The following is a 115,343-nucleotide window of genomic DNA, read 5'->3' as shown; positions in this document are numbered from 1 at the left end:
CGCTCAGGACGCCAGCCAAAGCACTCGCCCGGACCGTAAAAAGTCGTTCGGCCTTGAGCCTCAGAACCTCCCCATCGCCCCCGAAGCTATGGACGAATTCCGCGACATCAAGCCTCTGACCGCAGTCAATTTCGACTTCGAGCCGGACCCCCGCAACATGCAGCGCAACCGCATTTGTGGCGTTAAACCAGTAGCTCCGAAACTCGCTCAAGCGTCCGGCGCTAACTAAACATGGCGACTAAGTTCGTTCGCACTTGTGAACAGTTCCAGACCCTCGGTGACGGTTCTATTACTTGTTCCCAAGAACAATGGACTGAGTTGTATGTAATTCCCCCTGAGATGGCCGCGCAGTTGGAATTAGTGTTAACCGGCGGCTTTGATGGTGAGACGTTCTTACAGTTCTTCTCGGCGACCATCGTGTTGTTCATTGTCGGGTTCGGTATCGGACTCGTTATCTCTCAAGTTCGCAAAGTGCGAAGGGTATAAAACCATGAAAAATGCTATCCAGAAGTTCCGCGCTGTTCCTTCTTTCGTCAAGACTCTTGGCGTAGGTGCTGCCTCTATGGTTGCCGCTGCATCCGCTCACGCAGGCGCTGTTGCTGAGGCTGCTGCACCTCACATCGCCACCGCCCAGGCTGATGGCGAGTCCACTGGTGGTCTCGTTGTTGGCGTTGTCGCTGCCCTGGCAGTTGTCGGCGTAATCATCAGCTTGGTCCGCAAGGTGTGATGTACCTCCTTAGCGCCTTGTTCGGTGTGTTGATGGCTTCGGCCTTCATCGCAGGTATACGAACGGGTGAATACCTGTAACGCCGACCACGGCGCCGAGGAACTAAGGGGCCGATTGGCCCCTTTTTTATGCGAGTCTAAAATGCAACTACGCAACTTATTAATAGTTTTACTGCTTTTCTCTCCGCTTGCATCCGCTCAAGAATATTACTGGTGGCTTGTGTCCGGTGGACCACAGTACTCAAGCCCTGAGGCGGCTTGTATGTCTAAAGACGGTTCCCCCTACAGTTCAAACGCAACATATAAATATCTTAAATCCAATAAGATTTCCGAAGTTCAATTCAACTGCCGATATCAGATAGTTAGAACCTCTGACGGTTTCGTAATTAACCCCGACACTGGTAACGGCAACGCAACACGCTCAGGTGATACATGCACCGGGACCTATAACCCATCTACTGGTGTTTGTGAGAAGCCACAGGAAGACCCCTGTAAGTCAACTACCGGAACGCTCATAAATCACTGGCACAAAGAAGGTGATTTAAACAAAGACGGGACTATCGTAAATCGCAAAGGCCAACCATCAAGCCTCTGTCAAGGTTCATGCCTCTATGACATCCCGGCAAGCGACGGTTGCTACACCTATCGCACAGCCGCTCCTTCCGGCATTTTTTGTAGCTACAGCTATCGCGGCGTTGGAACAACTTGCGTAGCTTCATCTGAAAGCCCCGAAGCGACTACACCACCAGCAACCCCAAAGCCAGTTACCGAAACCAAGAAAGAATGCACTAACAAAGTCACAGACGGCGAAGGGCGCGTACATTACACCTGTACCGATACCACCAAGTATCAAGACCCCGGTTCTATGAACTGCGGCGAGATAAACGGCGTTTACGACTGCCGCAAGAAAGCCTCCGGCAACGACCCTAAATACACTCAGAAAGATGCCAAGAAGGAAGTAACCGAGGACGTCAAAATCGACGGATCCAAGGTCACCGACACCACAACGACCACCACAACCACAACCTGTTCCGGCGTCGGCGCTTGCAGCACGACCAACACCACCAACAAGAACACCAACGTCACCAACGCTGACGGCTCCTCAGGCGGTGAATCTGGCTCTTGCACTGGCGACAACTGTGGCAAGGGCGATGCTGACGGTAACGGCGTTCCAGACGGTGACGAGGGCGAAGAGGAGGAGGGAGGTTCCCCTGACGTTAACGAATTCCCCAAACCCGGCGAAAAGGGCAACTTCGATGACACCTCGGCCGATTTTGATACCAAGATCGAAGCGCTCAAAACTGAACTAGGCACCAAGGCCCAGGAAATCGGCGATCTTTTCGGCCTTGCCGGTGACCTTTCTCTCGGCTCCGGTGGCGGCGATCTTTACTGCGACGGTTCCGTTGAAATTCTCGGCCAGACAATCGATTTCTGCCTCGACGACTACCGCAATCAGCTCAACTACATCGCGCTTGCCGTGTTGTTCGTTTGCGCGCTCGTTTCCCTCTTCATCGTATTCAGGTGATTTATGGACCTCGGATTTATTGCTGACTTCTTCAATAACGTTCAGAACTTCTTTGGCGATATATGGGAGTTCATGACCACCGGCATCTACGCTTTCTTTAAAGAGGCACTGGTCGTTATCACTAAAGCAATCATCTATTCCTATTTCCAAAGCGCGCTGTTCGCCTTGGAAATTGCCTACACCGTAGTTCAGGAGATAGTCGCAGATGTCGGAGTCACCCAGCAGGTTCAGTCCGCTTACTCCATGATCCCCTCCGACATTCGAGGAACACTGTCCTTCTTTAATGTCCCCCAGGGCCTCTCTCTTATCTTCTCAGCGATCCCCACTCGCTGGGCGCTCAAGTTCGTTCCCTTCGTAGGTCGATAACCATGGCTATCAAAATTCACCACGGCCCGAACGGCTCCTACAAAACCTCCGGCGCTGTTTGGGACGATGCCGTACCAGCGGCAAAGGAGGGCAGGACCATCATCACCAACGTCCGCGGCCTTTCCGAAGACCGTTTTCGTGCAATGTTCCCCGATCTGCCCGATAGCTTTGAACTCGAATACATCGACCACCAGACAATGGAAGGCATGGAACGCATACGTACTTGGTTCCAATGGGCGCCCCGAAACGCTTTCTTGATCTTCGACGAAGCGCAGACCCTTTTCCCTAAAAAGTGGAACGACAAGTTTCTCGAACGTTTTGATTTCCCTGGTGGGATGGATGCCGCCAAAGAAGCTGATCGCCCTATGAACTTTCTCGATGCCTGGACTCGTCACCGGCATTGGAACTGGGACGTCATCTTGACCACTCCGAACATCAAGTACATCCACGACGAGATCCGCAATACCTCTGAAATGGCTTACCAGCACAGCAACCTTGCTCTTCTCGGAAAGGCTCTCAAGTTCCTGGTCCAGAAGGATTACAAGGAAGCCATGCACTCCGCCCAGGAGAACAAGGCACCCGCTGACGGCTCCACCATCGTTCAACTTCGTAAGATCGACAAAAGGGTGTTCAAACTCTATGACTCAACAGCAACCGGTCAGCACCGCGACACTATGGCGGGCAAAAATGCGCTCATGTCTCCCAAGGTCATGGGTTTACTCGGACTCGTGGCTGCTGTTTTCGTCGTGCTGTACTACCGTAACGGCAGCTCTATGTTCCATCTTCCGCTGGCTGGCTCAGAAGCTCCTGTGGCCTCTGATGCGCCACCTGTTTCCGGTGTTCTTCAAAGTAGCCCTATTCCTGTTATTCGCGACGCTCAGCCTCAAAGCGTGCAGAGCGATCCTGTAGGTTCCGACCCCTACGCAAGCCATCAGATCAGCATTCGCGCAGCCATGCGCAGCGACACCAAAGGCATCACCTATCTTTTCGACGTGACCGCCAACGACAAGGCTTTCAGCCAGAACTCCCGCGACATGGCCATTGCTGGCTATACCATCGCCTCACGTGGCCTATGTGCTGCCGACTTGACCTACCAGGGCACAACCAGAACCGTTGTCTGCTCGGGCGCACTACCTGACGGCGGCGGAGCCGCGAAGCGGCTCGGTGCAGAGCGACAAGGCTCTGCCGCCGTCAGGGCGCCCCTTGAATCACAGGTGACAGTGATAGCCGACTCTGAATACGCTTCACGCCCTTGGCGATGAATAAGGCGCTTCGCATAATGTATATTATGTTAAATAGCGTATTCGTTTCAGGCGTTCTCAAGGGCAAGGACTGTGGCTCCTGACAGTAAAAGAGATAAAACCTGATCAAAAAAAATACTGCAAAATCAGAGAGGTATGGGCTGTCTTGTTCTGGAAGCCCATTACTGCCCGCCGATATCCAGCCGAAAAAGCAGACTCCAGAAGCTTTTTGAACGGTTCAAAAAAAATAAAAACAAGACTAAAAGTCTCTGCTACGGTTACGGAAAGCAGCTTTGAACGCTACCACCTGTAGATGGAGCCTCCGATGCCAGCATACACCAGAGACCCGCATCCGCTCTTTGCCGGTCCCGAGTCTATGCTTTTGGACCTTAAGCAGTACTATGCTTGCTACCCCTGCGTCGCAGCCTATCTCAGGAGTTTTTTGGCCGAGTTTGACGTTGAGAAGGATTTTGAATGGGGGCTTCGTTTTCTAGCCCTCCATAATCGTGCAGCCGGAACCTACGGTATTTACCGTACTTTTGTGGAGCGTCTGCTTCTATGGAGCTGGATCTTCGCTGGTAAATCGGCTTTGACATTAAATCGAAATGAATTTGAACAATTCGTTGGTTTCTGCAAAAGGCCACCTCGGCCTTGGGTCGGTGTAGCACCTTCGGCGCGATTCACTCAAAGCGACGGTAATTGGACGTTCAACGAAGGCTGGCGACCTTTCAACATCCGCAGTCAACCGGAGTCAAAATCTTACAGACCATTCACTGGTACATTGAGACAGATACAGAGCATCTGCAGTTCCTTCTACAATTTCCTACATGCAGAGGATGCAGCCGCAGTCAATCCAGTCGTCGCGTCTAGATTGCAGAGTGGGAGTGCAGACAAAGCAGATCACCCCGCCCGACGCTTCCTAACTTCAGGCCAACTCTTTCGTGTCATGCAAATTCTAGAGATTCGTGCAACAGGCGACCCTGCGGGAGAGCGCGCTCTTTTCATTGTAGCTGCGACTGTATTTTTGTGCCTACGCGCGACTGATCTTGCAGCGAGTGGTGAGTACTGGCCAAGTATGGATTGTTTCTCGTTTGAGGACGGCAGTTGGTGGTTGGTCCTAGATATCCCAGGCACCCAGCCGCAAAGGATCGCAGTCAACCCTAAATTTTTACCCTACTTGAAACGATACCGGAAAAGCAGAGGACTATCACCGCTGCCGGAACAAGATGACGGAGTTCCGCTTCTAGAGACTAGCCACGGGCGTCCGGGGCTTAGCGTTCGCCAAATTCGAGAGGTCGTTCGTGCAGCGCTCAGACAGGTGCATGCGGATATTACTTTAGAGGAAGAAAACGGCGGTCATTGGGACATTTTACTTGCGTCAAACCCGAGGCTACTGAGGGACAGTGGCGCAAGGAGTAGCGCTCAAACCCGCCTGCCCGCCGAACTGAAACAAGATCTACGTATTACGAGTCTCGCATATACCTATGGTAGGTATTATCAGGATTAACCGTGACGGACCGTCGTTCCACACAGCAATATCCGATAATCACCAGACCCGGATATTGCACAGATACGCTGAAAGAGTCAGTCTATACAACTCCAGTTAACTCCGTCCGGATCATTAACACAGGATGTCGCAGCGCCCACAGCCACTTTTCGAGACCTTTGAGCGCTTCCACGGACTCAACTTTCTACACCTGCATGGCGAGCTGCCTCTGGTGTGCGACTTCCTTTTGGACTTTCCTGGGGAGCTTCAGGCCACTGAGGGATATATGGCAGTCAGAGGCTTTCTGAAGTCCTACGTAGGCAACGAAGCCACGTTCAACTCCTATCGAACGCACGCCGAGCGGCTCCTATTGTGGTCACTTTTGTTGGCCGGTAAGCCTCTTCTGGCTTTGAGGCGCCGCGATGCCGAGGCCTTCATGGACTTCTGTCTAAACCCACCTGCCGACTGGGTGGGACCGGTAGTTAAATCGAGGTTTTTACGTATTGGCGGCAGGAAGCCGCTGGAAACGGACAGTCTTATGATCAACCAAGACTGGCGTCCGTTCACCTATACAGTCGCTAAGCGGGAGCGCAAAATCGCGGCGGAATCCGCGGGGCCCCTTCCCTCCCGGGTCTATCGGATGTCCCAGGGTTCCGTCGGTCAGGTGTTTGCTGTGTGTGGCAGTTTTTTCCAACACGCCATCGATGAGGGGCTGACTGAGGTCAACCCGTTTCGCGCAGTGAAGCAAAAGTGGATCTACAAGCAACGCAATACGGTGGATGTCGCTTCTCGCTCGTTGACCCAGCTGCAATGGAGCTACGTGATCGAAACCGCTGAGCTAATGGCTGCGGAGGATGCACTGTATGAGCGAACGTTGTTTATTGTTGCCACCTTGTTTTCTATGTACCTGCGGGTCTCCGATCTAGTCGGACGCGATAACTGGACGCCAACGATGGGCGATATTCGTCGCGACAGCATGGGTAACTGGTGGTTTCATGTGGTGGGCAAAGGCAACAAAGCTGCGAAAATCAGCGTCCGGGATGATTACATCCACGCCTACCTGGTGCGCTACCGTGTACACCTCGGGCTTCCTCCCCTGCCCTCCGCTCATGAGAGCACTCCGCTAATTGGCTCACTAAAAGGTCGAGCTGGGCTTTCTGACCGCCACATTCGATTGTTGCTACAGGAACTGTTTGATCGTTCGTTGGCGCGCATGTCTGAGGAAGGCTGGAGCGATGACGAGATTGATCAGCTGCGCTCGGCGTCGTTGCATTGGTTGCGCCATACATCCGCCACTTTCGATGCACCGCACCGTGACATGAAGGATCTCCAGGCCGACCTTCGTCACAACAGTATGAGTACCACCCAGAATACCTATTACAACTCGCTAGATGAGCAGCGCGCTCACTCCGTAAAGGGGCTAAAAGTAAAACAGTAGCCCCAAAAAAGTAGGTTATCGCTGGCGGCGGCAAAAACTGAGTGCAACACCTGACCTTTCCGGTACGGTGCTGCCCCTATGTCTTATACCGAACTCAGCGTTGAAGAGCGCGCCACCATTCAAATCGGTCGTACCCAAGGCTTCAGCCTGCGCAGGATTGCCTGCTTGATCAACCGATCCCCTTCGACCATCAGCCGTGAGCTGCGCCGTAACCGAGGTGCTTGCGGTGGCTACTCGGCCCGTCTGGCCCAGCAGCAAATGCAGACCCGCCGCCAGGTTTGTCGACCGATGCGAAAACTGTTGCCGGGTAGCGAGCGCTTCGAACTGGTGACCCATATGCTGCGTGAGCGTTTGTCTCCCGAGCAGATTGCCGGCAAGCTGCGCAGCATGAACATACCCAACCTGCGAGATGCCTACGTCTGTCGCGAGACGATCTACAACGCGATCTATGCCCTGCCAGTGGGTGAGCTGCGTAAGGAGCTGATCATCTGTCTGCGCCAAGGCAAGACGACGCGCCGGCCGCGCTCTGGCGGCGTGGATCGGCGCGGCCAGATCCCTGAGATGGTCAGTATTCATGTGCGCCCGCCGGAGATTGAAGACAGGCTGATGCCGGGGCATTGGGAAGGCGACCTTATCAAGGGCAAGGCCAACGCCTCGTCCGTCGGTACGCTGGTGGAACGCACCAGTGGCTACCTGATGCTGGTGAAGATGAACGACGCGACGGCGACTTCGGCGCTGGAAGGCTTCAGCGCCGCGCTCAATGGCATGCCGCTGGAGATGCGCAAGAGCATGACTTACGACCAGGGCCGGGAGATGGCGCGACACGCCGAGATCACCCAAAGAACCGGCGTGGCGATCTACTTCTGCGACCCGCACAGCCCCTGGCAGCGCGGCAGCAACGAAAACATCAACGGCCTGATTCGCCAGTACTTGCCCAAGGGCACAGACCTGTCGGTACATAGCCAAGAGGAGCTGGACGCCATTGCGCTGCAACTGAACATGCGACCGCGCAAGCGCTTCGACTTCAAATGCCCCATCGAGGTGATGGGAGAGGTCATGCAAAATGCCATGGCGATGCGGCATGATGCTCCGGCTTCAATTCAATAACCGTGTTGCGCTCAGCTCCTGCAACCGCCGCTGCTCGAGCCCGCTCTCAACAGCCAGGACAGTCCAATCAGGCTGAGCGGCTAAGCCCTCTAACCTCCGGGGAAATCCTACCAGTCACTTCTCGAGGGAACGCGCTGCCAGCTAATTCACGGGCTACACTCACGGTTCTATGGAAGTAAGAGAATACTACGCAATCCAGCGTGTCGCCGTTTCGGTAGCTTCAGATCCGCTTCACTGGACGGTAGAAGACACATCATCCAGAGTGTAGGCTTGTTAATTTCTGCGGGCCGTCTGAAGCTCTAGCTTCCGAGACAATTGATTGATAGTAGGGGCTCATGCATGTCAAATGACGATGGAAATTCATTATCAAAAATCCGCTCGGATGCCATAGACAAAATTCGTCGGCTGCAGCGATCACCGCGCTACCACAGCTTTTTCAACGCGGAGGCAATCGAAGCCTTTAATAAGATAGAGAGCTCTGCCCTAGCAGGTGGGTCAATTACGCATACCGACAAGATAGGCTCGAAGGGCAATGGCAGCACGTAACCTTCGGCCGTCTCATCAGCTCAAGGCGCTCATTCGTCCTTCCCGTTTAAATCTGCTGCTATCTTACCGAACGAACCCCAGCGACGGACCAGGTCATCGATTCGATCGGGAATGTGTTTAGTCTTGCTAAGCACTAGGCAGCGGGTCGTGCCTACATATTCCTCAAGCAGGTAAAGCCCCCCCCCGTCGGCATCCATCATTAGCAGAATTTCGTCGGTCAATCTCATAGCGCAGTCGTCGTCCTAGTCCTCGATATTCACACGCTGTGTCATCGCGATTCCCCAGAAACAGTCGGAATAGATGTGCGCAGGGGGGAGGCAGCGGCGAGCCACTACCAGCAAAGTCCCGCGGCGCATGCCACCAGCTTAGCAATGACCGCTCCGCCTCCGAAGGATAGTAATGGGCGATGAGCCAGCCGCTAACGTTGCGATCAATAACCTTTAAAAAATATAAAACCGGAAACTGGACATACAACGTTTTCAAAGCACGCTAAGCGGATGCGTCAGATGGACACCGTGATCGACACTGGCTTTGAGCAGAGCAATACTACATACCCATGCAGCTTTTGATGCTAAGCGCAGTGTGGATCAAGCGGAGCCAAAGGTTTGTCGGTCGCATATGGAGGAGCTCTTTATGGTTAACGCCGCCAGGCGTGCCGATAAAACGGCACTCGCCGCCCGCAAGCCTACGGAGTACCTCCTCCGTAGTGACCCTGGACTGCTCAGTCCAACTATGGTTTACAAACTGACTGCCGAGGGGTTCGAGATGAAAGATGTGCAAGACATGCTTTCGATTTCCGATCTCTACTCGGCGGAGAAGGTCCTTACCCGCATCGTGGGCAAATCCGCTAGGACGATTCAACGACAGAGCAAGGGAAATCAAACCGTGCGCCTCAGCTCTGTGCAGAGCGCTGTGGCCTTTCAATTTGCTACGCTCCTGGAGCGCGCTACCAAAGTGTTCGGTACTCAAATGCTAGCCGAAGAATGGCTGGGTCGGCCCTGCAGATATCTGGAAGGCGAAATACCTCTAGACGTTGTCAGCAATCCTGTGGGGTTTCAGGTAGTAAACGACTGCCTAGAGCGCATTGAGTACGGGGTTTATCAGTGAGCCAGCTGCGCGATCGGGCCCAAGCACGAACTGCAAGTAACAGTCCTTAGCTCGCGGCTGAAGGATTGCTCCACCTTCCTATCTGACGTAAACCATTCAAAGGTACTCATGTCTGTCGCGAAAGCTGTCTGGAGCCGAGTCAAGCACATGCGAAAAGGGAGGCCTTTTTCACGCAACGTTTTCGCGCAGGTAGGTTCAAGAGCTGCGGTTGATAAGACACTTTCAAACTTAGTGAAATCAGGCCTTCTGGAGCGTGTCGCTCGCGGCGTCTATATGCGCCCAAAGATGAGCATATACACCGGCTGCAGGGTACGCCCAAGTCCGATAGACATTATGATGGTTCTTGCTAAGGCGAACGGCGAGACGATCCAAATACACGGGGCGGAGGCTGTTAGGAGGTTGGGCCTCAGTACGCAGATGCAGGTTGTGCCGACCTACTACACCAGCGGTACTACCCGCGTGATCAAAGCTGGCAATGCGGTGGTTCGCCTCAGGCATGTCTCTAATGCGCGCATGCAGTACGCCGGAACGAAGATAGGAACGGTGCTCACCGCGCTCTATTACCTCGGAAAACAGGGGTTGTCCGCGCAGGTCATTTCCAGGATCACAAAAGCCATGAGTAGCGAAGAGTTGCGTAAGCTAAAAGGTTGTAAAATGCCAGTATGGATGCGATCGGCATTGCTTCTTGTGAATGAAGCGGCTTTAGGCCCTGCTTCGAACGATCCGAGTGCGCTAAACACCAGATGCAAACTCTTGCCGCCTCGCAATACTCATTGATCTATAGCTGAAAGCACCTGGCCGCGCAGGGCGTAAATCGGCCAATGCAGCATTCATCAGCGGCCCGCTGCCAACCGCCCCCTCCATGCCCGTCGCGCTAACCGAGGCGCAGGCGATGGCGCTGGCTAGCGCGCGGATGGACTAAAGCCGCTAACAGGCATTCTTACTCGGGCTGACTTCGATAACGCCATAGTAGACCCAGTAGTTGAAGCAACTCGCTCGCTCAATGATTTTTTCTTCGCTATAGGTCGCGCTAGATTTCGCCCAGTCCTTGCTGTTCCATTCGGAACTTGATGGCCTCGACGGGATCCGAAGGCGGCATTGGATAATGCGCCTCCTCGTATTTCTCAATTAACGCCGCGAGCTCTTCCAGTTCATCACATTCTAACGAACCGATCTGCGCGCCCCACAGGTGCTCCAAGCGCGCCAAAGCCGTAGCCAGGTCGCTTTCGCTACGAATCGGCTCGATTTTCATTACACTGCCTCTGCGTTGATCTGGTGCACTGCGCCTGCATTATCCAGCGTTACTTTCAGCTTCATTTTTCAACTGATATTCCCAAATCAGTCCGCGTTGCAGGCACTCCCTTACCCAGCGCGAGGACTCTGCTACGTCACCTACGGTGTGGCTGAGCTCGCATCAGCGCTCTCGTCACAAAACATCGGATCTACGACAAGCCAAAGGCCGAGCGACGGATGCAGAGGACCATGCTTATCCTCTAACAGTCGTAGCTCGTATCGACGCCGTTCTTCAGCCCTACCAGCTAGCCAAACATCATCAGAGGTGGGGTAATGCCTCAATAGATGTTTTGCCTGACGACGTAAGGATTCAGGTAGAGATGATTCTCTAGACAATTCAAGAAGAAAATTTCGTGTCTGCACAACGGCGGCGGTACGTTCTTTTACCAAGCTCATAGGGGCAATGCTCCCGGATTATTTTGCCAGCGGGGAGACGGTGACCGCCCCAAGCGCAAGCGTCAGTATAGCGAGCCGAATCCGTTAGCTACACCTACTGTTAGGAAGCCGTACTTTACCCACCGGCGGTATCCTGGCCAGCAACTCCACTTTGCAAGTCTAACCCCCTCAAACAAAGCCGAGGTCCCCACAACTCAGAAGGGGATAGACCATCGGTTATAAGACCACCGCCAGCCGCAATCATACGGCCAGGGCAAAATCTCAAGCCATCCTACTAGGACGGGCCGGCCATCAAAACGAGACGTCAAAGACCAGCGGTACGATTGTATAAAGCGCGACGATGATCAGAAGCAACCCGATGACGTTCATCCAGATACCAGCTCGAATCATGTGCCGGATAGGCAGGTCCCCTGTGGCGAACGCGACGGATTTTGGTCAGAACCAGCCAGGCAATTAGGAGCATGACCAGAGCAAACGGAACACCCAATAGCATCCAATGCCCAAACCCGATCTCTAGCCCATGCGAATTGGCCAAATAGGCGCGCATGAGCGCCATTGGAGGCTGGCCAATCAGGGTTGCCATCGAGCCAATGGTGATTGCATAGGCGATACCAATCAAAACCGCCGCCGAGAATTTTGGGGTCGCGTCTTCATTTCCTAGCGATTTGACGAGAAGAATGATCGAACCGCCAATCGGCATCATGATCACGGCTGTCGCCGTGTTGCTCACCCACATGGTGATGAACCAACTTGCGGCCATCAAACCGAACACGATTTGCGCAGGTTTGGTACCCACCGACAGAACCGTGAGCAGAGCGAATCGACGATGCAAATTCCAGCGTTGCGTGGCTAGCCCTAGCAATACGCCCCCCAGAACTAGGAACACGATCGAATTGGCGTAAGGCGTTGCAGCGTCGTTGATCGAGGTGATGCCCAGAAGCGGAAAAAGCACCAGTGGGAGCAGAGAAGTCACGGGAATTGGGATAGCTTCAGTGATCCACCATACCGCCATCAATATCGCAATGCCTGCGACTACCCTGGCGTTGGTATCGAGGGTATGCCGCTACGTCAGTTGGGCCTTGGATCGCGCCGGATGCTTCTGTGTGGCATTCAAACTGTGGGGCTAGAAGAAGGCCACATCACCTTGTTTGATGAGGTGGAGTTTGGCCTAGAGCCGCACCGGATCACCCGCCTCATCAAGCACGTGAGAGATGACGAACGAGGGCAGTACTTTCTCACGACCCACTCTCCAGCCGTGCTGCGCGAACTCACCGTGAATGAGCTTCATGTGGTTCACAACGCCGACGGCGTGGTTCAGATCATTTCCGCTGCCAAAGAAGGCCTTGAGGATCACGAGGTTCAAGGGAAGATTCGATCAAGCACCGAAGCATTTCTGGCAAAGAAGGTGGTGGTTTGCGAAGGCGCAACAGAGGTCGGCTTCCTGAGGGGTTTTGACGACTTCCAGATGGCGAGCAAGAAGGATCCGTTTTCCTTCCACGGTGTTGCGCTGCTAGATGCAAAGGGAGGCAGCAAGGTAAAGGCACTTGCGAAAGCCTTCAAATCGCTTGGCTATGACGTGACGGTGCTCGCTGATGGTGACGCCGAAGATCAGTTCTCTCCAAAGGATGAGAAAGAGCTAGCGGCTCTGAACATCCCAGTTCTGATGTGGAGCGACAAGCTTTCACTTGAGGAGAGGGCCTTTCAGGATCTTCCGTGGCCAAGCGTGCTAGCTAGTTTAAAACTCGCTCAAGACGAGCTGAGCTTCCCTGTGTACGACCATGTGCGCTCTAGGCTCCTTGCAGGAGATTTAGACAAGGACGCTGGCACTTGGATAGATCGTCCTGAGCTGCGTACAGCCATAGGTGTTGCGGCGAAGAAGTCCTGCTGGTTCAAGGACACCACTAGGGGTGACTTATGGTTTACCCACTCCACCTCTGTCTCGATGGTGGGTGGCAGGTTGGTGAACGGACCGTTCGGGCCGAGAATCATGAACATGTTGGGGAAGTTGGCGGTCGCCACCGACAGGTAGCTGGACGGCCCTTCGCTCCAGTGATCCTTGATGCTGACGTCATTCCGGCCGCGGATATCGATGCGTTTGTAGTTGCCGTCCACCGCGTCGAAACCGGTGGCGAATATCAGCACGTCCAGCTCGTGCTCCACGCCATCGGCGGTACGAATGCCCGCTTCGGTGATTTCCTCGATCGGGTTGGCTTTGACGTCCACCAAGGAGACATTCGGCCGGTTGAAAGTGGCGTAATAGCCGCTGTCGCATAGTGGACGTTTCGCATAGAGGTCGCGCGGCATCAGCTTGCGCGCCGTTTCCGGATCCTTGACGATCTCGCCGATCTTCTCGCGAATGAAATCTTGAGCGGCCCGATTGGCTTGCTCGTCGATCGCAATGTCGTTGAAGGTCTGGAACATGAAGCGGAATCCACCACCGCCGTCCCAGGCACGCTGGAAGATTTGTTTACGCTCTTCCGGCGACACGCTCATCGTTGGGATGTCGCTTTCCTCAAAACCGAACGCCAGGCGAGACGAGCGTACCTGTTGCCAGATCGCATCATAGTTACGCTTGATGTCATCGACGTACTCGCGGCTAACCGGACCATTGCCGACAGGGACGGTGTACTGCGCGGAGCGCTGGAACACGGTGAGATGGTCAACGGTAGGCGCAATGGCCGTAATCACCTGGCAACCGGTCGAGCCCGTGCCTATGACGCCGACGCGCTTGCCCTCCAGAACGGCATCGGCTGGCCAATTGGCGGTGTGGTACATCTTGCCCTTGAACTGCTCCATCCCCTTGATCTTCGGCACGTTGGTGGCAGACAGCAGACCAAGCGCGGTGACCAGGTACTTGGCGGAGTACTGGTGCCCATTATCAGTGGTGACGGACCAGCGGTTGGTTTGTTCGTCGAACACGGCCGAGGTGATCGCCGTTTCCAGTTGGATATCCTTGCGCAGGTCGTGGCGATCAACCGCATGGTTCAGGTAGGACAGGATCTGCGGCTGGTCGACGTAGCGGGTGGTGATGTCCCACTCCTGGCAAAGCTCGCGATCCCACGAGAAGCAGTACACGAAGGTTTCACTATCGGACAAGGCGCCTGGATAGCGATTCCAGAACCAGGTGCCCCCAACGCCAGCTGCCTTGTCGAAGGCACGCACCTTCAAACCAAGCTCGTCGCGCAGTTTTTTCAGCATATAGATGCCACCAAAACCGGCACCGATGATGATCGCGTCAAGGTTGGTCACGTTGGTGCCAACGGAGCGTTTAGCCAGAACTGTAGTTGTCATTGTGTTCTCCTGATTGATCGGTGCACCTGAAGTCATCGCTCGTTCGCTAAGAGAATCTTCAGGCAAGCCGGTACCGTCTCCCCCAAAAACAAGATCGGGGGCGTGTCGAAACTCGATAGGTGAAGTGAGCGGATCAGCCCGACCCGCTCCGCTCTTACTTACAGCGAGAAGCCACCATCCACCGCGATTGCCTGGCCTGTGACATGAGGCGCGCAGGCGAGGTAGACCGCCAACTGGCCCATGTCCTCGACGGTTTGCGCTTCGCCTTGTGGTAGCAGGGCCGCCTGATGCCGCTCCCAAGATTGCTCCTCGGTTTCACCCGGCTCAGCCCAACGGCTGGACAGCCCCTCGTCACCGCGCCACATGCCAGTACCCACGACACCGGGGCACAGCGCGTTGACCGTGATGCCTTCACGGGCGACTTCTTTGGCGAATGCGTTGGAAAAACCGATGACAGCGAATTTGGATGCGCTGTAGTGAGACAGGTCCGGGAAGCCGACCTTGCCGGCGATCGATGCCAGATTGATGATGCGACCGAACCTGTGCTCACGCATCAGCCGCAGTTCAGCCTGGCAACAGAGGAATACGCCGCGTGCGTTGATGTTCATGATGCGGTCCCACTCGCTGACTGGCAGCTCGTCGACCTTACCCAAACTCACTACGCCCGCGTTGTTGACGGCTACATCCAGGCGACCGTAGTGCTCGCGTACCTGCTCGATCATTGCGCCAACGCTGTCGGGTTGGCTCACGTCCACTTGCAAGGCGATGGCGCGGCGGCCAATTGCACGCACACGGGCGGCAGCTTCTTCAGCGATGCCGAGGTCATAGTCGGCGAGTACCAGATCAGCGCCGGCTTTTGCCAGGCTCAAGGCGATGCCTTGGCCAATACCGCGGCCAGCGCCTGTTACCAGGGCAACCTTGCCGACCAGGGAAAAATCGACAGCAGTAGATTCGCTCATGAGATGCCTCTAATTATTGTTGTTGAATGCGACCGCTCATGGCGGTTCGCTGAGACGGATGGAGCAAATCAGGTGCCAATCTTAGAACTATCAGCTCAAAGCACCGTTCCAGAGCGCTTCCAGCATCGCGAAAGGCGAATTGCGATCGCAGCCGATCAAGACGTTATGTCTCGCGATGAGCGGGACGAAGGGAGAACGGTGAGACGTTATGTCTCACCCTGTAACGCAAATCGATTCAGCTTGTGGACACCGGTCAACACGCATTAAATGGCTGTACAAAAATTAGAATTGACCATGCGGAGGTAACATGTCCTCTGGTTACTCAAAGGCTCATGTGGAACACGTGAGCAGAGTGCTACGCACTGCCCAAAGCGCGCCGACGCTTCCCGTTCCGAGCAGCATCGTCGACTCCTGGCGCCGTTCGGTGCAGCACCACCAACTCGATCCAGGCTCGCTGCAGGGCCCACGAGTGCTCGAAGCACACCAACTCAATGAGCATCGAGAGCGTATCGATGATTTCCTGAGGCTGGCGGGCAATGAGATTGGTCGACTCCACCATCGAGTGCGCGATGCCGATTATTGCGTGATGCTCACCGATACCTTGGGATGCACCGTCGATTACTGCATCGATTCAACGATCCGCGGCGAGTATCGACGTGCCGGCATCGACCTCGGCACGTGCTGGACGGAAAGCGAAGAAGGCACCACCGCCGTATGTGCGGTTCTGATCGATAAGCAGCCGATCACCGTACACAAGCAGGATCACTTTCGCGCAGCGTTCATCGGCAACACCTGCTCTGCCGCCCCGGTCTTTTCCCCTTCCGGCGAGCTTTTCGCCGTTTTGGACGTATCCGCCATACGTTCGCCGGATGACAGGCGTAGCCAACATCTGATCCGTCAGATGGTCATTCAAAGCGACGCTGAAATCGAAAATGCGTACTTCATGTACAGCACCCAGGATCTTTGGGTGTTGCGCGCGCATCCGTTTCCCGGGTATGTCGATAGCCAACCGCAGTTCCTGTTCGCATGGGATAGCGATGGTGTGATCCAGGCGCTCAATCCCGCCGCACGGCGGTTGCTGCTACAGCGTCACGGCCGGATTCCGGATACCGTCGATGAAGCCTTTATTTCAGACCGGCTTCCTGATCGCGCTGATGACACGGTTCATTACCTATCTGCGCTGAACCTACATGTGCGACTCAAAGCGCCAAGACGCCGTCCGAGCGCACGTGCAACCGGCAAGGTGGTCGAAGCGCTCGATCCAACGGTTGCCCGAGCTCTTGAACTGGCGGTGCGCGTCAAGGACCGAGGGCTGCCGGTATTGATTCATGGTGAGACAGGCGCTGGCAAAGAGCACTTCGCGTTGCAGTTGCATGCAGCCAGCAAACGCAAGGACAAGCCCTTCGTCGCCATCAATTGTGCGGCGATACCCGAAAACTTGATCGAAAGTGAGCTGTTCGGCTATTCGGCCGGCGCCTTCACCGGCGCATCAAGTAAAGGCATGCGGGGTTTGCTGCAACAGGCCGATGGCGGCACGCTATTTCTTGATGAGATCGGCGATATGCCGCTCACGCTGCAGACCCGCCTGCTGCGGGCATTGAGCGAAGGCCAAGTGTCGCCATTAGGCGCCTCACGCCCACAGGCCATCGACATTCAGGTCGTGTGTGCCAGCCACCGCGATCTCGTGACGCTGGTCGAGCAAGGTACGTTCCGTGAAGACCTGTACTTCCGCTTGAACGGCGCGCGCTTCGATATCCCGCCATTGCGCGAGCGCACCGATAAACTGGCCTTGATCAATAAGCTCTTGGACGAAGAATGCACGCGATCCGCAGAGCGCTTCCAACTGAGTGACGCGGCCTTGGAGATGCTGTTGAACTACAGTTGGCCCGGCAATATGCGCCAGCTGCATCATGCGCTGCGATATGCCTGTGCGGTGTGCGCCAGCCAGGTGATCGGTATCGAAGACTTGCCGGTAACGCTTGCTATCAGCGCCCCGGTGAACGGGGAGGAAACGTCAGCAGGAGACCCGGAACGTCAAGCGCTGATCGACACACTAGTACGCAATCGCTGGAAGCCGGTACTTGCTGCACAGGAGCTGGGAATTTCCCGTGCAACTCTTTACCGCCGCGTGAATCAGTACGGCATTAAGATGCCCGGCAAGGGTTCGTATAACTAGACGTCCATAGTTGAATGCCACCCTCCCGCTCAGCCAGCGCGAGGGCGGCTGCCCTTCTGACTCAAACGAGTTTTTCCAGCTCCGGCAGAATCTCGAACAGATCGCCTACCAGGCCGTAATCGGCAACCTGGTAGATGGGCGCTTCTTCGTCCTTGTTGATCGCGACGATCACTTTGGAGTCCTTCATACCTGCCAGGTGCTGGATGGCACCGGAGATACCCACCGCGATGTACAGCTGCGGCGCAACGATCTTGCCAGTCTGACCAACCTGCATATCGTTCGGCACGAAGCCGGCGTCGACCGCGGCGCGCGAAGCACCAACCGCGGCGCCGAGCTTGTCGGCCAGCGAGTACAGATGCTTGAAGTTGTCACCGTTCTGCATGCCGCGGCCGCCGGAAACGACGATCTTCGCCGCGGTCAGTTCGGGACGGTCGGACTTGGCCAGCTCTTCACCCACGAAGCTGGAGACGCCAGCGTCGCCAGCACCCGAAACCTGCTCGACGGCGGCCGAACCGCCTTCGGCGTTGACCGGGTCGAAACCGGTGGCGCGGACGGTGATGACCTTGATCGGTGCGTTCGACTGCACGGTAGCGATGGCATTACCGGCGTAGATCGGACGCTTGAAGGTGTCGGCACTTTCAACGGCGATGATTTCGGAAATCTGATCGACGTCTAGCAGCGCTGCAACGCGCGGCAGGAAGTTCTTGCCATTGGTGGTGGCCGCGGCCAGCACGTGGCTGTAGCCCTTCGCCAGCTCGGCGATCAGCGGCGCGACGTTTTCCGGCAGCTGGTGAGCGTAGGCGGCGTTGTCGGCGACCAGTACCTTGGCGACGCCTTCGATCTTGGCAGCCGCCTCACCGATGGCGCCGCAACCGGAGCCGGCAACCAGCACGTGAATGTCGCCGCCGATAGCTTTTGCAGCAGCCACGGTGTTGAGGGTCGCAGCGGCCAGAACGGCATTGTTGTGTTCAGCGATAACCAGGATAGTCATTTAGATTACCTTCGCCTCGTTCTTCAGTTTCTCGACCAGTTCTGCCACGGACTTGACCTTGATGCCGGCGCTGCGAGCAGCCGGCGCTTCGACTTTCAGGGTCTTGACGGTGGAGCCGGTAGATACGCCAAGCGCGTCGGGCGTCAGGACTTCCAACGGCTTCTTCTTGGCTTTCATGATGTTCGGCAGCGACGCATAGCGCGGCTCGTTCAGGCGCAAGTCGGTGGTCACGATGGCCGGCAGGTTCAGCGCAACGGTCTGCGCGCCGCCGTCGATTTCACGCTCGACATTAACCTTATCGCCTGACACTTCGACCTTCGAAGCGAAAGTACCTTGGGCGAAGCCAGTCAGCGCACCCAGCATCTGGCCGGTCTGGTTGTTGTCGCTGTCGATGGCCTGCTTGCCGAGAATCACCAGTTGTGGCTGTTCCTTGTCGACCACGGCCTTGAGTAGCTTGGCCACGGCCAGGGAGTTCAGCTCTTCGGTCGACTCGACCAGTACGGCGCGATCTGCACCCAGTGCCAGCGCGGTACGCAGTTGCTCCTGGGCAGCGGTCGGACCAATGGAAACCACGACGATCTCGCTCGCGACACCCTTCTCTTTCAGGCGCACGGCTTCTTCCACGGCAATTTCGCAGAAGGGGTTCATCGACATCTTGACGTTGGCGAGGTCGACGCCGGAGTTGTCCGCCTTAACGCGAACCTTGACGTTGTAATCGACCACTCGTTTGACTGTTACCAGTATTTTCATATTGTCTCCGATTGCAGGCACCACAGAGGTGGCGGCGATCAATTGGTGCGTAGTGATTGAAGGTAGCGGCGCAAGGCAAAGCCCAGAGATAGCACCGTCAACGCGATGAAGAACCAGTCGATGGGGCCACGAATAAACACATCGAAACTGTTGCTGCTGATCAGCAGGGAACGACGGAAGTTGTCTTCCAGCATCGGCCCCAGGATGAAACCGATCAGAAACGGTGCTGAGGCAAATCCGGTACGGTTGAAAATGAAGCCGACCAGGCCGAACACCAGCATGACAGCGATATCGAAGGTGCTGTTGTTCACGGCGTAGGCGCCGTAGATGCAGAACATCAAAACGATGGGGAACAGGATCCGCTTGGGAACGTCGGCAATCCGGGAAAAATACCGGATCGCCAGCTTGCCGGTACCGAACAACACCACGGAGCTGAGCATGATGCCGCAGAACAGCGCGTAGATCAGATTCATGTTCTCTTGGAAAAGAATCGGTCCGGGAGTCAGTCCATGGATCATGAAAGCGCCGAGGATGATCGCGGTGATCACGTCGCCGGGGATTCCCAATGACAGCAGCGGAATCATGGTCGCGCCGGCAACCGCGTTGTTGCCCGCCTCGGCTGCGGCTACACCCTCGATTTCACCCTTGCCGAAATTGTCCCTGTTGGGCGAATTGCGGCGTGCCTCCGAATAGGAGATGAACGAAGCGGCTGTCGCGCCAGTGCCCGGAATGGCACCGATGATCACACCGATGAAGCTGCCTCGAATGATGCTGCGCATGCTGCCTTTGAGCTCCTGCCAAGTCACGTCGGCACCCGCCACGGCGGTCTGGATGTGCTCCCGGGCCCGCGACAGATAGAACTCAAGAATCTCGGGAATGGCGAACAGACCAATCAACAGCGGGATGAAGTTGATACGATCCATCAGATTGTAATTGTCGAAGGTCAGACGCTCGGTACCGTAGACCGGATCCATGCCAACCAGCGCGAGGATCACCCCTAGAGCAGCAGCGACCAGCCCCTTCATCACCGAATCACCGGAAACCGAAATGATGATGGTCAGCGAGAAGCAGATCAGCCAGAAATACTCCGGCGGCCCGAAGTTCAGCGCCAGCTTGGCCAGGTAACCCGCCAGGAAGATCAGCGACAGATTGGAGATGAAGTCGGCGATACAGGACGCGTACAGCGCCATGGACAGTGCCTTCTTGGCTTCACCTTTCTGCGCCATCGGGTAACCGTCCAGCAGCGTGCTGGCCGACGCTGGCGAGCCCGGTGTGCGGATCAGAATGGCAGTGATCGATCCGCCATACATGCCGCCCTTGTAAATACCGACCAGCAGCAGGATCGCGGTGACGGGCTCCATGCCGAAGGTGAACGGCAGCGCCAGGGCTACCGCCATGGTTGCGGTCAACCCGGGTATGGCTCCGATCACGACGCCAATCACCACGCCGACCGCGATCATCAGGATGTTTTCCACGCTCAGGAAAAGGCTGAGCACCTCAAGCATCTGGTCCATTTCATAATCTCATCAAGCGGGTACTCAATATCCCCAGAGCGAGCCGTAAGGCAGGGGAACATTCAGGCCATAGTCGAAGGCCAGGCAGATACCGATCGGCATCGCAACACCCAGCAGATAAATGCCAATGCGCCTGACCCCCATGGCTACGAACAGCAACATCGTGGCCAGCACGCCACAGACCGCCGCGCCCAGCAGCTCGAGCCCGAAGTAGTAAACGGCGAAGGCCAGCAACGGCAGCAGCCATTGATGGAGCGGCAAGTCGCGCAGTTTGGTGTATCTTTCTTCCCGCTCACGCTTCGGGCCAAACATCGTGCCGAGCACCAGACCGATACCAAGCAACAGAATCATCCAACCCATGATCTGAGGAAGGACCAGGGGCGACAGCAGCGGTGACTGAAGCCTGCGAGGCTCAACGATGTACGCTGGAACCAGATAAAACAGAAACGTAAGGGATGCCACGATGAGAACCAGACCGGCAGCTGCATCGACGCTGGCAAGCCTGGAGACTCTCTGGCGAATGGCGGTGTTTTTCATAATCCATCCAGTTAGGCAGAGGCGTCCCGCGCGGCGACGCCCCCTTGAAGCTATTGAGGCTTATTCGCCGAGTCCGGCGGCTTCGACCAAATCAGCCCACTGCTTGATATCCCGCTCGACCATGGACTTGAACGCTTCCCCGGATTCCTTGCCGGCGACAGCGCCCAGCTGCGGTAGGAAATCCTCGAACGCCTGGCTTTGCATGACGTTTTGCACGCCGGCCTGCAGCTTGCCGTAGGCCTCGTCGGACATCGAGGCGCTCCCAATAAGACCGAACCAGGCGGAGGTGGCAAAGTCGGACAGCCCCTGCTCAACACCAACGGACTGCACGGTCGGCACGTCCGGCAGGAAGGGCGAAGGCTCGCTGGTGCTGACAGCCAGTACCCGCAGTTGCCCCGACTTGATCATTGGATAGACAGTCGGCAGGTTCTCGAATGAAAAGTCGACATCACCCGACAGCAGTGCCGGAAGCGCCTCGCCACTTCCACGGAACGGAACGTGGGTCATCTGGGACGCACCGATCTTGGCTTTGAACAGTTCACCCGACATATGGATGGAGCTGCCGATACCAGGCGAGCTGAAGGAGGTCTGCTCGGTCTTCGCGGCTTGCACGAACTCTTCGAAGGTCTGGAACTTGCTCTTGGCCGGTACGACGAGGACGTTAGGGATATCAATAATGTTCTGAATAAAGCGGAAGTCTTTTACTGGATCATAGGCCAGGGGATAAAGACTCGCGCCAACAGTGTGCCCCGGGGACGCCATCAGCACGCGGTAATCGGCATCGCGCTTGGAAACCCGGGCCAGTTGCGCGGTGGCAACAGTGGTGCCCGCACCCGGGCGGTTCTCGACGATAACGTTCACACCCAGTTCCGTGCCCAGAAGGTCGGCCACCCGACGGGACAGGATATCCGTGGAGCCACCGGCGGCGTACGGAACGACCAGTGTGATGTTCTTGGACGGCCAATCGGCAGCCTGGGCGGCCGTACCGAGCAGCGGAAGCAACACGGCAGCGCTTGTCGCCACCAGCATTTTCATCAACTTGTTCATATTATCTCTCTTGTGGTTGCGTATTTGATGACCCGGCATGTCGCAACATGACCGGGCTTACGTCCAGCTCAGGCAGTGAGCCAGTACCGGTTACTGGATGGGTTACGTGAGTTGCTCGATGACCCCCTTGTCTTTCAGAACATCCAGCGCATCGGCTGAAAGCCCCAGGACAGATTTCAGAACCTGCTCCGTGTGCTCACCGAGCATCGGCGCAGGCCGCTTGTACTCGACCGGCGTGCCCGAGAGCTTCACCGGGCTCCCGACCATCCTGAAGTCCGGGTTCTTGGCGTGCGGGATATCGACCAGCATGTCGCGCGCCAGCACCTGCGGCTCGGCCAGGGCGCGGCCGATGTCGTTGATCACGCCGACTGGTACCTTCGCCGCATGGATCCGGGTGACCCAGTTGTCGGCGGTGTCCTTGAGGAAGTGCTCGGACAGCAGCCCGACGATGGCGTCGCGGTTGCGCACGCGGTCGGCGTTTTTGGTGAAGCGCGGGTCCCGCGGCAGTTCCGGCAGGCTGATGGCATCGCACAGGGCTACGAACTGAGTGTCGTTGCCACAGGCAATGATGAAATCCATGTCGCTGGCAGTGAACACCTGATATGGCACGATGTTGACGTGGGCGTTGCCCTGACGGCCCGGCGGTTTGCCGGTGCTCAGGTAGTTCTGGCTCTGGTTGCCCAGGGCCGCCACCTGCACATCCAGCAGCGCCATATCGCAGTGCTGGCCGCGACCAGTCTTTTCACGTGCCAGCAACGCCGCCTGAATGGCGATGGTGGAATACAGGCCGGTCATTACGTCCGCCACGGCCACGCCCACCTTCTGCGGGCCGGCACCCGGCACACCGTCCTTCTCGCCGGTGATGCTCATCAGACCGCCCATGCCCTGGATGACGAAGTCGTAGCCGGGCTCTTCGGCGCGCGGGCCGGTCAGACCGAAACCGGTGATCGAGCAGTAGACCAGACGCGGATTAAGCGTCGACAGGCTGTCGTAGTCCAGCCCGTACTTGGCCAGCGAGCCGGCCTTGTAGTTCTCGATCAGCACGTCGGAGGTTGCCGCCAGTGCTCGCACCAGCTCCTGACCTTCCGGCGTGGCGATGTTCACAGCCACCGACAGCTTGTTGCGGTTGGTGGACTGGTAATAGGACGCCTCGATGCTGTTCTCGCCATCCGGCGTTTTCATGTGAGGCGGGCCCCAGCCACGGGTGTCATCACCCACACGCGGCCGTTCGACCTTGATCACTTCGGCGCCAAGGTCGGCCAGCACCTGGCCGCACCAGGGGCCAGCCAATACACGACTCAGGTCGAGCACCCGAATCCCACTCAATGCACCCATGTCTCTTACCTTTTCAACACGGCCGGCGCAGAACGCCGCCGACCTGGTTCAGATGAGCAAACGGTCTTTGCTCAGACGCGCTCGATGACCATGGCCAGGCCCTGGCCGACACCGATACACAGGCTGATGACCGCGTAGCGCTTGCCGCTGCGCTGCAATTCGCGCGCGGTGGACAGTGCCAGGCGCGCCCCGGAAGCCCCCAGCGGATGACCCACGGCGATCGCGCCGCCGTTCGGGTTGACGCGCGGGTCGTCGAACGCCACATGCAGGCCCTTCAGACAGCCCAGCACCTGCGAGGCGAAGGCTTCGTTGATTTCGATGATGTCCATATCGGTCAGGCTCAGGCCAGCACGGGCCAGTGCCTTGTTGATGGCTTCCACCGGTCCAACGCCCATGATGCGCGGCTCGACGCCGGCAACGGCGGCGGACAGGATGCGTGCCATTGGCTTGAGGCCGTGCTTCTCGCCAGCGGCCTGGCTGCCCATCAGCAGCGCGGCGGCACCGTCGTTTACGCCCGAGGCGTTACCCGCGGTGACCACGCCGTCTTCAAACAGCGGGCGCAGCTTGGTCAGTGCGGCCATGTCGGATTGCGGACGCGGATGCTCATCCTCGGCGATCACGCTCGGCGGGGTCTTGCGACCGGTCGGCACGCTCACCGGCACGATCTCCTCGGCGAAGAAACCAGCCTGGCGCGCGGCTTCGAACTTGGCCTGAGAGGCAGCGGCAAAGGTGTCGGCCTCTTCACGGCTGATGCCAAATTCGAGGGCCACGTTGTCGCCAGTCTGCGGCATGCTGTCGTTGCCGAACTGCTCGATGATTTTCGGGTTCGGGAAGCGCGCGCCGATGGTGCTGTCGTACATCGTGAAGTCGCGGCTATAGGCCTTCTCGGCCTTGGCCATGACGAACGGGGCGCGCGACATGCTTTCCACGCCGCCTGCAACGAACAGTTCGCCTTCGTTGCAGGTGACGGCGCGTGCAGCATCGACGATCGCGGCCAGGCCACTGGCACACAGGCGGTTGACGGTCTGGCCGGGCACGGTGACCGGCAGGCCGGAGAGCAGCACGGCATGACGGGCGATGTTACGGCTGTCTTCACCAGCCTGGTTGGTGTTGCCGAGAATCAGGTCGTCAACGGCAGCCCCGTCAACGCCGGTGCGCGCAATCAGCTCGCGGATCACGTCGGCAATCAAATCATCCGGGCGAACCGGAGCCAGACCACCGGCGTGGCGACCGAAGGGAGTACGCAGGCCTGCGTAGATGTAGGCGTTCAGCATGATGATACCTATAAAGGAAAGGGTTATATGGTGGACGGCTCATCCAGGCGCAGCGATAGCCCCAGCAGGGCACGGCGACGCAGCCAATGGCTCGGGCGATAACGCGGGTCGCCGGTCACGTTCAGCATGCGCTCGAGTATGGTCAGCAGGCGACGCGGACCGAGGCTGTCGCCCCAGGCCAGCGGACCCTGCGGATAACCCAGGCCCAGACGCACGGCCTGATCAATGTCTTCGGGGCTGGCGATTTGCTGCTGAGCGATGTCGCAGGCCAGGTTGACCACCATGGCCAGCACGCGCTGCGCTACGAAACCGACGCTGTCGCGAATCACTGTGACGCCCACGCCATCGCGGGCGAACAGCGCATGGGCGGCAGCGCGCATGTCCGGACGGGTAGCCGGGGTCATCATCAGCGTGCGATGGCGAGACAGATCGGTCAGCAGGTCCACGCACACCGTGCGGGCGGCATCCACGCCGAAGCGGTTGGCTGCGGTGGTGGCGTCATCGCCGTACGGCGCAATCAGGCACAGCGCCTGCTCGGAAGGACGATCGCCCTCCTCCACCTGCGCGCCCAACGCATCGAGCAGCTCGGCCAGCTTCTGCTGGTCGTCTGCGCGCTCGGTGGCGACCCACACTGGCGGCAATTGCTCGACGCTCGGCACCGGTTGCGGTCGCGGCGCATCGACCATCTGGCCGTTCTGGTAGCGGTAGAACCCCTGCCCCACCTTGCGGCCCACGCGGCCGGCCACCAGCATCTGGCGGGTCAGCGGGGACGGCGTGTAGCGCGGGTCGTTGTAGAACTGGGTATAGATCGATTCCATCACCGGATGGGAAACGTCCAGCGCGGTGAGGTCGAACAGCTCCAGCGGGCCCATGCGAAAACCGGCGCCTTCGCGCAGGATGCGGTCCACATCGCCTTGCGGGGCGACACCCTCACCGAGGATCTTCAGGGCTTCGGTACCGTAGGCACGGCCGGCATGGTTGACGATGAAACCTGGGGTGTCCTTGGCGCGCACACCGGTGTGGCCCATGCGCCTGGCCAGGTCCAGCAGGGCATCGCTGACGGCCGGATCGGTGGCGATACCGTCGATGACTTCGACCACCCTCATCAATGGAACAGGGTTGAAAAAGTGAAAGCCGGCGACTCGCTGCGAATGCTGACAGGCTGTGGCGATGGCGCTCACCGAGAGCGACGAGGTGTTGGTCGCCAGGATGCATTCGGCGTCGACGATGCCTTCGAGCTGAGTCAGCAAGCCGCGCTTGGCATCCAGATTTTCGACGATGGCTTCCACCACCATGTCGCAACCGGCGAGCTCTTCGATGGCGGTGACAGGCTTGAGCAGCGCCACGGCAGCATCGGCGGAGGCCTGGTTGATCTTGCCTTTGGCCACCAATTTGTCGAGGGTATTCGCGAGATTGTCGCGGGCCGTCACGGCTGCGCCCTCTCGGGCATCGTACAAACGCACTTCCACGCCAGCCTGTGCAGCGATCTGGGCGATGCCGGCACCCATTACGCCGGTGCCGACCAGCCCCATGATGTTAATCGAGCGAGCCATACTTACTCCCCGCGGTAGGTGGGTTTGCGCTTTTCGAAGAAGGCGGCCGCGCCTTCCTTCTGATCAGCGGAATCGAACAGCAACTGGAACGCCTTGCGCTCCAGGGTCAGTGCGCTGTCCAGTGGCAGATCAGCGCCGGCCAGCATCACTTCCTTGATCTGTTGCACGGCCAGCGGCGGCAACGCAGCAATTTCGCTGGCCAGCGTCAGCGCGCGAGCAAGAGTCTGGTCGTCCGGCACTACTTCGCTGACCATCCCAATGGCCAACGCCTCGGGCGCCTTGACCATGCAGCCGGTCAGGGCGATGCGCATGGCCTGGAACTTGCCCACGGCGCGAATCAAACGCTGGGTACCGCCAGCGCCCGGCATCAGGCCGAGCTTGACTTCCGGCTGGGCAAAACGGGCCGACTCGCCGGCCACGATGATGTCGCAGTGCATCGCCAGTTCGCAGCCGCCACCCAGGGCGAAGCCATTAACGGCGGCGATGACCGGCTTCGGACAGCGGGCAATCGGATCCCATAGCAACTCGGTATGACGGCCATACATCTCGATCGGCGAGGCGCTGGCAAACTCCTTGATATCCGCACCTGCGACGAAGAACTGCTCACCACCGGTAAGCACGACGGCGCGAATGTCGTCACGCCGGGCGAGCGTGCGGAAGTGCTCAGCCAACTGATGACGCACGCTCGCATTGAGCGCGTTCTTGGCTTCGGGACGGCTGATACGCACGACGGCGACACCATCATGGGGATACTCCAGCAGTACGACTGGATCGAGTGGTTGGCTCATCTCTGCTCCGCTTTTGGTCACGCAGACATGTCTGCTATGCGAAACTGCATTTCGCTTTTTCGTGGGGCGATAGGTTTTAACGTTGTTTTCTTTAAATGTCACCCCCCTGACATACGACTTTTGTCGAAGAAACCGTCGCAATAGCGGTCTATACCCAAAATAAACGTTCAGGGAAAGCAACCCTTGTCGAATGTCCGCTATGCGGAATACAATTTCGAAAACTTGATTTTATAAAAAAAGAGGCTCTACCATGCAACGCAGGATTAAGGATCGGTCCCCGGATCAGGACTCGCTTTTAGAGACCGAACGGGTTCTGCTCGATCCGATATCGGCTCTCGATGAGGAGGAAAAGGACCGCCAGTTCGTCACCGCGCTGGCCCGGGGCCTGGAGTTGCTGCGCTGTTTCAGCCCGCGCGAAAGCGTGCTGAGCAATCAGGAGCTGGCCCGCAAGGCCAACCTGCCTCGGCCGACCGTTAGCCGGTTGACTCACACGCTGACGCGCCTGGGTTATTTGAAGCAACTGCCCCAAGGCAAATACCAGCTGGACGTCGGTGTGATGTCGTTTGGCTACGGGATGCTCTCCAACCTGTCGATTCGGGCTGTAGCGCATCCTCTAATGGAACAGTTGGCCAACCACGCAAATGCGGCGGTGGCGATGGCGGCCCGGGACCGGCTGCAGATGGTTTATCTGGACGTGGTGCACGGCCAGGGCAACCTCACGATGCGGCGCCAAGTGGGTACCCATCTGCCCTTGCATCTGAGCGCTGCGGGACGTGCCTGCCTGGCTGGGCTGCCGGAAAACGAGTGCGATTTTCTACTGGACCGTATTCGCACCCGGCATCCCGAGGACTGGCCCAAGCTCCGAAAAGGCCTGGAAAAGGCCTTCCGGGACTACGCCGACTACGGCTACTGCCTGTCGATCGGCGAGTGGCACCGGGATGTGAATGCGGTTGCAGTGCCCATGACGCATGCGCAGCACGGGCTGCTGGCATTCAACTGCGGCGGCCCGAGTTTTCAGCTCTCGCGCGAAAAGCTGGAAGAGGACATCGGACCGCGGCTGGTCCACATGGTTAGCAACATCGAGGCCAGCACCCGCTGATGAAGAAGCGGGTCGTGCCTCGTCGATATGACGCGTCCGACCATCGGACCCTCGAGGAGTAACACATGATCCGCGATCCGGAAACATTGCAAATCCTGCTGGATTCCATCCGCCAGTTCGTCAACGAAGCGTTGATCCCGCGCGAAAACGAAGTTGCCGAAACCGACTCGATGCCGGCGGACATCGTCGAGCAGATGAAGGAAATGGGCCTATTCGGCCTGACCATTCCCGAGGATTTCGGGGGGCTGGGCGTGACCATGGAAGAGGAAGTGAACATTGCCTTCGAACTGGGCCGCACGTCCCCGGCGTTCCGCTCCTACATCGGCACCAACAACGGCATTGGCTCCATTGGAATCCTGCTCGACGGTACAGACGAGCAAAAAGCCAAGTACCTTCCCAAGCTGGCCGCTGGCGATTTCCTCAGCGCCTTCTGCCTAACCGAGCCGGACTCCGGCTCCGACGCCGCCTCGCTGAAGACCACCGCCGTTCGCGACGGTGATGTCTACGTCATCAACGGTACCAAGCGCTTTATCACCAATGCGCCGCATGCAGGCATCTTCACCGTGATGGCTCGTACCAACCGCGAAATCAAGGGCGCCGGTGGCATCAGTTCGTTCATCGTCGAAGCCCAAACCCCAGGCGTCACGGTCGGCAAGCGGGATCACAAGATGGGCCAAAAAGGCGCGCATACCGCCGACGTGATTTTCGAGAACGTTCGCGTACCGGCCGAAAACCTGATCGGTGGCAAGGAAGGCGTCGGCTTCAAGACCGCCATGAAGGTGCTCGATAAAGGTCGTCTGCACATCGCCGCACTCTCCGTAGGCGCCGCCGAGCGCATGCTCGCCGACTCTCTGCAGTACGCCATCGAGCGCAAGCAGTTCGGCCAGCCCATCGCCGAATTCCAGCTGATCCAGGCCATGCTGGCCGACAGCAAGGCCGAGATTTACGCTGCGCGCTGCATGGTGCTGGATGCCGCGCGCAAGCGCGACGAAGGCCTGAACGTCAGCACCGAGGCATCCTGTGCCAAGATGTTCGCCACCGAGATGTGCGGCCGCGTGGCCGACCGAGGCGTGCAGATCCATGGTGGCGCCGGGTACGTCAGCGAATATGCCATCGAGCGATTCTACCGCGACGTGCGCCTGTTCCGCCTGTACGAGGGCACCACTCAGATCCAGCAAATAATCATCGCCCGCAACATGATCCGCGAAGCACAGCGTTAACGCAGTGCAAGGGAGCGTCGAGTGTGCTCTGGAGCGCTCTTGGTTATCGAGCAATCGTCGATAACCAAGGGCTCCCTACCTGCGAACAGCTGATTACCGCTGTGTCTGCGACAGCGGGTCCGTTCCCTGCTTCTGAAACGCCGCAAGAAAGGCTTTCAAAGCGGGTGAGTTATTTTCCGGATGCCAGGCCAGAGCTAGCTCAAGCAGTGGCGTCTCTTCAACCAGCGGTATGGCTGTCGCACCGTGCGGGAGCGAGCGGATATAGGTTCCGGGGTTCGCTGAACTGCGGCTTCGGTTAGTTCATGCATGGCATGGGAGCCGCCGCGCGACGAGCGATACTTTAGCAGGCTGATCCGGTAACGATGATTGTCTTCGCCTACCGCAGTTCATCTACCTTAACGAAAACCGTTAGCGCCTTATCTGGACCCTGCGACGAGGACACCAAATTTGTCGGGCCGGATAAGTAACAGGTGTACAGGCGTCAAGGTCTCTATTTCAAATGCTGGCGGCATCTCGAACATGGAAGCGAGTATCAAGCCGTAGTTGGTCGAGGCCATGAAGCACGACTACGACCTGCTGAAAAAAAGACATGGATATCACCGATCTGGTTTTCGCCGCCTGGATCAGCGAATCCTACCTCAAGCGCGCGTACGCAGCATCTGACCTGGACTACGAGGCAGTGCAAACCATAGTCAGCCGGCTCCACGCGCCTCCCGGTCGTAATCCCGCTGAGATCTGTTGCGCCGCTAAAGGCAGCGTGGCCTTGGACAGCACCGCGGACATACTCGCCGCCGAAGCAAAGGCCACAGCCGACGGCTCTGCCATCTACGTCATCTACGACCACGTCAACCTCACCGGGCTGAAGCTGTTCGACAAAGATCAAGCACCCGAGCGAACAGCGAGCCCGCAACTTTTGTTCTCGCTACCAATGCAAGTTAGGGCTCTAGCGCCAAAGCTGAGCGTGATGGATGAGCTACCAACCAGTTTCAAATCAAAGGGGCAGCTTTCGGCCCAGAAGCGGTCGGTCGACTTCCTCGTATATTGATGCCATTCAAGTCATTGAAAGCTTCTGCTCTATCTGGTCGGGACAAATATAAGCCGAGGGTGCCGCGTATTCCTGGATCCGACAAGGTTGCTTCAAAGCCGCGAAATCAGCTCGAATCCTTGCATCACCGGAACGCTTGCTTCCTTCTCAACCGCCTCGGCAGCTGTGCACTGCGCGGGCATAAAAGGCGGCTCAGGGTGTGTTGCGCTCAGGACTACGGCTCGCGGGGCGCGCCACATGATCAGTGCGGATGTCCTGACTTCACGCTCTTGCTACAGCCAATGGCTGCGCCAACCTGAAACCTGGTAATGGCAGCTTAAGCGAGACCACTGCAGCGAACATGAGCAGCACGCCGGAACTGCCAAAAGCGACCCAGTGCGTACCGAAGTGCTCATACCCCCACCCGCCAAGCCATGAGCTGATCATCGCTCCCACCTGATGGCCCAGGTAAGCGGTTCCATACATAACCCCAACCAGCCGCACGCCATATACATCCGCAAGGATGGCCGACGAGGTTGCAATACTGCCCGCCCAGACTATCCCACCAATGGTGGCTGCGATGTACAGCTCCCAGTGAGTACCGACCAGCAGAAGCGCGAAGAAACCCAACCCCCGAATGAAGTAGATGGCGGCCAGAATATTTCTACGCGGCACTCGATCGGACAATCGGCCAAGCACCAAAGTCCCGGCAATCGCCACTAGGCCGATCAGGCCGATGCCGTAGGAGCTGGTCATGGCATCGAAGCCGTGATCCATCAGCATGGGCACGCCATGTGTACCCAATAGATTCATGCTGTATCCGCACGCGAACAGGCCGAACACAATCTTCCAGAACGGAGACGTATGCATGGCGGCATTCAATGTAAGTCCACTCGCCGCAGCATCATTGGCGGAGGCGGGGGAACCCGCTTTGGCCGGTAGCAGATCCGAGTTCTGTGGCACTTCATCCCGAATGATGAACAACGCCGCCGGTACGGTTATCAACACGAATGCAACAGCAAAGGAGACGAGACTGGTTTGCCAATTATATGACTCGATTGACAGTGTCAGCACCGGTGTAACGACCGCCATGCCCGCCATCGAGCCAGTGGACAGGAAGAACAAAGCCATACCGCGCTGCCGAGTAAACCAGCGGCTGATAACAGGTGTAAGGGCTACGGGGCTGGTAAACGCAAGACCAATGGACAACAGCACACCGAACGAAAGGAGAAAGGTGAATGGGGTGCGCGCAACAACTGTCCAAGCCGTTGCGCCTACGACGATTGCTGTGCCAAGTAACAGTACGCGGCGCGTTCCAATGCGCCCAACGAGATAGCCAGCCAGAGGCATCGCAAGTCCATAGAACAGCATGCCAATCCCGACGATGGTCGCGAGAAGACTGCGGCTAAACCCCAGGTCTTTCGCCATCGGCAAAAAGAACGGGCCGATGCCGAGGCGCATCCCAACGGTCAGCAAGGTGAGGAGCGTGGCGGCCGCAACGATGTTCCATCCGTGATACCAGTTACGTTCCCAGAGCGATGACAAAATCTGTCGCAATCCTGGCTTTGATTTCATCGAACGCTCCTCGAGTAAGTAGATGACCGCCTTCGCCGCTCAAGTACGTCGTGGCTACGCGATAGGTATGTCTAGTGTCCGTTTCTGGTATGCAAACTACGGTTTGAACCGGCCAAGCAGTGATCATCAATGCCACTGCCTGGCCCTATCACTGATGTCCCGCTTTCATCCGTAACATATAGCTTGGCGCGCCGCTGCAGCGCTTGGCGCTCTAAACGGATGTACCGATGACGGCGCCCTGCGGTCGCGTCCACGCTACGTTCAGTATGGCAACAGCGAATTGGCTTCATCCTCTGTAATCTCGGCCTCAGCCGCTATTTGCGCAATGACGGCTTGGCGACGCGCAGCATCGGGCGAAGCCAACGGGTCTGTTGGAAGCAGCTTATGGATCAAGACCAGGTAGGCGAGCCCCAGGCGACGGTAGTCCTGACATTGAACCGCCTCCCACATCATGAAGACTGCACTAGCCAGGTTGTACAAGGCGGTTGCAGCGCGGCGGATATCGGCAGACATATCAGCGCGAGCCACACCCTCGACCGCGGCTATGGTGCGATCGAGAAGCTTCGACGCGAGGTTCATCCCCTCTTTCGGCAGCCGTGAAGAGCATTCTGCGAGCAGGCTGGAAAGGTGCTCGCAAAGAGGCATCAGCGCTTCATCGCGAACGGAGGCTCGAACGACGTCGAGCGCGACGATGTTGCTGGTACCTTCCCAGATCGAACCAAGGTGGGCGTCGCGCAGGATACGGGCATCGCTCCACTCTTCGATGTAACCGAGCCCTCCCCTGAGCTCCATGGCGTCGCCTGCTACCTTGCGGGCGTCGCGGCACGCCCTGAACTTGATCAGAGGTGTCAGTATCCGCAAGCATTTCTGGGCGCGCGAGTCCCCGGCGTCTGCCTTGGCCAGCAAGGTCGCGGTTTGCATGAACATGGAGCGCGCTTGCTCGGTCGGCAGGCTCATCTTGATCAATTGCCGCTGAACGAGTGGCATGTCGACAAGGCGCCTACCGAATGCCCGACGGGAACGGGCGATGAATACCGATTCAGTCAGGGCGCGACGCATCAACCCGGCCGAACGAACCCCGTTGGACAATCGGGACATATTGACCATATCGGCCATCTGCTGGAAACCGCGGCCAATTTCACCAATCAGAAAAGCGGTCGCCCCTTCCAGAGTGATCTCACCGCTGGCCATTGAGCGCGTGCCCAACTTGTCTTTGAGGCGGACGATCCGGTAGGCATTCGGAGAACCATCGGCCTGAACCCGGGGAAGCAGGAACAGGCTGACGCCTTTCATACCCTCGGGAGCATCCTTGGGCCGAGCCAATACCATTGCGAGATCTGCGTCCGGATTGGAGCAGAACCACTTTTCACCAGAGAGTTTCCATTGGCCCTGCTCGTACCTAGCGGTTGTCGAAATCGCCGATATGTCCGAGCCGGCTTCACGCTCAGTCATGAACATCGCTCCCTGAAAAAGCCCGCTCAGTTCCCTGGCGGTCAGCGCCGGTAGATAACGCGCAATGAGCTCGGGATCACCGAACTTTCGCAACGTTCTGGTCAGCGAGTCGGTCATGCTGACGGGACAGCACAAACCAAACTCGGCTTGCACGAACAGATAAGTTAACGAGTATTTGACCAACGGCGAGGGCGCATCCTTCGTATGGCTCATCGCTGCCAGCCCTAGCTCAGCAAACGCCACCTGCTCCAATGCAACATAGTCCGGGTGTTTGCGGACCTCCTGAAGGTCATCCCCCCGTCGGTTGCGATGCTGCAGCACCGGCGGGTTGTGATCCGCTGAGAGTGCAAGCTCGTCAAGCTCCCCCCCTGCACGAGCCCCCAACCGCTCCATGACCGGACGCCATTGTTCGAACTCAGATTCCGTAAGGTAGACGGCGAGTAACCGGCCCAGCGCGGGATCAACTGTGTAAAGGTTGAGCCCGCGGCTATCCGGGATGTTCGCCTGAGGGATTGGTACAGCGCTATCTAGTCTGGTCATGTTTGCCTCCGGCCTAAGCGAGCCTACGGCGAGTACGCTCACGCCGAATCGACAACGTGTGCCCCAGGTACAGGGTTATCACGATCGCCAGCCCGAACATGTCGGAGTAGATCTCGGGATAGATGAACAGCCCTCCCGCCAGCAGAACGATTGCTCGCGCGAAGATGCCAAGGTGACCGATGCGGTAAAGGTAACCCTCGAACCCAGAGGCCAATAACCACATTGCCAGGACAGCTGTCAGTGCGGACTGAACGATCCCTGGCCAGGCGCCCTGAAGTATCAAGGAGGGGTTGATGACGAATAGAAATGGGAGAACGAAGAGAACGGCCCCCATGCGCATGGCATAAAAGCTCGTCTTGGTCGCGCCGGCGCCTGCCAGATTGGCAGCCGTGATCGCAGACAGCGCAACCGGTGGCGTGATGTAGGACATCATTCCCCAATAGAGAATGAACAGGTGACTCGCAAGCGGATTGAGCCCGGCCTCCACCAGCGCGGGAGCCAGCAGGATCGACAGGAAGATGTAGACCGCACTCACCGTCATGCCCATTCCCAGCACGAAGCTCGTCACGGCACCGGCAATAAGCATCAAAGCGATGTTGCCGTCGGCGTACAGCAGGAGCTCACGCGCGAACGCTCCCGCCACCCCCGAGTAGGACAACCCACCGACGACGAGCCCGATCCCGGCCAGGATCGCAACGAGATTGGCGACGCTCGTGCTCAATTCCTTGAGCAGCGTCAGCGCACCTTTGGCATTGAGTCGCCCATGTCTTTTGAACAGCGCAACGGTGATCAACACCAAGCTCGCGAAATAAGGGGCATAGGCTTCGATGCGCATGATCAGCATCATGTAGATGAGCGCAACGAGGCTAAATAGATAAGGCCAACCTGCCTTCAGCGTGCTCCATAAGCTTGGTATCTCGCTCGCTTCCAGGCCTTTCAAACCGTTACGTGCGGCGTAAATATCGACCTGAAATACGAGCACAACGTAGAACAACAAGGCGGGCAGTACCGCCGCCACCATGACCTCGGCATACGAAACGCCTAGGAATGAAGCCATGATGAAGGCGACGGCGCCCATCACCGGCGGCATCAGCGTTCCACCCGTTGACGCGCAAGCCTCCACCGAAGCCGCGTAGTGCGCCGGATAGCCCACCCTTTTCATGGTCGGGATGGTGATCGGTCCCGTGGAGAGGATGTTCGAGATCGCGCTACCGGACAGGCTTCCCATCAGCCCACTGGACAGCACAGCCACCTTGGCTGGCCCCCCGCGGCTCCTGCCCATCAGCGCAGTAGCAAAGTTCATGAAGAACTCACCGCCGCCGGTGACCGTTAGGGTCGCTCCGAAAACGATGAATCCGATGACCAGATTCGCCACCACCTGCATCGGAATACCAATGATGCTTTCGACACCCATGACATGAGCGCGCACGGTTTCTGCCAGCGAGTATTCGTTACCCCACAGAAAACCCGGCATGTATCCAGCAAACAGCGGGTAGCTGCCGAACAGTAGCGCGACGAAAAAGACAACGGTGCCGGCGCATCGCCGGAGCGCCTCGAGGACAATTACCAACAGAACGGAAGCAACCGCAGTCGCTAACAACGGCGCCTGATAGTCCCAGCCTTGCTCGATGATTGTTTGGCCGTTGTAACCCAAATAAAGCGACACTCCGAGCACAACCGGAACAAGGACCCAATCGTACCAAGGCACGCGTTGAGCGTCGGCCTTCCGAGCGGGATAGCAAAGAAACGCGACGGCCAGAAACAGGCCAATCAGATAGTAAAGGTAGGCATTTCCCATAGGCTGGAAGCCAAAGAGCTTCAACGAAAAGGTCTGATTGATCGTTGTAAGCAGGCCCGCCCCACCCAAAAAGATGGCCAGATAGAGTGCAGCCCCTGACAGCCGCCCACTGTGCAGTTCGTTCGCGGTGTCAGCATCTAGGTTCGAAGCCATGAGATCACCATCCACAAAAATTTTTAATGAGGCTGCTACGGGCAGCGATGAGACCGCCTCGTAGCAGATGGAGGCTCTTCGGGCGAACCGTTAGTCGAGCTTGTTGATGGCCTCGGTGCGCTGGGCCTGCCAAAGCGTGTCGAACGCCTCGTCGGACATGTCTTTGCCCTCTTGAACGGCTCCTTTCCAAGCCGTTTTAAGCGCTTCCAAGCGCGCCATGCGCTTGTCGTTCCACGCCTGCGCGTCTTCGCTCCAGACGCCCTTTTCTTTCAGGTATCGGATGGCTCCGTCGTGAAAGGGAACGTCTAACGGAGGCACGCCGGACTGGCTCAGCTCCCACCGCGGCATTACCGAGGTGGCGTCCTTATAGACGTCATAGGTCTCGTCCAGCGCCTTGATGAAGGCATACGCGTCCTTGTCATCCAGGTCGCAGCGAACGACCACCATCGGGTATCGATACGCGACCATGTTGACCGGGTGCTCTTTGGTTAAACCGGCACCTACCGATTCGGCGAATGGGGAGAATATGGGCGCAACCGTTCCCATTTTCTTCCACCCTGCTGCATCGTCCGGCGGAATGTCCAGCCAGCGAATCCCTCGGGGCGATTCCGCCAACTCATACATCTGACTGGGCGTGGTTACGGTAAAGGTGGCGTCGGCCTTGCCTTCGGCCAGTGAACTCATAGCTGAGGCATACGTCGGGAACGAAATAGCCTCGACGTCGGCTCCGGACAGGCCGCCAAAGGCCAACAAAGCATCAAGCTTTACGTTGATCGATGGATTGCCGGCAACGTACGCCACACGCTTGCCCTTCAACTCCGAGACCGAATGAATATCTGCATCGGCTGCAGTTACCAGGCCGCCGGAGGCAGGTCGCCCCGCCAGTGCGCACAGGTTTTGCGGTCCCCACTTGCGGGACGCGAAGTCGTAAATAGCCTCAGAGGCAAAGAAGGCTTCGGTTGCCAGAAACGCATAGTCGGTGCGGCCGTGCACGAGCGGCTGCAATCGGCCGATCGATGACCCGGACGGCTGGATGCGGATTCGCGTGTCGAATTTACGGCTGAACGCGTCGGCAATGGCCGAGGCTTCGGCATAGCCTGAAGAACCTACATCGTAGGCGCCCCATGTCATGGATTTCGGCAGCTCCTGTGCTTGTGCGCCAACGGCCGCTACGAAGCTGCCGAAGGCCAGAATGCTGCCGAGGAGGTATTTAGGGTACGTGGTGAACATGGCTGAACCTCAATATTGTTGTTTTGGTGAAGGCCGGCATTAGCTCACCGGCCAAGTCTTGCCCTGATCCTGCACCGCCGCGTTCTCGCTTGGCGTCCGACGTCGCTTGCTCACTTCGCAGACGCTACACAGCTCGAGTGGCCGTTTTCACTCGTAAGCGAACGCCGGGGTGCGCATGCAGACCCCGGCAAGTCGCTCGCGGATGACCGTGTCGGCCTGCTCGACGAGTCGAGTGACCAGTGATCTGCAACTCGGTACGTCATCAATCAGTCCCTGGACCATTCCAGCCGACCAGACACCATGGTCCGGATCGCCCGTCTCGTAGACCATGCGCCCACGCAGCCCCGAAACGAGAGGTGCCAACTCGTCAAATGAAGCACCCTCCACCTCGCGTGAGCGAACATCTCCGCTGACGGTGTTACGCGCCACACGGACCGTGTTGCGCAGAGTTCGCAGGATCAGATCGGTGCCTCGCTCATCGCCCTCAACGAGCCTTTCTTTGATGCGGTGATGGATAGGGCTTTCCTCTGTACACATGAACCGTGTGCCCATGCTGATGGCGTCTGCGCCCAGAGCAAGCGCGGCTACCAACCCGTACCCGTCAGCGAAGCCGCCCGACGCTACCAATGGCACGGACAGGCGCCGGGCTGCGGCAGGAATCAGAACAAGCCCCGGGATATCGTCTTCACCGGGATGCCCTGCGCACTCGAACCCATCGATGGAAACCGCGTCCGCGCCCAGCTGCTGCGCCTTCAAGGCATGCCGCACCGAGGTGCACTTATGGATCACCTTGACGCCGTGGCTACGAAAGTCAGCGATATGTTCCTGAGGATTGCTTCCAGCGGTCTCCACAATTGTTACGCCTGCTTCGATGATCGCGGCTCGGTACTCGGCATAGGGCACGGGCTTGACCGTCGGAAGCACCGTCAAGTTGACCGCGAAAGGCCGATCGGTCAGCTGCCTGCAACGTTCGATCTCCTTGTAGAGCGCCTCAGGACTTGGCTGCGTGAGCGCCGAGAGCGTGCCCAGCGCTCCTGCGTTGGCCACCGCAGCTACCAGCTCCGCGCGGGCTACCCACTGCATGCCGCCCTGCATGACCGGGTGTTCAATGCCAAAGGTTTCGGTAAAGCGGGTTGTCAGCACAGCCATGAGCGGCTCCTCAGATCGGGTCCCATGCAAAAACGTCCGGACTCCGGTCCAGCCCCATGAAGCTACCGCGCAAAGCCGGCATGCCGTGCCCCGCAATATGCTCCGGTGTCCAACCGACATCGCTGTGGACACTGCGCAACGGTCGACTTTGGCTCATCAGGAACAGCTCATTGTGGCGGGCCGCAAAGACCTGACCATTTACCTCGCGGGCCGCATCGGACGCCAAGTAAACGGCCAATGGGGCGTTTTTCTCGGGAGTCATGCGCTGAAGCTTCTCCACACGGGCCTTCTGCTCTGGCGTCTCGGCAGGAATGGAGTCCGTCATGCGACTCCAGGCAAATGGAGCAATACAGTTTGACCGGACGTTGTATCGCTGCATGTCGAGCGCGATCGACTTGGACAGAGCGACGATGCCGAGCTTGGCCGCCGAGTAGTTGGCCTGACCAAAGTTGCCGATCAGCCCCGAGGTGCTGGTCATGTGAACGAAGGCGCCGCTTTGCTGTGCGCGGAAATGCTCCGCTGCGGCCCGGCTCACAAAGAAACTGCCGTTGAGATGCACATTGATGACCGACAGCCAATCGTCGGCACTCATCTTGTGGAAAATGGCGTCGCGCAGAATGCCTGCGTTGTTGATGACGATATCCAGCCGGCCGAACGCATCGAGCGCGCTTGCCACGATTCGCTGCGCCCCGTCCCACTCGGAAACGCTATCGGTGTTGATCGCCCCCTCGCCACCGCCCTGCTGGATCAAGCCGAGGGTTTCCTCGGCCGGTGTGGCAGACCCGCCCGCCCCCTGAAGAGACACGCCAATATCGTTGATCAGCACCTTCGCCCCGCTTTGAGCGAGTGCTACGGCGAGTTCGCGACCGATGCCGCCTCCGGCGCCCGTTACGATCGCCACCTTGCCTTCGTTCAGTCGTTCAGTCATTGCCCTTTCCTATTGTTCGTTATGGTTGGGTAGTCGGCTACACGCGCTCCAGGCGTGGTTCAGCTCGCGAGGCCGAGCAGGCTCTTCGCCAAGATGTTTCGTTGAATCTCGTTAGTGCCGCCGTAGATAGTCGTGGGGCGCGCTTGAATGAAGATCCCGGCCGGATGGAGCTCCGGGTCGTCCCGAAAAGGCTCAAGCAGGCCCGAATCCTGGCCGGCGATTTCGAGCCCCACCTCACTGATGCGCTGATACAGCTCGGACTGGAATATCTTCAGCATCGAGACCTCAGCGCCGAGCGTCTCACCGCGCCTCAGTCGCTCTGCGAAGCGTGAATAGAGCGCCTTGTGGCATTCCAGATCCATGCGCAGAGCGGTGAACCGATCGGCAAATACAGGCTCGCCCCACAGTCCCAACGCCTTGGCCAGACGCGCCAGTCGCTCCAATGCAAAGGTGGATTGCTTGGGAGAGCCGAGAAAGATGCGCTCGAAGCCCAGCAAGGCCTTGGCCATGTCCCAGCCCTTGTTGGCTTCCCCGACGAGGTGGTCCTGCGGCACACGCACGTCGTTGAAGAAGACCTCGCTGAACTCGCCGTGCAGCTCCAGGTTGAGGATTGGACGAACCTCGATGCCGGGGCTGTCCATCGGAACCAGAATGAAGCTGATGCCTTGCTGGGGCTTGGCGCCGCGCTCTGTCCGCGCCAACAGAAAGATCCAGTTTGCGTCCGTGCCCATGGTCGTCCAGGTTTTCTGGCCGTTGATGATCCAGTGACCATCACGCAGCACCGCTTCGGTACGCAGGCTGGCCAGGTCCGAGCCGGCATTAGGCTCGCTATAGCCCTGGCACCAGATGTCTTCACCACTGAGGATCCGCGGCAGGAAACGCGCCCGCTGCGCCTCGGTCCCGTATCGAATGAGCAGCGGCCCCAGCATGGTGATGCCGCTGTCTGGCAGGCGAGCGCAACCGTAGCCTTCCATCTCTTCGATCATGATGAGCTGCTTGCCGGTGCTCAGCCCCATCCCGCCGTACTGCACGGGCCAGCCAGGACACAGCCACCCTTGTCGTGACAACGCGCGATACCAGCCCTGGGTCTCTGCTCGGCCGAGCCGGCGCGGCGGGTTGCGAATCTCGTCGGGATAATTTGCTGCAATCCACTGGCGGACGGTCTGACGAAACGAGTCGTCATCCATCGCGTTGTAGTCAGTCATGTCACTGTCCTCTAAAAGTGGGCGCGCGCTTGGCCAGAAACGCGGCCTTGCCTTCGGCATGGTCCGCACTCAGAAAGAGCTGGCTTTGAAGCTCGCCTTCACGCTCCAAAAGAAGATCCATCCCATCCGCGAGCAGTGTTTTGGTCATGGCTAACGGCAGGGGTGCCTGGTGTTCAACGTTGGCTGCTCGTTCGAGCGCTATGTCGAGGGCCTTGCCCTCGTCACACACCACATCCACCAGGCCTATCCGATAGGCTTCCGATGCATCGACGACGTCGCCAAACATCAGCAGCTGCTTGGCCCGACCAACGCCAATGCGGGCAGGCAGGCTGTGCAGCAGCCCGAGATCGGGGAGCAGCCCCACCTTTCCGAACGAAGCTGCAAAACGTGCTGTGCGACTGCAGACCAGGCTGTCGCACGCCAGAGCAAGCGAGAGTCCGGCGCCGACAGCCCAGCCTTCGATAGCGGCTATCAAGGGCTTGCCCATGTGCGTCATCTGCCGCACCAGGCGAGCGTTTTGCTGCATTCGCGCTCGCCCTTCCGACAGATTGCCGACATTCATACCGCTGAGGTCGCCCCCCGCGCAGAAGACTTCAGCCGACCCGGCAATCACCACGCTACGGATCGCAGCATCGCGGTCGGCATCTTCCAAAGCGGCAAGCAGCGCTACGCGCATCGGCAGCGACATCGCGTTGCGCCGCGCCGGGTTGTTCAGGCACAGCGTGCGCACGGTTCCGTTGGTGCTCTGAAGCAGAAGATCGCTCATAACGCGCCCTCGGACTCGAGCAATCTGAAGTACCGGCGCTTGTGAAAGGAGACCGACCCATGCGCATTGAGCAGCACCATGGCCCGGCGCAGGAACAGGCCGATATCGGCTTCATCCGTGTAGCCAATGCCCCCATGCAACTGGATCGCCTGACGCGTGACGAGCATTGCGGCTTCCGCCGCCTTGACCTTGGCCGTGGAAACCAAGCGCTCGTATTCCATTGGCGATTCATGGGCGTCGACTGCCCTTGCCGCCTCGCTGACCATCGCACGAGCCAGTTCAACCTGGATCTTGAGATCGACCATACGGTGCTGAAGCGCCTGGAACCCGCCAATCGGCCGGCCGAACTGGCGGCGTACGTTCAGGTATTCGCGGGTACGCTCTAACGCTGCATCCATCAGCCCAACCAGATAAGCGGCGCAGCCCAGGGCAGCTTTATCAAGCGCCGCGGGTGGCGCGTCGATCTGGCGCGCCGGTGAACCGCGAAACCGCAAATGGGCAAGGTGGCCACCGTCCTGTGTCGGTTCTTCAATTACGTCAACGCCCTCCGCTGAGCGATGCACCATGGCCAGGCCTGAATCACAGGCGACCAGCCAGGCATCGGCGGCGCCTCCGAGAACAACATGCCGGACCGTACCGGTCAGCCGACCGTCAGAGAGCGAAGGCAGCGCCTCTTTCGACTCGAACATGATCCCGGCTGGCAGCACCAGAAGCTCACCCGAAAGCAGCGCTTCACGCTCCTTGGCTGGCAGTAACGGCGCGACCAAACCCGCTTCGATCAACGGCTCAGGCAAGAGGCCCTGCCCCAGCTCCTCGAGCAGTGCCACGTATTCCGCCATGCCGAGACCACTGCCACCCAGCTCCTCAGCCAGACACAACCCAGGCCAACCCATTGAGCACACCTGCGACCATGTATCCCGGTCTACGGCTTGCTTCGCAAAGCGCTGCTGCCGGACCCGGGTTAGCCCGCCGTCTCGCGGAACCAGGGACGCTGCGCTGTTGCGTATGAGCTGCAGGCGCTCATCTCGCTCACGAGCGATTTCAGCTATGTCGGTCATGGTTGTGCTCCCTTTTCATGTGGTTCTTGCGCCTGGCGATATTTGAAGCTGCCTGCGCCAGTCGCGATCAGAGTGCCCGCCTCGTCGAAAATCTCCGCTGCGCAAAAGCACAGCGTCCGGGTACGCCGAATCACGCGACCGACTGCATTGAGCTCGCTTCGTGATGCCCCCATGAAGTGGGTCGACATTTCGATGGTCACCATGGAACTGGCGGGCGTGAACGCCCGAATGGCGCCAGCCATGGCTGCATCGAGTACCGTCATCAGCACGCCGCCGTGGAAGTGGTCCAGGTAATTCATCAACTCGGGACGATGCTTGAGGCGAATCCGTACGACGTCTCCATCGACCCAGCGCTCCAGCCCAAGGAATTCCTGAAACGTGTAACGCCCGGTTGGAAAAGGGCCGCTGTTGGCGGCGAGGTCTGCCGCTACGCGAGCCGGTTCGACAGAACGGTCCGAGCTTTCGCGGGCGACATCGCCGGTGCCTGGAGCAACGGCTGAGTCGCCTGACGCCGGGCTGTCGCTGAGAGAAAGATGTTCAACGCTCATTGTTCTTGTTCTCTGAGTGAGTGGTTTGAAGTCCGCTTGGCTCAGTGCGACTGACTCGCCAGGCCGACATGCCCATTGCTCAGCACCACAACGTCTCGCTCAACCGCGCGAGCCCGAAAGGAGCCGTCGTTCCACATCTCGGTTCGGATCGTTTCGCCTGGAAAAACCGGCGCTGAAAAACGCACGGTCAACGAACGTATGCGGGCGGATTGATAACTGGCCAGTTCGCTCAGCAGGGCATGAAACGCCACGCCCAACGTGCACAGTCCATGAAGGATTGGCCGTTGAAAGCCGCCTTTCAAAGCAAAGTCAGGGTCGGCATGCAACGGGTTGTCGTCGCCATTGAGGCGGTAGTAGAGCGCCTGCTCTGGCCGGGTAGCCAAATCGACCGAACGATCCGGCTCGCGCTCGGGGAGCACATGGGCTGTCGGCACCGGGCCACTGAGCGTGCCGCAACCGCCATCGCCACGTAAAAAGGTAGTGCTCGACGTTACGGCTATCAGCTCGTCGCGCACCGGGTCGATGAGCTCCTTGTCGCTGTAGAGCAATGCGCCCTTGCCTGGGCCCTTGTCGACGATTCCGGTAACCCTTGTACGCCCGATCACTTCACCTTCCGTTGGCAGCTGGCGATGCCACTCGACACGTTGCTCGCCAAGTACCAGGCGTGTCGCATCAACGCCGGTGTCGGGCTTGCCAAGCCAGAAGCCCGGATAAGCCGCGACGACGGCCATCAACGGAAGCGCCTGAAAACCCGGACGATTGAAATCCACGAAGTCCAGCGACTGGCGATCCAACGGGTCGATACCAAGCCCTACCGAAAGCGCGTACAACGCCGTGCTGTGACGGTCCAGATGATGTCTAACGTCTGGAATCGGGTAGCGCAGGAGCCGTTCAGGATCTAGCGGCATCGGCCACCTCCGTCGTCTCGATCACGGCGTCCGCAGCAAACGCGCCCTGGCCTGTCGGCAGCGCGAAAACCGGGTTCAGATCAACTGACTGCAGGCGGACACCAGCACGACAGGCGAAGACCGACAGTTCGGACAGCATTTTGGCCAACGCGTCGATATCAACAGGCGCCCTGCCCCGGGCACCCAGTAGCAACGGCGCTCCCTTGATGGACAAGATGAGTTCACGAGCGCCTGCGACGTCGAAGGGGCAGCGGCGAAACGCCAGGTCCTTGAGAACTTCTACAAAAATCCCGCCAAGACCAAACACGGCGACGGGTCCAAAAAGAGGGTCTCGTTTGATGCCCATGAAACACTCGACGCCGGATATCTGGCGAGCCACCAGCACCCCATCCAGCCTGGCGTCAGGCGCCCGCTCCCGACCACGGGCCATCAGGGTTTCAAAGCCATCGCGTACCGCGGCTGCCCCCATGACATTCAGCAGCACGCCACCAATCTCTGATTTGTGCGGAATATCGGCGGAAGCAATCTTCATAACAACGGGAAAACCGATTTCAGCGGCGTAGCGCTCGGCTTGGCCGGCGTCGCTGACTACACGCTCCGGTACGGATGCGATGCCGAAATCGCTGAGAAGGGTCTTAGCGCAGGCCTCGCTTATCGCGCCGTTGGGCAGTTCGATAGGCTCGAAGGTTTGCGGCTCCGGCAACGGTCGGGCAAATGCATCGCCAAGACGCCCCATCGCAGCGATCGCAGTGACCGCCTCGGTAGGGTCTTCGAACAACACGAAGCCTGCTTCCTCATAGGGGGCGACTTGCTCCTCATCCCCGATGAGCGAGATAACGAACAAGCGCTCCGGGTGCGCTTGTTTGACGGTCTTGAACGCCTCGCACAGTCGCGGCGCGATCGATGGAACAGTGCCGGCCTGGCTGAAAAACGCGAGCACCGACGCGTAGCCGCCGTCCGTGATCAAGCTTTCGGTGAACTGGCTCGCCAGCGCCAGATCATTCAGCACATGAGCGGTGAAATCCACAGGATTGATCGGTGAACTGAAAGGCAGAAGCTCTTTGAGCCGGGCCTGCGACGCTTCGGGCATCGATGGCATGGGCAGCCCGATATCCTCGGCGGCATCACTGACGATAATGCCGGCTCCGCCACTGATCGTGACCATTCCGAGGCTGTTATTCACCGGATAGATCCGGCGTGTCGCCGCATAAGCGATATTCAGCAGTTCGGCACTGCTGTTGGTTCTGATAACCGCATAGTCGGCCAGGATGGCGTCAAAGACCTTGTCATCACCTACAAGCGCCGCGGTATGTGAAAGCGCCGCTCTTTGCCCCAGCGAGCTTCGCCCCACTTTCTGCAGAATGATCGGCTTGCGGGCCCGGTGCGCCACTTCCAGCGCAGCAATGAAGCTGTCTACATCTCGCACCGACTCGGCATAAGCTGTGACGACATCTATGTCTGGGTTCTCCACGAGCCAGCCAATCGACTCGCCCAGGGTAATGTCGCACTCATTGCCGGTGGCGACCATGATGGGCGTGCCGAGCCCGCGCGCCCGGGCCAATCCGAGCAGATGCGCGCCGTAAGCCCCCGACTGTGAGGCAATGCCGATGCGGCCCGGCAGCGGAAAGCCACGCTCCAAGCCAGATGCGAAGGTGCCGTAATATCCATGGTTCGCGTTGAATACGCCGGCCGTGTTGGGGCCGAGCAAACGCATGTTCCAACGACGGGCCGCGTCAACCAGCGCCGCTTGCAGCTCGACCCCCTCCCCCCCGACTTCGCTGAACCCCGAGGAGAAAATCAGTGCGCTGCGCGCTCCTTTCGCCCCTAACGCCTCGATGGTCGCAAGCACCTGCGCAGCCGGCACCGCCACAATCGCCGTATCCGGTGCCTCTGGCAGGTCATCGACATGCCCGAATGCGGGGATGCCCTGCACCTGCTCGCGTTTGGGATTGACGGGCATCAGCCGCCCGCTGAACCCTTGACGCAACATGTAGGAAATGGGCCGCCCGCCGATTCGCGTAGGATCGGTCGATGCGCCAACCACGGCCACCGAGCGAGGCTGTAGTAGCGACGTCAGGCTATCGAAGCGCATCCCGGACGCTTGGTTCTTGCTCTCTTGCATTGCCTTTCACGCCTTTGCTGAGTGTGGAGTTAAAGCGCCGCGGCGCTTCCGAGAACAGCTGTTACCTGGCTGGATAACGTTCCGCCATTTCCGTGCAGCAAGGCGATGTCAGCCTTGTCCAGCTGTCTGGCCCCTGCCTGCCGACGGATCTGCCTGACCGCCTCGATAATCAGGAACATTCCATACATGCCGGGATGGACACACGACAGGCCACCGCCATTGGTATTCACGGCCAGCTCCCCGCCCGGTGCGATGCGTCCTCCGCGGACGAACTGACCGGCCTCGCCTTTGGGGCAGAAGCCGAGGTCTTCCAGAAACAGCAACGTATTAAGGGTGAACGCGTCGTAGAGCATCACCAGATCAATGTCGGCATGCGCTACGTTCGCGGCAGCCATTGCCCGGGGACCGCTCTCCGAAGCAGCAGTCACGGTCAGATCCGGCATCGCCACGATCGACCGGTGCCATTGGGCACCTGCCGCCCCCATGAAGTAGACCGGTGACTGCGGGAGATCCCGCGCTCGATCGGCGCGCACCATTACGCAGGCGCCGCCTCCGTCGGTGACCAGGCAACAGTCGGCTGCGCTGAGTGGGTCGCTGATCATTCGAGAGCTGAGCACGTCTTCGATGCTCAGCGGGCCCTGCGCAAATGCTTCCGGATTCAGATTGGCCCAGCCACGCGCCGCCACGGCAACCTCGGCAAGGTCTTCACGGGTGACGCCGTATTGGTGCATGTAACGGCTGGCCGCCAAGGCATAGGCGGTGATCGGATGGCGAGGCTTGTAAGGCGTCTCGTGCCACTGCGGCTCGCTCATCGACACCAGGCGCCCGCCAGCGGTCCGCTGGTTCGAGCCGTAACAGATCAGCGCGGCGTTGCAGAGTCCGGCCTCTAGCGCCAGCGTGGCTTGAAGGAGATGCATCTCAAAGCTCGACCCTCCTACGTTCGTGCCATCGAAGAAGGAAGGTCGGATGCCGAGATACTCCGCCACCGACAGCGTCGGGAAGGCATGCGAGCTCGTCGCAGCGAAGATCCCGTCAATGTCGCCAAGACTCAGCCCGGCATCGGCGATGGCCGCTAACGACGCCTGGCCAAGTAACTCGATTGCCGAGAACCCCGGCGCAGCCCCGATTCCAGCGGAGCCAATTCCAACGATGGCGGTTTTACCGCGAAGTGTGCTCATGCCGTTTCCCCCGCTAGCGGTCGGAAAACAACAGCCGGAGCGTCGTCGAGGATCATAATTTCAGCCTTCACGCGAGTACCGATTGGCGCGGACTCGCAGCCTTCAAGCCGCGTCATCATCCGCACGCCTTCATCAAGAGTTACCAGCGCAACGTTATGATTGCCCTGGCGTGATCGGTTCACGGTAATCGCATAAACCGTACCCAGACCGCTGGCCTCCACCCATTCGAGATCGGTCTCACCGGTAACGGGTATTGCCACGCGCGGATAGAACACGTACTTACCGCTAGAACGACTGCGCTGAAGCATGAATCGGCCCTCAGCGAGAAAGGATAGATAGCGTGCTTCGGGGCCAACTTCGCCGGAAGCTGTGAGCGGACCTATCATGGCCGTCCTCCAGATTGTTGTTATTCGGAGCGATGCCCCTACTATGTCGCCGTGAAAAATCCAAGGCGCCGTATGCAAGACTCGAAATTCAGCATACATTCCGAATACTGAATGTCAATCCGAATAGTGAATATGGAAACAGTAGATAGCGATACTCAAAAAAACCGCCCCGGCAGCAAGGACGTAGGCGCCGTCGTCAATGCAATCCAGATCCTGCGCCATCTCGCCCACAGCGCCGATGCTGAGGGGGTCGCGACAATCGCTCGCGCAACTGGGATCAGCGCAAGCACCACGTTCAACATCCTGCGAACGCTGACGAACGAACAATTGGTGTCTTTTGACGGGACCAATAAGTCCTACCGACTAGGACTTGGCCTCTCGGAGCTAGCGGTTAGCTTCATCGGCTATAGCTATACCGACCTGATTCAGCCCGAACTCGAGCGCCTGAGCCTGAATCATCGAATCCTTGTGGTCCTCTGGCAGGTGACCGGGGATAACCACATCATGGCCATGTCGCGTGCGATACCAAACTCAGCGCATGTTGATGTTCGGCTGAACTCGCGGCTACCGGAACTCATCGGCGCCGGCGGCCGCTGCATCGCGGGTTTACGAAATCTCCCGAAAGACGAGCTCCGCCGGCGATTCGCACGCCTGCACTGGGAGAACCCACCTCCGTTCGCAACCTATGCCAAAGATGCTAGGACGTCGCTCGATACCGGCTGGGCCATCGACGAGGGCAATCTCTATAGAGGGGTGAGCCTGGTGGCCAGCGCGATTGCCGACCAACACGACCAGCCCCGTTTTGTGATTTCAGGCATTGGGATCGAGGCGCAGCACACGCGAGCGGAACTGGAAATTATGGGGGAAGCCCTGAATCAAACCGCACGCTTTATCAGCAGAGCACTGTTCCCTAGCAAACCTGCGAAGCGTGAACAGTATTCCGAATGATGAATAGCATTCCGCAGCCGATCATCAATCAGACCGGAGCTTGGAACTGACTCAGTAAATCAATCGACAGGCACCTACCAAGCCCCACAATCGGAAGGCGGCCCCGATCCGTTGCGAATGATGAATTCGTTTACAGTGCGTACCGCATTATGACAGGAGTGAACTCAGATGCTGCCAAGTGCTGGCCGATCATCTGTGACAAACGCATACCAGCCGAGCCGCCACTCAATCATTACCGTCGCAAACCCCGCTTGCTACGTCGGCGAGCTAATGCTTACGAGCGGTCGCTATAGCGGCCAGTAACGAATGCAAGATGACTCGCCAGCTTTCAGGTGTCGTCATAACGTTACCCTCACTACAGAAACTTAAGCATGGCAGCTCCTCTTGGGGCTGCTCACTACCTCTGCCGCGCCGCTACTGGCTGGACCTTAATACGCAAGGACGTTTGGGCCGTTGGAAACACGCAGCCCATGATGGCGCCTATGGTAGTAGCCAACATATACACGTCAGCACAGGCTGATAGGCGCGCGGTTGCTTTTTGACCTCAGCCGGATGCCAACCGCGCCGCAATGAAGTCCACGAAGGCCTTGATCTTCGGCAGCGGTTGACGACTAGAGGGCCACAGAATGCTGAGCGTACGTCGGTCCTGGATATAGCTATCCAACAACGGGACCAAACGTTGTTGCTCGATGGCCTCAGCCACGATGAAGTCCGGCAGGCACGCAATGCCCTGCCCGGCTTCAGCCATCGCCAGCAGGGGGTCCACCGCATTGGTGACGGCGGTCTGCGGGAGATCCAGGTTCAGGTATTTGTCGTCGACGAACAGTGGCCATGCGTCCAGCTTGCCGCTAGACGGGTAGCGGTAGTGAAGGCAGGCGTGCGCTGCCAGGTCCGCAGGAACCGTGGGCGTGCCACGATGCTCGAGATAGTTCGGCGTGGCGACCAGCCGGTGGCTGAAGCCATTGAGCCTGCGCATCATCAAGCGTGAGTCCTGAACTTCGCCGATGCGCATCACTGCATCGAAGCCTTCTTCGATCACATTTACCAGGCGGTCGCTGAAATCCAACTCCAGCTCTACCGCGGGATACGCCTGTTGGAAGGCTATGAGATGCGGCATCAAGCGCATGCCTAGTTGCGGCAAGCTGATGCGTAGCTTGCCCTGTGGATTGCCGGCTGCTTGTGTCAGTTCGCGCTCCGCCACTTCTAACTCGGCAAAGATGCGGTGACAGCGCTCCAGGAATAACGCGCCCTCGGCGGTAAGGGTGATTGCCCGAGTTGAGCGATGGAAAAGCCGCACCCCAAGGCGCTCCTCAAGACGGGTTACGGCCTTTCCGATTGCCGATGAAGACACCTCCAAGCGTCGCCCCGCCTCGGTGAAGCTGCGCGCATCGGCGGCGTGAACAAAAGCGGACAGCGCACCAAGCTGGTCCATTTTGGCACTCATGGATTACATCCTTCTGCTCCTTAATGTTCGGAATTCTAGCTTATTTTTCTTTTGTTTCCGGACGCCTATAGTCCCCGGCATCCCGATCCGCGGCCGCATTGCCGTGGGTCGCTCGTTCTTTTTGCGAGGTCTTCATGCCGCTCACCGCCTCCTATCCAGCATTACCCAAGGAGCTTGCCGATCACCGCGGGTATGCCCGCGTGTTCCAACCTGGGCATCTCACTTTCGGTTTTATCGCACCAGTGGAAAGCTACCCCGACAGCCCCGGCCCCACCCTGGCGAACCATGGCACCGTGGCGCGCAAAGTCGACCAGGCCGGCTTTTCGGCCATCTGGCTGCGGGACGTGCCGTTCTACGATCCCAACTTCGGTGACGTCGGCCAGATAATCGACCCTATGGTGTACGCCGGTTACCTGGCCGCCATCACGGAAAACATCGCCATCGGCACCGCCGGCATCGTTCTTCCGCTGCGCGACCCTTTGATTGTCGCCAAGCAAGCCGCCAGCGTGGACCAGTTACTGGGTGGCCGTTTCATTCTCGGCCTGGCCACCGGCGATCGACCGATCGAATACCCGGCATTCGGCAGTGACTTCGATAACCGCGCCGAGCGCTTCCGCGATGCCCTGGCGGTGGTGCGTGCCGCCACCGAGCGCGCCTGGCCCGTTCATGGCTCGGCCTACTACGGTGAACTAACCGGCAACCTGGATCTGGTACCGAAGCCAGCGGCACCGCGCCTGCCGACGGTGTTGTGGGCATGGCGGGCCAGACCATGGATTGGATCGCACAGAACACCGACGGCGTGCTGTGGTACCTCACCGATCCGGCGAAGATTCCCGACATCGTCAACCGCTGGCACCTGGCAAGCCAGGGGCAACCCTTCAAGCCCTACGGCTACGGCACCTTCTTCGATCTGGACGCCGACCCTGACCTACCCCTGCAACCCGGCCGCGTGATGCGAGCCGGGCGCAACACCCTGATCGACCTGTGGCGTCGCCAGCAGGATCAGGGCGTCGCGCATGTAGCCTTGAACTTCAAGCCGCAGCGCCGCCCCGCCTCAGAGGTCATCGACGAGATGGGCGAGTACATCCTGCCGCATTTCCCCAGCCTGGCGCCGTCCCTGACGCCCCCATCCGCACAACGGAGTCGTTGACATGCCACACGCAGCTCACGCCATGGATTTCATTTTCCAGACCAAGCTCGGCACCTACCCACTGGCGGTACAGTGCGAAATGCTCGCCGAACTTGGGTACCAGGGCATGACCGTTTCGTCCTGGAGCCCGGAGCTCAAAGAGCTGCCCAAAGTTAAATCAGATTGGGGGCTCGATGTCGGCGGCATTTATGCGATCTACCGCCAGGGACTGGAGGACTGGTTGATCACCCTGTTCGAGTCCATCGAAGGCTGCAGCACGAACGAACTGGCCCTGCATTCGGGCGACAAGGTTCAGCAACAGGATGTCCGAATGCTCGAGCGCTTGCTTCCGATCTGCGAGCGTCGCGACCTGCAAATCGCGCTGTACCCCCATATCCGCTACGGCATGCAGACTACTACCGAAGCGGTGCAGCTGTGCGAGCTCTTCAACCACCCGCGCCTGGGCATTGTGTTCAATGGCTATCACTGGTTCGCCAACCAGGAAGGCGAGCTGGAGCAGCGTCTGGACGCACTTTGGCCCTGGCTTAAACGGGTAAACATCGCCGGCTGCCGGCTCTCGCCGTTGGGCTGGGGTGGCGCGGCGACCATCGAGCCGCTTGATGAGGGTGAAATGGACAACTTCGTGTTGATGGGCGCGCTCGAACGTCGCGGCTATACAGGGCATGTAGGTTTCCTCGGCTGGGAAAGCATGGGCGGCGATGTGCATGGCAATCTCCATCGCTCGCTCACCGCCTTCCGTTCCATGGAGCAGCGCCTGGTGCGCAATCCTCATTGGGCGCTAATGACGGATTTCCCCCGTTGAAGCCGCAGTAATGGATGAGCCGATGAGAAACCCAATCCATGCCCTGGACTCGTTCTTCTACACGTCCATGGGCGTCTATAGCTTCCAGGCCCAGTGCGAGATGGTCGCGGAGGTTGGATACGACGCCATTACCGTTGCGGCCTGGGGCGGGCAACCGCTTACCGACCTATCGCAACTGAAGCACGTCAAAGCGAAACACGGCCTGGATATCGCTGCGCTGTACCTGGTGCTGCATGAAGGGCGCAACGATGATTTGGTTCGGCGGCTCGTCGCGTCGGTCGACGGCGTGGAGCTCATCGAGCTGGCGGTGCAAAACCTCGGTCAACGGCGTGCCGGCGATTTTGAAGGTGATCGACAGCTTGTTGCCTATCGTCGAACGCCGCGGTCTGCGCTTGGCCCTCTATCCGCACCGCAACCACGTCACGCAAACCACCTCTCAGGTCGTGGAGCTGTGCAACTACTACAGCCATCCGCAGCTGGGCGCAGTGTTCAACGGCTACCACTGGTACGCCAGCCAGGAAGGTGATTTGCAGGGCCGGCTGGATGCCATGCGTCCTTGGCTCATGCAGGTCACCACGTCGGGTTCGGCGCTCTCGCCGCTAGGTTGGGGCGACGTGGCCACCATGGAGCCGCCCGATCGGGGCGAGCTGGATAATTTCGCCCTGCTGAGCGCTTTGTCACGCATGGGCTACGCCGGACGAATCGGCGTGCTCGGCTGGGATTACGGCGGCGACGTTTACCTGAAATTGCAACGTTCCCTACAGGCCATGCGCGGTATCCAGCAGCGCCTGGAAACTCACCCAAGCTGGGCGAACCTCCCGCTTAACCGTTAACCCTGCGCGCCGCTGCGGTTGACGCAGCGCTCGCGCTTTATCGAACTGGAGTTCCTATGACTGCACTGTCCGTGCTTGATCTAATGATGATCGGCGAAGGCAAAAGCTTTGCCGATACCCTTGATGGCGCTCGTCAACTGGCGCTCCATGTTGAACAGCATGGCTACAACCGCTACTGGATAGCCGAGCACCATGATCTGCCGGGCATCGGTTCGATGGCCACACCGCTGATCATTCAACACCTGGCGGCGGCAACCAGCGCGCTGCGCGTAGGCGCTGGCGGCGTAATGCTGCCCAATCATTCACCACTGATCGTGGCCGAACAGTTTGGCACCTTGCACACGTTATTCCCCGGCCGCATCGACCTTGGCGTCGGTCGTGCCCCAGGCAGTGGCGGGCCGACCGTACGCGCCATTCGCGGTATCAGCCAGGAGCGGGACTTCCCTCAGGATGTACAGCGAGTACTTGATTACCTGGAGGACAACGGCAAGGAACCGGTACGCGCGCTGCCTGGCCAGCATGATGTGCCGGTCTGGGTATTGGGCTCCAGCCTGCAAGGCGCCGATCTGGCTGCCCGAATGGGCCTGCCGTACGCCTTTGCCTCACACTTCGCCCCTCAGATGCTGATGCGCGCACTGGCGCATTACCGGGAAAATTTCCGCCCTTCCGTTTACCTGGACAAGCCCTACGCGATGGCAGGGGTCAACGTGATTGCGGCCGATACCCGCGCCGAGGCGCATTACCTGGCCAGCTCCCATCAACAGTGGGTGGTTGAGCTTCACGCCGGTCGCCCAGCGCTTCTACCGGTTCCAGAGGAAGGTTACCTGGCACAGATCACTCACAGGGATCGGCAGGGACTGGATCAGGCCATGGCGTATACCGCTATCGGTGACAAGCAGGAGGTGGGTGCGTGGCTGCGGGAGTTCATCTCCACCACTGGCGTGGACGAACTGATGATTGATGCGCGCATCTACGATCCGGTTGCGCGTTGCCGCTCCTATCAACTTGCCGCCGAATCGATAGAGGACCTGCTGACTCGCTGACAGCTCTGCGGAGGGCGCACTGAGGTCGCTCTCCGCAGCCAGCACGTGGCAATGCGTCAGAGGATATCGTCTACCACCCCTCCATCGACACGCAGCGCAGCGCCGCTGGTGGCTGAAGCTTGGGTGGAGCAGACATAAACCACCATGTTGGCGACTTCGTCTACGGTTGCCGCGCGCTGTATCAACGAAGTCGGACGGTGGCTCATCACGAACTCCGCCGCGACGGCCTCCAAAGTTTTTCCGGATCGGGCGCGCTCTTCCTCAAGCATGTCGGCCAGCCCGTCCGAGAGCGTGGGTCCTGGCAACACACTGTTGACCGTCACACCGCTACCCGCCACGCGCTTGGCCAAACCGCGAGACAACGACAATTGAGCAGTCTTCGATACGCCGTAATGAACCATATCGGCAGGCACATTGCGGGCTGACTCAGAGGAGATAAACACCACCCTGCCCCAACCCCGTTTGACCATAGCCGGCACCAGCGCGCGGCTGAGGCGCACGCCCGACATCACATTGGTCTGCCAGTAGTCATCCCAGCAATCGTCATCGGCCTCGAAGAAATCTGCCAAACCATAAATACCGGCGTTGTTGACCAAGATATCTACCGTTGGCAGCGCTGCGATGAGAGCGTCCGCGCCCTGGGCATTGCCAAGATCCGCAGCGATACCGCTGAGTTTTGCCTGTGGTGCAGCTTCGCGCAGGCGCGCCAAAGCTTTTTCCACTGAGCTGTCGCTACGGCCGTTGATGATGATCTCGGCGCCCGCCAGCGCCAGACCTTTCGCAATGGCAAAGCCAATGCCACCTGTAGAGGCGGTAATCAGTGCGGTCTTGCCAGAAAGATTGATGTGCATACTCGCTCCCTATAACGCCGGCTCTCGCCGGGTAGGTCGATTTGGCCTATCTATAAATTTGAAGCCCCAGCCACTGGCTATGGGAAACACGGCCTCAGCTACGGGTAAAGCCATCGAATGAATTCATGTAGACCGCTCCGAAAGCGTCCAGGTGCTTACTGGTAGGCTCGTCCGGAGTGCCATAAACCAGAAGGCTGGTGATCGTTACTAGCTCGAGAAACTTCTCGCCGAAAGGTGCGAAGGTCTCTTCGATATGGCTTACAACCGCGTCCGCTCGGTAACGCTCGATGATGTGCACAACTGTGTGGTCGTCATTGACGCTGTACTCGTACATTAGGGTGCCAGGCTCTTTGCTCGTCGCTGCGACGATTTTAGTAACCAGCTGCTTGAACTCTTGGAATCTCTCGGGTGCCAGGCTGAGGGTAAAAATGTTGATGACTTCGTCTTTCATGGTCTGTCCTCACGTCGTGAAAAAAGCTGACGCTACGCTTGGAATACGAGAGCGCCGCTAGGTTGGACATCATGCTAAGGTAGAGCCCCACGTCGATAAACAGCCTGCAAATCACATATAGGTAGCATTTCAAGCTACCAGGAAATTGCAATGACCTCAGAAGACTCGTTCAGCGGCATCCACATTTTCCTAGCTACTGCTCGTTCTGCGACGTTCACCGAGGCAGCCGAGCGTCTGGGCCTCTCCAAGTCCGCGGTGGGAAAGGCGATCGCCCGCTTGGAGGCGAGAGTGGGTGCTAGCTTGTTTTATCGGTCGACGAGACGACTCTCCCTCTCCCCCGACGGCGAAGCCTACTTCACGGTATGGTCCGCGGCGCTGGAGGAGATCAAGGCCACCGAGAGCAACCTCGGCAACAGGCTCGGCGTACCGGCCGGGCGTCTGCGCGTAGATTTACCGGTTGCCTTCGGTAAGCAGGTGGTATTGCCGGTTCTGCTGGAGATGAGCAAGCGCTTCCCGCAATTGCAGCTGACTCTGACCTTCAGCGACCAACTGGTGGACTTGACCGACGAAGGCATCGATCTAGCCATTCGCTTTGGCAGCGTCGACAGCGTTCCTGGATTAGTCGCCAGACGGCTTACCGCACACCGGTGGGTGACCTGTGCATCGCCGGGCTACCTCGAAGAAAATGGCACGCCGTTGACATTGGAAGACGTGGCTGAGCATCGCGCTATCGTAGGGTATCGCCGCGGAAGTCTGATGCCGTGGAAAATGAGTCGTGGGGGGCAGGCGGTGAAGTTCTCGCCCCCACCGACATACCAGTTTGACGATGCGGAAGCCATGATCGAGGCTACTCGAGCGGGCCTCGGGATCTGCCAGATGCCGTTATGCCTGTTTGAAAAAGATATCGAAGCGCGCGCAGTTTTGCCGCTGCTCGAATCGTTCGAGCCTACCCCCGTAGAGGTCCATGCCTTGTGGTCGAAAAGTAATCACCTGCGGCCAAAAATCCGTTATCTGGTTGATGAGCTGCTGAAACTACATGGCCACACTTACTCGCCATAGCCGCGCTCAACCGATAAAAACGGGCTGGTTTTAACCGATGCCGGCGGGCTATCCCTATGAGTCCCGGCGCACTGCCTGCTCAGCATTGTGGATTCAACCGGTCGACGCAACAGCGTGGTTAAAACACTCGACGGGAGTCGAGTACCCCAAGGTCTTTCTGGGTCGTTCGTTCAGCTGCCGAGCGACTTGATCCAGCTCATCCTGTGAGTAGAGCGAGAGGTCAGTTCCCTTCGGGAAGTACTGCCGTAGCAGGCCGTTGGTATTTTCATTCGTCCCGCGCTGCCAAGGATTCTGCGGATCACAGAAATAGACTTGGATGTCCGTCGCCAGGGTGAAGCGCTTGTGGCCAGCCATCTCTTTGCCTCGATCCCAGGTCAGGGATCGGTATAGCTCTTGAGGCAGTCGCTGAGCATTTTCGATCAGCGCATTCACCACTGTCTCGGTGTCCTTTCCTTCCACCTTTACCAGCATTACGTAACGGCTACGGCGCTCCACCAGCGTGGCAATCTGACTGTTCTTGCTGCCACACAACAAATCACCTTCCCAGTGCCCTGGTACAGCACGATCTTCAGCCACGGCTGGCCGCTCGCTGATGGAAAGCGTGTCGCTGATACGGCCGTGGTTTTCGGTCTTCTGGGTGTGGTGACGCAAGCGGCGCATGGCACGGCTGCGGCGCAGATGCTCCAGTAACTCCTTTTTCAGCGCGCCACGGGCTTGGATGAAAAGGCTGCGGTAGATAGTCTCGTGTGACACCTGATAGGTCGCGTCCGGGTAAGTACGCTTCAACCAGCCAGCGATCTGTTCGGGCGACCACTGGATCTGAAGCTTCTCCGCAACAAGCTGCGCTAACTTGGGGAACTGGGCAAGCCTGCAGCGCTTAGGGCGACGGGCCCGCTCCCATGCCGCCTGTTCAGCTTGGTTGGCGCGGTAAGACCGACGACCACCGTTACGGTTGATCTCGCGACTTACGGTGGATGGCGCGCGCTCTAGGCGCAGCGCGATTTGCCGAATCGACTGGCCCACTGCAAGTGCGCGCGAAATCTCCTCGCGCTCAGTCTGAGTTAGCGCCAACCTGGAACGTCGTCGCGCAACTGGGCGAATGCCTCCCGTCTCAGCGAGAATCCGCTGGATCGAGGAATGGTTTCGATCAAACAACTGCGCAATGTGTTGGAGCGAATCACCTGCCTTCCAGCGATCCCACATCAGCGCCTTCTGGCTTTCGGTGTAGTAGATCCGAGGTCTTTGCTTCATCTGCAACACCCTCCTGCTTACGCAAGATTTAGTGTGTTGCGTTCACCGGTTGAATCCACAATCCAGAGCAGCCACTGGATGACGGGTCAGCAATAAAATAGCGCCTATGCACACCACCAGCGTCAGCGCTGAAAGCAGCATTGCGTTCAACATGCCTTTAGCGAAGCTCTCAGCGTCGGTAGTGGCAATCATAGTGCCGAATACCGCCACTCCAATGACCCCGCCGAGTTGCCTGGCAGAAGCCATTAGACCGGACGCAATCCCCGCATCGTGCCTAGTGACCGCAGCCAACATCGAGTTTGTGATAGACGGGACTGAGCATGCGCTGCCTATTCCGACCAGCATCAGCGCGCCGTTGAGTATCCAAAACGACGGTTGTGTACCGATCTGCGAGAGCGCGAGGAAGCCAATGACCTGAATAATGAAACCGGTGATGATGATGCGCCGCGCGCTGATTGTCCGAGCAATCCGCGACGACATCAGGGTCGACAGCGTCAGCACCGCGGTCAAAGGAACGAACGACAATCCGGTTTTGAAGGCATCGTAGTGAAGTATCGTTTGGAAATAGATACTGAAAACGAACACCGTGCCGTAGAACGTCAGATTGATCACCGCTCCGGCCAACGACATGCTCACCAATACTCTGTTTTTGGCGAGGTGCGCGGGCAGCATTGGCGCTTTTACGTGTCGCTCAACAAGCACGAACACCAGCAGGAAAAACGCTGCGCCTACTAGCGACGATAAGGTTAGCGCCGTCCAGCCTTGGCCACTGGATTCGGTTAATGCGTAGGTCAGGGCTGCCAGGCTTACTGCGATGCTCACCTGGCCGCCTGCATCAACTTTTTTGTCCATACGAGGCGATGCAGGTGCATAGCGGCTAATCAGGACAATTGCCAAAATCCCTATGGGCACATTGATCAAAAAAACGCTGCGCCAACCTAGAAAATCGATCAGCAGGCCACCGATTACTGGACCAGCTGCTAAGGCGATCCCCCCGCAAGCGCCCCACAGGGCAACCGCTGATCTTCGATGGTCAGGATTAGCGAAGGACAAGCGAATGAGCGTGAGCGAGGTTGGAACCAGGAAGGCGGCCCCCACCCCCTGCAGCATTCTCATGGCGACGAGCATCGTCATGCTATCGGATAGGCCGCAACCGATAGACCCCAGGGTGAACGTTGCAAAGCCTGCGGTGAAAGTGGATTTGGCTCCCATTTATCACCGCAAGCGCCGCCAAGAATAAGCAGAGCGGAAAAGATCAACGCATAGCTATTGATGACCCACTGCAATCCGGTGAGGTCAGTACCGAACGCCTCTTTAAGGGCGCCCAACCCCACATTCACTACGCTGACATCAAGCTGAACCACAAGAAAGCCAAGGCAACAGGCGACCAGAATTGGTGTCAGTGACGAGCTTCTTAATGGCATGGGGCTATCTACTGGAGCGGCAAAGGACCCCAAACGAGGGGTGCGGGGAAGCAGGCGTACACCATGCTAACCAAGTAGAACCAAGCGAAAAACGCACCTGGGTTCTCCAGTAGGTAGAAATCAGCGCTACGGTCACCGCAGTCATGCCGCATATAAGGCTCGAATTCTAAACTGCCTGCATAAGCCAGGCATTACGGCAGACATCTTCAATGTTCCAATTCTAGGAACAGTTTGTTGAGTTACGGCGACTTTATCTCTTCGCTCGGCTCTATAGACTTTCGTCCATCCCGAGCCGGACCAGCACGACATAGGTAAGTACCAAATCCTCTGCTGCTGCGGCCTCTCATCTCATCAGGACTACAAATATGAGCCAGGCGTACCCAGTGCTATTCGTTTCCCACGGCGCCCCGACCTTTGATATTGAACCCGGCAAGGCCGGCGCGCGCTTGACTGAGGTTGGACGAGCGTTGCCACGCCCTACCGCAATTGTGATCGTCTCCCCTCATTGGATGACACGCGGCGGCGTACGTGTTGGCAGCAGCCAGACTCCTGGAACTATTCATGACTTCGGTGGGTTCCCTGAGGCGCTTTATCGCCTGCATTACCCGGCCCCCGGCAATCCCGCGTTGGCCGAGCAGATAAATAGTCTGCTAAACAGCGCGGGAATTTCAGCGAGCACCGAGTCAAACCGGGGCTTGGATCATGGTGCCTGGGTACCCCTGCTGTACTTGATGCCGGACGCTGATATCCCGGTGGTTCAGGTTTCCATGCCCTATCCGCTCACTCCTGTTGACGCTTGGCAACTTGGCCAGGCGCTCAAGCCGTTGCGTGAACAGGGAATCTTGATCATTGGTTCTGGAAGCCTGACGCATAACCTTTATGAGTTCCGCGGTTACGACGGTGATCCGGCCGAATATGTGAACAATTTTGCCGACTGGTTCAGTCAGGCATTGCGCGCCGCTGATATGCCAGCGCTCTTCGACTACCGTCGAAACGCACCTGACGCCGAGCGTGCACACCCAAGTGACGAGCATTTGATGCCGCTATTCCTGGCGCTTGGCGCCGCCGGCGAGCACTACGAAATGGAGGTACTGGAAGGCGGAATCGCCCACGGTGTACTCGCAATGGACAGCTACTTGTTCCGCACCCCATCCACGGTATCTCTCACCCAGGAAGGCACTCAGGTATGAGTAACCCATTGGCGATGCCAGAGCTTCAAGAAGAGCCGCAATCCGGTCTTTTGTTTCGCCGCTTGATCGGGACGACCACACCTCGCGCGCGTTTGCTGCTGTTGCACGGTGTCGGCGGTAATGAAACCAACCTCGCCGGCCTTTCCAACTCCATCCCCGACGACGTCGAAGTCCTGCTGGTACGTAGCCGACTGCAGATCGCGGCTGAAGGATTCGCTTGGTTTCAAGTAAGTTTCGCCAGCACCGGCCCGGTTATCAACGAAGAGCAAGCCGAAGCCAGTCGCCAATGCCTGGTGAATTTTATAGAAGCGCTACCTAAGCTGCCCACCGTGATCGCTGGCTTTAGCCAGGGCGGCATTCTCAGTTCCAGTGTAGGGCTCAGTGCCCCGCATTGCGTGGCTGGCTTTGGCTTGCTCAGCGGCCGGATTCTGCCGGAGCTGAAGCCCTATATTGCGAGTTCGCAGGCGTTGCGTTCTCTGTCGGCGTTTGTCGCCCATGGCCGTGCAGACAATAAACTCCCCGTATCTTGGGCAGAGAAAGCTGATTCTTGGTTGACCCAACTGGACGTACGGCACGAAACGCACCTGTATGACATGGGCCATGAGATAACAGCCGAAGAAGTGACTGATTTTGTCCGATGGTTGGAGTCTGTGTTGACTCCCGCCTGACGTGGCGAGTGGCCAACCGTGGCAAGGGTCGCATGAGGTTCGAGCCTTTGTCAGTCTCGTGGCCCTAGTGGCCGCAGCTTCCACATGTGGCGCGTATGTTCTGCGGCGAGAGGCCGTGGCAGCAATACCAGTTAGTGTCCGCCAGCTGTTTGATTTCGGACGGCGAACCTTCCGACAAATGCATCTACTGCTAATCGCACCCAACGGTCCAGCTGCTCTGCAGAAGGCCGTGTACCGGGATGCAGCAGGCATTCCATCTGCCCTTCGGTGCGGACCATGCTGATAAACAGCGCAGCAGCCGCCTCTACACCGATAGCATGGACGTCAACTTCACCCGCTTGCGAGGCTTCACTTAGACGCTCCGACACCATCGCAATGACGACTTTGGGGCCGGCCAGGTAAAACCTGCGACCGGCATCTGGAAAACGCGGCGCCTCAGCCACGACCACGCGGAAAAGCGCCACCCCGACCTCAGCCAGCACGATGTCGAGATAGGCCCGCCCTATTTCCTCCAGGGTTTTCCTGATATCCCCCGGGGCTGGCTGTATCGCATGGATGGTTGATGCCATCGACGCGCATTGACGTTCGATCACCGCGACAAACATGGCCTCTTTGCTCGGAAAGCATCCATACATCGTCTTCTTCGAAACGCCTGCTTCGCGCTGAATCATATCGGTAGTCGCAGCGCTGAAGCCGTGGGTCAGGAACACAGTCGTCGCAGCATCGAGAATTGCGACGGATTTGTCGAACTGAATGTCAGGCTTGCTCATAGAAAAATCTGGTCTGTTGTTTTGCTGAAGTATACCGGCCGGTATCTTCCGCTCGCAAAGCTTAATCCCAATAGATTAGCCATTAATTATTTGACTGAATGTTTTTTAGCTAATTAGAATACCGATCGGTTTCCACGCCATCTTATCGCTTGCCTCCTCGCTCCAAAGCCGTACCGATGATTGAGACCTGCCCGCTTTGCCTCTGCTTGAGAATACGAATGAAAGCTGCGTCGTGCCTTTGTTTCGCCCGGATATTCCTTGCCTTGGCGTCCACCCTGCTGGTGGGCTGCGCGAGCGTAACAGCGGTCCAGTTGCCGTCCATTGATCCATCCGCAGCGCTGGCGTCCTATCAAGCACAGGTTGACGACCAATCTGCTCTGAGCGAATCACAGACGCCCGTTCGCTGGTGGGAGTTGTTCAATGACTCCACGCTATCGGCACTCGAGTCGGAGCTTGGCCAGAGCCTGGATATCCAGACGGCTGCGCTGCGTGTCGAGGAAAGCCGTGCTCAGCTGGGGTTGGCCGATGCGCCCCGTTATCCGACGCTGGCCCTAGCCGGCAGCTACTCACGCTCGGCAATCAGTGAGAATTCGCCGTCGCATCGATTGGGGGCACCTACAAACGGTCAGGACATGTGGTCGTTGGGCCTGCAAGCGGGCTGGGAACTCGACCTTTGGGGTTATCTTCGCCACACGCAAGCATCTGCGCAGGCCAGGTTGGACGCGGCTTATTACGGGCAGGATGCCGTCATTACCTCGGTCTCGGCGGACGTAGCGCGCAACTATCTGTTGCTACGCGGTGTGCAGGCGCAGGCCTCGTTGGTGGAAAAGAACCTTCGGATCGGACGAGACCTGGTTCGCATGGCCGAAAGCCGTGAGCGCAATGGAGCCGCCACGCGTTTCGATGCTGCCTCGGCGCGTGCCGATGCCGCCGGACTCGAAGCCCGCTTAACCCAGCTGAATCACCAGCGAGATACGCTGATGAACGCGCTGGCGCTACTGCTTGGCAAACCCCCGCGCGAACTGGATGAACGTCTCACCTTTGCCGAACTACCCTCAATGCCGTCACGCCTGCCTATCGGGGTGCCTTCCGAACTGGCTCGTAATCGGCCAGATATCCTGCAGGCAGAAGCTGGGCTGCGAGCAGCAGTGGCGGATATCGACGCGGCAAAAGCCGATTTCTACCCACGTATCGGTCTCACCGGCACACTCGGCGCGCAGGCGTTCGACCTCTCTGATCTGGGAAGCTGGGGATCCAGGCACTATTCGGTAGGCCCCACACTTTACTTGCCGATCTTCGATGGTGGGCGGCTCCATAGCCAGCTGGCCTTGAGTGAAACCCGCCATCGTCTGGCTGGTATCGCCTATCAGCGAGTGGTGCTGCGAGCCTGGCACGAGGTGGACAATGCCCTCGGCGCTTATGCCAGCGAACTGGAGCGGCACGAGCAGCTGCAGCTTGCGTTGAAACAAAGCGAAATAGCCCTGCGCGTAGCACAACGCTCATACCAGGAAGGCTCCGCAGATTTCACGGCCGTACTGGTTGCTCGTCGTAGCCTGCTCGCCAATCAAGCCGAACTAAGCGACTGCGCGACTGCCTCCGCGCTCGCCGTTGTCTCGCTTTATAGAGCCTTGGGTGGCGGCTGGTCAGAACAATGGGCGGGCGAAGCAGCAACGATCGGGGCTTCTTCATGAGCACTGCCGCACCCGCCTCGCCGCAACAGCCTGTGCTCACAATGCGTCTCGCCGTCGGTCTATTGGGGGTGCTGCTGGCAGCGATGGTGGCGGGGCTGAGTGGCCGCGTCCCAGCTTTGGTGCTCGTCGACCTACAAGGCGCGCTAGGGTTTGCCAAAGATGATGCATCCTGGCTCACGACCGCCTATTCGGCAGGCGAGCTGGCGGCGATGCCGTTTGCCGCGTGGTTCGCGATCACGTTCTCGATGCGACGCTTCCACATGACGATGCTCGCCGCAGCGCTGTTGCTGGCTGCTGCCCTGCCGTTCGTTCGCGATCTAAATGTGCTAATTGCCTTGCGCCTTCTTCACGGTATCTGTGCCGGTTCGCTGGTTCCGGTTCTCATGATGGCCGCTCTGCGGTTTCTGCCTACATCCATCCGATTGCACGGTCTGGCGTTAGCCGTCGTTGCGCAGCACGGCCATGCCAGGCACGAACTGGCCAGTTAGTGACACCATCACCAACGGAAACGCAACGCCAAGGATGACCTGCCAGCTGAACTCCGCGGTGATCCAGACTGGCGTCGCGAGTCCGATCACCAGCGCTTCGCTGTGCAGTTCACCACTAGCGACCGCTATGGCTACGCCGACTACCAACACTGCCATGACGGCGTAGCGCGGCATCATTCGCTTGAAGAGCAGGTACGTGCCAAGCATTGCCAATACCAGCCAGGGTTGCTCTTTAACCGAAACGAACAGTCCTGTGCCAAAGCGAAACAGGATGCCCGCGAGCATGCCAGCCGAAATGGCTGCTGGAAGTTTGCGGATGATCTTGTCGAACGCCCCAGAAAGCCCGACCAGCAGAATGATCACGCTGGACACTAGATAGGCGCCAACTGCCTGGTTCATGCTGATGTCGGGGAGCATGGTAACCAGCAACGCCGAGCCCGGAGCGGACCAGGCAATGATGATTGGCACCTTGTAGCGCAGGCTCAGCACAATGCCGAGCACGCCGCTACCGATGGAAATCGTCCAGACCCATGACGAGAGCATGTCATGGGGCAACCCACCTGCCTTTGCCGCCTGAAAGATGATTACAAGCGGCCCGGCGTAAGAAATCACGGTCGCGATGAAGCCCGCAACCACGGCCGAGAGGGAGAAATCTCTGAGTAGCGTGTTCATGACGCCTCGCAAGTCAGGCCTGGCGATCCGTGACAGAGTCCGGATCGCCCTTGTTGTGGGCCGTGCTCTGAAACGGATGAGCGTAGGGTGGATGACGCTTCACCCATCCACCGCCGCACTCCGCAAAAGCCGGTGGATGAAAACAGCGTCATCCACCCTACGTTGGCCTTGGCCGTGGTGGTGCTTCTATCCACAGCGCCGACCAGCGGATCCATCATCCTCACAGGGAGGATGATGCTTCATCCATCCACCCTGCGCTCCGAAAAAAGCCGGTGGATGAAAGCATCATCATCCACCCTACGCTCAGCGTGATGAAGGAACTTGAGCCGCCCCTTTTATGTAGTGGTCTACTGATCCCGGACACCGATTTAGGCGAAAATCCTCGCCATTAAGAGGTGTTCGATGAGCAAGCAACGACGTACGTTTTCCGCCGAGTTCAAACGAGAGGCAGCTGCCTTGGTACTAGATCAGGGCTACAGCCATATCGAGGCCTGCCGTTCGCTGGGCGTCGTGGACTCGGCATTACGCCGCTGGGTGAAACAACTCCAAGACGAGCGCCAGGGCGTTACCCCAAAGAGCAAAGCGCTGACACCCGAGCAACAGAAGATCCAGGAGCTAGAGGCCAGGATCAATCGGCTGGAGCGGGAGAAAGCGATATTAAAAAAGGCTACCGCTCTCTTGATGTCGGACGAACTCGATCGTACGCGCTGATAGACCAGTTGAGTGAGCAGGAGCCGGTAGAAGTGGTCTGTTCAGCCTTCGATGTGGCGCGGTCTTGCTACTACGCCCATCGCCTTCGACGTCGCCGTGTCGATGCTCGTCGCGTCGCGCTACGTAGTCGGGTCAACGAGTTGTTTAGCCAAAGCCGAGGCTCGGCTGGCAGCCGAAGCATCCTGGGTATGCTGCGCGAGGACGGCGTGACGATTGGCCGTTTCCGTGTGCGTCGACTGATGCGTGAGTTGGGGCTGGTCAGCAAGCAGCCGGGCTCGCACGCCTACAAGCAGGCCACGGTTGAGCGCCCGGATATCCCGAATCGACTGAACCGCGATTTCGCTGTCCAGCGCCCGAACCAAGTGTGGTGCGGCGACATCACCTACGTCTGGGCGCAAGGTCGTTGGCATTACCTGGCCGCGGTGCTGGATCTGCACACGCGTCGGGTGGTTGGCTGGGCGTTCTCCGCCAAACCGGATGCCGAGCTGGTAATCAAAGCCCTCGAGATGGCCTACGAGCAGCGCGGCAAGCCACAGCAGGTGCTGTTCCATTCGGATCAGGGCAGCCAGTACGCCAGCCGCTTGTTCCGGCAGCGGCTATGGCGCTACCGGATGCAGCAGAGCATGAGCCGCCGAGGATACTGCTGGGACAATTCGCCGATGGAGCGCCTGTTTCGCAGCTTAGAGTCAGTGTGGATTCCGGCAACTGGCTACCTGACGGCACAGGAAGCTCAGCGGGACATCAGCCACTACCTGATGCACCGCTACAACTGGATCAGACCGCATCAATTCAACGGTGGGCTACCACCAGCGGTGGCCGAAGAGAAACTTAACCCACTGTCCGGGATGGGTTGACCACTACACAAGTAGCTCGGATGGAAGCTCAACGATAACGTCTCCGCTGCCGTCTCCTGGATCTTGGCAGACAACGCGCCAGCTATCAGGTGTGTCCATAACGGTACCCTCATAACAGAAAGCTTTAGTGTGGCATTCAATATTAGGGAAACGCCTTGCCGTAGCGCGCCTATGTCGTAGCAGCTGGGTCACAGGCAGGCCGATGAGGATCGCGCCAATAGAAAGCCCACTGAGTGGGCGGCCTTTCGGTTGTCTCCTAAGGGACGTCTATGGAAGTCGCTCCGGGCGACCGGGGATGAGTTGTAGCGCACTCAACTGCCCAGGGAACCCGCCCATGCTATCGACATAGCGTAATGCAGATTTACCATCGCTCCAGCCTACGTACTGCATCAGCGTCTTGAGATCCCAGCCGCTGCGGGTAGCCCAGGTGGCAAAACCGCGACGCAGCGAGTGACTGCTGTAAAACTCAGGAGACAATCCAGCCAACTGCAGTACGCCACGCAAGAGAGTGACAACGCTATTTGGGTGCAAGCCCTGCTCACCTAAGTGCCCCCAGCGATCAATGCCGCGAAATACAGGCCCTCGAGCTATGCCCGCCAAGCTGATCCAGTCGACGTAGGCCTGCACCGGGCACAGCTTGGCCAATGCTGGCGCGCTAAAGGTCTGGCCATGGTTATCCCGGTCACCTTTGCTCCAGGGAAGGAACAGTTGCATACCCTCCCCGGCCCGCACCTGGATGTGCTCGACTCGTAGGCGGCACAGCTCATCACTGCGAAACGCGCGCCAAAAGCCAATCAGGACCAGCGCGCGATCACGGCTACAGCGTAGCAACCGCGGCCAGTCGTTCTCCGCTCGCGCTCTCCTCTCGGCCACCTCTAACCCCTGCACACATTGTTCGAGTTGACGTAATTGCAGCGGCTCTGCCTGCTTCTCTTGGCGGGGATGCAGCGTACGGATGCCCTTGACGATCTGGCGAACCAGTGGGGTTTTGGTCGGATCGGGGAACCCATGGCTAACGTGCCACTGCGCCAGTGCCGCGAGGCGCAGCTTGAGCGTGTTACTGGAAAGTGTCGACGCGTGATCCACAAGGTAGCGCACGATGGCATCGCTGGTCGCCGGCAGAAAGCCGCCATAGGTGACTTCGTAGTGATCGAGCGCCTGCTTATAGCTGCGCCGAGTGTTGGCCCGAATGCTGGCCTGCAGGTACCGCTCGATGTCTTGGCTCATCGGAGCGCATCCTCTGGTGTACCGGTGATCAACAGGCAAACGACGAAAATACCGCTTCATCTTGGATAATTCTAGATTATCCAATCCTATATCAGACTCTAACCTAGCGCCAAATCTGATCTTCGATAGAATGTAAATGCATAGCATGTAATACGGTACGAAATCGTAGGAGATTAAAATGGCGCGAGGCGGAATTAATAAGGTGGTTGTTCAAAAGGCACGCACCGCCCTTCTCGCCCGCGGCGAGCATCCAAGCATCGATGCAGTACGGGTCGAGCTCGGAAACACAGGCTCGAAGAGCACCATTCACCGCTACCTTAAAGAGCTTGAACCCACCAAAAACGACCGAGCAGGTGGGCCGATCACGCTAAGCGAGCAACTGGCCAACCTGGTGAATCAATTGGCCGATCAGTTGCAGGAAGAAGCCCAAGCAGCCATTGCTGGTGAGCGAGAGGAATTTGACCGGGAGCGGGCCGACTACCACCTTAGAATTCGACAGACCGAAAGCCGCGTGCAGCAGCTGGAAGACCAGGTAGCTGCAGGCGTCGAACGATGTCAAAAAGCCGAAAACGAGTTGCTGCTGGAGAGCAGGCAACGCCAGCAGGCCGAAATCGAAACCTCCCGTCTACAGCAAGCTAATCGGGACTTGGAGGAGCGGCTCAAGGATCGCGACGCGCAGATTTGTTCGCTTGAGGAAAAGCATGAGCATGCGCGTGATGCCCTGGAACACTACCGTCAGGCCAGCAAGGAACATCGCGAACAGGACCAGCGCCGAAATGAATCACAATTACAGCTATCTCAGCTTGAACTACGTCAATTGCAACAGACGCTAGTCGTCAAGCAGGACGAATTAACCCAGCTGAATCGTGACAACGAACGTCTGCTCACCGAGGCAAGACTATTGCAGAGGGATCAACAGGCCCAGCAGCGCCTGCTCGATCAGAACATTCAAGCCCGGGAAACCTTACAGAACCAGCTCAATGTGGCAGAAGCTGTCAAGCTAGCTTATGAGCAACGTAATTACGATCTACAAACCAAACTGGACAGCTTAAGCAAGACGAAAATCAGGCAGAGCAGCCGCCAAAAGCCGCGCCGGACTGAGCTTATAGTTGGCGCTGCAGAGAAATCACCTCTGCCAGCAAAAAGAAGAAAAGGACCAAGCGCCTAGGTCAGCAACCCTTCTCGGACAGACCACTCCGAAGCAGCTCCTGCCCTACTCATTAAGCTAAAGGGTAGTTCAGGGTCGTTGCAATTCGGACTGAGTAGGCAGCAGATAACCGGGATCGCAAGCAAGCTGGTCTGCGATCCGATAAAGCTTCTCTACGGTAATACTTACTTCACCACGTTCGATCCGCCCCATGTAACTGCGGTCGATACTACAGGCCAGCGCGAGTGCATCCTGAGAAATGTGGCAAACCTTTCTCTGCGCTCGGATGCGTTCGCCCAAGGCCTTCGCCAAATATTCCATGACCGTCTCAGTTTCATCGAGACGGCAATATCATGCGTTTACGGACGGTCAGGCTACGGACTATAATCCGTATTTAACGTGCTACTCCCTCTGGTATTGCAATGAAATCAGCCTCGTTCATTTTCGATAGGCGGCTGTACGAGCTGCTTCAGAAGGAAGGCCGCACACGATTCACGATACGTGAACTGCGTGACGCCTATGCCAAGCGCCTGGAAGGCATGAGTTTCCGCATCAATGACGTACGCCGCTATGTATACGAACAAATACGCCGGATGTTGCGCGTAGGCTGGATAGTACTTGACGAAGAGCGTCGTGTCCGGGGACAGGTCTACCACCTGCTGCCCGTCCCTGCGCATCTGCAACTGGACCTAATCGACAATGGGTTCGAAAACTACCGTAAGGCTGAGCCAGAGCAGATGCAATCAGAGACCACCGATCCGCTTGCACCGCTTCACCCCTCAGATGATGCAGACCAGCACCTAGAGGCGCTTCTTAAAGAAATCAGGCTGGACTTCCTGACCTCCATGGGTGAGGCGGAGCGGTACAAGCTGCTCATCGATGAAATGCCGCACCTCCGCGATACGGTGCAAGGCGACTATTTGGACGCCCGAGATCGCAGCTCACGCCTACTGGGTCATCTCCGCGCCATCGAAAAAACACTCAAAACTCTTTCGTCCATGCAATGAACAAACAACTGCGAAACTGGCAGCGCCAATGCGTCGACACGGCGCTAGAGCACTATTTGCGCGCGTCTCACTTTTTCTGCCAGGCAACGCCAGGCGCCGGCAAGACGCGCATGGCCGCCGAATTGGCCAGCAGGCTGCTTGAGCAAGACAGAATCGATCTGGTGCTTTGCTTTGCACCGTCCTGCCAGGTTGTCGAAGGCCTTCGCTCGTCTTTCTGCACTGTTCTTGGTAGGCGCTTCGATGGTCAACTCGGCGCAGTGGGGGCAGCGTTCACCTATCAGGCGATGGAATACCGTAGTGAGGCGTTCTGGACGCTGCTTGATGACTATCGTGTGTTTGCCGTTTTTGATGAGATTCACCACTGCGCCGGCCACGACATGGTCCTGAGCAACGCATGGGGCCAGCAGATACTTCAGCGAATACAGGACAAGGCCGCTTTTACATTGGCTCTATCCGGCACGCCGTGGCGATCGGATGATCGACCCATCGCACTCGCCCGCTACTCCTCGCCCGAGGGGCGACTGATCTGTGACTACCGCTACGGGATGCAGCAGGCTGTGGCAGACGGGGTATGCCGCTCCCCTCGAATTGTCCTACTCGACAACCAAAAGGTGAGGTTTACCGAGGAGTTGGACACAGAAAACATTGTCAGAACTTTCCCGAACATCGCTACGCTGTTGGGCGAGTCCCCTGTCACTTACGAAGAGCTGTTGCGCCATGATGAGGTTGTTGATCAGTTACTTGATCTTGCACGCGCCAAGTTAAATGAGCTTCGCCTGCTCGATCCTGATGCGGCTGGCCTGGTAGTTGCCACTGATATCGTGCACGCCCATCAGGTTGCGAAAGCTCTGAAAGCAAAGGGTGAAAGTTGCCAGCTCGTGACCAACAAAACCCCAGATGCGCAGCGGGTAATAAATCTATTCAGACGCAGCCACTGTCAATGGATCATCGCTGTTGGAATGATCAGCGAAGGGACGGATATCCCCCGACTCCAAGTGTGCTGCTACCTCAGCCGTATTCGTACCGAGCTGCATTACCGACAGGTGCTTGGGCGAGTGCTTCGTCGTACCGGGCAGTCCGATGACGAGGCTTGGCTGTTCATGCTAGCGGAACCAACGTTACAGTGCTTAGCGGAGAGGATTGCAGATGATCTTCCGGAGGACTTGGCGGTACTGAGCAGGGTGCCGATGCCTGCGCCAGGCTCGTCTCTAGATTCAGTTCCTGGTCGAGCTTCGGTTGTAGGAAATGAAGACCAAGCCAAAACGCACATGGATACTCTCTCCCCGCTGAAATTTGAAGGAGGAGCCACAAGCATCTTTACCTCTAAGGACCTCTCAACTCAGTCGAACCATCAAGTCAGTTTCTCCAAGCATTACCGGCAACAGCTGCTTGCTTGCTTTTGATGCTTATGTGCCGAATGGATGCGCATGGCATTGGAGGTATAATCGCACTGTTACGTCAACTTACTGGTCAAGCACTCTTCGTTGATGCCAGCACCTCTAGTTATGAGTAGCTCCAAATCGGTGCGCACCAACCACGCCTTCGCGAGCATATCGAGCCTCCTGAAGGTACAAATGGCGATCCAATAACGGAAAGTCCTTTCTTGGGAACGCACCCAAGTATTGGTGTAGGACCCGATACCCAGCCTTGTCGACATGAGGAAAAGCCGCTGCCTTATGCAGGTCATTGGGTAAAAGCAAGCCCGTTTCAGCGTCCTCACATGCCTTAATGAACATTGAAAACCTAGATGGAGGAAGTACGCCTAGTAGTGAGGCTGCCAATAACATGCTTCCAAATCTGCTTGGCGGGTCCGCTGTAGATGGACCCTTTAAGATGCTCAGCTCAAAGGACCCCGGATCAGCAAATCGAGGGCCGACTTTGGACTGAAAATAAATCCTCGCTGCTCCACCTCTGCTCCCATGAAAGGGGGACTGGAGCAATATGTCAAACAAACTATTAAACAAGCCAAACCAAATGTGTCGCTGATTGGGTCTTTTATATGCCAATAGGTGCTCGATCTTGCTTAGCGTGGTAAGACGAAAACGAGCGAGCTTTGAACCTTTAGCAGTTATACTCCCTGAGCTCGAATTGCACTCCTGAACAAAAGCATTCCAAGCCTTCGAATAGTGAGACGCATCGGATAGCATTACTAAATCTCGACCGTGCACGTTGCACATAATTGAATTAACATAACACCAATGTTTTCGCCACATGGGCAAATGACCGCTAGCCACGTCGCCTCTTAAACAGTCTGGACAAAAGAAATGACGATACCTCCAGTCAACAACGGATCCGTTTCGCAGACAAAAATACTCTTTTAGGAATCGAGGCTCAATATGTTCGCCCCTAAGTTTTATACGCTTGCTGGCTGACAAGAAGTCGCTATCCGGGTCAGCATACTGTATCTCTAACCCTTCCCACCATTGCGATGGACGCGCACTCAATGCCAATCGTGTTATATCTACTGTATGGCGATGGAAACTGCATCGGAAAAGCCATGACGATAACGTCTCGTCAACACCCGGCCTAGGCAGAGGGTGTAACTTCATATCTAGTAACCCCAAGGATTTGATTTAGCGCGCCCCAGCATGTCTAGATCAACTTTTTCAACGCCCAGCTTTACCGCATAACACGCCGCACCTCTAATCAACTCGAGAGTCTTATCCATCCTCCCATTGGTGAGATGAATTATTTCCATTACTATTTCCTCAGAGTACAAGTGCGAAGGCAGCTGTAAAGGTAATGACTCTTCGACCTCTAGCAAAAAGGATCTAAACTCCTCATCTTCTTTCCAATCCGCAAGAGCGACCTCATGAAACCGTCTTTTAAATTCATCACCTGACTGTAGGGCATTCCGTGCGCTAGCTGTGCCAAAGCAGAACAGCTTCAAGCCATACTCTGATCCCAGCAGTTTTTTCAGAATAGACATGTTAATTCGTTGCTCCTGCTTTGGGCGCAACAGCGCATCATGAAACTCATCAATAACCAAACCCCAAATTTTTCTGAGTTTGATAACTTCTCTGATTTCGTTCGGGATATCCGCGCCGCCTTTAGGCCTCGATTCGGATATTGGCAAACCAAGTGCCAGCGCAAGCTCGGTTTTAAGGCTCTTCTTTACGCTGATCTCGGGCGATTCCGCCATTGAGAGGATAGCCAATCCGTCGCTGTTTCTAACTCGCTTAGGGATCTTCGAGATAATCGCGGTTTTACCGGACCCGCCTGGACCAACCACGAGCAACGCTGGCGCATTCATACGCTCTGGGACGGTTGCTATATTATTCATCATTCGAAAAACAGCTTCGCTGGAATTATTATCCACCCAGAGCTCTTGATGAATTGCAGCTATTCGCGCTTCAGTATTAGCAGTTAAATACTTCTGCATATCCTGTCGAACGTGCTCGCCACTCATTTTAGGTCCTCAGGCATGAATTTCTTTGGAGGGGTAGAATAGTCAGGTTTATTTTTATCGGCCTTAACTAGCGAATTATCGCTGGCAGGCGCTGGATAAGCATCGGAATAAGCTTTTTCTGCGGCATGGCGGCGTCTCGCCTTACGAGTTAACTTTGTACTCTCCGCCTCAATCTCTAGCTTGGCCCTGTACGCTTTGCGCCCCCTATCATCATCGATAGCCCCAGCGCGCACTGCTTGAGGATGGAACTTACTCGCACGATATTCTTCATAGCTGGGTGCCTGTCCCGTCAGGTCAGCTAGCGAAATAGGGCAAAACTGGCCATTCAGCTTCACCCACACTTGATTCATATTGAACGGATCAGACTTAACTATTGCATGGTTTGTACCAACAAAAGGTGTGAGTACAGGATCCCAATAAACTTGGCCGTGCAGCTTGATACCATCCGGGTTAACTTTACGACTTTCTTGAGGCATGAACCAAAGTTTCAGCTGCTCGGGGTCGGAGAGTTTCGGAGGATAAGGAGTACCCCCATTCGGTGCAAAATAGTCAGCCCATGCTTGTCGCGGACTAATTTTCAAAGCGCTATGTATCGTAGAATGGTAGACAACCACTTCGCGCGCAAACCAGCCAAAAAAATCGGAGAAGGTCATGGTGGCGCTCTTTTCACTATTGAGATCCCGGCGCGCAACCGAGTTCGACATCGTAGTGCCCTTTAATAAGTGCACTTTGGTTGTCATGAACGTACCAATCAATCTTTCCACATGGCCGCCAAAGTGCTTTTGTCCAATTGGCCGGTACGCAGGATGTATTCCAAATGCTTCGCATCCAGCCTTGAATTTTGCACTTGTAAACTCTGCGGCATTATCCATGTGCAGAACCTCGGGCTTGCCATAATACGGATAATCATCAGAATCTATGCCTACAGCTCTGGCAAAACCTACTTTAGGAAGCACACTCTGGCTAAGTGCACAAGCTACCGAAACAGCCGACGGCACGTGAAGACTGAGGTAGTACCCAAGAATTACTCGTGTGTATACGTCAATTGCTACCGTTAACCAAGGGCGGCCAATCACATGGACACGATCGTCCGCTAGCAGAATGATGTCGACCAATGTGTGGTCCATTTGCACCCACTGTAACGGTCTTTGGACAGTTTTCTTACCTGCTCGCGCTGTAAACTTTTGGGCTGCCGCGTCAGGGCCCCGCTTTATTTTTAATCTGTTTTTTTCTGACAATATTGATCGCACGCGCCGCAAAACTGTATCCTTACAAGGAGAAGGAAGACCCTGCTCTTTGCATTTAACATCAACTTCCACCCAAACTTTGCTATAACTAGCCCCTCTCGACGCGTACACTTTTTTAGTCGCTTCAAAAATTGCCACTTCGACTGATTCATCCAACCGGGTTACACCTTCCTTTACCCCCCGCTTCTGAAGAACTAAAGACAACGGACCAACGTCCTCGTCGAACTTCTTGGCCAATTGGAAGAAATAGCTCCGTGATACGTTTAGTAACAGACAAGCTTGACTTACCGTCACTTCCGCTAATCTCCACTTTTTAATTACGTTATAGCGTTCAGCGGCTAGAGATAGCTCATCTTCTGTATAGTCATTAACATTTAAACGAACTTCATTAGCCACGCTCAGTTTATCGGCGACCCCTGCAATCCGCTCGATATCGCGCCTAGAAACGATCAGTGCCTCGCCAGAAGCACTAATAATTACCCTAACATGCTTGTCACTGAATACCATTTTAACTGTGGCAAGCTTTCCCTTCGCAACTACAAGCTCTCCAGAAACTAGCTGGTCGGTCATAAGTTATATCCGACATATAAATGCGTTAACTAGCTCAACGGCATAGCCCAACGCAGATGTAAAAAGCGCGTAAATTTCCAACAGTGCGCAGCCTCAAGTTATGCTTGAGAGCGCATGATAAAAAAGTAGACCATGGCCAAAATTATCGCCACTGCAATCTACTTTTTAAATTGTAATCGACTTAAGTAGTTGATTTATCTGGATAAATTTGCCTACGTTTTTTAAGTAGACGCCACAAGGACTTCACCATCTCCGCACAAGCCACCTGCTTCGGGATGACATGTGCGGCTCTTCTACCTTATCGATTTTCCATAACAACGCTGCGTATGTCGCTTGCTAGTTGGCGCACGCGTTCTTCGCTGGTATCCCATGAGCACATGAAGCGCGCGCCGCCGACGCCGATGAATGTGTAGAACATCCAGCCGCGGCTCCTCAGTGCTTCGAGCGCCAATGGCGGGATGCTGACGAAGACGCCGTTGGCTTGCACCGGAAACATCAGTTCTACACCGGGCACGTCACTGATCAGTTTGGCGAGTAACTGCGCGCAGCTGTTTGCGTGTGCGGCGTATTTCATCCAGGCGCCACCTTCCAAAAGGCCAACCCATGGCGCGGATAGAAAACGCATCTTCGATGCAAGTTGGCCGGCCTGCTTGCAGCGGTACTCGAAATCCTCGGCCAGGTCTCGGTTGAAGAACAGGATGGCCTCGCCTACTGCCATACCGTTTTTGGTGCCGCCAAAACAGAGCACGTCTACGCCTGTTTTCCAGCTCAATTCAGCCGGTGACAAACCAAGATATGCGCAGGCATTCGCAAAGCGTGCCCCATCCATATGCAAATGCAGCCCCAGCTCCTTGCAGGTGTCGCTGACGGCGCGGAGCTCGTCTGGCTGGTAGACAGTGCCAATTTCGGTGGCCTGGGTTAGGCTGACGACGCGCGGTTTGGGGTAATGGATGTCCTTGCGTTTCAGCGCTATTTCGCGAATGGCTGCGGGCGTCAGCTTGCCCTGTTCTGTCCGCGCTACCAGCAGTTTGGAGCCGTTGGAAAAGAATTCCGGTGCGCCGCATTCGTCTGTTTCGATGTGCGCGATATCGCCGCAGATCACGCTGTGATAGCTCTGGCACAGAGATGACAATGCCAGTGAGTTGGCGGCTGTACCGTTGAAGGCGAAAAACACTTCGCAGTCGGTTTCGAACAATTGGCGGAAATGGTCGGCTGCGCGCGAAGTCCATTGATCGTCACCGTAGGCGCGATCATGCCCCTGGTTGGCCCGGGCCATGGCCTCCCAGGCTTCCGGGCAAATTCCGGAATAGTTGTCGCTGGCAAATTGCTGATTGGCGGTGCTCATCAAAGTCTCTCTATGAATAATATCTAGCTGCTGATTGGCAGAAAAATAATGGTGTAAAGCCCTAGCACGCCAAGCACGAACACCGACACACCGAGCCACAGTACCGACAGTGCATCAGCTTGGATTCGCCCGCTTTTAACCCCGCTGGCGCTACGCGTGTAGCGGCGCTGCTGGGAAGTCCAGATGCCCAACGCAGTGGCCAGGGATAGCGCGACTGACACTGCAACGAAGGTCCCGTGGTAAGGCATCCAGCGCAGAAACAGTGCACTTACGGTGATCAACGTCAGCAGGGTCCGGCCCCAGGCGAGCGATGTGCGCTCGGGTTGCAGTCCCGGGTCCTCATGCAGTGGTAGCGGCGGCGGTTTGGGCTCCAGACGGCGGCGAAAGGAAATGTGCATCAGCGTTCGGTCAGTTGCGTAACGCGACGAAGGCGATCAGGACCAGCGTCACCAGCGTTCCACCGATGGACAGGATCGGGATCAACAGCGGGAATGGTAACGGCCCCTGGTGACGCATTGCTCGCTCGATGGTCAGCCAGCGAAAGCAAGCGGTCGAGCTGATGAACATCGCTAGTAACAACAGCGAAATCGACAGAACCTTGCGTATCTCCAGCGGGAAGATTTCACTGGCGAAGGCCTCGACCGCAACGCCGCCAGCCAGCACCGCGAGCGACGTTCGTATCCAGGCAAGAAAGGTCCGTTCGTTGGCCAGGGTAAAGCGCGGATCGGGCTCCTTTCCGCCAGACAGTAACCTGTGACTCCAGCGACTGCGTTCCATTGTGCTGATGTATCTCCGATCGGAAAGTTCGTGTGCCATTCAAACAGAAACGATGGGGCGCTGCAGGTTCCGTTGAGCATCGTATGTGGATTCATTGATGTCACGCAGACGCCATACTGACCTATGCGCGTCCGGGACGCAGATCAACGTCAGGATGACGCAGCATGCTAATGTGCTGCGCTTTCAAACACCTCGGAGATCTCTATGTTACTTCGCCTGGTAACCCTTATTGCGCTTGGCACGACGTGCCTGTCGGCAACGGCAGCTGACCAAAGCCATGCTCACCATCAGATGGGAATCCCTGAGGCATCTCAAGTGTGGTCGCGTGCCATGCCGCCCACCGCTCCGACCGGTGCGGTCTATTTCACCTTGCAAAACCCAGGTGATGCACCGGACCGACTGTTGGGCGTGCATACACCGCGCGCGAAGAAGGCTGAGCTGCATACCCACGTGCACGAAGGCGACATGATGCGCATGAAGCAGATTGATTCGATTGAAGTACCTGCGGGTGGCCAGATCGAGTTCAAGCCAGGCAGTAACCACGTCATGCTCTTCGAACTGAGCGCCCCGCTCGCTGCTGGTGAACGTTTCCCGCTGACCCTCGAATTCGAGCACGCAGGTGAAGTAACCGTCGAGGTGTCCATTCAGGACCAAGCTCCGACGCCAAGCGCTCATGAACACATGCAGCACTGACAGCGGGAAAGAGACGACGTCTGGCGTAAGCCAGGCCAGACGAGGGCCGCTTTCTGCGTCAAAGGGCCGGCTGATGCAGCTGGCCCCTCCTCCTTCATTTAGCCGTGTTTGCCTTTGCCGTTTCCGCCGGCTCGCTGCAATCAGGCCACTGTGTCAGATGCCCGTTTGCGTGCGCATGGTGACGAATTCTTCAGCAGCGGTCGGGTGAATGCCCACCGTATCGTCGAAGATTCGCTTGGTTGCGCCGGCCTTGAGCGCAACGGCCAAGCCCTGAATGATTTCTCCGGCCTCGGGGCCTGCCATGTGGCAGCCGAGCACCTTGTCGGTGTCCGCATCGACCACCAGTTTCATCAGGCTTCGCTCGAGGCTGTCGGTCATGGTCTGCTTCATCGGTCGGAAGCGGCTTTCAAACAGCACCACCTTGTGCCCTTTTTCGCGCGCTTGTTCTTCGGTCAACCCGACTGTCGCCATGTTTGGCAGGCTGAACACCGCTGTGGCGATATTGTGGTAGTCGACCGGCCGGTATTCCCCGGGCCTGAAGAGTTGCCGAGCCACCGCCATGCCTTCGGCAAGCGCGACGGGCGTTAGCTGGATCCGACCGATCACATCGCCGATTGCCAGGATTGACGGCGTCGTCGTGCGGAACTGATCGTCGATGGTAATGAAACCTCGCTTGTCCAGAGCTACGTCGACGTTTTCCAGCCCTAACCCATCAAGCATCGGCCGACGCCCGGTGGCGTAGAAAATGCAATCCGCTTCGAGGGTACGACCGTCTTCCAGCGTGGCAAGCAGCGTTCCGTCTGCCTGTTTGTCGATGCGGGTGATGTCAGCGTTGAACTGCAAGTCGAGACCCTTTTTGATCAGCTCATCCTTGAGATGATCGCGCAGCGAACCATCAAAACCGCGCAGGAACAGTTCTCCGCGATAGAGCAGCTTGGTATCCGCACCGCAGCCATGAAAGATTGAAGCGAATTCGACCGCGATATAGCCACCGCCCACCACCAGGACGCGCCGCGGCAGCTCATCAAGGTAGAAGGCTTCATTGGAGGTGATGGCATGCTCGCGTCCTGGGATATCCGGCACGAATGGCCAGCCGCCGGTAGCGATCAGAATGTGCTCGGCGCTGTAGTGCTTGCCCTCGACCTCGACGGTGTGGGGGGCGACCAGCCGTGCATGGGCCTGTAGCAGCGTAACGCCGCTGTCAGTCAACAGGTTCCTGTAGATGTCGTTGAGACGCTGGATCTCGCGATCCTTGTTGGCTATAAGCGAAGCCCAATCGAACCTGGCGCCGTCGATGGTCCAGCCATAGCCCTTGGCTTCGTGAATGTCTTCGGCATAGTGGGCGCCGTAGACCAGCAATTTCTTCGGCACACAGCCGACGTTCACACAGGTGCCGCCCAGGTAACGGCTTTCGGCTACCGCCACGCGGGCGCCATAGCCAGCTGCAAATCGGGCGGCACGGACGCCACCGGAACCGGCGCCGATGACGAATAGATCGAAGTCGTAAGCCATGAACTGTTGTCTCCCTTGTAGATCGCACAGCATAACCCAGCCCGTTGGCTGGATTCATTGAAGGAGCATCGCATGCGCCCTACCCTCACTCATCTCGCCCTGCACGTGCCCGATCTGGACGCCTGCATTGCCTTCTATGATCGATTCTGCGGAATGCGCGTGTTTCACGAGCGCGCTGGCAAAGGATCGCGCATTGTCTGGATGGCCGAGCCAGGAAAACAGCGTGAGTTCATTTTCGTGATCATGCCCGGCGGGCAGGACCGTGGATTGGCTGAAAATGACTACAGTCATTTTGGCTTTGCCCTGTCCAGTCGCGCCGAGGTTGATGCAATTGCTGACAGGGCGCGTCAGGTTGGCTGTCTGATCTGGGAGCCCAGGGACGAACCTTATCCCGTTGGCTATTACTGCGGCGTTCGCGACCCGGCTGGCAACTATGTCGAGTTCAGCTATGGTCAGCCCCTTGGGCCCGGCGCTGAAGAAATGCCCGTTCCCTGAACGCACAAAGCCACCCGGAGGTGGCTTCCTGCACAGCGCTAGTGTTTAGAACGCTTTGCCGGTCAGGTAGAAGTTTTCGTAGCAGAAGTTGGTGGCCGCGATATAGCCCTCGGCACTGCCGCAGTCGAAGCGCTGACCCTTGAACTTGTACGCCAGTACGCAACCGTCCTGAGCCTGGCGCATCAGCGCGTCGGTAATCTGGATCTCGCCGCCTTTGCCTGGCTCGGTCTGTTCAATCAGGTCGAAAATATCCGGCGTCAGGATGTAGCGACCAATAATTGCCAGGTTGGACGGTGCATCTTCCGGCTTGGGCTTCTCGACCATGTGGCTGACACGGAAAATGTCGTCACGGATCATCTCGCCGGCAATCACACCATATTTGCTGGTCTCTTCCGGCGGTACTTCCTGGATTGCAACGATCGAGCAACGGAACTGGTTGTACAACTTGACCATCTGCGCCAGGACCGGGTCACCGTTGAGGTTGATGCACAGGTCATCTGCCAGGACGACGGCGAACGGCTCGTCGCCGATCAGTGGGCGGCCGCTGAGAATCGCATGACCCAAACCCTTCATCTCGACCTGGCGGGTATACGAGAAACTGCATTCATCAATGAGTTTGCGGATGCCGACCAGGTATTTTTCCTTGTCGGTGTTACGGATCTGATGTTCGAGCTCGTAGCTGATATCGAAGTGGTCTTCCAGGGAGCGCTTGCCGCGACCGGTAACGATCGAAATTTGGCTCAGCCCAGCAGCCAGTGCCTCTTCAACCCCGTATTGAATCAGGGGCTTGTTCACTACCGGCAACATCTCCTTGGGCATGGCCTTGGTCGCAGGAAGGAAGCGCGTGCCATATCCGGCCGCAGGAAAAAGGCATTTCTTGATCATGTGAGTCCTTGAAAAGATGAGTCCGATTGATGCACTGCGCCTGGATCGGTCAGCAGCCATAACCTGCATGTCCCGCCAACGGCGACTGACTAGAGCCTACGACCGCCGAAACGCTTCGGGGTTCGAATACGGCTGGGCAAATTTAGCCATAAAAAAATACTGACGGATGGTCATTGACACGACCTCGGCATAGCGTGGACCGGCTCGTCGAAATTGCCAAGAGGCTTAGGGAAAAAGTTTGCCGTTGCGGCCTTCCAGTGCTCCTAGGAGCAATTGCGTGCGGAATGGACTTGCGCTGCCGAACGCTCGCCGAGCGATGAGGCAAGCGGCGTCAATACCGCTTTGGCGTCTCGGCATTTCTTGATCCAAATCAACAAACCTTACGGATTGATATCCGTTCATCGCGAGCCATGGCGCTGCGCCGTTGAACGGCGACTAGGATGTCGCCGGCTTTGCTGATAGCACTTTGCCTGCAGTCGGGCGGCGTCGAGATACCTTGTAAAGAGAAGGGATGTGCGGCCGATAAGTCAGGCAGATAGAGCGGCTAAGCCCTGAAGCGGACGCCCGCTGTGGTCCGTCGCGTCCTCGTGAAGGTTTCGTTTTCGTGTAGCAGCAGTACTTAAGGAACAGGATGAACAGTACCTCTCCAGCTCGGCAAATGTCCGTTCAAACAAAAATCAACCTGGCCCTGTTGGTGGTGTTCGCCCTGGTCCTGGCAGCCTCCCTGTTCTATTCGGCGGGTTCGGAGAAACAACTGATACTCCATGTCGTCGAACAGCAAACCAAGGATACGGCTGACTCCTATTTCGACAGTATCAACACCATGATGCTGACCGGCACCATGGGCCAGCGTGAAGTGCTGCGTGACAAGATTCTTGCCCGGCCGGGAGTGATCGACGCACGCATCATCCGCGGCGAGCCAGTCGCCAAGGTTTTCGGCCCCGGATTCGAGCATCAGGCGCCCAAGGACGAACTGGACAAACGTGCGCTTGCTGGCGACGCCACCGTGGAAGTGAGCGAGGGACTGAATGGCCGTGTACTGACGGTGATCAATCCGATCCACGCGCAACAGGATTACCGCGGCACCAATTGCCTGACCTGCCACCAGGTCCCACAGAACACGGTGATGGGCGCGGTCCGTATCAGCTACGATCTGTCCGCACTGGATGGCGAGGTGCATCGCAACATTCTGACTTCAGCCGTGATCCAGGCGCTGTTGCTACTGGCGGGTATGGTCGTCATGGGCTACATCATCCGCCGGGTGATCATCAGCCGTATCAACGACATGCGTAACACCATGGAGGCGATGACAGAGGACGAAGACCTCAGTCGTACTGTGGCTGTCCACGCCCAGGATGAAGTCGGCGCCATGGGCACTGCGTTCAACCGCATGATCTTCAAATTCCGCAGCAGTCTGGAAGCGGTGGCCGCCGTGACCCACCAGCTGGGTGAGGTATCGAATCGAGTGTCGAGCGTTGCGGAAAAGACCCAGACCGCAGTCATGGAGCAGCGCAGTGAAACCGACATGGTCGCCTCGGCCATGAATGAAATGAGCGCGACGGTTCAGGAAGTGGCTCGGCATGCTAACGAGACAGCATCGGCTTCGAGCGGCGCCGATGATGAATCGCGCGTTGGCGTCAACCTCGCAACCGAGGCACTGGACGGCATCGAGGTGTTGATTCAGGACATCGAAAAAGCGGCACATGTGATCAAGCAGGTAGAAACGGACAGTGTCAGCATCGGCATGGTGCTGAACGTCATCAACGGTATTGCCGAGCAAACTAACCTTCTTGCACTGAATGCTGCCATCGAGGCCGCTCGCGCCGGAGAACAGGGCCGCGGCTTCGCTGTGGTTGCCGATGAGGTTCGCACCCTCGCCTCGCGCACGCAGAAGTCGACCGAAGAAATCCAGCGCACTATCGAGCAACTGCAAACAGGAGTCCGTAACGCCGTACAGGCGATGGAAGGCGCCCAGGTTCGCGCACAAACCGGTTCGGACTGCGTAGCCAAGACCGCTCAGAGCCTCACCGTGATCGCGGGCGAAGTGAATACCATCAACGGCATGAACACCCAGATTGCCACGGCGGCCGAAGAGCAGAGCGCGGTTGCCGAAGAGATCAACCGCAACATCACCACTATCAGTACGATTGCTGACACTACCTTGGCCGATGCGTCTCAAACCTCACAGATCAGTGAAGAGCTTGTGCAGCTGGCGGCCGAGCTGAATCGTCTGGTTAGCCAGTTCCGGCTGTAATCACGAATGGCAGCTGCCGCGCATGCGGCAGCTTGACCTACTATCTATGTGATGACCGCTCGGCGTCCGCGCGTCCAGCCTGTCCTGTTCTTGATCTGGGACAGGCCTGGTCTGGCTCGGGAAACGCGATAATTCGCGCCAAGATGTCGCAGGCTGCCGACCGCCCTGCCCGGCTTAGCCATTCACAATCATGCAATCAAGGTGAAACCCTACATGGACCAAACGCCGAGCTTTAACCGCGCCCTGGTCGAGAAATATGACCGTCCCGGTCCTCGCTATACCTCCTACCCCACTGCCCCGCAGTTTCATCAGGCCTTTGCCATCGATGACTACCGCAGCGCTGCGCAGGTGACCAACGAGGCCCCGACGCCCAAGCCGCTGTCGGTGTACATCCATATCCCGTTCTGCAAAAGCCTCTGCTATTACTGCGCCTGCAACAAGATCATTACGCACAAGACCGATCGCGCCGTTGAGTACCTCGATTACCTCAAGCGCGAAATCAGGATGCAGGCCGCGCTCTTCGACCGCTCGCGCAAGCTGACTCAGCTGCACCTTGGAGGCGGCACCCCAACCTATCTCAGCAGTGAACAGCTGGCTGATCTCATGGCGACGCTGCACGACGCGTTCAACATGGACGACAGTGACAATCACGAGTTTTCGCTGGAAGTCGATCCACGTACCGTGACCCCGGCTCAGATCCATCAGCTACGCGAGCTTGGCTTCAATCGCTTGAGCTTTGGCGTACAGGATTTCGACGAGCAGGTGCAGATTGCAGTCAACCGCATCCAGACTGAAGAACAGACCCGAGAGCTCGTCCAGGCTGCGCGTGACGCCCGATTCAAGTCGATCAGCGTTGACCTCATCTATGGCCTGCCGCTGCAGACCGTTGAAAGCTTCGGCGTGACGTTGGACAAGATCATCGACATCCGCCCGGATCGAATTGCGGCTTACAGCTATGCGCATCTGCCGGATCTGGTCCGGGCGCAAAAGCTGATTCGCCCGGAAGACATGCCGCCGCCCGAGCGAAAGCTCGAACTGTTGGAATTGACCATTCGACGGCTCACCGAGGCGGGCTACGTCTACATCGGCATGGATCACTTCTCCCTGCCTGACGACGAACTGACCCTCGCCCGTGCCAATGGCACGCTGCAGCGCAACTTTCAGGGCTACTCGACCCATGCCGATTGTGACCTGATCGGACTCGGCATTTCGTCCATCGGTAAGGTCGGCAACAGTTACAGCCAGAACGTAAAGGAGCTGTCGCAGTATTACGCTCGGCTCAACGACGGCATGCTGCCAGTGCACCGCGGCTATCAGCTCAGCGAGGACGATCGCCTGCGTCGCGACGTGATCGTTTCATTGATGTGCCATGGCCGCATCGATTACGCCGAAATCGAACAACGCTACGGCATCGACTTCCAGGATTATTTCGCCGACTCGCTGGCCAAGCTGGACGAACATGTCGCCGACGGCCTGGTGGAAATCAATGACGATGCCCTGGTTCTGTTGCCTCAGGGGCAGTTGATGTTGCGCAACGTCGCCATGGCCTTCGACGCCTATCTGGGCGGCGAGCAGCGGGGCCGTTTTTCCCGCACGGTCTGATCCTCATTGCGCTCAACCCACCCGGTCAAGGCTCGGGTTGAGCGCCAAGCCTTACTCTAGGGCTGTCCAAGCCCCGCCGATGCAGAGGTCGTCGCCACTGATCGTCCAGGCATTGCCAAAACCATTGATAACTGTATAAATACACAGCCTTGTGGGCGCCATGCCCATGCTCGACCGAACCGGACGTTCGATGCGCCAGGCGCTGGAAAACCCCTTCTATTACCTCGACAACTTTCGCCAAGTGCTCGCCTGGGTCGGTGAGCGCCACGGTGATCTGCTGCACGATCACGAGCGCGCCTTTCTCGACCATTTTCATCAGGTTCCGCAAGCCGCGCAGGCATTGCTGGTGCGCATGGTGATGCGCAAAGGCACGCTGTTTCGCGCGAGCAAGCTGCGCTACGCGGAGATTGGCTGCCCAATGCAGGCATCCGTTGCGCTTATCGAGCACGGCTGGATCGAGATCAACCCGATGCTGGATCTGGTCCAGCTATTTGCTCTGCTGAAAAAAGACGAACTGCTTCGCGTCTGCGGCGGTGCTGCAAACACTGGCCAGCGCAAGAGCGATTTGTTCCAGTGCCTGCTGGACAAGGCGCCCCAGCCAAAGCCGTTTTCCAGCTGGTGTGAAGGGCTTGAGGACGCGGCGTTCGCACTGACTATTGGCGATCTGGGCGACCGCTTGCGGCTGATGTTCTTCGGCAACATCCATCAGGACTGGTCCGAATTCGTGCTCGCCGATCTAGGCATTTTTCGCTACGAGCAGGTCGCTTTTTCCCCGGCTTCCCGTGCTTTCCATGCGCGCGCTGATGTGGATGCCTATCTGCACCTGCATCACTGTCGTGAACGCTTCGAGTCGGGAGAAATGGTAGAAGCAGTGCTATCCGATATTCCGCCGACACCGTACGCCAATGACTGGCTGGAACATCGCCGCGGCAAATTGCTGTTGAGCATCGCCAGACAATGCGAGCGCAACGGAGATCTGTCCTTGGCGCTGCGCCTGCATGCAGCCAACCGCTACCCCGGCTCACGCGAACGCGCGATTCGGGTGCTGGAGCGTTGCGACCAACCAGAGGCCGCCATGCACCTGGCCCTGACAGCGCAGGCTGCGCCTGAAAGCGAGCATGAAGCCCAGCAACTGCAGCGCATTCTGCCGCGCCTGTTACGCGCTCTGGGCAAGCCGGCCGTGTGTCAGGTGCGCGCAGCGCAGCCAGAGCGCATAGATCTGATCCTGCCCAGGCCCGACGGCATGAGCGTCGAGCAGGCCGTACGCGCGCACCTCGGTCGCAGCGATGCGCCGGTTTACTACGTTGAAAACGCGCTGATCAATTCGCTGCTTGGTCTGCTCTGTTGGGACGCTATTTTCGCGCCTTTGCCCGGCGCGTTCTTTCACCCGTTTCACGCCGGCCCGGCTGATCTGACCCGACCTGATTTCCATGCTCGTCGTGCCGGCTTGTTCGACGCCTGCCTGAGCAAGCTCGGCACTGACGAATACCGTGTCTGCATTCGTCGCACGTTTCGAGAAAAGTTTGGCCTGCAGTCGCATTTCGTCAGCTGGGGGCTGTTCGACGAGGCATTGCTGGAGCTGGCACTCGCCTGTATCCCAGCCGCGCATCTGCGCGCATTTTTTCAGCGCATCCTTGAGGATGTGCCCAACCATCGCAGTGGCTTGCCGGACCTCATTCAGCTGTGGCCTGGTGAAGAGCGTTATCGATTGATCGAAGTTAAAGGGCCCGGCGACCGCTTGCAGGACAATCAGAAGCGCTGGATCGAATTCGCGCTGAGGCAGCAGATTCCGCTCGCGGTCTGCTACGTGCAGTGGTTGGAGGCTGCGCCTTGAGTTATCGGGTCGCGGTGCGAGCCCTGTGCGAGTTCACCGCCAAACAGGGTGACCTGGATCTGCGCTTCACGCCCTCGCCTACCGCGCTGGAAGGTATCGCCGGTCACGCCACAGTCACCGCGCGGCGTGGCGATGGGTACGAACGGGAGGTCACGCTTGAAGGCACCTACCGCAATCTATGCGTGCGCGGCCGCGCCGATGGCTACGACCCAACGAAGAATCAGCTGGAAGAAATCAAAACCTACCGAGGTGACCTTGCCCGGCAACCGGACAACCACCGCCACCTGCACTGGGCGCAAGCCAAGGTTTATGGTTGGTTGCTCTGCCAGATGCGCTCGCTGCAGTCACTGGATATCGCATTGGTGTATTTCGATGTGGTCAGCCAGAAGGAAACCCTGCTGATCGAAACCTGCAGCGCTGAAGATCTGCAGGCGTTTTTCGAAACCCAGTGTCAACGCTTCATTGTCTGGGCAGAACAGGAGCTGGTCCATCGAGCCGAGCGTGACCAGGCATTACGGCTTCTGACATTCCCCTACGGTGAGTTTCGTAGGGGCCAGCGGCAGCTCGCCGAAGCGGTGTACAAGGCTGCCTGCACCGGTACCCACCTGATGGCGCAGGCGCCAACCGGTATTGGCAAAACGCTCGCAACCCTGTTTCCGCAACTGAAAGCAGCCCCCGGTCAGCAGCTCGACAAGCTGTTTTTTCTCACAGCGAAAACCTCCGGTCGGCAGTTGGCACTGGACGCACTTGCCAGCCTGAAGGCCTCGTCGCCGTTGCGCGTGCTGGAACTGATCGCACGGGACAAAGCCTGCGAGCATCCGGACAAAGCCTGTCATGGCGAATCATGCCCGCTTGCGCGTGGCTTTTATGATCGCCTTCCCGCTGCGCGCGCCGAGGCCATAAGACGACCGTTTCTCGATCAGTCGACGCTGCGCGAGGTGGCCGTGGCCCATCAGGTCTGCCCCTATTACCTCAGTCAGGAAATGGCTCGCTGGGCCGATGTGGTCGTTGGCGACTACAACTATTACTTCGATCTGAGCGCCCTGCTCTATAGTTTGACGCTGGTCAATCAGTGGCGCATCGGGTTGATGGTGGACGAGGCCCACAACCTGCTGGAACGCGCCAGGGCGATGTACAGCGCCGAGTTGGACATTCGCAGTTTCAAAGGCTTACGGAAGATACTTCCGGCAGCACTTAAGAGGCCAGTCGAGCGTGTGCTGCGCTGCTGGGGTGATGTGCACCGTCTGCAGACCCTGAGCTATCAGGTCCAGCCGGAATTGCCACACAAGCTTCTTGGCGCGCTGCAACAGGCGGTCAGCGCAATCACCGAGCATCTCGCGGAAAACCCCGCAGGTCTCGATCCGGCGCTGCAGTTGGTGTACTTCGATGCGATGCATTTCTGCCGGCTCGCTGAGCTGTTCGGAGATCACTCGCTGTTCGACTGCACGCTGCTCACGACACGGAGTGAGACACGCGCCTCTGTGCTCTGTTTACGCAACGTGCTACCTGCGCCGTTTCTGAAGGCGCGCCTACTCGAAGCGCGCTCATGCGTGCTGTTTTCAGCCACCCTCAGCCCGCCGCGTTTCTACGCCGACACCCTCGGACTGCCGCTCAATCACGTTTGGCTCGATGTGGATTCGCCTTTTCAGGCCGAACAGTTGCAGGTGCGTCTGGCTCGGCACATTTCGACCCGCTATCACGACCGTTACGCTTCACTTCAGCCGATTGTCGATTTGCTCGTCGAGCAATTTCGGGAACGTCCTGGCAACTACCTGGCGTTCTTCAGCAGCTTTGACTACTTGCAGCAGGTGACCAAGCTGCTCGCTGCGCAGCATCCGCAGCTGCCCTTTTGGGAGCAGACACGGAGCATGAATGAAGAGGCGCGCCATGCCTTCCTTGCACGTTTCACGGACGAAAGCTGCGGCATTGGCTTTGCCGTACTGGGTGGTGCTTTTTCCGAAGGTATCGACCTGCCGGGTCGGCGCCTAATCGGCGCGTTTGTCGCTACGTTGGGACTGCCACAGGTCAACCCCGTCAATGAGCAGATGAAAGCGCGAATGGATCAATTGTTCGGCACGGGCTACGACTACACCTATCTCTACCCTGGGCTGCAAAAGGTTGTGCAGGCCGCCGGCCGGGTCATTCGCACCACCGAAGACGTCGGCGTTGTTCACTTGATCGACGACCGCTTCGCCAGGCAAGACATCAGACGACTCCTCCCTTTTTGGTGGGGCTCGGCAATATAGGCAGAGTTATCTAAAGGTCATCATATCTCTATGGTTTGATGGCCAATGCTATCCGCATGCTCTTTGAGGGCCCAAAAACCGCCAATACAGAGTACTAGACGAAAGTCTGAGCCCTCACAATTCTTTACAAATAGAATTGACAAGTGACACTCCGCAGCCATAATCCGATCTGTCGTACGACAACTGATATCAGGTCTTTTGCGTCGACAGCGTCGCTTTTAACAGCGGTCGCGCTTTATCCCGCCTCGTCTTTGACAACTGTAGAACGGGGCGGACTACTTAAAAAAGGGAGCACAACAACAATGACCCCACGCAATTCTTTGTCTGCCGCCGTCTTCGCAGGCACTCTGTCGCTGGCGCTCGGCATCCCTGCCGCCGCTTACGCCGCGGACGGTTTTGTCGAAGGCAGCAAGGTCACACTCAACGCTCGTAACTTCTACATCAACCGTAATTTTGTAGACCCAGCCTACAACGGTGGCCAGAACAAGGCCGAAGAATGGACGCAGAGCTTCATTCTCAATGCTCAGTCCGGCTACACCCCGGGCCCGATCGGTTTTGGCGTTGATGTGCTGGCCGGTTTGGCAGTCAAGCTCGACGGCGGTGGCGGTACCTATGGAACTGGCCTGCTTCCGACTCACGGCAAGGGTGCTGATCGCCACCCTGCGGATGACTTCGGTCGGATAGCCGTGGCCGCCAAAGCAAAAATGTCGGAAACCGAACTGCGTGTCGGTGAATGGCAGGTTGTTGTGCCCGTGCTCCGTGCGGATGACGGCCGCTCGCTGCCGCAAACCTTCCAGGGTGGCATGGTTACATCCAAGGAAATCACGAACCTGGCACTGTACGGCGGCCAGATGCGCCAGAACAGCACACGTGATGACGCCAGCATGGAAGACATGTTCTTCGGTGGTGCCAGTTCGGATCGCTTCAACTTCGCTGGCGGTGAATACTCATTCACCGACAAGACCAAAGTCGGCCTGTGGCACGCCCGTCTCGAAGACATTTACCAGCAGAGCTACGTCCAGTTGTTGCACGTGCAGCCGCTCGGAGAGGACTTCGCTTTTACCGCAAACCTCGGCTACTTCACCGGCAAGGATGAAGGCAGCGCTCTGGCAGGTGATCTGGACAACAAAACCTACTCCGGTTTGTTCGGCCTGCAAGCCGGTGCCAACACTTTCTACGTCGGCCTGCAAAAAGTCAGCGGTGATCAGTGGATGCGTGTCAACGGAACCAGCGGAGGATCGCTGGCGAACGATAGCTTCAACTCTGCTTACGATGCGGCCGATGAGCGCTCCTGGCAGATTCGCCACGACTACAACTTCGCTGGCGTCGGTATCCCTGGCCTTGTCCTGATGAACCGTTATATCAGCGGCGACAACATCACCACAGCAAGCGGTAACGAAGGCTCAGAATGGGGGCGCGAATCCGAGCTGGCTTACACCGTACAAAGCGGCGCTTTGAAGAACCTGAACATCAAGTGGCGTAACTCCAGCATGCGTCGTGACAGCTCGTTCAGCCGTAACGAGTTTGACGAGAACCGTCTGATCTTCAACTACCCGATCTCGATCTTGTAAGCGTCACCACCACGCTGGACGCAACACTCCTCGCTCCTGTTGCGGAAACTTTCGCCCGTCCTAGTGACGGGCTTTTTTTTTGCTGCCAACAGTGCTCAGCAGAGTGAAAAAGCCCATACCGTGCATCGAAACATCTCAAACAGCCGGGTGCTATTGACTTGAGCGCCTATACTGTGCTTGTCCGCTGACGAATGCCGAATTGTGGGGTGCTGTGAGGCATCGACTATCGCCAGACAGGTCGTAGTCTTCCCTTCACAGCCGTGGGCAGGCCTTGTGCGTGCCTTCCGGCATAGCCAACGGTGATCGTTATGAATCAGCTTTCACACACCGCGACGGATGCATTTCAGGCGGCATTTGCGGGCACGCTCGTTTTCCCCGAAGATCCCCAATACAACGAAGTGCGCCAGATCTGGAACGGCATGATCGATCGCCGTCCTTCTCTGATCGCCCGCTGCGGTTCAGCTGACGATGTGGTTCGGTCTTTGGACTTCGTTCGCCAACACGACCTGCCTTTCTCTATCCGCGGCGGCGGACACAATATTGCTGGGAATGCAGTCTGTGACGGCGGCCTGATGATCGATCTATCGCTTATGAAAGACGTCAGTATCGATCCGGAACAACGTCGAGGCTATGTAGAGCCGGGCTGCACGCTGGCTGACTTCGATGCGGCTGCACAAGCACACGGCTTGGCCACGCCTCTGGGCATAAACTCCACCACGGGCGTGGCCGGGCTGACCCTAGGCGGCGGCTTTGGTTGGCTCAGCCGAAAATACGGCATGACCATAGACAGCCTGCTGGGGGCGGATGTGATAGTCGCCGATGGCCGTCAGCTGCACGCCAGTGAATCCGAAAACCCTGATCTGTTCTGGGGGCTTCGAGGAGGTGGTGGAAATTTCGGCATCGTCACGCGCTTCGAATTTCAGCTGCATCCCGTGGGGCCAAACGTGTTGTGCGGCCTCATCGTCTACCCGTTTGAACAGGCGAAATCCGTTATCACCCACTTCGCTCGTTTCACCGAAACGATGCCGGACGAGCTCAACGTCTGGATGGTTGCCCGAAAGGCGCCCCCGCTGCCGTTTTTGGCCGAGGAGGTCCACGGGAAAGAAATCGTTGTGCTAGCGATCTGTTACGCAGGCGAGCCCGATGACGGCATGAAACATATCGAGGCACTGAGACAGTTCGGTTCTGCCTATGGCGAGCACATCGGTGTGCAGCCGTATGTCGATTGGCAGCAGGTCTTCGATCCGCTATTGACTCCGGGCTCCCGAAACTACTGGAAATCCCACAATTTCTCGGCGCTGGACGATGGGCTGATCGATACAGTCATCGAATACGCCAATGCACTGCCTTCACCGCAATGCGAGATATTCGTCGCTACGATCGGTGGCGAGACAGGACGAACCAACCCTGACGCCATGGCTTACTCGAGTCGTGACGCCAACTATGTGATGAATGTACATGTTCGTTGGGAATCGCCTGATGAAGATGCTCGTTGCATTGCCTGGGCGCGGGAGTTTTTTGACCGTACGCAGTCTTTCGCCAGTGGTGGCGCATACGTGAACTTTCTGACCAGTGATGAAGCTGAACGCACCGCCTTCGCTTACGGTACGAGCTACCAGCGACTGGTAGATCTGAAAAGGAAGTTCGATCCGACGAATCTCTTCCGCATCAACCAGAACATCAGCCCGGCGTGACCGCCCGCGAGCGCTCTTGGATGGGCGCTCGCAACCCCTTCCTCACCCTTTGACGGCACGTCATCGCCACTTGAGTGAGACGCTACTGGACGGTGCGAGTCATACGCCGAATCTGCAGCTTGCAACTGACCTGCATTGTTTCGGCAGGCGGTAAAACCCGCATTCCGTTGGTGATCGGATCGTCCATGCAAAGAGCATTGTTGGCATGAGAAACCGGCTCGACGGCAAAAAAACCCATCTCTGCCGGTGGCGTAAACACGACCATATGGTCGAGTGACTCGCTGGGGTGCATGGTCAGCTCTACCCGTTTGTCCGGCCAGCGGACGGTGACGGGCCTGGTGCGTCCTACAAAACAATTGTCCAGGCCGGGTTGCTGAAGTGGCTTTTCCGCTGAGAAATCCCACCCAGCAGGGATCGGTGTTTTCTGAGAAGGCAGGTTTTGGGTGTCGTTCTGCCAGACAGCCTGCGCTTCGAACTGCAACCGGCACGTCTCATGGCGCAGGAAATACGGATGCCAGCCAAGTCCGGCGGGCATCGAGCGGCTGTCGGTGTTGCGCAACCGCAGTTGGAGTGCAACGCCGGTATCGTCGAGTTTGATCTCATGTTCCACCTCGAAGGCGAATGGCCAATCAAGCACGCCATCCTCCTCCGGCTGATGGGTAAAGGTCAGGCGAAGGCTGGTCGAGGTCTGCGCGGTCAGGCGCCAGGCGCGCTTCCAGGCAACACCGTGAATCGGCAAGGGGTGCTCGGCAGACAGGTTGCGCAGCGCATAACGCACGCCCTCATGCACGAACCCAGCGTCGCCGACACGATTGGAAAATGGTGCAAGGACAAAACAGCTGGTACGTCGCACGCTGTCGGAGCCGTCCCAAGGCCGTAGCACATCGATGCCATCGACGCTCAATCGAGTGATTGCCCCGCCCAATGCTGGGCAAACCGACAGTCGCAGTGATTCGTGCTGAAGCTCGACCTCGGTCAGGGCGAGAAGCTCAGGCATGCGCCGTCTCCTATGAAAGCCGTTTGAATGGCGCCCAGCACCTGCGGGCTTTTGGCTCGCGGCGCTGGGCGCCCAGGGGATGCCACTCTATAAGTCTTTAACCGAGGCTTGTGGCCAAGGCCTCCGGCAACCGAAGCTGCCGACTCATCTGAACCGCACGGGTGTGTGTGCTCAGACTGCCGTCAGCACCTCGCCGCGTTCGAGGAACACACGCAGGTTGGCAAACAGCAACTCTTCCATGGCCAGCCGAGTTTCCTCGGTGGCGCTGCCAATGTGCGGCAGCAGGACGACATTGGGCAGGTCCATCAGGGCCTGGGGCACGTTGGGCTCGTGTGCGTATACATCGAGACCCGCGCCGCCGAGCCGGCCTTGCGTCAAGGCCTCGACCAACGCGGGCTCGTCGATCACCGTGCCGCGCGCGACGTTGACCACGATCCCCTTCGAGCCCAGTGCATCGAGTACGTCTCGATTGATCAGGTGGCGGGTGCTCTCCCCGCCCGGACACGTCAGAACCAGAAAATCGCTCCACTTCGCCAGCTCGATCAGGTTGGCTTCGTAGCCGTAGGCACTGCCCTCCACCGGGCGCCGGTTGTGGTAGCGCACCTGCATGTCGAAGCCGCTGGAGCGCTTGGCCACCGTCTCACCAATGCGCCCCATGCCGACGATGCCCAGTCGTTTGCCGCTCACTTGCTTCGCCAACGGCACGCCGCCGGAAGGCCATTCGCCCGCGCGTACGAAGCGGTCGGCACGCGAGATCTGTCTTGCGGTGTCGATGACCAAGCCGAATGCCAGATCCGCAACACAATCATTGAGTACGTCGGGCGTATTGCTCACCTGAATGTTGCGCGCCCGTGCGGCCGCCACGTCGATGGCGTCATAGCCGACGCCAAAACTGATGATCGCCCGAAGGTTGGGTAATTGTTCGATCAGCGCTGCGGTGCATCCGAAACGGCCCGACGTCACCACGACATCGATGCGCTGGGCGTGCTGGGCAACCAACGCATCGGCACCCTCCTCCCAAAAACGCAGCACCTCATGCTCCGCAGCCAGGCCGCGGTTGAACCGTTCAGTCAGGGGGCCGATCTGGAGTATGCAGGTCATAGAGTTACCTCGAAGGGGTGATGAGGCGGTGATGAGCGTACTCAGAGCACCTTGCCCGGATTCATCAGGCCGTTGGGATCGAACGTGGTCTTGATGGTGCGCATCAGTTCGAGTTCCAGCGGCTGCTTGTACAACCGCGCGGCGGCGCGCTTGGCCTGACCTAGCCCGTGCTCAGCGCTGATACTGCCGTTGAGTGCTGCGGTGGCCTCGTAGATGGCATGCATGATCGCCCCTTGCTGGGCCCTGAAGCTCGCGTCGTCAGACCCGACCGGTTTGCTGATGTTGTAGTGCAGATTGCCATCGCCAACATGACCGTAGGCGACGATGCGCACGCCGGGAAACCTTTCGAGCAAGTGCTGGTCGGTCGAATGGATGAACGCAGGAATGCTGCTCACCGGCACGCTGATGTCGTGCTTGAGGCTGGGGCCTTCATGGTTCTGCGCTTCGGAAATACCTTCACGCAGCGCCCACAGTGCCGCGACCTGCGCTTCGCTGCTGGCGACGACCGCATCGCTCACCAGCCCGCGCTCCAGGGCTTCGCCTATCCCGAGTTCAAGAAGGTCATTGAGCGGCGCGTCTGGTTGGGTATCGCTCAACTCGATCAGCACATACCAGGGGTGCGTCTCGACGAACGGATCGGAGCAGCCCGCGACGTGGCTGAGCACGAACTCAACACTCTGCCGCGACATCAGCTCGAACCCGGTCAGCCGATCGCCACAAAGGCCACGGATGATACCGATCAACTGAACCGCTGCGTCCGCGCTGGGCAATGCGACCCACGCAGTGGTCACGCTGCGCATGGCTGGATACAGCTTCAGCACCGCCGCGGTGATGACGCCAAGGGTGCCTTCGGAGCCGATGAACAGATGCTTTAGGTCGTAGCCTGTGTTGTCCTTGCGCAGCCCGCGCAAGCCATTCCAGATCTGCCCGTCGGGGAGTACCAATTCCAGTCCTAGTGTGAGGTCACGCATGTTGCCGTAGCGCAGCACGGCAGTGCCGCCGGCATTGGTGGCAAGGTTGCCGCCTATCGTGCAGCTACCCTGCGCGCCGAGGGACAGCGGGAATAGCCGCCCAGCGTCGGCGGCGGCTTCGTGAACCTTCTGCAGTATTACCCCTGCCTCGACCGTGATGGTTTCGTTCGTTGCATCGACCTCGCGGATACGGTTCATGCGCGTCAGGGACAGCACAACCTGTGTACCGCTGGCGTCCGGAATCGAGCCTCCGCACAAGCCGGTATTGCCGCCCTGTGGCACCAATGCAACTTGGTACTGGTTACAGAGCCGTACTACGGAGGCGACCTCTTCAGTGCTGGCCGGGCGAACTATTAGAGCAGCTTCACCACGGTAGGCGTTGCGCCAGTCGCTCAGATAGCTGTGCATGCGCTCGGCATCACGAATGATGCCGAGCACACCGACGACGCGTTCAACGGCGCGGATAAATTCGTCCGGCAGCTTGCTCATCTCGATCTCCGCAGTTGACCACTCGATGCAGCACATCACGCGGATGCGCTTTCGCGCTGTGGTCAGGTAATGGGCGCTGGGTTGAAGAGCACGATGTCGTTGTGCAGCCGGTGTTGTTCAGCCCAGGTCTTCTTGCGACCGCTGGCGATGTCCAGATAGTAGTGAAACAGCTCCCAGCCGAGCTCCTCGAGGGTGGCGCGGCCGCTGGCGATGCGTCCTGCGTCGATGTCGATCAGATCCGGCCAGCGTTCGGCCAGCTCGGTACGGGTCGCCACCTTGACCACCGGCGCCATGGCCAGGCCGTATGGCGTGCCGCGGCCGGTGGTGAACACGTGCAGGTTCATGCCGGCTGCCAACTGAAGCGTGCCGCAAACGAAATCGCTGGCAGGCGTCGCGCAGAATATGAGCCCCTTGCGATCAACCCGCTCACCCGGACCGACCACGCCATTGATGGCGCCGCTGCCTGATTTGACGATCGAGCCCAGGGACTTTTCGACGATATTCGACAGCCCACCTTTCTTGTTGCCCGGCGTGGTGTTGGCGCTGCGGTCGGCGGCTCCGCGCTCCAGGTACTGGTCGTACCAGTCCATCTCCGCGATAAGCGCGTCGGCGACTTCAGTCGACTCGGCACGGGCGGTTAGCATGTACACCGCGTCGCGCACCTCGGTGTTCTCGGAGAACATCACGGTGGCGCCGGCGCGAACCAACAAGTCCGAGGCGTAGCCCAGCGCTGGATTGGCGGTGATGCCGGAGAAAGCATCGCTGCCGCCGCACTGCATGCCCAGCACCAGTTCGGACGCCGGCACCGTCTCGCGGCGGCGCTGATCGAGCTTCTTCAGCCGCGTTTCGGCCAGGGCCATGATCTGCTCGATCATTTCGCCGAAGCCGGTGTTGGATTCCTGCAGGCGATAGAGCCAGGGATCGCGGAGATCCACAGAAGGATCGCCCTCGTGCATCACTTGCTCGGCCTGGAGCTTTTCGCAGCCGAGACTGATCACCAGTGCCTCGCCGCCCAGGTTCGGGTTGCGCGCCAGGTTGCGCACGGTGCGGATCGGGATGTAGGCGTCGCGGGCAGTGATCGCCACGCCACAGCCATAGCTGTGGGTCAGCGCGACTACGTCGTCGACGTTGGGGTATTTGGGCAGCAGCTCGTCACGGATGCGCTTGAGTGCATGCTCCAGCACGCCGGTCACGCACTGCACGGTCGTGCTGATGCCGAGGATATTGCGAGTGCCCACGGTGCCATCGGCGTTGCGATAGCCCTCAAAGGTGTAGCCCTCCAGCGGCTCGAGTTTGTCCGGCACGGCGTTTGCGCGCGGCAGGCTGTCGAGCGGCGGCGCGCTGGGCATCTTCAGCTGGGTTTCCTTGATCCAGGAGCCTTGGCGCAGTGGCTCGAGCGCGTAGCCAATGATCTGGCCATAACGGCGTACCGGCTCGCCTTCCGGTATATCGACCAGCGCGACCTTATGGCTCTGGGGCACATTTTCGACCGTCACCAAGCCGTCCTCGAACCGGGCACCGGTCGGTACACCACCATCGTTGACCACTACGGCCACGTTGTCCGCCTCGTTGAGGCGAATGTAACGTGGCGAATCCTGATGCTGAATCAATTCCACGGTGTCGTTCATCTCGGTCTCCGGTCAGGCCGGTTGGAGTTGTTATCTGCTAAATCGAAATGTGTTGCGCCAAATTCTTTCGGTCGTGCGACATCACCATCGCACAATCTTCTTCGCGAGCAAGCTCGCTCCTACAACAGCGGTACACCTGCACCCGTAGGAGCGAGCTTGCTCGCGAATCGGTCTACGCACGAACCGAACTGGCTCAACGCACCAGACAAGGCTTCTTGTTGTTGAAGGTCCATTCCGGGAGCAGGTACTGCATGGCAACGGCATCGTCCCGCGCGCCCAGGCCTTTTTCCAGATACAGCTCATGGGCCTTCTGCAATGAATCTTCATCCAGTTCGACACCCAGGCCCGCCTTCGCCGGGACGGCCACCTTGCCGCCTACGATCTGCAGCGGTTCGCGGGTCAGGTACTGGCCGTCCTGCCAGATCCAGTGGGTATCGATCGCAGTGATCTTGCCCGGTGCGGCAGCCGCCACGTGGGTGAACATGGCCAACGAGATGTCGAAGTGGTTGTTCGAATGCGAGCCCCAGGTCAGGCCCCACTCGTGGCACATCTGCGCGACGCGGACCGAGCCACTCATGGTCCAGAAGTGCGGGTCGGCCAGCGGAATATCCACTGATTGCAGGCTGATGGTGTGCCCCATCTGCCGCCAATCGGTCGCGATCATGTTAGTGGCGGTCGGCAATCCGGTGGCACGGCGGAACTCGGCCATCACTTCGCGCCCGGAGTAGCCGTTCTCGGCACCGCAGGGGTCTTCGGCATAAGCCAGCACGCCATGCAGGTCCTTGCACAGATCGATGGCTTCAGTCAGTGACCATGCCCCGTTGGGGTCCAGGGTGATGCGGGCATCGGGGAAGCGCTCGGCCAGTGCACGGATCGCCTTGACCTCTTCGCGGCCCGGCAATACGCCGCCCTTGAGCTTGAAGTCCTTGAAGCCGTAGCGCTCGTAGGCCGCTTCGGCCTGACGCACAACGGTCTCGGGGGTCAACGCTTCTTCGTTACGCACACGGAACCAGGCATCGCTGGCATGGGTTTCGTCGCGGTAGCCGAGGTCGGTTTTGTTGCGATCTGCAATGAAGAACAGGTAACCGAGCATCTCGACTTCGTCGCGCTGCTGCCCGTCACCGAGCAGCGCAGCAACCGGCACGTTGAGGTGCTGGCCGAGCAGATCGAGCAGCGCCGACTCGATGGCGGTGATGGCGTGGATGGCGATACGCAGGTCGAACGTCTGCAATCCCCGGCCCGCGACGTCGCGATCGGCGAATGCCTTGCGCGCCTGGTTCAGCAGACCGTTGAAGTTGCCGACCGACTGGCCGATCAGAATCGCGCGTGCATCGTCCAGCGTCTTGCGGATGGCCTCGCCACCGGGGACTTCGCCGACACCTGTGTTGCCGGCGCTGTCTTTGAGAATGAGGATGTTGCGGGTGAAGTACGGACCATGGGCGCCACTCAGGTTGAGCAGCATGCTGTCTTGCCCTGCGACCGGAACCACTCGAAGTTCGGTGATGACCGGAGCACCTTGATTCATAGAATCGTTCATATGCATCTCTCTTTTGTTCTTATGGTCCGCGTTGCGATGTATCGATCTGTTTGCCCCCGACGCGAATCGCCGAGCCGCTGAGAGACTCGAACGAATTACGCGTCATGGGACGACTCGGCAGATCAGCCGATGTAGGTGGTCTTCACCGTGGTGTAGAACTCCTGAGCGTAACGGCCCTGCTCGCGCGGACCATAAGACGAGCCTTTGCGGCCCCCGAACGGCACGTGGTAGTCGACGCCTGCGGTTGGCAGGTTGACCATCACCATCCCGGCCTGGGAGTGACGCTTGAAATGATTGGCGTACTTCAACGAGGTGGTGCAGATGCCCGCCGACAAACCGAACTCGGTGTCGTTGGCCATCGCCAGCGCTTCGTCGTAATCCTTCACTTTCACCACGTTGGCGACCGGCCCGAAGATCTCTTCACGGCTGATGCGCATGTCGGCGGTGCTGTCGACGAACAGGGTTGGCGCCAGGTAATAGCCCTCGGTGCCACAGCTCACGCGCTCGCCGCCACAGGCCAGGCGTGCGCCCTCTTGTTTGCCGATTTCGATGTATTTCAGGTCCTGGTCCAGCTGAGCCTGGGAAACCACCGGGCCTACGTCAACGCCCTGCTCCAATGCCGAACCGACTTTGATCTTCTTGATGCGCTCGATCATGGCTTCGACAAAGCGGTCGTAGATGCCTTCGGTGACGATGATGCGGCTGGAGGCGGTGCAGCGCTGGCCGGTGGAATAGAACGCGCTCTGCGCGGCCAGTTCGACGGCAGTATTGAGGTCGGCGTCGTCCAGAATGATTTGCGGATTCTTGCCGCCCATTTCCAGCTGAACCTTGGCCTGACGACCAACGCAGGTCGCCGCAATGCCGCGGCCAACACCTACCGAACCGGTAAAGCTGACGCCATCGACGCGCTTATCGTTAACGATGGCTTCGCCGACTTCGCGGCCCTTGCCCATCACCAGGTTAAACACACCAGCAGGGAAGCCGGAGCGCGAGATGATGTCAGCGATGGCCCAGGCGCAACCGGGAACCAGGTCGGCGGGCTTGATCACCACGCAGTTGCCATAGGCCAGGGCCGGGGCGATCTTCCAGGCCGGAATGGCGATCGGGAAGTTCCAGGGCGTGATCAGACCGATCACCCCCAGCGGCTCGCGAGTGACTTCAACGCTGACGCCCGGACGAACCGATTGCAGGGTCTCGCCAGCCTGACGCAGGCACTCACCGGCGAAGTACTTGAAGATGTTCCCGGCACGGGACACTTCACCTATGGCTTCCGGCAGGGTCTTGCCTTCTTCACGCGCCAGCAGGTTGCCCAGCTCTTCGCGGCGGGCAAGGATTTCCAGTCCGACCTTTTCCAGTGCATCGGCACGTGCCTGGATGCCGGACGTTGACCACGCCGGGAAGGCTTTGCGTGCGGCGGCGATGGCCGCTTCGACCTGCGAAGCGTCCGCTTGGGCATATTCGCCGATGACGTCCGACAGATCGGACGGGTTGATGTTGGCCTGGTAATGCTTGCCAGCTACCCATTGGCCATCGATGTAATTGTCATATTGCTTTGCGTCTGCCACGTAGCGCTCTCCTTCGTGAGGTCCGCCGCGATGCCTGGTATCAATGAAGGCATCGTTCGCGGCGTTGGGGCGAGTGATAGGTCTGACGTACGTTACTGTGCGCCCTGCTTCTCGATCAGTGCGGCAAGCGCTTCGTACTCGTCCGGACGCAGGTCAGTCAGTGGTGCGCGTACAGGACCGGCGTCGTAACCGGCGATCTTCGCGCCAGCCTTGACGATGCTGACCGCGTAACCTTTGCAACGGTTGCGGATGTCGAGATAAGGCAGGAAGAAATCATCGATCAGCTTGCCGACGGTTTCGTGGTCGTCGCGCGAAATGGCGCCATAGAAGTCCATGGCCAACTTCGGCACGAAGTTAAAGACGGCCGACGAGTAAACGGGTACGCCCAGCGCTTTGTAGGCCGCGGCGTAGACCTCTGCGGTCGGCAGGCCGCCGAGATAGGTCAGGCGGTCGCCTAGACGACGGCGGATGGAAACCATCAGTTCGATGTCGCCCAGACCGTCCTTGTAGCCGATCAGGTTCGGGCAGCGCTCGGTCAGCTGCTCGAGCAGCGGCGCGGTCAGGCGGCAGACGTTGCGGTTGTAGACCACGACGCCAATGTTGACTGACTTGCACACTTCTTCCACGTGCCGCGCGACACCTTCCTGGCTGGCTTCGGTCAGGTAGTGCGGCAGCAGCAGCAGGCCCTTTGCGCCAAGACGTTCAGCTTCCTGAGCGTACGCGATGGCCTGACGGGTCGGGCCACCGACACCCGCGAGGATCGGCACTTGGCCGGCGCAGGTATCGACGGCGGTCTTGATGATGTCCGGATACTCCTGCGGGGTCAGCGAGAAGAACTCGCCCGTGCCGCCCGCGGCGAACAGTGCCGTTGCGCCGTAAGGAGCCAGCCATTCCAGACGCTTGATGTAGCCGGCACGGCTGAAGTCGCCTTGCTGGTCAAAGTCGGTGACCGGAAAAGACAGCAAACCAGAAGAGAGGATGGCCTTCAGTTCTTGTGGGTTCATTGTTCGAGCATCCTGTGAAACAAAGAGTAGATGATATAGGGCCTCAGCCTTGGAGATACGTTATCGTACAACATGTAGCTGCGCTACCTCTTTGTTGAAGATTTTCGTCGGCCTGTCCTGGAGTTTCGGGTCTCGCCTCTCACGCTAGAGAGGCGAACTGCTAAAGCATAGATGCATTATTCGGAAGCAATCTATGCCTTTGAAGCAAATAAATGACCGTTTGGTCATACGGGCCTCATCAGTTTGTTTCACCGATTTGACAAGGGCGAACCGCACTGATAAAAATCTCACCAAGTCATACGACAACGTATGACATTTAAAACAACCAGAGCTTGAAAGCCATGTATCAGCCACCGATGTCTCGTCTCGAGCGCGCCCTGCCCTGTCTTGCTCAGCCTTGTCTGCTCACTGAAACCACTACCGCAGTGGGATTGCTTGGCTGCGTCATCGGCTCGGACTGTGGTCGCTCCGCACCGCGGGACATCCGATCGGCCTCGCCCTTAGTTAATTGCCAAATAACTGTTCCAGCTCGACCAGGTCGAGGGCATGGACCTTTGAGGACTTCAACACGGCAATAGGCATTGCCCACCTAATCAAGCTCATAAAAATAATCAGGAGCGAGACAGCAGATGCAAGACACACGAACCGTGACGCCAGTGGTCAAGGACATGCAGGTCATCCCGGTCGCGGGATACGACAGCATGCTGTTGAACCTGTGCGGTGCGCACGCCCCCTACTTCACTCGCAATCTGGTGATCCTCAAGGACAGCGCCGGTCGCACCGGTATCGGTGAAGTGCCGGGTGGCGAAGGCATCAGGCAAGCCCTGGAACGAACCAAAGGCCTGGTGATTGGCCAGCCTATCGGCCGCTACAACGGAGTCCTCAACGCATTGCGCCGCGCCATTGCTGGTGGTTCAGCGAAGGGCCCGCAGGCGACGCAGCATGAGGTCACCTCCGAAGCCGAAGCGGCAGTTCTGAAGCAGCCGCATGAGATCAATCTGCGTCTGGACAACGTCGTCACCGCCGTCGAAGCCGCCCTCCTTGATCTGCTCGGCCAGCACCTCGACGTGCCAGTGGCAGAGCTCCTCGGTAGCGGCCAGCAGCGCGACAGCGTGCCAATGCTCGCTTACCTCTTTTATATAGGCGACCGCACCCGTACCGACCTGTCGTACCTGACCGGCACCGGTGCGGCTGATGACTGGTACCACATCCGTCATCAGGAGGCGGTGACCCCGGCCTCCATTGTTCGACTGGCCGAGGCCGCCACGGCGCGCTACGGTTTCAAGGACTTCAAACTCAAGGGCGGTGTCATGCGGGGTAGCGAAGAAATGCAGGCGATTGCCGGCATCAAGTCGCGCTTCCCTGACGCCCGCGTAACGCTTGATCCCAATGGGGCCTGGTCGCTGGCCGAAGCCATCGAACTGTGCAAAGGCCAGGGGCATATCCTTTCCTACGCTGAAGATCCGTGCGGGCCTGAAAACGGTTACTCCGGTCGGGAGATCATGGCCGAGTTCAAGCGCGCGACAGGCATCCCTACCGCCACCAACATGGTTGCAACCGACTGGCGGCAGATGGGCCATTCGCTGCGCCTGGAAGCGGTCGACATCCCACTGGCCGATCCGCATTTCTGGACCATGCAGGGTTCGGTGCGCCTCGCGCAGATGTGCCAGCAGTTCGGCCTGACCTGGGGTTCGCATTCGAACAATCACTTCGACGTTTCGCTGGCGATGTTCACCCATGCGGCCGCCGCGGCGCCGGGCAACATCACTGCGATCGACACCCACTGGATCTGGCAGGAAGGCCAGGAGCGGTTGACCCGCGAGCCGCTGCAGATCGTCGGCGGTGCGGTTCAGGTTCCAGACAAGCCGGGCCTGGGCGTCGAGCCGGACATGGATCGGATCATGGCTGCGCACGACCTATACAACCAGGTCGCCACAGGCGCGCGTGACGATGCCATGGCGATGCAATACCTGATTCCTGGATGGAAATACGACCCCAAGCAACCCAGCGTGGGGCGCCCATAAAAGAAAGAGAAGCACTAGAAAAGAGAAACCAAGCGCCGCAACCCCAACCACCGGAGAGACATACAATGAAAAAAGCAATCAGCGCCTCCCTTGTTTCCGCCCTTCTAGCCACTGCTGTAAGCGGCGCATTCGCTGCTGAAACCGAGTGGCCCACTCGCCCTGTGCAGGTCGTTGTCATCGCCAACGCAGGCGGAGATACCGACTTCAATGCCCGCACCATGGCCAAGTACTTCACGAAGATCACCGGTGAAGCGATGGTCATCACCAACGTTGCCGGCGGTGGCGGCACCCTGGCGGCCGAGCAGGTAAAGCAGGCCGATCCGGACGGCAACACCATTCTCTTCACGCATACCGGACAAATGATCGTCAACGAAGTCGCTGGTCTTACCGAAGACAGCCTGGACGCCTTCGACATCTGCTGCATTGCCGGCGTGGACAAGGGCACCGTCTTCGTCGCCTCGAAGAGCTCGGGCCTGAAAACGCTGGAAGATTTGATCTCCAAATCCAAGGCTGAGCCAAGCAGCGTCACCTACGGTACCGAGATGGGCAGCTATTCCCATCTGCAGGGCCTGATGTTCGAAGGCTTGACCGATACCAAGCTGAAGATGGTCGATGCCGGCACGGTATCCGAGAAAGTCGTCGCTCTGCTGGGCGACCGGATCGACCTCGCTGCCATCAGCTACGGTTCGGTACAGGACTACGTCACGAGCGGTGAGATGGTCGCCCTGGGCCAGCCCAACGCCGAGCGCAACCCGCTGCTCGGTGACGTACCGACCTTCAAGGAGCAAGGCGTCGATTTCGTCATGGAAAAGCCCTACATCGTGGCGTTCCCGGACGGTACCGATCCGGCCATCATCGAGAAGATGTCAGGCATCGTGAAGCAGATCACCGAGATGCCAGAGTACGAGGAAGAGCTGCGCAAGACCTTCAAGCAACCGGTCAGCTATTTCGACACCAACTCGTCGATCGACCGCCTCACGAACACTCGTGAAGACTTCATGAAGTACAAGGGCGAACTGCGCCAGAGCAAGTAAGCCCGCGGCATGATGCCTGGCGCAGTCGCTGCGCCAGGCAGCCTTCCCTCTGAATCGAGAGCTGTCCCATGGATACCTACAAGAGAAAGGAGTTACTGGTCGGAGCCCTGATGCTGGCTGCGGGCCTGTTCTACCTGTTCCTGACCATCAATCTTCCGCGCAAAGGTTTCATCGACGCTTCGACCGTGCCCTACGTGCTATCCGTTGGGCTTTGCCTGCTGGGCGCGCTTCAGCTGTTGATGGCGACCAAGGCCACCCAGCCCCCTGTTGACCCTGATGCGGACGCCGACCCGTCGGCTGCAACGCCGCCGGACTACTCAACAGTGTTCAAAACCCTGGGGCTGATCGCGGTTTATGTCGCCCTCCTGCAAAAGGTCGGCTTCCCGATCATGACCGTGCTCTATCTGTATGCGCAGTTCATCGTCATCACGCCGCGCGAGCAGAAGATCAACCACATCACCTATATCGTCATCGCGGTCATCACCTCCGCCTTGATCTTTTTCACCTTCCGGCAGGGCTTCGATCTGATGCTCCCGACCGGCTTTCTGAAATTCTAGGAGGCGGCCATGTTCGAGCTTCTGCAGGCCGGTTTCGGTGCGGTTTTTTCTCCTTATATCTTTATTCTGATCATCCTTGGCGTCGCCGTCGGCATCGTCTTCGGTGCCGTCCCGGGGCTTTCGGCCACGATGGCAATCGCCCTGTGCTTGCCACTGACCTACACCATGGGCCCAGCTGCAGGGCTGTCGCTATTGGTGGCCCTGTTCATCGGCGCGACGTCGGGTGGCCTGATCTCGGCCATTCTGCTGAAGATCCCCGGAACGCCCGCCTCCATCGCTACGACCTTCGATGGCGGGCCGATGATGGAAAAGGGCGAAGGGTTGAAGGCGCTGGGTGTCGGAGTGGTGTTCTCTTTCCTCGGCACCATTTTCAGTATCGTCGCGCTGATGTCCATTGCGCCCTCGTTGGCCAAGATCGCTTTGCGCTTCGGGCCGCATGAATATTTCTCCATCGCGATCTTCTCCCTGACGCTGATCGCTACGCTGTCCACCGGCTCGCTGCTCAAAGGCATCTACGCCGGCACGCTGGGTTTTGCGTTTTCCACCGTGGGTATCGCACCAGTCGACGCTATCCGCCGCTTCACCTTCGACTCACCGAACCTTAATGGTGGCTTTGCCATGCTGACGGTGATGATCGGCATGTTCGCCGTGGCCGAAGTGATCAAGATCGCTGAAACCGGCCGCTCGATGCACAAGAGCAAGATCGCCACGGTCAGCATGAAGGGCGTGAAAGGCTTTGGCTTCTCGCTCAAGGAGTTCTTTGGACAGATCCCCAACGCGTTTCGCTCTGCGCTGATCGGTATCGGGATTGGCATTCTCCCAGGCATCGGTGCCGGTACTTCGAACATCGTTTCCTACATCATCGCCAAGAAACGCTCCAAGCATCCCGAGCAATTCGGCAAGGGCGCGGTCGAGGGCGTGGTCGCTAGCGAGACGGCGAACAATGCCGGCATCGGCAGCGCCATGATCCCGCTGATGACGCTTGGAATTCCCGGCGACACCGTGACTGCGATTCTGCTCGGCGGCTTCATGATTCACGGCATCCAGCCCGGTCCACTGCTGTTCATCAGCCAGGGCGCACTGGTGTACACCATCTTCGCTGCGCTGATCCTCGCCTCGGTAATGATGCTGGTGCTGGAGTTCTACGGACTGCGCATCTTCATCAAGTTGCTGGCGGTGCCCAAGCACATACTATTGCCGATCATCCTGGTGCTGTGCGTGGTGGGCGCGTTCGGTCTGAGCAGTCGGGTGTTCGACGTCTGGACCATCCTGTTGTTCGGCCTGATTGGCTATGGCTTCGTCAAGGGCGGCATGCCAGCGGCGCCGTTCATCATTGGTTTCATCCTCGGTCCGATGGCCGAAACCAACCTGCGCCGTGGTTTGATGCTGTCTGACGGCCACTTCATGGGCTTTCTCACCAATCCGATCTCGGCGTCCTTCCTAGCGCTGGCCCTGGTGTCGGTACTTTGGCATCTGTTCAGCGCATTGCGCGGGCGCAAAAGCGCGGTAGAAAAGCTGCAGCGCGCTTGACCCAACAGCACCCGCGTGAGCGGGTGCCGATGGGAACAACCGCGCCGAGCAGGCCGTGTGAACACTACTGCGTTCGGATATACCGCGTTATAAAACAGGCTAGGAATGCTCCTTGCCTGTTTTAGCCTTGCGTCGCTCGTTACGTTTTCACGTGGCCTGCAAAGCGAGCTTTTGCGCTCAGCCACGCTTGCCTATCTCGATCTTTGCCAGCGTCCAGCCGGCTACCCGCTCGTGCAGGCTTAGGCCCAGGCCTGGCCGATCTGGCACAAGCATGTGGCCGTCGCGTATTTCCAAGCGTTCGTTGAACGCCGGCTCCAACCATTCGAAATGTTCGACCCAGGTCTGGTGCTCGTAGGCAGCAGCCAGATGCAGGTGGATTTCCATGACGAAGTGCGGTGCCATAATCATGCCGCGTTGTTCGGCGGCATGAGCGACCTTGAGAAACGGCGTGATGCCGCCCATGCGCGGTGCGTCGTGCATGATTACATCGACCGCGCCGGTGTCGACATAACCCAGAGCTTCGGTGGCGCTGGTGAGCATTTCGCCGGTACCGATTGGCGTATCTAGTTGTGCAGCCAGCGCCGCGTGACCGGCAACGTCGTGCGCGTCCAGCGGTTCCTCAATCCATTCCAGCTGGTACTGCTCCAGCACCCGCCCCATGCGTAACGCCGTGACGCGATCCCATTGCTGGTTGACATCCACCATCAGCGGCACCTCGTCGCCCAGATACTTGCGAATGGCCTCGACCCGCTGCAGGTCAAGGCGCCTTTCCGGTTGCCCGACTTTCATTTTCACGCCGCTAACGCCACGCTCGCGAGACTGCACCGCCTTGTCGATGATTTCTTCTATAGAAGCCTGCAAATAACCACCTGAAGTGTTATAGCAGCGTACCGAACTGTGGTGAGCTCCTAGCAGTTTGGACAGCGGCAATGCTGCGCGGCGTGCCTTGAGATCCCACAAGGCGGTGTCGATCGCAGCAATGGCCTGAGCCGCCACGCCGCCTCGCCCTACCGAAGCACTTGCCCATACCAACTTGTTCCAGAGCCGGGCGATGTCGTTGGGGTCTTCACCGATCAGCAAGGGTGCGAGTTCCTGGGCATGGGCATATTGTGCCGGCCCACCGGTGCGCAGGCTGTAGCTGAAGCCCAAGCCAGCGTACCCCTGTGCCGTTTCGATTTCGGCAAACAACAGACTGACCGAAGCCAATGCGGCCTGCCGGCCGTTCGTCACTTTGGCATCACTGACCGCTTGCGCCAGCGGTAGCTCCACCGAACGCAAACGGATCCAGGTGATGCGATCGGGACTGTAGGTTTTCATGTCCACCCTCATGGTTCGAGTAACGTACGGCAGACATGATGGACGCTGCGATTGATGCGGCGCTAATCTAATCAGTCACTGGATTGATACCGGAAATGGATCAATGTTCGACTTGGCACAACTGCGATGTTTTACCGCTCTGGCTAACGAGTTGAATTTTCGTCGCGCCGCGGAACGCCTGCACATGACCCAGCCACCGCTGAGCCGGCAGATCCAGCTGCTGGAGCATCAGTTGGGCGTAGTCTTGTTCACCCGCAGTACCCGCGCGGTAGCCTTGACCGCCACCGGTCGTGCCTTCTTGGTCGAAGCTCAGGCGCTACTCGATCAGGCCCACCGGGCCGCACGGACAGCTCGCCTGATTGCTTTGGGGGAAAGTGGGACCGTGAGCATCGGCTTCGTTGCCAGCGCGGTGTATGACTTCCTGCCTCGGGTGGTGGCCCAAGCCAGGTGCGACCGTCCCGGCGTGCAGATCGCTCTCCAGGAAATGAGCACGTTCGAGCAGCTTCAGGCCCTGCTTACACGTCGCCTCGACCTGGCCATCGTTCGTGCCCCCCTGAACCAGCCGGGTCTGGTCAACGAGCGCATCGTGTGCGAGCCGTTTGTGTTGGCTTTACACGAAGAGCACCCATTGGCAAGACTTGAACCGCTTGAACTGGCAGCACTACACGGCCAGCCTTTTATCATGTATTCGCATGCCGCCTGGCAACCGTTCAACGAGCTGCTGACCGGCATGTTTCGCTCCAGCGGCGTGCAACCGGACTATGTGCAGTCGCTTGGCACGACCTTGACCATACTGTCACTGGTCAACGTCGGCATGGGCCTGGCACTGGTACCGCGCAGCGCCAGTGCGGTGAGCTTCGAACGGGTGCGTTGGCGGACGCTCGAGCTGCCATCAGGCGTGTGCAGCGAACTGCATCTGGTCTGGCGCGACGATAACGACAACCCCGCCGTCGCCGCGCTTCGTGAAGCGGTACGCCATGCGGCCAGCGAAACCGCTCAGGGGCGCTGACCCACCTCGGCCTGCTGCACGGTCCATCCGGCCACCTGGCCGCTCAAACTCAAGCCGAGACCGGGCCGGTTCGGCACTAGCATTCGCCCGCCGCGAATCTCCAGTCGCTCCTCGAACAAGGGTTCCAGCCATTCGAAATGCTCGACCCAAGGCTCACGAGTATGAGTCGCCGCCAGGTGCACGTGCAGCTCCATGGCGAAGTGTGGCGCCAATGTCATGCCGGCCTGCTCAGCCAGGGTCTGTATCCGCAAGTAAGGCGTTATGCCGCCCACGCGCGGGGCATCTGGCATCAGGAAGTCGGCAGCACGCTGGCGAATGAACTCCCAGTGTTCGGCGGGGCTGGTGAGCATCTCGCCTGTAGCGATCGGCGTTTCGAACAGACGCACCAGTTCGGCGTGCCCCTCGGCGTCGTAACAGTCCAGTGGCTCCTCGATCCATATCAGGTCGAAGGGCTCCAGGCGCCGGCACATGCGGCAGGCGGTCGGCCGATCCCATTGCTGATTGGCATCGACCATCAGTGGAAACGCCTCGCCCAGATGTTGGCGCACCGTGTCTACCCTATGCAGGTCCAGCGCCCAGTCCGGCTGGCCGACTTTGAGCTTGATCCCGCCGATGCCTTTCTCTCGCGACACATCGGTGTTTTTCATCAATTGATCCAGCGGCGTGTGCAAAAAGCCGCCAGACGTGTTGTAGCAGCGCACCGAGTCGCGTTGGGCGCCGAGCAGACGCGCCAGCGACAACCCCGCACGACGTCCTTTGAGGTCCCACAACGCCACGTCGAAGGCGCCGATCGCTTGGGTCGCCAGGCCGCTGCGCCCCACCGATGCGCCCGCCCAGCACAGCTTGTCCCACAGCTTGGCAATATCACTGGGGTTCTCACCGATCAGATTGGGCGCCACTTCCAGCGCATGGGCGAACTGTCCTGCGCCTCCAGCGCGCTTGGAGTAGCTGAACCCCAGCCCCTGATGACCATCACGAGTTTCGACCTCTGCGATCAGGATCGCGATCTCGGTCATCGGCTTCTGCCGCCCGGTGAGCACCTTCGCATCGCTGATCGGGTTGGCCAGCGGCAGTATTACCGAGCGCAGTTTCAGCCAGGCGATACGGTCTTCGTCAGCACAGATGATTGCGGGCTTGTCGTTCATGAAACCTCCTGATGAGGAAACTGGCGACCTGCATGCCCATGCCTGACGACATAAGTCACAGAGAGCCGCCAGGCCGCCAGGCCGCCAAAATGGACAGCCCGATTCAGCCTATGATGATTGCGCAATCATTCAAGCTCTGATCGATGTCAGGTGCTGTCTCGCACGATCAGCTCGAAACCGACGTCCAGACGCAACGGAGCGCGGGCCTGACCGGGCTCGGCGATGCGCGCCAGCAGCGCTTCGGCGATGGTTCGGCCGATCCGTGCGCCATCGACACGTACGGTGGTCAACGTAGGATGGCTGTGCGCCGCGCTGGACAGATCACCAAATCCCATCACTGCGAGGTGCTCGGGAACTGACAGCCCGCGACTGGCTGCCTCCGCCAGTACACCTTGTGCCACGGTGTCGGAGCTGCAGACCACAACGTCCCCGGCCGCATTGCGCTCCAGCAACCGGCAAAAACCTTGCCGCCCGACAGCCACGGTCGCTGGCGCAGGCAGGACCTCCATTGCGATGGGATCAGCGCCCTGCTCGGCCATCGCCTCGATCAGACTGCAACAGCGCCTCAGGCCACGCGGATCGTCGATGCTTACCACCGACACGCGCCGGTAGCCCTTGCTCAGCAGATACCGGGCAACCGCTCGGCCCACAGCCTCATGAGAAAAACCCACCAGCATGTCCAGGGGCCGCTCGCACAGGTCCCAGGCCTCGACCACCGGGATACCTACCCGCGCCAGGCAGTCGCGGCTGGCCTGGGTATGTTCGGTTCCGGTAAGCACAATGCCATCCGGTCGCCGTCCCAATACTGCTTCGAGCAAGGCTTGTTCCTGTTCAGGGCAATAGCCGGTCAGGCCGAGCAATGTCTGGTAACCCGCCTCGGCAAGGCGATCGGTAAGCGCCTGGACGGTGTCGGCGAAAATCGAGTTGGCAATGGTTGGCAAAAAGATCGCCATCAGTCGACTGCGGCGACCGGCCAGCGACCCAGCGGCCAGATTGGGAACGTAGCCGGTGGTCCTGACGGCCGCCAGGACCCGTCTGCGCGTGGCATCGGTGACCAGTTCCGGCCGACCCAGCGCACGCGACACGGTGATCGGCGATACACCGGCGACTTTGGCCACGTCTATCAGGGTTGGAGTGCCGGTCGGATGGCGGTCGGATTGTCTTCTGTTCATGGCTGTCTGCCGTCTATAGGTCTCGTCGCGCAGGCGCCAGCCCTGGAACCATGCCTTTGCAGCTGGAAAACGAACCTTCTCGCGACGTCATCATACAACCTCCCGCTTTAAATTCGCCACGCTCGTCTATTTCCAATGCCGAGGCGATACCCGACTTTAGTGGTATGTGATTACCCGACGGCGACGGCTAGCGTGATGCTTTGCAGCCACTTCTGACGCCTGTTAAATCCAGCAAACACGCCAGTTACAGAGGGAGTGGCCGGAACGATAGCAAGCGTGAGATACCGGTTGGGCATCGCCAAGAAGAGCGTACATGGCGGTTGACAAAGCCCACGGGCGACAGAAATAATCAATTCAAGTCATATGACAACCGATGACATTAAAAACAATAAGCGACGGGCAGACCTCAATGACAAGCACGACGACCGCTCCCACACCCTTGAATCGCCTCCTGCTGACAGGCGCCGCAGGAGGATTGGGCAAGGTATTACGTGAAACGCTTCGCCCCTACGCCAAGATCATCCGCCTCTCCGATATCGCACCCATGGATGCTCGCACCGGCGATTACGAAGAAGTGGTGCAGTGCAATCTTGCCGACAAAGCCGCTGTGCACGCCCTCTGTGAAGGCGTCGATGCAATCGTCCACTTCGGTGGCGTTTCGGTAGAACGTCCTTTCGAGGAAATTCTCGAAGCCAACATCAAGGGCGTATTCCATATCTACGAAGCGTCACGCAAGCACGGCATCAAGCGTGTGATCTTCGCCAGTTCCAATCACGTAATCGGGTTTCACAAGCAGACCGAAACCATCGACGCCAGCGCCCCGCGCCGCCCTGACAGCTACTACGGCCTGTCCAAATCCTATGGCGAGGACATGGCGAGCTTCTACTTCGATCGCTACGGCATCGAAACCGTCAGCATCCGCATCGGCTCCTCGTTCCCCGAGCCACTCAACCGCCGGATGATGGCCACATACCTCAGCTATCGCGACCTTACCAACTTGATCGAGCGCTCGCTGTTTACCCCGAATGTGAAGCACACCGTTGTGTACGGCGCCTCGGCGAACCGCGACCAGTGGTGGGACAACCGCATGGCTGCTCACCTGGGCTTCGAGCCGCAGGACACCTCCGAAGTGTTCCGTGAAAAGATCGAACAGCAACCGCCCTATGCACCCAACGACCCAGCCCTGATCTACCAGGGTGGCGCCTTCTGCGAAGCAGGCCCGTTCGACGACTGATTCCCGCCACGCCGCGAAAATAACAAGAGAATCGCCATGGCAAACTCAGCAGAACTGATAATCGACGCCCAGAATGCAACGGGCGAAAGCCCGGTCTGGGTAGCAGCGGAGCAGGCGCTGTATTGGGTCGACATCCCCAACAAGCAGCTGCTGCGCTGGAATGCTTCGAATGCCGCCGTGACACGCTGGACGGGTGATCAGATGATCGCCTGTATCGCTCTCCGCGAAGGGGACGCCAATTGTTGGATTGCTGGTATGGAAGACGGCATCTTCGATGTCGTTCCGCAGAACGACGGCACACTCAGCAGCACCCGTCTTGCTGGCGTTCAGCACGGCGCGAGCAACATGCGATTCAACGACGGGCGCTGCGACCGCCAAGGCCGTTTCTGGGCCGGCACCATGGTCATGGATATGGCCGCTGGCACTTCGGCCGGCGCGCTGTACCGACTCGAAGGTTCGGCTGTCAGCAAATCGCTCGAGGCTCAGCTGCAGGATTTCATCGTACCCAACGGGCTGGCATTCAGCCCCGACGGACGCACCATGTACCTTTCCGACTCGCATCCCAGCGTACAGGCCATCTGGGCCTTCGATTACGACATCGACAGTGGCACGCCGAGCAACCGCCGGCTGTTCGTCGACATGAACCAGTATGCCGGCCGACCCGACGGCGCGGCGATTGATGTTGATGGCTGCTACTGGACTTGCGGTAACGACGCCGGCCTCGTTCATCGTTTCACGCCGGATGGACGCCTCGATCGCTCGCTCCAGGTGCCGGTGAAGAAGCCAGCGATGTGCTCCTTTGGTGGCTCCGGCCTCGACACCCTGTTTGTCACATCCATCCGCCCGGGCGGTGATCTCTCCGATCAGCCCTTGGCAGGTGGCGTATTCGCCCTGCAACCCGGCGTCGCCGGACTGGAGGAACCCCGCTTCCGCTAACGCTTCACCCATAAGGACGGGCACGCAGTGTCCCGGTCTTGACGCTCGCAACGCTGCATACCAACAAAAACAAAACGGAGATTCACATGGACTTCAAACGCAAGTTGCTCATCGCTGCACTTCCGCTGGCCTTCTGCCTGTCGAGCACCGCCTACGCGGAGATGACGCTGAAAATCGCTGAGATCCACCCTGCCGGTTATCCGACCGTGGTCGCTCAGGAAAACATGGGCAAGAAAATCGAAGAAGCCACCGACGGTGAACTCAAGTTCCGCATGTTCTCAGGCGGCGTGCTGGGTTCGGAGAAAGAAGTCGTCGAACAGGTTCAACTCGGCGCCGTACAGATGACCCGTGTCAGCCTGGGCACACTCGGTCCGGTCGTTCCGGACGTCAACGCCTTCAACATGCCGTTTGTGTTCCGCGATCACGAACACATGCGTAAGGTTATCGACGGTGAGATCGGCCAAGAAATCCTCGACAAGATCACCAACTCCGGTTTCAACATGGTCGGCCTGGCGTGGATGGACGGTGGCGTACGCAACCTCTACACCAAAGAGCCCGTGCGTAACCTTGAAGACCTCAAGGGCATGAAAATCCGCGTCATGGGCAACCCTCTGTTCATCGATACGCTGAACGCCATGGGCGCCCAAGGTGTTGCGATGAACACCGGTGAAATCTTCAGTGCCCTGCAGACCGGTGTGGTCGATGGTGCGGAGAACAACCCGCCAACCATGCTTGAGCACAACCACTTCCGCGCCGCGAAAAACTACTCGCTGACCGGACACCTGATCCTTCCTGAACCAATCGTGATCTCCAAGACCACCTGGAACAAGCTCACCCCGGAGCAGCAGGAAATCGTGAAGAAGTACGCCAAGGAAGCGCAGATGGAAGAGCGCAAGCTGTGGGATGAGAAGACCGCCAGCAGCGAAGCCAAGCTCAAGGAAGAAGGCGTCACCTTCATCGAGGTCGACAAGAAGCCCTTCTACGATGCGACCGCCCCGGTTCGCGAAAAGTACGGCGCGCCTTACGCCGAGCTGATCAAGCGTATCGAAGCCGTTCAGTAATTCGTTCCCTCTGAAAAACCTCGCGGCGACGAGCTTCGCTCGCCGCCGCGCCTGTGGTGAAGTCTGATGAAAAACACGCTGCTGCGCGTCAACGACGCGATCTACAAGACCTGTGTTTGGGTCGCGGGGCTGGCCATCGTGGTCATGTCCATGATCATCCCCTGGGGGATCTTCGCGCGCTACGTGCTGGGCTCTGGCGGGGGCTGGCCTGAACCCGTGGCCATCCTGCTGATGGTGATCTTTACCTTTCTCGGTGCAGCGGCGAGCTATCGGGCCGGTGCGCATATGGCGGTGACCATGTTCACCGACCGCCTGCCTGAGCATCTGCATCGCCATATCGAACTGCTGGTTCAGATCCTGATGGGCGTCATCTGCCTGTTCATGACGATTTGGGGCATCAAGCTGTGCGCTGCGACCTGGAATCAGTTCATGAGTACGCTACCGACACTTCGTGTGGGTATCACCTATTCCCCGATCCCAATCGGCGGCGCTATCACGCTGTTGTTTGTCATCGAACGCATTATCTTCGGCGACCAGAGCCATCGGCGTGCGGTCAACTACGAGCTGGTCGAAGACAGCAAGGAGGCCGCGTAAATGGACGCGCTGATTCTACTCGGCAGCTTTGCCGTACTTTTTCTCCTGCGCATGCCAGTGGCGTACGCACTGGGCATGTCGGCGCTGATCGGCGCCTGGTGGATCGATATCCCGTTCGATGCGGTGATGATCCAGGTCGCCGGCGGCGTCAACAAGTTCTCGCTACTCGCGATCCCCTTCTTTGTTCTGGCCGGTGCGATCATGGCCGAGGGCGGAATGTCCCGGCGACTGGTGGCTTTCGCTGCTGTGTTGGTCGGCTTCGTGCGGGGCGGCCTGTCCTTGGTAAACATCATGGCGTCGACTTTTTTCGGCGCGATCTCCGGCTCGTCACTGGCAGACACTGCTTCGGTAGGTTCGGTGCTGATCCCGGAAATGGAGAAGAAGGGCTACCCTCGCGAGTTTTCCACGGCCGTTACGGTCAGTGGTTCAGTCCAGGCGCTGCTGACGCCACCCAGCCACAACTCGGTTCTGTATTCGCTGGCCGCTGGCGGCACCGTCTCGATTTCGTCACTGTTCATCGCGGGCATCGGCCCTGGTCTGCTGCTCAGCGCGGTGATGATGACCATGTGCCTGATCTTTGCTCGGGTACGTAACTATCCCAAGGGCGAGGTCGTCCCGCTCAAGCAGGCATTGAAGATCTGTGTTGAAGCGCTGTGGGGCCTGATGACTATGGTCATCATCCTGGGCGGTATTCTGTCAGGTGTGTTCACCGCGACCGAATCGGCATCCATCGCCGTGGTGTGGGCGTTCTTCGTCACCATGTTCATCTACCGTGACTACAAATGGCGCGAGCTGCCAAAGCTGCTGCACCGCACCGTTCGTACCCTGTCGGTGGTCA

The 115,343-nt window shown here is 58.4% G+C and carries 97 protein-coding genes and 6 pseudogenes (2 of these 103 running past the window's edge); 48 read left to right on the top strand and 55 right to left on the bottom strand.

Annotated features, from left to right (window positions below; translation table 11 throughout):
- From AAGW23_RS10780 to AAGW23_RS10730, 11 genes are all read left to right on the top strand, one after another.
- Positions 1 to 229, top strand: the 3' portion of a protein-coding gene (locus tag AAGW23_RS10780; RefSeq protein ID WP_342406472.1) for a hypothetical protein. The gene continues 86 nt to the left of window position 1, outside the view; only the last 229 of its 315 coding nucleotides appear in the window; the start codon falls outside the window, past its left edge; it ends in the stop codon at positions 227 to 229.
- Between the two features lie 261 nt (positions 230 to 490).
- Positions 491 to 727 carry a hypothetical protein gene (locus tag AAGW23_RS10775; RefSeq protein WP_342406471.1) on the top strand — a complete coding sequence of 79 codons (237 nt, stop codon included), beginning with the start codon at positions 491 to 493 and terminating at the stop codon, positions 725 to 727.
- Between the two features lie 261 nt (positions 728 to 988).
- The gene (locus AAGW23_RS10770; RefSeq protein ID WP_342406470.1) at positions 989 to 2,251 is read left to right on the top strand and encodes a hypothetical protein; all 1,263 of its coding nucleotides are present in this window, start codon (positions 989 to 991) and stop codon (positions 2,249 to 2,251) included.
- Positions 2,252 to 2,254: 3 nt separating this feature from the next.
- Positions 2,255 to 2,617 (top strand): DUF2523 family protein, encoded by a 363-nt coding sequence (locus AAGW23_RS10765; RefSeq protein ID WP_342406469.1) that lies wholly within the window; start codon positions 2,255 to 2,257, stop codon positions 2,615 to 2,617.
- A 2-nt stretch (positions 2,618 to 2,619) separates the two neighbouring features.
- Positions 2,620 to 3,879, top strand: coding sequence for a zonular occludens toxin domain-containing protein (locus tag AAGW23_RS10760; RefSeq protein WP_342406468.1), 1,260 nt, complete (start codon positions 2,620 to 2,622; stop codon positions 3,877 to 3,879).
- Positions 3,880 to 4,183: 304 nt separating this feature from the next.
- Positions 4,184 to 5,365, top strand: a complete 1,182-nt coding sequence (locus tag AAGW23_RS10755; protein ID WP_233270162.1) for an integrase — start codon at positions 4,184 to 4,186, stop codon at positions 5,363 to 5,365.
- Between the two features lie 124 nt (positions 5,366 to 5,489).
- Positions 5,490 to 6,782, top strand: a complete 1,293-nt coding sequence (locus tag AAGW23_RS10750) for a site-specific integrase (RefSeq protein WP_342406467.1) — start codon at positions 5,490 to 5,492, stop codon at positions 6,780 to 6,782.
- Positions 6,783 to 6,860: 78 nt separating this feature from the next.
- Positions 6,861 to 7,889, top strand: a complete 1,029-nt coding sequence (locus AAGW23_RS10745) for an IS30-like element ISPsp7 family transposase (RefSeq protein WP_076612044.1) — start codon at positions 6,861 to 6,863, stop codon at positions 7,887 to 7,889.
- A gap of 339 nt (positions 7,890 to 8,228) precedes the next feature.
- Positions 8,229 to 8,435: a hypothetical protein gene (locus tag AAGW23_RS10740; protein WP_342406466.1), complete on the top strand. Its 207-nt coding sequence runs from the start codon at positions 8,229 to 8,231 to the stop codon at positions 8,433 to 8,435.
- A 633-nt stretch (positions 8,436 to 9,068) separates the two neighbouring features.
- Complete coding sequence (locus tag AAGW23_RS10735) at positions 9,069 to 9,542, top strand: antitoxin Xre/MbcA/ParS toxin-binding domain-containing protein (protein WP_158188536.1); 474 nt, start codon at positions 9,069 to 9,071, stop codon at positions 9,540 to 9,542.
- A 108-nt stretch (positions 9,543 to 9,650) separates the two neighbouring features.
- The gene (locus AAGW23_RS10730; protein ID WP_342406465.1) at positions 9,651 to 10,319 is read left to right on the top strand and encodes a DUF6088 family protein; all 669 of its coding nucleotides are present in this window, start codon (positions 9,651 to 9,653) and stop codon (positions 10,317 to 10,319) included.
- Positions 10,320 to 10,584: 265 nt separating this feature from the next.
- On the opposite strand, the pseudogene AAGW23_RS10725 reads toward AAGW23_RS10730, so the two are convergent.
- The 3 genes and pseudogenes from AAGW23_RS10725 to AAGW23_RS10715 all read right to left on the bottom strand — a co-directional run.
- A pseudogene (locus tag AAGW23_RS10725) lies at positions 10,585 to 10,794 on the bottom strand (helix-turn-helix domain-containing protein); the annotation flags it as partial.
- A 140-nt stretch (positions 10,795 to 10,934) separates the two neighbouring features.
- Entirely contained in the window at positions 10,935 to 11,231 is a 297-nt protein-coding gene (locus AAGW23_RS10720) for a BPSL0761 family protein (protein WP_307876491.1), read from the bottom strand.
- A gap of 304 nt (positions 11,232 to 11,535) precedes the next feature.
- Positions 11,536 to 12,273 (bottom strand): annotated as a pseudogene (locus tag AAGW23_RS10715) (SLC13 family permease); the annotation flags it as partial.
- A gap of 15 nt (positions 12,274 to 12,288) precedes the next feature.
- Between AAGW23_RS10715 and AAGW23_RS10710 the strand changes: the two are divergent.
- Positions 12,289 to 12,819 (top strand): annotated as a pseudogene (locus tag AAGW23_RS10710) (ATP-dependent nuclease); the annotation flags it as partial.
- Positions 12,820 to 12,977: 158 nt separating this feature from the next.
- Here the strand turns inward: AAGW23_RS10710 and AAGW23_RS10705 are convergent.
- Entirely contained in the window at positions 12,978 to 14,522 is a 1,545-nt protein-coding gene (locus AAGW23_RS10705) for an NAD(P)/FAD-dependent oxidoreductase (RefSeq protein WP_342406464.1), read from the bottom strand.
- 158 nt (positions 14,523 to 14,680) lie between these two features.
- Positions 14,681 to 15,481, bottom strand: a complete 801-nt coding sequence (locus tag AAGW23_RS10700; protein ID WP_125882670.1) for an SDR family NAD(P)-dependent oxidoreductase — start codon at positions 15,479 to 15,481, stop codon at positions 14,681 to 14,683.
- A 307-nt stretch (positions 15,482 to 15,788) separates the two neighbouring features.
- Between AAGW23_RS10700 and AAGW23_RS10695 the strand changes: the two genes are divergently transcribed.
- Entirely contained in the window at positions 15,789 to 17,657 is a 1,869-nt protein-coding gene (locus AAGW23_RS10695) for a sigma-54-dependent Fis family transcriptional regulator (RefSeq protein ID WP_342406462.1), read from the top strand.
- A 61-nt stretch (positions 17,658 to 17,718) separates the two neighbouring features.
- Here the strand turns inward: AAGW23_RS10695 and AAGW23_RS10690 are convergent, their stop codons facing one another.
- From AAGW23_RS10690 to AAGW23_RS10650, 9 genes are all read right to left on the bottom strand, one after another.
- Positions 17,719 to 18,648, bottom strand: a complete 930-nt coding sequence (locus AAGW23_RS10690; RefSeq protein ID WP_342406461.1) for an electron transfer flavoprotein subunit alpha/FixB family protein — start codon at positions 18,646 to 18,648, stop codon at positions 17,719 to 17,721.
- Positions 18,649 to 19,398 (bottom strand): electron transfer flavoprotein subunit beta/FixA family protein, encoded by a 750-nt coding sequence (locus AAGW23_RS10685; protein WP_342406460.1) that lies wholly within the window; start codon positions 19,396 to 19,398, stop codon positions 18,649 to 18,651.
- A 38-nt stretch (positions 19,399 to 19,436) separates the two neighbouring features.
- Entirely contained in the window at positions 19,437 to 20,912 is a 1,476-nt protein-coding gene (locus AAGW23_RS10680) for a tripartite tricarboxylate transporter permease (protein ID WP_158188561.1), read from the bottom strand.
- 24 nt (positions 20,913 to 20,936) lie between these two features.
- On the bottom strand, positions 20,937 to 21,449 hold the full coding sequence (locus AAGW23_RS10675) for a tripartite tricarboxylate transporter TctB family protein (protein WP_342406459.1): 513 nt from the start codon (positions 21,447 to 21,449) through the stop codon (positions 20,937 to 20,939).
- Positions 21,450 to 21,509: 60 nt separating this feature from the next.
- Positions 21,510 to 22,496, bottom strand: a complete 987-nt coding sequence (locus tag AAGW23_RS10670) for a Bug family tripartite tricarboxylate transporter substrate binding protein (protein WP_125882676.1) — start codon at positions 22,494 to 22,496, stop codon at positions 21,510 to 21,512.
- A 102-nt stretch (positions 22,497 to 22,598) separates the two neighbouring features.
- Positions 22,599 to 23,831 carry a CaiB/BaiF CoA-transferase family protein gene (locus AAGW23_RS10665; RefSeq protein WP_342406458.1) on the bottom strand — a complete coding sequence of 411 codons (1,233 nt, stop codon included), beginning with the start codon at positions 23,829 to 23,831 and terminating at the stop codon, positions 22,599 to 22,601.
- 71 nt (positions 23,832 to 23,902) lie between these two features.
- Positions 23,903 to 25,105 carry a 3-oxoadipyl-CoA thiolase gene (locus AAGW23_RS10660; RefSeq protein ID WP_342406457.1) on the bottom strand — a complete coding sequence of 401 codons (1,203 nt, stop codon included), beginning with the start codon at positions 25,103 to 25,105 and terminating at the stop codon, positions 23,903 to 23,905.
- 23 nt (positions 25,106 to 25,128) lie between these two features.
- Positions 25,129 to 26,658: a 3-hydroxyacyl-CoA dehydrogenase gene (locus AAGW23_RS10655; RefSeq protein WP_342406456.1), complete on the bottom strand. Its 1,530-nt coding sequence runs from the start codon at positions 26,656 to 26,658 to the stop codon at positions 25,129 to 25,131.
- A 2-nt stretch (positions 26,659 to 26,660) separates the two neighbouring features.
- Positions 26,661 to 27,446, bottom strand: coding sequence for an enoyl-CoA hydratase (locus tag AAGW23_RS10650; protein ID WP_342406455.1), 786 nt, complete (start codon positions 27,444 to 27,446; stop codon positions 26,661 to 26,663).
- A 250-nt stretch (positions 27,447 to 27,696) separates the two neighbouring features.
- On the opposite strand from AAGW23_RS10650, the gene AAGW23_RS10645 reads away from it, so the two are divergent.
- From AAGW23_RS10645 to AAGW23_RS10635, 3 genes are all read left to right on the top strand, one after another.
- The gene (locus AAGW23_RS10645) at positions 27,697 to 28,545 is read left to right on the top strand and encodes an IclR family transcriptional regulator (RefSeq protein ID WP_125882681.1); all 849 of its coding nucleotides are present in this window, start codon (positions 27,697 to 27,699) and stop codon (positions 28,543 to 28,545) included.
- A gap of 65 nt (positions 28,546 to 28,610) precedes the next feature.
- On the top strand, positions 28,611 to 29,765 hold the full coding sequence (locus AAGW23_RS10640; protein ID WP_342406454.1) for an acyl-CoA dehydrogenase family protein: 1,155 nt from the start codon (positions 28,611 to 28,613) through the stop codon (positions 29,763 to 29,765).
- A 589-nt stretch (positions 29,766 to 30,354) separates the two neighbouring features.
- On the top strand, positions 30,355 to 30,810 hold the full coding sequence (locus tag AAGW23_RS10635) for a hypothetical protein (protein ID WP_342406453.1): 456 nt from the start codon (positions 30,355 to 30,357) through the stop codon (positions 30,808 to 30,810).
- A gap of 261 nt (positions 30,811 to 31,071) precedes the next feature.
- Here AAGW23_RS10635 and AAGW23_RS10630 read toward each other — a convergent pair whose 3' ends face one another.
- The 14 genes and pseudogenes from AAGW23_RS10630 to AAGW23_RS10565 all read right to left on the bottom strand — a co-directional run bounded on the left by AAGW23_RS10630 (position 31,072) and on the right by AAGW23_RS10565 (position 47,785).
- The gene (locus tag AAGW23_RS10630; RefSeq protein ID WP_342406452.1) at positions 31,072 to 32,364 is read right to left on the bottom strand and encodes an MFS transporter; all 1,293 of its coding nucleotides are present in this window, start codon (positions 32,362 to 32,364) and stop codon (positions 31,072 to 31,074) included.
- A 261-nt stretch (positions 32,365 to 32,625) separates the two neighbouring features.
- The gene (locus AAGW23_RS10625) at positions 32,626 to 34,356 is read right to left on the bottom strand and encodes an acyl-CoA dehydrogenase family protein (RefSeq protein ID WP_342406450.1); all 1,731 of its coding nucleotides are present in this window, start codon (positions 34,354 to 34,356) and stop codon (positions 32,626 to 32,628) included.
- A gap of 13 nt (positions 34,357 to 34,369) precedes the next feature.
- Positions 34,370 to 36,322: a TRAP transporter fused permease subunit gene (locus AAGW23_RS10620; RefSeq protein WP_342406448.1), complete on the bottom strand. Its 1,953-nt coding sequence runs from the start codon at positions 36,320 to 36,322 to the stop codon at positions 34,370 to 34,372.
- A 75-nt stretch (positions 36,323 to 36,397) separates the two neighbouring features.
- Positions 36,398 to 37,537, bottom strand: a complete 1,140-nt coding sequence (locus tag AAGW23_RS10615; RefSeq protein WP_342406447.1) for a TAXI family TRAP transporter solute-binding subunit — start codon at positions 37,535 to 37,537, stop codon at positions 36,398 to 36,400.
- A gap of 147 nt (positions 37,538 to 37,684) precedes the next feature.
- The gene (locus AAGW23_RS10610) at positions 37,685 to 38,686 is read right to left on the bottom strand and encodes a nitronate monooxygenase (RefSeq protein ID WP_342406446.1); all 1,002 of its coding nucleotides are present in this window, start codon (positions 38,684 to 38,686) and stop codon (positions 37,685 to 37,687) included.
- Between the two features lie 10 nt (positions 38,687 to 38,696).
- Positions 38,697 to 39,614, bottom strand: coding sequence for an SDR family NAD(P)-dependent oxidoreductase (locus AAGW23_RS10605; protein WP_342406445.1), 918 nt, complete (start codon positions 39,612 to 39,614; stop codon positions 38,697 to 38,699).
- Between the two features lie 59 nt (positions 39,615 to 39,673).
- Positions 39,674 to 40,819: an acyl-CoA dehydrogenase family protein gene (locus AAGW23_RS10600; protein WP_342406444.1), complete on the bottom strand. Its 1,146-nt coding sequence runs from the start codon at positions 40,817 to 40,819 to the stop codon at positions 39,674 to 39,676.
- Between the two features lies 1 nt (position 40,820).
- The gene (locus tag AAGW23_RS10595; RefSeq protein WP_342406443.1) at positions 40,821 to 41,585 is read right to left on the bottom strand and encodes an enoyl-CoA hydratase/isomerase family protein; all 765 of its coding nucleotides are present in this window, start codon (positions 41,583 to 41,585) and stop codon (positions 40,821 to 40,823) included.
- Positions 41,582 to 42,643 carry an acyl-CoA dehydrogenase family protein gene (locus tag AAGW23_RS10590; protein WP_342406442.1) on the bottom strand — a complete coding sequence of 354 codons (1,062 nt, stop codon included), beginning with the start codon at positions 42,641 to 42,643 and terminating at the stop codon, positions 41,582 to 41,584. The genes AAGW23_RS10595 and AAGW23_RS10590 overlap by 4 nt, the downstream gene beginning before the upstream one ends.
- Positions 42,640 to 43,023: pseudogene (locus AAGW23_RS10585) on the bottom strand (PaaI family thioesterase); the annotation flags it as partial. The pseudogene AAGW23_RS10585 and the gene AAGW23_RS10590, both read right to left, overlap by 4 nt.
- Before the next feature lie 209 nt (positions 43,024 to 43,232).
- On the bottom strand, positions 43,233 to 44,099 hold the full coding sequence (locus AAGW23_RS10580) for a MaoC/PaaZ C-terminal domain-containing protein (RefSeq protein ID WP_342406440.1): 867 nt from the start codon (positions 44,097 to 44,099) through the stop codon (positions 43,233 to 43,235).
- Positions 44,083 to 46,221 carry an acetate--CoA ligase family protein gene (locus AAGW23_RS10575; protein ID WP_342406439.1) on the bottom strand — a complete coding sequence of 713 codons (2,139 nt, stop codon included), beginning with the start codon at positions 46,219 to 46,221 and terminating at the stop codon, positions 44,083 to 44,085. Before AAGW23_RS10575 ends, AAGW23_RS10580 begins: the two co-directional genes overlap by 17 nt.
- 29 nt (positions 46,222 to 46,250) lie before the next feature.
- Positions 46,251 to 47,399, bottom strand: a complete 1,149-nt coding sequence (locus AAGW23_RS10570; protein WP_342406438.1) for a thiolase — start codon at positions 47,397 to 47,399, stop codon at positions 46,251 to 46,253.
- Complete coding sequence (locus AAGW23_RS10565) at positions 47,396 to 47,785, bottom strand: Zn-ribbon domain-containing OB-fold protein (RefSeq protein WP_158188577.1); 390 nt, start codon at positions 47,783 to 47,785, stop codon at positions 47,396 to 47,398. Before AAGW23_RS10565 ends, AAGW23_RS10570 begins: the two co-directional genes overlap by 4 nt.
- 132 nt (positions 47,786 to 47,917) lie before the next feature.
- Here AAGW23_RS10565 and AAGW23_RS10560 point away from each other — a divergent pair, with 132 nt between their 5' ends.
- Complete coding sequence (locus AAGW23_RS10560; RefSeq protein ID WP_158188578.1) at positions 47,918 to 48,733, top strand: IclR family transcriptional regulator; 816 nt, start codon at positions 47,918 to 47,920, stop codon at positions 48,731 to 48,733.
- 544 nt (positions 48,734 to 49,277) lie between these two features.
- On the opposite strand, the gene AAGW23_RS10555 is transcribed toward AAGW23_RS10560, so the two are convergent.
- Positions 49,278 to 50,165, bottom strand: a complete 888-nt coding sequence (locus tag AAGW23_RS10555; RefSeq protein ID WP_158190117.1) for a LysR family transcriptional regulator — start codon at positions 50,163 to 50,165, stop codon at positions 49,278 to 49,280.
- A gap of 146 nt (positions 50,166 to 50,311) precedes the next feature.
- Here AAGW23_RS10555 and AAGW23_RS10550 point away from each other — a divergent pair.
- From AAGW23_RS10550 to AAGW23_RS10535, 4 genes and pseudogenes are all read left to right on the top strand, one after another.
- A pseudogene (locus tag AAGW23_RS10550) lies at positions 50,312 to 51,327 on the top strand (LLM class oxidoreductase).
- A 1-nt stretch (position 51,328) separates the two neighbouring features.
- The gene (locus AAGW23_RS10545) at positions 51,329 to 52,129 is read left to right on the top strand and encodes a sugar phosphate isomerase/epimerase family protein (protein ID WP_342406437.1); all 801 of its coding nucleotides are present in this window, start codon (positions 51,329 to 51,331) and stop codon (positions 52,127 to 52,129) included.
- Positions 52,130 to 52,458: 329 nt separating this feature from the next.
- On the top strand, positions 52,459 to 52,962 hold the full coding sequence (locus AAGW23_RS10540) for a TIM barrel protein (protein ID WP_342406436.1): 504 nt from the start codon (positions 52,459 to 52,461) through the stop codon (positions 52,960 to 52,962).
- 56 nt (positions 52,963 to 53,018) lie between these two features.
- On the top strand, positions 53,019 to 54,005 hold the full coding sequence (locus AAGW23_RS10535; RefSeq protein ID WP_158188582.1) for an LLM class flavin-dependent oxidoreductase: 987 nt from the start codon (positions 53,019 to 53,021) through the stop codon (positions 54,003 to 54,005).
- Between the two features lie 56 nt (positions 54,006 to 54,061).
- Here AAGW23_RS10535 and AAGW23_RS10530 read toward each other — a convergent pair whose 3' ends face one another.
- Both AAGW23_RS10530 and AAGW23_RS10525 read right to left on the bottom strand, forming a co-directional pair.
- Positions 54,062 to 54,856: an SDR family oxidoreductase gene (locus tag AAGW23_RS10530; protein ID WP_342406435.1), complete on the bottom strand. Its 795-nt coding sequence runs from the start codon at positions 54,854 to 54,856 to the stop codon at positions 54,062 to 54,064.
- A 94-nt stretch (positions 54,857 to 54,950) separates the two neighbouring features.
- Entirely contained in the window at positions 54,951 to 55,307 is a 357-nt protein-coding gene (locus AAGW23_RS10525; RefSeq protein WP_342406433.1) for a putative quinol monooxygenase, read from the bottom strand.
- A 150-nt stretch (positions 55,308 to 55,457) separates the two neighbouring features.
- Here AAGW23_RS10525 and AAGW23_RS10520 point away from each other — a divergent pair, with 150 nt between their 5' ends.
- Complete coding sequence (locus AAGW23_RS10520; RefSeq protein WP_342406432.1) at positions 55,458 to 56,366, top strand: LysR substrate-binding domain-containing protein; 909 nt, start codon at positions 55,458 to 55,460, stop codon at positions 56,364 to 56,366.
- Positions 56,367 to 56,459: 93 nt separating this feature from the next.
- Here the strand turns inward: AAGW23_RS10520 and AAGW23_RS10515 are convergent, their stop codons facing one another.
- Both AAGW23_RS10515 and AAGW23_RS10510 read right to left on the bottom strand, forming a co-directional pair.
- The gene (locus AAGW23_RS10515; RefSeq protein ID WP_342406431.1) at positions 56,460 to 57,617 is read right to left on the bottom strand and encodes an IS30 family transposase; all 1,158 of its coding nucleotides are present in this window, start codon (positions 57,615 to 57,617) and stop codon (positions 56,460 to 56,462) included.
- Between the two features lie 42 nt (positions 57,618 to 57,659).
- Positions 57,660 to 58,829: an MFS transporter gene (locus tag AAGW23_RS10510; protein ID WP_342406429.1), complete on the bottom strand. Its 1,170-nt coding sequence runs from the start codon at positions 58,827 to 58,829 to the stop codon at positions 57,660 to 57,662.
- A gap of 577 nt (positions 58,830 to 59,406) precedes the next feature.
- Between AAGW23_RS10510 and AAGW23_RS10505 the strand changes: the two genes are divergently transcribed.
- Complete coding sequence (locus AAGW23_RS10505; protein WP_342406428.1) at positions 59,407 to 60,231, top strand: class III extradiol ring-cleavage dioxygenase; 825 nt, start codon at positions 59,407 to 59,409, stop codon at positions 60,229 to 60,231.
- A complete protein-coding gene (locus AAGW23_RS10500) occupies positions 60,228 to 60,899 on the top strand; it encodes an alpha/beta hydrolase (RefSeq protein WP_158188588.1) in 672 nt (223 codons plus the stop codon). The genes AAGW23_RS10505 and AAGW23_RS10500 overlap by 4 nt, the downstream gene beginning before the upstream one ends.
- 131 nt (positions 60,900 to 61,030) lie before the next feature.
- Here the strand turns inward: AAGW23_RS10500 and AAGW23_RS10495 are convergent, their stop codons facing one another.
- Entirely contained in the window at positions 61,031 to 61,669 is a 639-nt protein-coding gene (locus AAGW23_RS10495; protein ID WP_342406427.1) for a TetR/AcrR family transcriptional regulator, read from the bottom strand.
- A gap of 218 nt (positions 61,670 to 61,887) precedes the next feature.
- Between AAGW23_RS10495 and AAGW23_RS10490 the strand changes: the two genes are divergently transcribed.
- Both AAGW23_RS10490 and AAGW23_RS10485 read left to right on the top strand, forming a co-directional pair.
- The gene (locus AAGW23_RS10490) at positions 61,888 to 63,360 is read left to right on the top strand and encodes an efflux transporter outer membrane subunit (RefSeq protein WP_158188590.1); all 1,473 of its coding nucleotides are present in this window, start codon (positions 61,888 to 61,890) and stop codon (positions 63,358 to 63,360) included.
- Positions 63,321 to 63,848, top strand: a complete 528-nt coding sequence (locus AAGW23_RS10485; RefSeq protein ID WP_342406426.1) for an MFS transporter — start codon at positions 63,321 to 63,323, stop codon at positions 63,846 to 63,848. The genes AAGW23_RS10490 and AAGW23_RS10485 overlap by 40 nt, the downstream gene beginning before the upstream one ends.
- On the opposite strand, the pseudogene AAGW23_RS10480 reads toward AAGW23_RS10485, so the two are convergent.
- A pseudogene (locus AAGW23_RS10480) lies at positions 63,801 to 64,520 on the bottom strand (benzoate/H(+) symporter BenE family transporter); the annotation flags it as partial. The gene AAGW23_RS10485 and the pseudogene AAGW23_RS10480 sit on opposite strands and share 48 nt — an antisense overlap.
- A 402-nt stretch (positions 64,521 to 64,922) precedes the next feature.
- On the opposite strand from AAGW23_RS10480, the gene AAGW23_RS10475 reads away from it, so the two are divergent.
- Positions 64,923 to 66,085, top strand: a protein-coding gene (locus AAGW23_RS10475; RefSeq protein WP_158188605.1) for an IS3 family transposase whose coding sequence is annotated in 2 segments (ribosomal slippage) — positions 64,923 to 65,178 and positions 65,178 to 66,085 — 1,164 coding nt in all. Because the reading frame shifts where the segments join, the coding sequence is not laid out codon by codon here.
- 267 nt (positions 66,086 to 66,352) lie between these two features.
- Here AAGW23_RS10475 and AAGW23_RS10470 read toward each other — a convergent pair.
- On the bottom strand, positions 66,353 to 67,312 hold the full coding sequence (locus AAGW23_RS10470; RefSeq protein WP_158188606.1) for a site-specific integrase: 960 nt from the start codon (positions 67,310 to 67,312) through the stop codon (positions 66,353 to 66,355).
- Between the two features lie 178 nt (positions 67,313 to 67,490).
- Here AAGW23_RS10470 and AAGW23_RS10465 point away from each other — a divergent pair, with 178 nt between their 5' ends.
- Entirely contained in the window at positions 67,491 to 68,480 is a 990-nt protein-coding gene (locus AAGW23_RS10465; RefSeq protein ID WP_158188607.1) for a DNA-binding protein, read from the top strand.
- A 69-nt stretch (positions 68,481 to 68,549) separates the two neighbouring features.
- Here the strand turns inward: AAGW23_RS10465 and AAGW23_RS10460 are convergent, their stop codons facing one another.
- Complete coding sequence (locus tag AAGW23_RS10460) at positions 68,550 to 68,780, bottom strand: helix-turn-helix domain-containing protein (protein WP_158188608.1); 231 nt, start codon at positions 68,778 to 68,780, stop codon at positions 68,550 to 68,552.
- A 101-nt stretch (positions 68,781 to 68,881) separates the two neighbouring features.
- On the opposite strand from AAGW23_RS10460, the gene AAGW23_RS10455 reads away from it, so the two are divergent.
- On the top strand, positions 68,882 to 69,466 hold the full coding sequence (locus tag AAGW23_RS10455; RefSeq protein WP_158188609.1) for a hypothetical protein: 585 nt from the start codon (positions 68,882 to 68,884) through the stop codon (positions 69,464 to 69,466).
- Positions 69,463 to 70,869, top strand: coding sequence for a DEAD/DEAH box helicase (locus tag AAGW23_RS10450; RefSeq protein ID WP_342406424.1), 1,407 nt, complete (start codon positions 69,463 to 69,465; stop codon positions 70,867 to 70,869). Before AAGW23_RS10455 ends, AAGW23_RS10450 begins: the two co-directional genes overlap by 4 nt.
- Before the next feature lie 96 nt (positions 70,870 to 70,965).
- On the opposite strand, the gene AAGW23_RS22030 is transcribed toward AAGW23_RS10450, so the two are convergent.
- The 6 genes from AAGW23_RS22030 to AAGW23_RS10425 all read right to left on the bottom strand — a co-directional run bounded on the left by AAGW23_RS22030 (position 70,966) and on the right by AAGW23_RS10425 (position 76,814).
- Positions 70,966 to 72,015, bottom strand: coding sequence for a TniQ family protein (locus AAGW23_RS22030; RefSeq protein WP_423835319.1), 1,050 nt, complete (start codon positions 72,013 to 72,015; stop codon positions 70,966 to 70,968).
- Between the two features lie 2 nt (positions 72,016 to 72,017).
- Positions 72,018 to 72,875 carry a TniB family NTP-binding protein gene (locus AAGW23_RS10445; protein WP_158188611.1) on the bottom strand — a complete coding sequence of 286 codons (858 nt, stop codon included), beginning with the start codon at positions 72,873 to 72,875 and terminating at the stop codon, positions 72,018 to 72,020.
- Positions 72,872 to 74,692: a Mu transposase C-terminal domain-containing protein gene (locus tag AAGW23_RS10440; protein ID WP_342406423.1), complete on the bottom strand. Its 1,821-nt coding sequence runs from the start codon at positions 74,690 to 74,692 to the stop codon at positions 72,872 to 72,874. The genes AAGW23_RS10445 and AAGW23_RS10440 overlap by 4 nt, the downstream gene beginning before the upstream one ends.
- Before the next feature lie 298 nt (positions 74,693 to 74,990).
- Positions 74,991 to 76,037 (bottom strand): low specificity L-threonine aldolase, encoded by a 1,047-nt coding sequence (locus AAGW23_RS10435; protein ID WP_342406421.1) that lies wholly within the window; start codon positions 76,035 to 76,037, stop codon positions 74,991 to 74,993.
- A gap of 23 nt (positions 76,038 to 76,060) precedes the next feature.
- Complete coding sequence (locus AAGW23_RS10430) at positions 76,061 to 76,435, bottom strand: DUF202 domain-containing protein (RefSeq protein ID WP_342406420.1); 375 nt, start codon at positions 76,433 to 76,435, stop codon at positions 76,061 to 76,063.
- A gap of 10 nt (positions 76,436 to 76,445) precedes the next feature.
- Positions 76,446 to 76,814, bottom strand: a complete 369-nt coding sequence (locus AAGW23_RS10425; RefSeq protein WP_102835240.1) for a YidH family protein — start codon at positions 76,812 to 76,814, stop codon at positions 76,446 to 76,448.
- A gap of 204 nt (positions 76,815 to 77,018) precedes the next feature.
- Between AAGW23_RS10425 and AAGW23_RS10420 the strand changes: the two genes are divergently transcribed.
- Complete coding sequence (locus tag AAGW23_RS10420; RefSeq protein ID WP_342406419.1) at positions 77,019 to 77,507, top strand: copper chaperone PCu(A)C; 489 nt, start codon at positions 77,019 to 77,021, stop codon at positions 77,505 to 77,507.
- A 153-nt stretch (positions 77,508 to 77,660) separates the two neighbouring features.
- Here the strand turns inward: AAGW23_RS10420 and gorA are convergent, their stop codons facing one another.
- A complete protein-coding gene (gorA, locus tag AAGW23_RS10415; protein WP_342406418.1) occupies positions 77,661 to 79,019 on the bottom strand; it encodes a glutathione-disulfide reductase in 1,359 nt (452 codons plus the stop codon).
- Positions 79,020 to 79,091: 72 nt separating this feature from the next.
- Between gorA and AAGW23_RS10410 the strand changes: the two genes are divergently transcribed.
- On the top strand, positions 79,092 to 79,514 hold the full coding sequence (locus AAGW23_RS10410) for a VOC family protein (protein ID WP_342406417.1): 423 nt from the start codon (positions 79,092 to 79,094) through the stop codon (positions 79,512 to 79,514).
- A gap of 45 nt (positions 79,515 to 79,559) precedes the next feature.
- On the opposite strand, the gene galU is transcribed toward AAGW23_RS10410, so the two are convergent.
- Positions 79,560 to 80,399 (bottom strand): UTP--glucose-1-phosphate uridylyltransferase GalU, encoded by an 840-nt coding sequence (gene galU / locus AAGW23_RS10405; RefSeq protein WP_342406416.1) that lies wholly within the window; start codon positions 80,397 to 80,399, stop codon positions 79,560 to 79,562.
- Between the two features lie 631 nt (positions 80,400 to 81,030).
- Between galU and AAGW23_RS10400 the strand changes: the two genes are divergently transcribed.
- The 6 genes from AAGW23_RS10400 (at position 81,031) to AAGW23_RS10375 (ending at position 91,600) form a co-directional block, all read left to right on the top strand.
- Positions 81,031 to 82,653 (top strand): HAMP domain-containing methyl-accepting chemotaxis protein, encoded by a 1,623-nt coding sequence (locus AAGW23_RS10400; protein WP_342406415.1) that lies wholly within the window; start codon positions 81,031 to 81,033, stop codon positions 82,651 to 82,653.
- A gap of 213 nt (positions 82,654 to 82,866) precedes the next feature.
- The gene (gene hemN / locus AAGW23_RS10395; protein WP_342406414.1) at positions 82,867 to 84,255 is read left to right on the top strand and encodes an oxygen-independent coproporphyrinogen III oxidase; all 1,389 of its coding nucleotides are present in this window, start codon (positions 82,867 to 82,869) and stop codon (positions 84,253 to 84,255) included.
- Positions 84,256 to 84,445: 190 nt separating this feature from the next.
- Complete coding sequence (locus AAGW23_RS10390) at positions 84,446 to 86,089, top strand: VRR-NUC domain-containing protein (protein ID WP_342406491.1); 1,644 nt, start codon at positions 84,446 to 84,448, stop codon at positions 86,087 to 86,089.
- Positions 86,086 to 88,335 (top strand): ATP-dependent DNA helicase, encoded by a 2,250-nt coding sequence (locus AAGW23_RS10385; protein ID WP_342406412.1) that lies wholly within the window; start codon positions 86,086 to 86,088, stop codon positions 88,333 to 88,335. The genes AAGW23_RS10390 and AAGW23_RS10385 overlap by 4 nt, the downstream gene beginning before the upstream one ends.
- A 302-nt stretch (positions 88,336 to 88,637) precedes the next feature.
- Entirely contained in the window at positions 88,638 to 89,906 is a 1,269-nt protein-coding gene (locus AAGW23_RS10380; protein WP_342406411.1) for an OprD family porin, read from the top strand.
- Between the two features lie 308 nt (positions 89,907 to 90,214).
- A complete protein-coding gene (locus tag AAGW23_RS10375; RefSeq protein ID WP_342406409.1) occupies positions 90,215 to 91,600 on the top strand; it encodes an FAD-binding oxidoreductase in 1,386 nt (461 codons plus the stop codon).
- 82 nt (positions 91,601 to 91,682) lie between these two features.
- On the opposite strand, the gene AAGW23_RS10370 is transcribed toward AAGW23_RS10375, so the two are convergent.
- From AAGW23_RS10370 to kdgD, 7 genes are all read right to left on the bottom strand, one after another.
- Positions 91,683 to 92,597 (bottom strand): aldose 1-epimerase, encoded by a 915-nt coding sequence (locus tag AAGW23_RS10370; protein WP_342406408.1) that lies wholly within the window; start codon positions 92,595 to 92,597, stop codon positions 91,683 to 91,685.
- A gap of 171 nt (positions 92,598 to 92,768) precedes the next feature.
- Positions 92,769 to 93,698, bottom strand: a complete 930-nt coding sequence (locus AAGW23_RS10365) for a 2-hydroxyacid dehydrogenase (protein ID WP_342406407.1) — start codon at positions 93,696 to 93,698, stop codon at positions 92,769 to 92,771.
- A 41-nt stretch (positions 93,699 to 93,739) separates the two neighbouring features.
- A complete protein-coding gene (locus AAGW23_RS10360; RefSeq protein WP_342406406.1) occupies positions 93,740 to 95,158 on the bottom strand; it encodes an FAD-binding oxidoreductase in 1,419 nt (472 codons plus the stop codon).
- Between the two features lie 62 nt (positions 95,159 to 95,220).
- Entirely contained in the window at positions 95,221 to 96,774 is a 1,554-nt protein-coding gene (garD, locus tag AAGW23_RS10355; protein ID WP_342406490.1) for a galactarate dehydratase, read from the bottom strand.
- 205 nt (positions 96,775 to 96,979) lie between these two features.
- Positions 96,980 to 98,323, bottom strand: coding sequence for a glucarate dehydratase (gudD, locus tag AAGW23_RS10350; protein ID WP_342406405.1), 1,344 nt, complete (start codon positions 98,321 to 98,323; stop codon positions 96,980 to 96,982).
- Between the two features lie 122 nt (positions 98,324 to 98,445).
- The gene (locus tag AAGW23_RS10345; RefSeq protein ID WP_342406404.1) at positions 98,446 to 99,888 is read right to left on the bottom strand and encodes an aldehyde dehydrogenase family protein; all 1,443 of its coding nucleotides are present in this window, start codon (positions 99,886 to 99,888) and stop codon (positions 98,446 to 98,448) included.
- Between the two features lie 92 nt (positions 99,889 to 99,980).
- Entirely contained in the window at positions 99,981 to 100,892 is a 912-nt protein-coding gene (gene kdgD, locus AAGW23_RS10340; RefSeq protein WP_342406403.1) for a 5-dehydro-4-deoxyglucarate dehydratase, read from the bottom strand.
- Between the two features lie 629 nt (positions 100,893 to 101,521).
- On the opposite strand from kdgD, the gene AAGW23_RS10335 reads away from it, so the two are divergent.
- The 4 genes from AAGW23_RS10335 (at position 101,522) to AAGW23_RS10320 (ending at position 106,037) form a co-directional block, all read left to right on the top strand.
- Complete coding sequence (locus AAGW23_RS10335; RefSeq protein ID WP_342406402.1) at positions 101,522 to 102,916, top strand: enolase C-terminal domain-like protein; 1,395 nt, start codon at positions 101,522 to 101,524, stop codon at positions 102,914 to 102,916.
- A 65-nt stretch (positions 102,917 to 102,981) separates the two neighbouring features.
- On the top strand, positions 102,982 to 103,950 hold the full coding sequence (locus AAGW23_RS10330) for a tripartite tricarboxylate transporter substrate binding protein (protein WP_342406401.1): 969 nt from the start codon (positions 102,982 to 102,984) through the stop codon (positions 103,948 to 103,950).
- A 68-nt stretch (positions 103,951 to 104,018) separates the two neighbouring features.
- Positions 104,019 to 104,507 carry a tripartite tricarboxylate transporter TctB family protein gene (locus AAGW23_RS10325; RefSeq protein WP_342406400.1) on the top strand — a complete coding sequence of 163 codons (489 nt, stop codon included), beginning with the start codon at positions 104,019 to 104,021 and terminating at the stop codon, positions 104,505 to 104,507.
- 9 nt (positions 104,508 to 104,516) lie between these two features.
- The gene (locus AAGW23_RS10320; protein WP_342406399.1) at positions 104,517 to 106,037 is read left to right on the top strand and encodes a tripartite tricarboxylate transporter permease; all 1,521 of its coding nucleotides are present in this window, start codon (positions 104,517 to 104,519) and stop codon (positions 106,035 to 106,037) included.
- A 177-nt stretch (positions 106,038 to 106,214) separates the two neighbouring features.
- Here the strand turns inward: AAGW23_RS10320 and AAGW23_RS10315 are convergent, their stop codons facing one another.
- Positions 106,215 to 107,354 (bottom strand): L-talarate/galactarate dehydratase, encoded by a 1,140-nt coding sequence (locus AAGW23_RS10315; RefSeq protein WP_342406397.1) that lies wholly within the window; start codon positions 107,352 to 107,354, stop codon positions 106,215 to 106,217.
- A gap of 103 nt (positions 107,355 to 107,457) precedes the next feature.
- Here AAGW23_RS10315 and AAGW23_RS10310 point away from each other — a divergent pair, with 103 nt between their 5' ends.
- Positions 107,458 to 108,363: a LysR family transcriptional regulator gene (locus tag AAGW23_RS10310; protein ID WP_342406396.1), complete on the top strand. Its 906-nt coding sequence runs from the start codon at positions 107,458 to 107,460 to the stop codon at positions 108,361 to 108,363.
- Here the strand turns inward: AAGW23_RS10310 and AAGW23_RS10305 are convergent.
- On the bottom strand, positions 108,351 to 109,508 hold the full coding sequence (locus tag AAGW23_RS10305; protein ID WP_342406395.1) for an L-talarate/galactarate dehydratase: 1,158 nt from the start codon (positions 109,506 to 109,508) through the stop codon (positions 108,351 to 108,353). The two genes, AAGW23_RS10310 and AAGW23_RS10305, sit on opposite strands and share 13 nt — an antisense overlap.
- 146 nt (positions 109,509 to 109,654) lie before the next feature.
- Complete coding sequence (locus AAGW23_RS10300) at positions 109,655 to 110,680, bottom strand: LacI family DNA-binding transcriptional regulator (RefSeq protein ID WP_342406394.1); 1,026 nt, start codon at positions 110,678 to 110,680, stop codon at positions 109,655 to 109,657.
- A gap of 409 nt (positions 110,681 to 111,089) precedes the next feature.
- Here AAGW23_RS10300 and AAGW23_RS10295 point away from each other — a divergent pair, with 409 nt between their 5' ends.
- The 5 genes from AAGW23_RS10295 to AAGW23_RS10275 all read left to right on the top strand — a co-directional run.
- Entirely contained in the window at positions 111,090 to 111,914 is an 825-nt protein-coding gene (locus tag AAGW23_RS10295; RefSeq protein WP_342406393.1) for an NAD(P)-dependent oxidoreductase, read from the top strand.
- A gap of 36 nt (positions 111,915 to 111,950) precedes the next feature.
- The gene (locus AAGW23_RS10290) at positions 111,951 to 112,850 is read left to right on the top strand and encodes an SMP-30/gluconolactonase/LRE family protein (protein ID WP_342406391.1); all 900 of its coding nucleotides are present in this window, start codon (positions 111,951 to 111,953) and stop codon (positions 112,848 to 112,850) included.
- Between the two features lie 86 nt (positions 112,851 to 112,936).
- A complete protein-coding gene (locus AAGW23_RS10285) occupies positions 112,937 to 113,911 on the top strand; it encodes a TRAP transporter substrate-binding protein (RefSeq protein ID WP_342406390.1) in 975 nt (324 codons plus the stop codon).
- A 66-nt stretch (positions 113,912 to 113,977) separates the two neighbouring features.
- Positions 113,978 to 114,505, top strand: coding sequence for a TRAP transporter small permease (locus AAGW23_RS10280; RefSeq protein WP_342406389.1), 528 nt, complete (start codon positions 113,978 to 113,980; stop codon positions 114,503 to 114,505).
- A protein-coding gene (locus AAGW23_RS10275; RefSeq protein WP_342406388.1) for a TRAP transporter large permease crosses the window boundary here: on the top strand, positions 114,506 to 115,343 show its 5' portion. It continues 443 nt past the right edge of the window; 838 of the gene's 1,281 nt are visible here — the first part of the coding sequence; it begins with the start codon at positions 114,506 to 114,508; the stop codon falls past the right edge of the window.

Origin of the sequence: Stutzerimonas chloritidismutans, assembly GCF_038562055.1 — a bacterium.
GTDB classification, from domain to species: domain Bacteria; phylum Pseudomonadota; class Gammaproteobacteria; order Pseudomonadales; family Pseudomonadaceae; genus Stutzerimonas; species Stutzerimonas chloritidismutans_A.
Note: the sequence above shows the minus strand (reverse complement) of the source record. Positions and strands in the feature narration are given on the sequence as shown.

What these genes read in the sequence shown, in the direction of transcription:
- AAGW23_RS10775 (WP_342406471.1), top strand. Translation starts at nt 491, where the DNA reads ATGAAAAATGCTATCCAGAAGTTCCGCGCTGTTCCTTCTTTCGTCAAG.
- AAGW23_RS10770 (WP_342406470.1), top strand. Translation starts at nt 989, where the DNA reads ATGTCTAAAGACGGTTCCCCCTACAGTTCAAACGCAACATATAAATAT.
- AAGW23_RS10765 (WP_342406469.1), top strand. Translation starts at nt 2,255, where the DNA reads ATGGACCTCGGATTTATTGCTGACTTCTTCAATAACGTTCAGAACTTC.
- AAGW23_RS10760 (WP_342406468.1), top strand. Translation starts at nt 2,620, where the DNA reads ATGGCTATCAAAATTCACCACGGCCCGAACGGCTCCTACAAAACCTCC.
- AAGW23_RS10755 (WP_233270162.1), top strand. Translation starts at nt 4,184, where the DNA reads ATGCCAGCATACACCAGAGACCCGCATCCGCTCTTTGCCGGTCCCGAG.
- AAGW23_RS10750 (WP_342406467.1), top strand. Translation starts at nt 5,490, where the DNA reads ATGTCGCAGCGCCCACAGCCACTTTTCGAGACCTTTGAGCGCTTCCAC.
- AAGW23_RS10745 (WP_076612044.1), top strand. Translation starts at nt 6,861, where the DNA reads ATGTCTTATACCGAACTCAGCGTTGAAGAGCGCGCCACCATTCAAATC.
- AAGW23_RS10740 (WP_342406466.1), top strand. Translation starts at nt 8,229, where the DNA reads ATGTCAAATGACGATGGAAATTCATTATCAAAAATCCGCTCGGATGCC.
- AAGW23_RS10735 (WP_158188536.1), top strand. Translation starts at nt 9,069, where the DNA reads ATGGTTAACGCCGCCAGGCGTGCCGATAAAACGGCACTCGCCGCCCGC.
- AAGW23_RS10730 (WP_342406465.1), top strand. Translation starts at nt 9,651, where the DNA reads ATGTCTGTCGCGAAAGCTGTCTGGAGCCGAGTCAAGCACATGCGAAAA.
- AAGW23_RS10720 (WP_307876491.1), bottom strand. Translation starts at nt 11,231, where the DNA reads ATGAGCTTGGTAAAAGAACGTACCGCCGCCGTTGTGCAGACACGAAAT.
- AAGW23_RS10705 (WP_342406464.1), bottom strand. Translation starts at nt 14,522, where the DNA reads ATGACAACTACAGTTCTGGCTAAACGCTCCGTTGGCACCAACGTGACC.
- AAGW23_RS10700 (WP_125882670.1), bottom strand. Translation starts at nt 15,481, where the DNA reads ATGAGCGAATCTACTGCTGTCGATTTTTCCCTGGTCGGCAAGGTTGCC.
- AAGW23_RS10695 (WP_342406462.1), top strand. Translation starts at nt 15,789, where the DNA reads ATGTCCTCTGGTTACTCAAAGGCTCATGTGGAACACGTGAGCAGAGTG.
- AAGW23_RS10690 (WP_342406461.1), bottom strand. Translation starts at nt 18,648, where the DNA reads ATGACTATCCTGGTTATCGCTGAACACAACAATGCCGTTCTGGCCGCT.
- AAGW23_RS10685 (WP_342406460.1), bottom strand. Translation starts at nt 19,398, where the DNA reads ATGAAAATACTGGTAACAGTCAAACGAGTGGTCGATTACAACGTCAAG.
- AAGW23_RS10680 (WP_158188561.1), bottom strand. Translation starts at nt 20,912, where the DNA reads ATGGACCAGATGCTTGAGGTGCTCAGCCTTTTCCTGAGCGTGGAAAAC.
- AAGW23_RS10675 (WP_342406459.1), bottom strand. Translation starts at nt 21,449, where the DNA reads ATGAAAAACACCGCCATTCGCCAGAGAGTCTCCAGGCTTGCCAGCGTC.
- AAGW23_RS10670 (WP_125882676.1), bottom strand. Translation starts at nt 22,496, where the DNA reads ATGAACAAGTTGATGAAAATGCTGGTGGCGACAAGCGCTGCCGTGTTG.
- AAGW23_RS10665 (WP_342406458.1), bottom strand. Translation starts at nt 23,831, where the DNA reads ATGGGTGCATTGAGTGGGATTCGGGTGCTCGACCTGAGTCGTGTATTG.
- AAGW23_RS10660 (WP_342406457.1), bottom strand. Translation starts at nt 25,105, where the DNA reads ATGCTGAACGCCTACATCTACGCAGGCCTGCGTACTCCCTTCGGTCGC.
- AAGW23_RS10655 (WP_342406456.1), bottom strand. Translation starts at nt 26,658, where the DNA reads ATGGCTCGCTCGATTAACATCATGGGGCTGGTCGGCACCGGCGTAATG.
- AAGW23_RS10650 (WP_342406455.1), bottom strand. Translation starts at nt 27,446, where the DNA reads ATGAGCCAACCACTCGATCCAGTCGTACTGCTGGAGTATCCCCATGAT.
- AAGW23_RS10645 (WP_125882681.1), top strand. Translation starts at nt 27,697, where the DNA reads ATGCAACGCAGGATTAAGGATCGGTCCCCGGATCAGGACTCGCTTTTA.
- AAGW23_RS10640 (WP_342406454.1), top strand. Translation starts at nt 28,611, where the DNA reads ATGATCCGCGATCCGGAAACATTGCAAATCCTGCTGGATTCCATCCGC.
- AAGW23_RS10635 (WP_342406453.1), top strand. Translation starts at nt 30,355, where the DNA reads ATGGATATCACCGATCTGGTTTTCGCCGCCTGGATCAGCGAATCCTAC.
- AAGW23_RS10630 (WP_342406452.1), bottom strand. Translation starts at nt 32,364, where the DNA reads ATGAAATCAAAGCCAGGATTGCGACAGATTTTGTCATCGCTCTGGGAA.
- AAGW23_RS10625 (WP_342406450.1), bottom strand. Translation starts at nt 34,356, where the DNA reads ATGACCAGACTAGATAGCGCTGTACCAATCCCTCAGGCGAACATCCCG.
- AAGW23_RS10615 (WP_342406447.1), bottom strand. Translation starts at nt 37,537, where the DNA reads ATGTTCACCACGTACCCTAAATACCTCCTCGGCAGCATTCTGGCCTTC.
- AAGW23_RS10610 (WP_342406446.1), bottom strand. Translation starts at nt 38,686, where the DNA reads ATGGCTGTGCTGACAACCCGCTTTACCGAAACCTTTGGCATTGAACAC.
- AAGW23_RS10605 (WP_342406445.1), bottom strand. Translation starts at nt 39,614, where the DNA reads ATGACTGAACGACTGAACGAAGGCAAGGTGGCGATCGTAACGGGCGCC.
- AAGW23_RS10600 (WP_342406444.1), bottom strand. Translation starts at nt 40,819, where the DNA reads ATGACTGACTACAACGCGATGGATGACGACTCGTTTCGTCAGACCGTC.
- AAGW23_RS10595 (WP_342406443.1), bottom strand. Translation starts at nt 41,585, where the DNA reads ATGAGCGATCTTCTGCTTCAGAGCACCAACGGAACCGTGCGCACGCTG.
- AAGW23_RS10590 (WP_342406442.1), bottom strand. Translation starts at nt 42,643, where the DNA reads ATGACCGACATAGCTGAAATCGCTCGTGAGCGAGATGAGCGCCTGCAG.
- AAGW23_RS10580 (WP_342406440.1), bottom strand. Translation starts at nt 44,099, where the DNA reads ATGCCGCTAGATCCTGAACGGCTCCTGCGCTACCCGATTCCAGACGTT.
- AAGW23_RS10575 (WP_342406439.1), bottom strand. Translation starts at nt 46,221, where the DNA reads ATGCAAGAGAGCAAGAACCAAGCGTCCGGGATGCGCTTCGATAGCCTG.
- AAGW23_RS10570 (WP_342406438.1), bottom strand. Translation starts at nt 47,399, where the DNA reads ATGAGCACACTTCGCGGTAAAACCGCCATCGTTGGAATTGGCTCCGCT.
- AAGW23_RS10565 (WP_158188577.1), bottom strand. Translation starts at nt 47,785, where the DNA reads ATGATAGGTCCGCTCACAGCTTCCGGCGAAGTTGGCCCCGAAGCACGC.
- AAGW23_RS10560 (WP_158188578.1), top strand. Translation starts at nt 47,918, where the DNA reads ATGGAAACAGTAGATAGCGATACTCAAAAAAACCGCCCCGGCAGCAAG.
- AAGW23_RS10555 (WP_158190117.1), bottom strand. Translation starts at nt 50,165, where the DNA reads ATGGACCAGCTTGGTGCGCTGTCCGCTTTTGTTCACGCCGCCGATGCG.
- AAGW23_RS10545 (WP_342406437.1), top strand. Translation starts at nt 51,329, where the DNA reads ATGCCACACGCAGCTCACGCCATGGATTTCATTTTCCAGACCAAGCTC.
- AAGW23_RS10535 (WP_158188582.1), top strand. Translation starts at nt 53,019, where the DNA reads ATGACTGCACTGTCCGTGCTTGATCTAATGATGATCGGCGAAGGCAAA.
- AAGW23_RS10530 (WP_342406435.1), bottom strand. Translation starts at nt 54,856, where the DNA reads ATGCACATCAATCTTTCTGGCAAGACCGCACTGATTACCGCCTCTACA.
- AAGW23_RS10525 (WP_342406433.1), bottom strand. Translation starts at nt 55,307, where the DNA reads ATGAAAGACGAAGTCATCAACATTTTTACCCTCAGCCTGGCACCCGAG.
- AAGW23_RS10520 (WP_342406432.1), top strand. Translation starts at nt 55,458, where the DNA reads ATGACCTCAGAAGACTCGTTCAGCGGCATCCACATTTTCCTAGCTACT.
- AAGW23_RS10515 (WP_342406431.1), bottom strand. Translation starts at nt 57,617, where the DNA reads ATGAAGCAAAGACCTCGGATCTACTACACCGAAAGCCAGAAGGCGCTG.
- AAGW23_RS10510 (WP_342406429.1), bottom strand. Translation starts at nt 58,829, where the DNA reads ATGGGAGCCAAATCCACTTTCACCGCAGGCTTTGCAACGTTCACCCTG.
- AAGW23_RS10505 (WP_342406428.1), top strand. Translation starts at nt 59,407, where the DNA reads ATGAGCCAGGCGTACCCAGTGCTATTCGTTTCCCACGGCGCCCCGACC.
- AAGW23_RS10500 (WP_158188588.1), top strand. Translation starts at nt 60,228, where the DNA reads ATGAGTAACCCATTGGCGATGCCAGAGCTTCAAGAAGAGCCGCAATCC.
- AAGW23_RS10495 (WP_342406427.1), bottom strand. Translation starts at nt 61,669, where the DNA reads ATGAGCAAGCCTGACATTCAGTTCGACAAATCCGTCGCAATTCTCGAT.
- AAGW23_RS10490 (WP_158188590.1), top strand. Translation starts at nt 61,888, where the DNA reads ATGAAAGCTGCGTCGTGCCTTTGTTTCGCCCGGATATTCCTTGCCTTG.
- AAGW23_RS10485 (WP_342406426.1), top strand. Translation starts at nt 63,321, where the DNA reads ATGGGCGGGCGAAGCAGCAACGATCGGGGCTTCTTCATGAGCACTGCC.
- AAGW23_RS10470 (WP_158188606.1), bottom strand. Translation starts at nt 67,312, where the DNA reads ATGAGCCAAGACATCGAGCGGTACCTGCAGGCCAGCATTCGGGCCAAC.
- AAGW23_RS10465 (WP_158188607.1), top strand. Translation starts at nt 67,491, where the DNA reads ATGGCGCGAGGCGGAATTAATAAGGTGGTTGTTCAAAAGGCACGCACC.
- AAGW23_RS10460 (WP_158188608.1), bottom strand. Translation starts at nt 68,780, where the DNA reads ATGGAATATTTGGCGAAGGCCTTGGGCGAACGCATCCGAGCGCAGAGA.
- AAGW23_RS10455 (WP_158188609.1), top strand. Translation starts at nt 68,882, where the DNA reads ATGAAATCAGCCTCGTTCATTTTCGATAGGCGGCTGTACGAGCTGCTT.
- AAGW23_RS10450 (WP_342406424.1), top strand. Translation starts at nt 69,463, where the DNA reads ATGAACAAACAACTGCGAAACTGGCAGCGCCAATGCGTCGACACGGCG.
- AAGW23_RS22030 (WP_423835319.1), bottom strand. Translation starts at nt 72,015, where the DNA reads ATGAAGTTACACCCTCTGCCTAGGCCGGGTGTTGACGAGACGTTATCG.
- AAGW23_RS10445 (WP_158188611.1), bottom strand. Translation starts at nt 72,875, where the DNA reads ATGAGTGGCGAGCACGTTCGACAGGATATGCAGAAGTATTTAACTGCT.
- AAGW23_RS10440 (WP_342406423.1), bottom strand. Translation starts at nt 74,692, where the DNA reads ATGACCGACCAGCTAGTTTCTGGAGAGCTTGTAGTTGCGAAGGGAAAG.
- AAGW23_RS10435 (WP_342406421.1), bottom strand. Translation starts at nt 76,037, where the DNA reads ATGAGCACCGCCAATCAGCAATTTGCCAGCGACAACTATTCCGGAATT.
- AAGW23_RS10430 (WP_342406420.1), bottom strand. Translation starts at nt 76,435, where the DNA reads ATGCACATTTCCTTTCGCCGCCGTCTGGAGCCCAAACCGCCGCCGCTA.
- AAGW23_RS10425 (WP_102835240.1), bottom strand. Translation starts at nt 76,814, where the DNA reads ATGGAACGCAGTCGCTGGAGTCACAGGTTACTGTCTGGCGGAAAGGAG.
- AAGW23_RS10420 (WP_342406419.1), top strand. Translation starts at nt 77,019, where the DNA reads ATGTTACTTCGCCTGGTAACCCTTATTGCGCTTGGCACGACGTGCCTG.
- gorA (WP_342406418.1), bottom strand. Translation starts at nt 79,019, where the DNA reads ATGGCTTACGACTTCGATCTATTCGTCATCGGCGCCGGTTCCGGTGGC.
- AAGW23_RS10410 (WP_342406417.1), top strand. Translation starts at nt 79,092, where the DNA reads ATGCGCCCTACCCTCACTCATCTCGCCCTGCACGTGCCCGATCTGGAC.
- galU (WP_342406416.1), bottom strand. Translation starts at nt 80,399, where the DNA reads ATGATCAAGAAATGCCTTTTTCCTGCGGCCGGATATGGCACGCGCTTC.
- AAGW23_RS10400 (WP_342406415.1), top strand. Translation starts at nt 81,031, where the DNA reads ATGAACAGTACCTCTCCAGCTCGGCAAATGTCCGTTCAAACAAAAATC.
- hemN (WP_342406414.1), top strand. Translation starts at nt 82,867, where the DNA reads ATGGACCAAACGCCGAGCTTTAACCGCGCCCTGGTCGAGAAATATGAC.
- AAGW23_RS10390 (WP_342406491.1), top strand. Translation starts at nt 84,446, where the DNA reads ATGCGCCAGGCGCTGGAAAACCCCTTCTATTACCTCGACAACTTTCGC.
- AAGW23_RS10380 (WP_342406411.1), top strand. Translation starts at nt 88,638, where the DNA reads ATGACCCCACGCAATTCTTTGTCTGCCGCCGTCTTCGCAGGCACTCTG.
- AAGW23_RS10375 (WP_342406409.1), top strand. Translation starts at nt 90,215, where the DNA reads ATGAATCAGCTTTCACACACCGCGACGGATGCATTTCAGGCGGCATTT.
- AAGW23_RS10370 (WP_342406408.1), bottom strand. Translation starts at nt 92,597, where the DNA reads ATGCCTGAGCTTCTCGCCCTGACCGAGGTCGAGCTTCAGCACGAATCA.
- AAGW23_RS10365 (WP_342406407.1), bottom strand. Translation starts at nt 93,698, where the DNA reads ATGACCTGCATACTCCAGATCGGCCCCCTGACTGAACGGTTCAACCGC.
- AAGW23_RS10360 (WP_342406406.1), bottom strand. Translation starts at nt 95,158, where the DNA reads ATGAGCAAGCTGCCGGACGAATTTATCCGCGCCGTTGAACGCGTCGTC.
- gudD (WP_342406405.1), bottom strand. Translation starts at nt 98,323, where the DNA reads ATGAACGATTCTATGAATCAAGGTGCTCCGGTCATCACCGAACTTCGA.
- kdgD (WP_342406403.1), bottom strand. Translation starts at nt 100,892, where the DNA reads ATGAACCCACAAGAACTGAAGGCCATCCTCTCTTCTGGTTTGCTGTCT.
- AAGW23_RS10335 (WP_342406402.1), top strand. Translation starts at nt 101,522, where the DNA reads ATGCAAGACACACGAACCGTGACGCCAGTGGTCAAGGACATGCAGGTC.
- AAGW23_RS10330 (WP_342406401.1), top strand. Translation starts at nt 102,982, where the DNA reads ATGAAAAAAGCAATCAGCGCCTCCCTTGTTTCCGCCCTTCTAGCCACT.
- AAGW23_RS10325 (WP_342406400.1), top strand. Translation starts at nt 104,019, where the DNA reads ATGGATACCTACAAGAGAAAGGAGTTACTGGTCGGAGCCCTGATGCTG.
- AAGW23_RS10320 (WP_342406399.1), top strand. Translation starts at nt 104,517, where the DNA reads ATGTTCGAGCTTCTGCAGGCCGGTTTCGGTGCGGTTTTTTCTCCTTAT.
- AAGW23_RS10315 (WP_342406397.1), bottom strand. Translation starts at nt 107,354, where the DNA reads ATGAAAACCTACAGTCCCGATCGCATCACCTGGATCCGTTTGCGTTCG.
- AAGW23_RS10310 (WP_342406396.1), top strand. Translation starts at nt 107,458, where the DNA reads ATGTTCGACTTGGCACAACTGCGATGTTTTACCGCTCTGGCTAACGAG.
- AAGW23_RS10305 (WP_342406395.1), bottom strand. Translation starts at nt 109,508, where the DNA reads ATGAACGACAAGCCCGCAATCATCTGTGCTGACGAAGACCGTATCGCC.
- AAGW23_RS10300 (WP_342406394.1), bottom strand. Translation starts at nt 110,680, where the DNA reads ATGAACAGAAGACAATCCGACCGCCATCCGACCGGCACTCCAACCCTG.
- AAGW23_RS10295 (WP_342406393.1), top strand. Translation starts at nt 111,090, where the DNA reads ATGACAAGCACGACGACCGCTCCCACACCCTTGAATCGCCTCCTGCTG.
- AAGW23_RS10290 (WP_342406391.1), top strand. Translation starts at nt 111,951, where the DNA reads ATGGCAAACTCAGCAGAACTGATAATCGACGCCCAGAATGCAACGGGC.
- AAGW23_RS10285 (WP_342406390.1), top strand. Translation starts at nt 112,937, where the DNA reads ATGGACTTCAAACGCAAGTTGCTCATCGCTGCACTTCCGCTGGCCTTC.
- AAGW23_RS10280 (WP_342406389.1), top strand. Translation starts at nt 113,978, where the DNA reads ATGAAAAACACGCTGCTGCGCGTCAACGACGCGATCTACAAGACCTGT.